We start from the raw sequence: 102999 nt of genomic DNA on the forward strand, positions 1-102999 counted from the left end.
GGGCCTGATATTATCTCACGTGGTTTCGTTTATATGCGCGAAAGTAGTGATTTAATTAATGATGCTCAAACATTAATTACAACTCATTTAGAAAAAGTAATGGAACGTAAAACAACACAATGGTCTGAAATTAAAAATGAAATTACAGATACATTAGCACCATTCCTATATGAGAAAACGAAACGTCGCCCAATGATTTTACCAATCATTATGGAGATATAAGAAAAAGGACAATACCTTTATGGTATTGTCCTTTTCTCTTATCTTAAAAAGTGCTTGAAACGATCTACTTCATCGTCATGACCAATTACAATTAATATATCTCCCGCTTGAATGTTTTCCGTAGCTCGAGGGGATACAATAACTTCTTTACCACGTTTAATCGCTACAATATTCAATCCAAACTTCGCACGAATATCTAATTCGATTAAAGAATGACCATCAATTTTTTTATTTGCAATAATCTCTACAATGCTATGCTCATCTGAAAGCTCAAGATAGTCTAACACATTACTTGATGCAATATTATTTGCAATCCTTTTTCCCATATCACGCTCTGGGTGCACAATGTGATCTGCTCCTATTTTACTTAATACTTTTTCATGGTAATCATTTTGAGCTTTTACAGTAATATTTTTTACACCTAACTCTTTCAGAATTAACGTTGTTAAAATACTTGAATTTAAATTGTCTCCAATCGCAACGACTACATGATCAAAATTACGAATACCAAGACTTTTTAATACCATCTCATCTGTTGAATCTGCAATTACAGCATGTGAAGCTATATTTGCAAACTCATTAATTTTATCCTCATCTGAGTCAATTGCCATTACTTCCATACCTAATTGAGCAAGTTCCCGACAAATACTTCCACCAAAACGCCCAAGCCCAATGACAGCAAATTCTTTCTCTTTTTCACCCACAAGAATTCCTCCAATAACATCGAATACTATGTATTTTTATTGTAACATACTTTAGATTTGCTACAAAAACCTGTATATCATTCTTATTTTTGTTTTTGCATATAAAAATACTGTTGTAAATAAAATGCGATACTGAAAATTAACATACCAAATACAAATATGTTTCCAAATGAACTAAACGTTTCAAAAACGAATAATAACGTTTCTTGTCCGAAGAAAGCAAATAATAGTTGTGTAAATGCGAATAGCAATGCCAATATATAATGGTGTTGATGGAATAAATAATGCGTTGCACCTAAAAAAGCGATAAACGAAAGAATGAAAATCCACCAATTTTCTAAAAACAGTTGCCAATTCGTAAATTGATATCCATTTACTAATATCGCAATAATTGCTATAACCGCCATCGTTGGCACACTCCATAACAATGCACGCCCTCTAAAGAAATGCGTACCTTTTACATCTCCCTTTTCATTTGCAATGTATGTTAGCACGACAGTACTTATATACAACACAGAGAGAATTGTTAAAACAATTATGAGCCAAAAATGCAACTGATAATATTCATGTTCTATATTCGTCACGATAGCAGCTAGCATACACGGTATTAGCATTCCCGTCCAACCATCTACTTTTCTCTCATTCCAAAATACCGTATTACCAATACGAATTCCTAATAGCATAAAAATAATGATACCTAGTACAAATAATGTAGTCTTATTTCCTACTAAGCTCGTTGAAAAAGCAATTAATCCAATAAATAAAAAAAGAACAAACCCATTCATAATTTCTAGTACAGGTGATAAATACCTTTTCACCCAGTTGTATGTCTCTTCATATTCATTATTATTCGCTAAACGGTAGGCATAAAAACTTATCCCAAAATAAACCGCCGCAATAATAACATATGTATATAAAACAAAACATAAAATCGCACTGCTGATCTGCACGTAATTCCCCACCCTTTTTTCTACGTTTCACCTTGATTTTACACACTTTCCACACGAATTGTAAACATATATAAGCTAGTTAACTAATCATCTTCTCAATAAGCGATAACGAATAATGAGCAGCGGCTCAAAACCACTGCTCATTATTTTATCCATTTGTATGCCGATGTGTATTCAAAACAAATATAAAAGATGTTTTCACCTTGGAACTAACAAATACCCACCAAGTTGGCGAGCAAATTTACTTTCTAGTTCCCTTCCACTTTACATATTGATCTAAAAATACGATAGCTTTCTCAATAGCCTCTTCATCTGGCTTTAATTTTGCATGATGTAAACCATATTCTGAATTTACCCCAAGCCAAAACATAAATCCAGGAATCTCTTGAAGCATATAACCAAAATCTTCACCTGTCATTGCCTCAGTACATGTAATTACTTTCATATCAGTTTGTTCACTTACAAATTGCATAAACTCTCTCGTTAATGCTTCATGGTTGTATACTTGGTGATACATCGCTCCGTAGTCAATAACCGCTTCACATTGGAAGGAAGCTTCTATACCTGCAACAATTGCCTCAATTCTACTTTTCACACGACTCATTGATTCCACTGATAACGTTCGAATCGTTCCTTCTAACCGAGACTTTTCTGCTATGATATTTTGAACTGTACCGCCTGTTATTTTTCCGATTGTAATTACTGCACTATCAAGTGGGTTTACATTACGACTAATAACAGACTGAAGCTGTGTAACAAGGTGACTAGCTGCGACAATCATATCATTTGCAGTATGAGGATAAGCTGCATGTCCACCTTTCCCCTTTAAATCAACATATAACTCTGATGTATTTGCAAATAATAGCCCCTCTTTTGTAGCAATTGTCCCTACAGGGTATTCAGGTGCAATATGAAGGCCGAGAATAATATTCGGCTTCCATTCTTTTAACTCTTCACTCTCTAACATAGGAAGAGCCCCTCCAGGCCCTTCTTCAGCTGGTTGGAATAGAAATACAAGGTCATCATCTATTCTTTCTGTTACAGCTGCTGTTAGGAGGCCTAAACCGATTGTCGTATGTAAGTCATGTCCACATGCATGCATCATTCCTTCATGAACAGAAGCGAACTCATATCCAGTTTCCTCTGTAATTGGTAAACCGTCTATATCTGCGCGATAACCTATAACTTTTTCTGGATTTTTTCCCTTTACTTTAACAATGACACCCGTTCTCCATACTTTCACTTCCACATGTTCATTCGAAAGCGTTCCTATGTAATCTAAAATATACTGCTGTGTTTTCCACTCTTTAAATCCAATTTCCGGTATTTTATGTAAGTCTCTACGAATTTGAACGAATTTGCTTACTGCCATTTTTGCACCTCTATCTATAAAAAGCGTAAGAGCCTGTTTATGCTCTTACGCTTTTTTGTTTTTATTTCTCTGGGTTTAATTGACGAAGCTCTTGTTTAATTTCAGTTTTTGCTTTTGTCTTCTCATCAATCTCTTTAATTACACGTGCTGGAGTACCTGCAACAACTGTATATGGAGGTACATCTTCTGTTACAACAGCTCCTGCTGCTACAACTGCACCTTTACCTACTGTAACTCCCTCTAACACAACTACGTTAGCACCAATAACAACATCGTCTTCAACGATAACTGGTTTTGCTGAAGGTGGCTCAATAACACCTGCAAGTACTGCGCCTGCACCTACGTGACAGTTCTTACCAACAGTTGCACGTCCACCAAGTACCGCGTTCATGTCGATCATAGACCCTTCACCAATTACAGCACCGATATTAATTGTTGCATTCATCATAATAACAGCGTTGTCGCCGATTTCAACGTGGTCACGAATAATCGCACCTGGCTCAATACGAGCTTTAATACCTTTTAAATCAAGCATTGGAATTGCAGAATTACGACGGTCATTTTCAACAACGTAATCAACAATGTACTTGCTATTTTCATCTAGAATCGTCTTAATTTCAGACCATTCTCCAAATAATACACCAGACTTTTTATTTACAAATGCTTGTACCGTTTCAGGGAATGTTACTTCTTTTAAATCCCCTTTTATGTATACCTTTACAGGAGTTTTCTTTTCACTTTTTTGAATAAACGAAATAATTTCGTTAGCGTCCATCATTTTCATTCTTGTTGCCTCCTAAATCCATTTATAATGTTACTCTACCAAACGATAGGGCGAGTAGCAAGATAATAATCCTATTTTTCCATTTGAATTTCTTCTATAATTTCTAAAAATGCTTGTACTTGCTTCAATTGTCTAGCTGATTCACTCGTCAATAACCATGTTTCTCTCGTTAATTGGACAGGTGTTTTATACATATTTTCCTGTACTTCTTTTAAAACAGTAGAAGGTAAAAGAGCATAACCTATACCATTTAAAACGAGTTGTTTGCAAGTCTCAATTTGATCAACGACAATTGTTCTCTTAGGTGGATTAGAAAATAAACCATACCACCAATTCTGTATCTGTCCATAATAAGTCGAATCACTTTTAAATTGAATAAATGGTCTATTTGTTTCTTTTAACATCGAAATATCTTTTATTTCTTTATCCACTAAATAAAGTTCATCTTCAAATAATTGTTGCTTCTGGCCTTTATATTCTTGTGTTCCTCTCAATATAGCAACATGCACGTCTCCTTCATAAAATTGCTTTTGCACCTCACTACTCCAGCCAGTAAACAGCGATATTTTTACAGAAGGATATTTATGTACAAACTTCTTCAAAACAGGAGGAAGCCAATATTGACCAATAACTGATGCGACAGCTATTTTTAACGTCCCATGAGTTTCTGTTCTAAAAACAGCTAGTTCACTTTTAATATCCTCTTCCCTTTGTAGCATTTCTTTTGCGTAATTTGCAACTTTTTCCCCTTCAGGTGTAATTGTCAATCCTTTTTGAGAGCGAATAAAAAACTTCATTCCCCATTGTTTCTCCATAGATTGTAATCGTTGACTAAGCGCAGGTTGTGAAACAAATAAACGTTCCGCCGCTTTTCTCATATTTGATTCCTGTGCTAACACAACCATCATTTGAAAATCATCAATTTGCAACTTTCTCCCTCTTTCCTTAGCTTCCATACACCTTATCTCAATAAGCTTTTCATCCGTAATTTAACTACATACGCTTATATTTTTTATCTTTTTAAATATAATACATACACAACTGATATGCACGAAAAAAAAGTGACTTCTTCGGTTCTATGAAGTCACTTTTCTCACATTATCGATTATGTTGCCTTACTTTTTTATTCAACAATTTTAAAATCGCTCGACGTGTTAAAATCCCCTCAAAATACCCATCTTCATTGACAGCGCAAATAAATGGATGATCAATAGTCATTTCTAATGCTTTTGCAAACGAATCTTCTAACTTAAGAACCGGGATATCTTTCTTCATTACTTGCTCTACTTTCATTTCGTCAAGTCTTTCAAACTCAATGCGTTCTAGCCCTAACATACCGTCTAAAATCATAGCAGTACTAATTAACCCATGCAATTTGTACATCGGGTCCAAAACAGGTATCGCCGAATATCCAGATTTCACAAGTACGAGTAAAGCATGCTCTAAACCATTCCCTATTTGGACATGTGCTACTTTTTCTGATGAAATCATTAAATCTTTTACAAAAATTTGTTGAAACTCGTCTTTTGGAATACTAATCATATTACATCCCCCATTTTCCCTTTTTCCTGCTTATAATTACCGGCTCTATTCACATTTTATGACAGCGTTTTCATATTATTATTTTGTCCTTACATTCTTTCAGTAAAAAACAAAATTACACAGCTATTTTAGCATATAACACAAAAAAAAGACTACCATTCCGGTAGCGCTTAATACCCTTTATTTTTTAATCTGTAAAATAACCTTGTGATTTTTTTATATTGCATCACGTCTGTCTTTTTTAAACCATTCTCGATATCTGTAAGTTCCACAGCTAAAATTTCACTCGCATAATTTTGCTGAAATAAAATATCTAGTAACAAACTTTCCTCTTCTTCTGTTAAAACAAATTCCCTTTTCATATACCCCTCTCCTTATACTCGCATCGTTACCATTATTATATAAAATTTTCAGCCTATTTAATAGATGTAATATTCAGTTTTTAGTGAAAGAAATATATAAATTGTTTTTATTTCGTATATCGATTTGCATAACTAAACGCCGCATAAGCATCTGGCTTAATTTTTGCAGTTAATCCCATCGCTTGAATTTTCGCTGTCATATCTAGAATAAATTCTTTTGTTAAACCATCATTTCCGATATCTAAGTGAATCTCCATTATAAAACCAGCCCCATCTTGAGCATATGGATGCAATAAATCCCATATTGTTTGTATATGATTAGGAGTAAATAGGCATGCAATTTCTTGACTAAACTGCGTCTCTAAATATATTTTCTCACGTAAAGTTTCTGGCTTATCTTTTACTGATTGATGGTGTAAACACCCCCAGGCTCCTTTTCCAACGCGATGAATATGAATTGCCGTAATAAACCTCGTATCCTTTTGATGTGCTTGTGAGTCTGTCCCAATGGATAAACGATATAAATTTCGCGGATCCTTTTTAATGAAATTACAAATACGGGTAAAGACCATATCAAAATTTAAATGTCTCTCTGAAACATTATAAAATTTATGTTCACCGGCCACATAGTCACGTCCTTTCAATTAGACAGACTTTTCGTATTCTCATTGTATGGGACAAAAACAAAAATTATAACTCCCTACCCTTTATTCGTTTCAATATTCCGAATTACATAATGGCAAACTTGGCACGTATAAATTACGTTTTGATTCGATTGAGCCGTTAGTACATGAATAATCTCAGCAGAATTGTGACAATTAGGACAAATCACAACTGGTAAACGTTCCATATAACACACCTCCTCACTATTTTCATCCCGCTATTTACTACCCGTCCTCAATTGGTGATGGATAATAAGCTGTATAATATGACGAAGAAACCCTACTAATTACACTTTCACTTTATTACCATTGTAGGAAAAATGAAAAATCCTTATACATATATACTAAAAGTAATAGAACTAAAAAAGGTGCTGCCCTATGGCAACACCTTTTTTATATGTATCAAGAAATGATATCGTAAATCTCAATTGCAACCATGTCGATATTATCGAATTGATACACTTGAGGTTTTTCACCTTGTTGATACACTTCTAACTCATACATTTCACTTTTATCGAAAAATTTCACGCTACATTTGCGCTCACCGTTCACTTCAAAATAGCGTTGTGCTACTTCACCGCTTTCAGCTTGTTCTTGTAGACTAACAAGTCGAGTTAAAATTCCTTGGAGTAGAGACATGAAATCTCTCCTTTCTCTGATCTTCCTACCAATAGGTTTTACAGCTATACTCATTCTATCCGTCATAACAGAAAAAATGTTCCACACTCTAGGATAAAGGTTATTGGCCAGAAACTCAACTAAAAATTTGTCGAAATACGAAGGAAAAAACAGAAAGAACATCTTTTCCCTTCTTTATTGCGATTTTTATACTGGAAGAATATAATAAAAAACAGTAAAAAGGAGGAATTGCAATGAAAAAAATTGAGGTTTACACACAACCTGATTGTCCGCCATGTGTTATTGTGAAAGAATTTTTAAAGCATAATAACGTTGTATACGAAGAGTTTGACGTAAAAAAAGACGCCGCTGCTCGCAATCGTCTTTTATATGACTATGATTCTTATTCAACTCCGACGGTTGTAATTGATGGAGAAGTTGTTGCTGGTTTTCAAATTGAAAAATTACAACAACTTCTTAATATAGAATAGGAATAGGTAAAGACCTATTCCTATTTTTATCCCGATATATTTTGGAAGTATGCATCTGATTGTGGCAAGTTCATATTAAACGGGATATGCCCCTGATTAAAGTTTCACTTTATAATTGTTGTAACCTTTTTATTTCAGTTAAAAGTTCTTGACTTTCATGATATCCAGCCAATTTCCATTTCCCTTGATCTCTTTGCAATGTTATAATTTGATATTGTCCACTTTTCGCCCGCTCATAAACATATAAAATTTTATGCTCTTCATCATATGACATTTTCGTTTCCGAATTAAAAGAAAATGGCGCTTCTTTTGCTGGAAGTAAATATTCACCACTTTGTTTATCACTTCTACTATTTTCATCTGTAAATACTTGAAGGAAATTCTCTGTAAAATATGGTGATAACGTTTCTATCATCTTATTCATCGGCAAACGCTTCCCACGAATTGAAAATTGGCTTTCATAGCCTTTTTGTATCGTTACAAACACTTCTTTCCGATCGACTTTCACTTCCTCTTTTCCTAAAACAGTTGTAACACTATAACCAACTAGAAAGGCAACGCATACAAATAGAACTAACCATATTCCATATTTTCTCATTTTTTCACCTTCCTTTTAAGAAAACTTGTCTTTGTAGTATTCATTGTAACAATGATTATGCAAAGAAAGGGCTGGTTTCGTTCGTAAAATCTTTACAACGATAGACAGCATTTTCGGCACCATTTTCACTATTACCAATTTATGATAAAAACAAACAAAAAATGCACGAATCTCTTCGTGCATTAAAATAAAACATCTTCTTCATATAAATATTCATACGATAAATCTATAAATAAAAAGTTCTCATCATCAATCGGGAAAGAAAATGTTCGTACCATCTCACCGGTTTCAATATCAGCATATAAATCTGAAAGTCTTGCCTTATTCTCAAAACGCATTTTCATAATATTCTCTAGAAAATACGGGCGCCAACTCCAGTTCTTCATATAATACTCAGGCATCACAATCCATTCCCCATCTTTTTTCATAACGTTTCCTGATTGTTGGAAACCATCTTCGTTACAAATAAATATACGAAAACTACATTGTGATACACTTTGGCTAAATTGTAATAACCAATCATTTATATCTTCATTCTTTTTCTGTTTGGCTAAAACATCGCCAATTCGATCACGTAACATTTCTGTTAAATTATAAATCTTTTGTAGTTTTTTCTTCTCATGTTGAATAAATTGATGACACTCATTACCAAGTCGTTCTTTCAAAACGTTCGTTTCAATAAAATCAGGTAAGCATTCTTTTAAATAATTCCCTTGATAGTATCTACCACCGTTTTTCCATGCATATTGTAATTGATAAAAAGCATCTATTTCTTCATATAACAATGTCGCACCAATTCTTCTAGCAAGTAATGATAAAGAATATAAAATATCTTGATAAGATTGTAAAAGTGCAGTTTGCCTTAAATTTGTTAAATCTACTTTTAAAATGTCAGGTGCTAACACGCTAATACGTTCTAAATTACTTGTACCTGTTCCGACTTTATTAATCGAAATTTGAATACCATATGTACGATAATACATAAGCAAATGATTAAATTGCTCTATATCTTCTTTACATTCATGTTCTGTAATCTCTAAAACAATGTTTTTCAAATTTAAACCTTGTTTTTCATACATCAATAAAAGTTGAAGCAAACTTTCATCATCATCGTTCATTAATACGTTAGCATTCCGATGTATAAATAATAATAGTTTTTGATCACTTTCTAAATAACGATTTAAAGCCTTTTCTACTATAATGTTATCCGCTTCTAGTTGAAACTCACTTGGAATAGAGTCATCATGAAAGAAAGAAGCTAAACTTTGTATGCCCTCTTCTGTTTGAATACGCCCTACTACTTCATATCCAATTACAGTATGTTCATCAGCACTAAAAATTGCTTGATAATAAGGAAGGACTTTATCCAAGTTACTCATTACATCTAATGCATCTATCAACGTGCTTCCCTCCCTTTACTTTTCAAAAATTATAACATGATATTTACGGAAAAATAATAAAAAATCCCTTCAGTTTTCCTGAAGGGATTAGAGGGGTAAAATGCTAAGGGGAATTAGCAATTCTACTATGAAGAAAAAAGAGGTCTTAAATATAACGTATATATGACCTCTTGTAAACACTTTTCTTTCATATGTCACAATTCCGTCACATTTTTCTTATCCCTTTTAAAATGGATATTGATGTAAATGTTGTCCTCCATCCATTGTCATACAAGTTCCATTTATGTACGCAGCTTCATCTGAACATAAATAATAAGCTAGACCTGCAATTTCTTCTGGCGTACCCAGTCTTCCAAGCGGAACACTTTGTATCGTACGCTTAGCCATTTCTTCTGAAATCCATAATTTATCAGCACCGCCCGTACGTTCAATTGGTCCTGGCGCAATAGCGTTAACTCGGATTCCATATTTACGTCCCCACTCAACAGCGAGTGTCTTCGTCATTGCTAATACTCCAGCCTTCGCTGCAGCCGAATGAATAACTCCCGGACCTGCATCCCACGCATATGTTGCTACCATGTTAATGATATTTCCTTTTATACCTTTTTCAATCCAATATTTTCCGACAGCCTGGCTACAGTAAAATGTACCGTTTAACACAATATTAATAACCGAATTCCAGCCGTTCACGGATAAATCTTCCGCTGGACAAATAAAGTTTCCAGCTGCATTATTTATTAAAATATCAATTCGTCCAAACTTCTCATCAATCTGTTCAATCATTTTCTGAATATCATCCGTATTTCTTACATCCATTTGTACCGGTAATATTTGTCCTGGAAATTGTTCAATTTCCAATTTTGTTTCCTCTAGTTTTTCCTTTGTACGTCCTGTAATAACAACTCGTGCCCCTTCTTTTGCAAAACGGGTCGCCATTCCTTTTCCCATTCCGCTCGATCCACCTGTTACAATAACTACTTTTTCTTTCATATTATATCCCCTCCAAAAATGAATACACATTCATTTTATCATTTTATTTAATAGAAATCTTTATATTTTTAAACTTTTCTGATATTTTAACGTAAAGAGATTTCTTTTTATTCACTTTTTCGTTATCTATACTACTTTTACATGATTTAAAATATATTTTAAAAAAACGAAAGGAGATTTGAGTAACCTGTAAATGTAACGAACACATGTAATATAAGCCAAATAGGTATACTCATATTTTTATGAAGAAAATTACAAGAAGAGATTTTTTAAAAACTGGAATGCGTACTTGCCTATATTCATTTATAACGACTAGTATCGGATACTATTATGCTAAATATATTGAGCCTCATCTGCTCTCTTTTACAGAACATACACTGAAATCACAACTCATCCCAAAAAGCTTTCACGGTATGAAGATTCTTCAATTTAGCGATTTACATCTCGGATACTATTTCTCTCTCCAACATTTATCTCAAATCGTCTCTAAAATTAATGCTGTAAAACCCGACATTGTTCTTTTTACTGGTGATCTCATTGATAATTATCAAACGTATACTGACACTCCTTTCGTTGCATCTATTTTAAAAAATATACAAGCACCCTTCGGTAAATTTTCTATTTATGGTAACCATGATCACGGCGGATATGGAACGGAATACTACGAACACATCATGCGTGAATCTGGATTTGAACTGTTACTAAACAGTGAAAAGAGAATCCGTCTACTGGATAATAGTGAAATTTCAATTTTCGGTCTTGATGATATACTATTAGGCAAACCAAAAATAAAGGAGACACTACAGCGCGCTCGGAAAAACATTTATAACATTGTTCTTGTTCACGAACCAGATATTGCACCGCAAATTGCTACATATCCAGTTAACTTACAACTTTCTGGTCATAGCCATGGCGGACAAGTACAAATCCCTTTTTTAGGCGCTATTATTACCCCAGCACTTGCTAAAAACTATGTAGAAGGTTTCTATACGATCCAAGATTTAGCTCTCTATGTCAATCGCGGCCTTGGCAGAACACGTGTCCCATTCCGATTTATGGCAAAACCTGAAATTACGATTTTCACGCTCCAACATTCGTAATCATTCGCCTATTTTCTTACATATCCTTTCTTGTACGCGCTCATCCACGTTTCATTTACCATATGATAAAAGTGAGTCCAATAAAGGAGGTTTGTTCATGTATCCATATTATCAACCAATCCCAGTCCGTTCAGCACCTATTGGTCCAGTAGGCGACTCACGCTTCTTTCCGTTTTTTGGCGTCCCATTTCTAGCTGGTATTGCTGGTGGACTGCTTGGCGGAGCATTAGCTTTCGGTCCTAGACCGTATTACCCACCATATCCACCACCTTTCCCACCGCCGACACCTTATCCTTGTTATGGCGGACCTTGTCAACAACCATTCTATTATTAATGTACCGCAACAATTCTACTAATGTTATTTCCTTTCTTAACCGATTCATAATCCATTAACATGCTTATAATAAAAAGTATTCTCTCTACGCATCCTTTATAATAAGTAGAGAACAAAGTAAAAAACCTCTTAAAAAAGAGGTTTTTTACTTTGTTCTCATTATTCGGCATCTGTGTTTTGATACGCCATCTTAAATAACTTCACTTGGCTATCAATCTCTTCTGCCCCATTATTAATAACATAATAATAGTCACCGTCTTTATTTTGTTCACGTGTTTTCACATTATCAGCTAAAGTAAGCTGTAAAATCGCCTTAATTCGTGCCTTCATTTCAATATCTAATATCGGGAAAGATATTTCTACACGTTTCTCCATATTTCTTGTCATCCAGTCAGCTGAAGATAAATATATTTTCTCTTCTCCATTATGATGGAAATAATAAATACGGCTATGTTCTAAATATCTCCCGACAACACTAACTACCCGAATATTTTCACTTACATTTGGAATACCAGGTCGTAGGCAGCATGTTCCTCGAACGATGAGCTCTACCTTTACTCCAGCTTGTGATGCTTCATACATTTTTTTAATAAGTGGTTTATCAGTTAATGAATTCATTTTAGCAATGATATATCCATTTCCATATTGCCTATGATAACGAATTTCTTCATCTATTAAATCGATAAATTGCTCTCTTATATCAAATGGCGCAACCGATAAATGATGAAAATGCGGCTTTGTTGTATAACCACTCAAATAATTAAAGAAATTTGTTGCATCGACCCCAAAGTCTTTTCGTGATGTAATATAACCAAAATCAGTATATAGCTTTGCGGTTGCATCATTGTAATTTCCGGTCCCAAGATGTACGAACCTTTCGATTTTTCCGTTTTTTCTTCTTACAACTAGCGTAATTTTACTATGTGTTTTCAAATGACTTACACCGTAAATAACATGACATCCCGCCTGTTCTAATTCTTTAGCCCAATGCACATTATTTTCTTCATCAAATCTTGCCTTTAATTCAACTAATACCGTCACTTGCTTCCCTTTTTCAGCCGCTACCTTTAGCGCCTGAATAATCGGCGAATCCCCACTTACTCGATATAATGTTTGTTTAATTGCAAGTACATTCGGGTCGTCTGCTGCATCACGAACAAAATCAACTACTGGCTGAAACGATTCAAACGGATGATGTAATAAAATATCATGCTCAATTGCTTTTTCAAATACATCTTCCGCATCCCCTAAATCTTGAGGTCGTTGTGGAATAAGAGCCGGATATACTAAATGTTCATATAAAGGCGCTAGTTTTTTATATAAAGAAAATAGACATGTTAAATCTAACGGTCCATCCATTATATACACATCTTCATCTTTTACTTCCAACACTTCATATAATAACGCTAATACTCTTTCATCAATGTGTTCTTTGCCAACTTCTAAACGTACAGCAGCTCCCCACTTACGCTTTTTTAATTCTTTTTCAATTACTTTTAATAAATCTCTCGCACCTTCTTCATGAATCGTTAAATCCGCATTGCGTGTAATACGGAAACGAGTAACAGATGATACTTTATATCCAGTGAATAATTTATGAGTAAAACCACTAATTACATCTTCTAATAAAATAAATTTATACTTTTGCCCTTCACTCGGTAAAAATATGAAACGTTCAAGTAATGAAGGAACTTGTACAATTCCTAACTTCGTGCGGTTTTCTTCCTCCACTTGTTTCTCATCATATAAAAGAGTAGCTAAATTCAAACTTTTATTTAATAACATAGGAAATGGACGATACGCATCGATAGCTACAGGTGTTAAGACTGGGAAAATTTGCTCATCAAAATACTCTTCTATAAATTCTCTTTGTTCTTTCGTCAAATCATGGAATGTTAAACGCTCAATCCCCTCTAGCCCCAACGCTGGCAACACATAATTTTTAAACGTATCATATTGTACAGTCATTAATTCATGGGCCTTTATCGCAATTTTATTTAATTGCTTTTTTGGTGTTAAGCCGGCCTTATTTTCTGGTTGATTAAACCCAGCGCTCACTTGATCCTTCAATCCTGCTACACGTACCATAAAGAATTCATCTAAATTGGAGCTAAAAATGCTAATAAACTTTAATCTTTCTAAAAGCGGATTCATTTCATCCTGTGCTTCTTGTAGTACACGTTCATTAAATGCTAACCAACTTAGTTCTCTATTGTTGTAATAAGCTGTATCATTTAAATTGACTATATTCCCCTTCAACATTTCCATCCTCTTCACACTTCCCTTGAAACTTTTTTACTATAATTTAGTTACTTTCATTTTAACAAATTACAATATTCCAAAGTGTTAATTTTTTGTAAAGACATCCGTACAACTTAGTGTTTTGATTCGAAGAATAAGTTAATATTCGTTTTCAATACTCTTTCCAGCTGCTTTTTTTGTTTTTCAGCTTGCACTTTTTCCGCTAATGCCGATTGCTCACATACAATTTTAAATGTTAATCCTTCTTTACTTTCTGTTATAGATATCGATTCAACAAGCGATCTTTGTCTTATATTTAGAGCTGCTGAAAATTGTAAAACAGCCCCTAATAGGCGAATTTTTTTTTGTTCGTTTTTATCAAACCATCCTTCAAACGGAGACAGATGTTGTTTGAATAACATTTTTGATTTATAAGACGCAATAAGCGCTAATCTAACTCGCTCTTTATGCATCATACCATCAATTGTTTTATTTGCTAATAAATAAAACGTATGTAAACGGCTCGCTTCTTCGTCTATATATTTGCCTATATTAAATACTTTCGCTGCTTGATGGAACACTTCCCAGTCTTTTACTGACATAGAAATCAGCCCTGTTTCTTCAAGCTGTTGACAAATTAATCTTCCATGTTTAATAAGCTGTATTACAAATTCCATGTCCATTTCATATTCATGTGATAATAAATACAAACTTTCTTCGACCACGTTCGGATAATATGAAATCCCCAAATCTTTTGTCAACTCTTCATAGAAAACACCTTCTCTTAATCCTTTTCTACTTAATACAAATGCTGGTGCCTCTATAACATGAACAAGCGTATGAAATACTTCGACTGCGGGAACAATTGTATCCGCTCGATCTTTTGCCAATCCTTCCAATTTTTGAAGTTCTATGAACGACAAGCCTTCCAATTCTTCTTTCACATTTTTAATATCTTCTTCTTTCATCTTGTATAAATGTACTCCTGCTATAGGATAACAAATTAAATTTTGATGAATTTTCACTAAGTTCCTCGCACTACCACCAATTGCAATAAGGGGTAATTTCTTATCAATTAACCATGGTAATGTTCGAAATTGATATTCCAAGTACGTTTGAAGCTTTTCCAACTCTTCTTCAGTAGGTATGTCCCCTTTAATAAATTGTTGCTTTAAAGAAAGTGCCCCAAAAGGAAAGCTATGATACTCTAAAATCTCTCTATTTCGAAAGTATGTAACTTCCGTACTTCCTCCACCAATATCTACTGTAATCCCTTCCGAGAACGAAGTTGAATTCATAACCGCTAAATAGCCGTAACGCGCTTCTTCATATTCTGATAATACTCTAAGAGTAAAGTCTGTTTGTCCTTCAACAAGTTTTTTAATTTCCTCTTGATTCTCAGCCTGCCTAATTGTTGCTGTTGCAACACAAAGTACATGGCGCAACTGATGGAATCGTGTACTTTCTTGAAATTGAAATAATGTTTGTAACAATACCTCTACTCCTTCTTCAATCAACACACCATCGACTAAGTAATTCCTTAACCTTGCAACCACTTTCGTATTTTCAATCTCTTTATAAAAACCTCCGTTTTGCTTTTCATAAATAACTAAACGCATTGTATTAGATCCAATATCTATAATGGCATATTGCTGTTTTAATATTTCTTTCAAACTTCTCACTCTTTCATTATCAAATTTCTAAAACACATTCTATTACTATTATACAAAATAGTTGTTTTTTGTAACAATATTGCTTTAATATTGAAAATATATACAATCACTTTTTGCATATAATAAAAATCGCTTTTACTTATGGTATAATAATGAAAAATTGAAAGGAGATTTAATATGAAACCTTCACAACCACAATCTCAATTACAAAACCAACATTCTATTAATCGACTAGCTCAATCTATTTTTGTTGTGAATCGTCATGCTAAAGCTGCAACTAATCCGAAGTATTTATACTGGTTAAAAAAGACAGCTTTAGAACGCTTAATTACTGAAAAAAAAGCTATTAAAGAAGGATTACATTTCTCTAGAAATCCACGTTTTAGCCAACAACAATCTGATGTTCTTATACGTTTAGGTGATTACTTTTTCCATATTCCTCCTACAAAAGAAGATTTTCGAATCCTACCACATCTCGGTCATCTTGAATCCTCCTATCGAAATCCGAAAACAACCTTATCTTTAACAGTAGCAAAAAAAACACTTCAAGATTATATTGGTCCTGAAGCGCTAAAACAAGAAAAAAAATTAAGTGAACCTGTCCCATGGTATAGTCGTACCTATACAAAAAAATAAAACAGTTTGGCCAATTGTAGGCCAAACTGTTTTATTTTTTCTCTTCTTTAATTTTAATATTTGCCTGTTTATAAAAAGCAATTTTTTCTGTATTATAAGACTTCGTAAATTCATTAAACTTGTCTTTTTCTGATTCAATATCTTTATAAGACTGATTTACTACTTTTACTTTTTCACTAATATCTTTTAATTTCGTACCTTTATCTTGTAACATTGTATATAATTCTTTTTCTTGTTTTAACGATTTATTATAGCTATCATACATTTTGTTAAATGAATCATGTCGTTTCTCATATGTGCTTTTCACTTTATCCGCTTGATCTTTCAATTTCTTATCTTCAATTTTCTTCACATATTTATCTGCCGATTTCACTTCTTCTTGTGCCTTATTTAAAGATTCTTTTTCTTTTTTAAGCACTTTTTCTCGTTCATCTGTATTTTTCACTGCTTGGTTTAGTTTTTCCTTAACAGTTTGATTATTATCTTTTCCTTCTTGAACAATCTGGTTATATAATTCTTGTCCCTCTTTCTCTAAAGTTTCAAGTTTTTTTGCATCTTCAAACATTGTTTTTTCTTGCTTTGCAGCATTTTCAAATGCAACATATAATTCCTCTTCTGGTTTCGGCCCGAAACAACCCGCTAGTAAAGTCATTGATAATGCAGTTACAATTGCTAATTTACTATATTTCAACATCTTTTTCCTCCTACTTATATACGATCATCGTGTAAAAAGCTATGAAATTATATAACCTTCTATAAACTCCACACTCGCACCTTTTTCACGAAAATCATTCATATTGTTTATAATGCTTGTACAAATTGTATTACTTGAAATTACATTTTCCGTTTTCGAACTAAATAGCAGTTTCATATCCATCTTTTACTTGGAACTTTTTAAAACCTATTCATACTATGTATTACATAAAAGTACAACGGAATTCATCACAACCATAATAATTTGAAGAACAACAGTAATTATTCACCTGATAAAAGATGTTCGTTGTTCTCACACGTCTATCATTCTATCATTCCCTTTCCCGCTTTCTATCAAATAATCTCTTCGTTCATTTTACACAGTATAAATGCTATCTTGCAACAACTTACAATTATTCTTGCCATTCCCTAAAAAGGAAAAGTGTAGAGTATGCTTTCCTCTACACTTTTAAAATGAAACACATTGTGCAAAATGCATTGACACATCCATCATAATTATATGCCTATTTCATATATTTTTAAAGACTTTTATTACAAAAAAAGTTCTTTTTGTAATAAAAGTCAAAAAAATGTTACAATCAAAACTTCTTCATATCATATTTCTTCAAATCAAAATTCCACTTATTTTTTTACAAATTTCTATGTTGGTACAATTGATTTTGTGCCTTTCTTAACAATTCTTCAAACGTTTTTCCTTCTATAGGATAACTAGCAGCCCCAAATAATAGAGTCATACTTAACAAACCATTTTCTATTTCACTTTCAATATTTTTCATTAATCGGTTTGTTATTGTCGACTTTTCATGTCCTTTATCAATCGCCACAATCACATACTTATTTTCATCCCACTTCGTAACGACATCGCCTTTACGAATTGTCTTTACAATCGTGCTCTCCAATTTTTGTACTAACACCTCCAATTTTTTTTCTTGCACTGTTTCTTTTAGTCCTTTCCATTCTTTCACAGAAAGAATGTACACTGTAATATTATGAGAATCTCGTTCTGATAAAGCAGCTACTTTCTCAAAAAAATCAACTACAAAATCATTACTTGCCATTCCTCCTACTTCCGTATCCATACGCCCACTCGCTCTTTTATCATACCAATGTCCAAAATAATAGCTGAGTATCATTTGCAATATATAAATAATAAAGACGGTATAAAATGATCGCGAATCCAGTTTTGTAATTACATCCTGAAGCGCAATCCATTCTGTAACTGCCACTGTATTCCCAAGTAATAATCCACTAATTTTCCCTTTATGTTTCATACTTCACCTCCCTTCTATACCAATATATGTTTCTATAACAATTATGTTTTTCTACAAAATAAAAAATGTACATATTGAGTGTACATTTCCGCTTAAACTTGTCTACCTTTTCTACTTCATTTCATATATATACTATATATCGTTTTTAGAAAGGAGTGACCTATATGCTACAAAAAGAAAATCTATCAGATATTATACGTTTACTAGCGGGCTTTCTATTATCCTTAAAATTACTATTCAATTCTTTCGGAATAAACTTTATTACAAACGATCAAATCGATGCTATTGTTAATGTTGCTTCATTTTTATTTATTCTATACTTTGGCTTCAAAAATAACTATGTAGGGAAAAAAGGAATAGAACAAAAGAAAGTACTCAAAAAGCATAACCTTCACTAAAAAAGGAACCTTCCATACAGGTTCCTTTTTATCATTGCCGCACTACAACTTCATTTGTTTGCAGTGGACCATATGATACTCCGTTATATTGAAATGTATATGTAGCCTGAAATAATGCGTTTTTGAGTGCTTTATCTTTATTTGCTTTTATTTTACAAATTAATTCTACCTTTTCATTCGGTAATAAATTATCGATTCGCCACCTTACAAGTTGGAATAGAAACTCACTTATCCCCTTATCTACCTTTAATGAATTAGGGATATATGCAAAATAATCGCGAATCATATGACTTACTACAACTCGTGAAATCATTTCTATTCCTTTATTTTCAACTTCAATTCGAATAATAAGTATGTCGTTTACATCATAGGTCAGTTCATATGAAAATTTTTCTTTATACATACTACGGATTTGCAATGTAACTGCTACATTGGGACATTCGTTTTCCTTTTTTGATCCATCAATCCATAATACCGGTTGTAGCGGTATTGAACGCCTTCCTTGATCCGAAATTCGTTTCCATATTTTCATAATAATATTCACCCCATTTCAGATGCATCATTCATACGACCTTATTCTGCCTCTCTGCACAATACAAACGATATATAGTTATTACTCTTCCTTTTATCCTATTCGACAATATAAAGAAAAAACCATTTTTCCTCTGTTAACTGAAGGTATTCTTGCTGAAATATTTTTTTACAATTTCCTTCATTGACTTTATACCAATATTAAGTATTACTCACTCTTTCGCAGTCCATACAACAGAATATTTTGACGAATGAAAACATTTGCCTTTTAGTCAAATTTGACTATAATATTCTTTATGGCTTGTGCACTTGTGTAAATTGATTTGAAAGAACTGTCCTTTACATTTTTATGCGCTGCACTCAAAACTTAATATAGTTTACTTATTTTTAAAGGAGGGTTATATTTGAAATCTCAATTATCAAAAAAAGACTCCAACAAGACAAAATTTGTTGTTGCTGGTTTACTACTTGGTATTTTAATGGCGGCAATGGATAATACAATTGTTGCAACAGCAATGGCAACGATCGTTGGAGACTTAGGAGGATTTGACAAGTTTGTTTGGGTCACATCTGCATATATGGTAGCAACAATGGCAGGTATGCCTATATTCGGAAAACTTTCTGATATGTACGGACGGAAACGTTTTTATATCGGTGGCCTCATTCTTTTCTTATTCGGTTCTGCACTTTGCGGAACAGCATCTAGTATTGAACAGTTAAGTATTTATAGAGCAATTCAAGGGATTGGTGGGGGCGCTCTTATGCCTATTGCCTTCACAATTATGTACGATATATTCCCACCAGAAAAACGCGGAAAAATGACAGGACTATTCGGTGCCGTTTTCGGGACATCTAGTGTGTTCGGTCCTTTATTAGGCGCTTATATTACAGACTATATAAGTTGGCACTGGGTCTTCTATATTAATATTCCATTAGGGCTTATCTCCTTCTTCTTCATTACTAAATACTACAGTGAATCTCTAGAATTTAGAAAACAAAAAATTGATTGGGCTGGCGCTATTACACTTGTTATTAGTATCGTTTGCTTAATGTTCGCCTTAGAACTTGGTGGTAAAGAATATGCATGGAATTCCACTGTAATTATCGGTTTATTTACAACAGTTGTTATTATGCTTATTATTTTCTTCTTCGTAGAACGAAAAGCAACGGAGCCTATCATTTCTTTCCATCTCTTTAAAAAACCTTTATTCGCAGCTAGCCAAGGCGTTGCCTTTTTCTATGGTGCCGCTTTTATTATCTGTACAGTTTATATTCCAATCTTCGTTCAAGGTGTTCTCGGCGGTTCAGCCTCTAATGCTGGATTAATTTTAACACCTATGATGGTTGGCTCTGTAATTGGAAGTCAAACAGGTGGACAGTTAGCTTCACGAACAAGTTATCGTAACATCATGATCGTATCTGGCGTTTTCTTTGTAATTGGTATTTATTTATTAAGCACTTTAACGATGGATACACCTCGTCTACTTGTAACACTATTTATGGTTCTCACTGGACTTGGGGTTGGTTTCTCGTTCTCAGTTTTAAGTATGTCTTCTATTCACAAGTTAGAAATGCGAGACCGTGGTTCTGCTACATCAACAAACTCATTCTTCCGTTCACTCGGTATGACTCTTGGTGTAACAATTTTCGGTACCATTCAAAATCATATTTTTACTAATAAATTAAGTACGGTGTTCCCTCCTGAACTAGCTAAATTAGCTCCAAAGGGCGGAGACACAAGTTTCTTATTATCACAAGGTGCTACCGAGAAGATGCCACCTGAAATATTAACTGGTATTAAAGAGGCTCTCGCTACATCTATTGCCAGCACATTCTTCTGGGCACTTATCCCGGCTGTGCTAAGTATTATTTGTATTTTACTTATGGGAAATGAACGACTATTTACAGGTCCAAAAACGAAACAAAGACAAAAGCAAGTAAGTTAGTATAGAAAAAAGAAACGGCATACCCTTTATGAAAAAGGGTATGCCGTTTATAATATATAAAGTAAATCTTTAATCAGTAAGGAACCATTCCCACTGGTTATTATCCCTCACCAATCGGGATAAAGTTTCTATATACAGGAGTTGAGACAACAGAATGAGCATGAAATTAGTCATTCTCGGTTTGCTACTCGAAGGGGATAAACATCCATATGAAGTGCAACACATTATGAAAGAAAGACAAATGGATTGTTATATTAAATATGCAAAAGGTTCACTTTACTACGCCTTCGAGCAATTAGAAAAGCAAGGTGCAATTTGTATTACCACGATTGTTCGAGATACGAATAGACCAGATAAAACAATCTTTCATATAACAGAAGAAGGTAAACAATTATTTCACAAATTACTATTAAAACAATTCGAGGCAAAAAATCAAATATATAAACCGATTTATTCGGCACTCTCTTTCGCTCATTTTGGTGATGACCAAGAGTTAGTTCCTATTTTAGAAAAGAAGAAAAATGATACTATTCAATATTTACATAATATGCAAACTATTTATGATTGTAGCAAAGGCAAAATCCCACGTGCACAACTATATATTTTACAAAGCGTTATTGAACATATTACAGTTGAATTACAATGGTTAAACACCCTTCTTACAGATGCTGTTGCCGGGCGACTTTCAGAAATTGATATAGATACGGATACGGATTAAACTTTTAAAATAGAAACTGTAAAATGACAATATAGTTATTTTATTTCAAAGTCTAAAACAAGTATAACCCCATTCTAATTTAGGTTGGGGTTATGCTTGTTTAATTTTCTATATAAGATAAACCAATTATTTAATAACATAACTGGCATCTTATGTATGTATGTATGTATGTATAGGTACCCATTTCTTTATAAATTTAATCGCACTTTATTTCAATTCTCCTCATGTTTCTTCACCCTAAAAAATCAGAAAAATACAAATAATTAAAATAAAAAACTTTAGAATTTTCTTATTTCAAAACAGTAGACAAAATTCCAAAAATTGTGTTAGAATTTGTTTCAATATCATATCGCTTGTTAAATTCCTTTCAAAAGGAAAATGGGTACACGAACAGTTTGTTTCGTGTTTAAAAGGGAAGCTTGGTGAAACTCCAACACGGTCCCGCCACTGTAAATGCTGAGATTTCTTTTTAATGCCACTGTGAAAACGGGAAGGTGAAAGAAATCATATGAAGCATAAGTCAGGAGACCTGCCTGTTTTAACAACACTGATAGATTCACGGATGATGATGAGGTGTTAAAACAAAAAGGAAGGCTTATTTTCTATGCCTATATGCTTTTTGTTATAGGTATTTCCTAGTAAACGGAAATGCTTACTTTCAATTAGGGAGGAATTTGAAATGGCAATTCAAACAAGTAACTTAGGTTATCCACGTATCGGACTACAACGAGAGTGGAAAAAAACATTGGAAGCTTTTTGGTCTAATAAAATCGATGAAGAACAATTTTTAACAACAATGAAAGAAATTCGTCTTCAACACGTTAAAGCACAGCAAGAAAAAGGGATTGAACTTATTCCAATTGGCGACTTTACATATTACGATCACGTTTTGGATACTGCTTATATGCTAGGATTTATCCCCTCACGTTTTTCTGAGTTTACATCTTACCTTGATGTATATTTCGCAATGGCGCGTGGCTCTAAAGATCACGTAGCTTCCGAAATGACAAAATGGTTTAACACAAACTATCATTATATCGTTCCTGAATATGAAGAGGGATTACAAATCTCTTTAAAAGATAATCGTCCACTTCGCTTATACGAAGAGGCAAAACAAGAATTAGGAGTAGATGGAAAACCTGTTATTTTAGGACCATATACTTTCTTGAAATTAGCTAAAGGCTATACACAAGAGCAATTTGCTACTATTTTAAAACAGTTAGTTGCACCTTACGTACAACTGCTTTCAGAACTACATGCAGCTGGTGCACAAATCATTCAAGTTGATGAACCGATTTTCGCTTCTTTAACGAAAGAAGAAGTTCAACAAGCAAAAGAAATTTATGAAGCTATTCGTAAAGAAGTTCCAAATGCGAATCTTCTTTTACAAACATATTTTGATAGTGTAGAAGAAAACTATGAAGAAATTATTACATTCCCAGTATCAAGTATTGGATTAGATTTCGTTCATGGTAAAGAAGGTAATCTACATGCTATTTCAAAATATGGATTCCCAGCTGATAAAACTTTAGCTGTTGGTTGTATAGATGGCCGTAACATTTGGAGAGCCGATCTTGATGAAGTTCTTACGTTATTTACAACGTTACAAAAACAAGTCCAAACGAAAGATTTCATCGTTCAGCCTTCTTGTAGCTTATTGCATACGCCAATCGATAAAACAGAAGAAACTCACTTATCGACTGAGCTATTTGATGCGTTGGCATTTGCAAATCAAAAATTAGAAGAGTTAGTTCTTATTCATTCCGCTCTAACTCAAGGTACAGAAAGCATTCATAATGAGCTGGAAACATATCGAAATGTACATCATACAATTCGTTCATCTGCTGCACGTAACCGAGAAGATGTCAAAGCAGCACGAACAGCATTAAAAGAAGAAGATTTTTCACGTCCTCTTCCATTTGAAAAACGATATGAATTGCAACAAGTTGCCCTGAAGTTACCGTTGTTACCAACAACAACTATCGGTAGCTTCCCGCAAACAACTGAAGTTCGCCAAACGCGAAAAGAATGGCGTAACGGTGTTATTTCAAATGAACAATATGAACAATTTATTGAAAAAGAGACAGAAAAATGGATTCGTTACCAAGAAGAAATCGGTCTCGATGTTCTTGTACATGGTGAATTTGAAAGAACTGACATGGTTGAATATTTTGGTGAGCGCCTTGCTGGTTTCTCATTCACTAAAAACGGTTGGGTACAATCATACGGTTCCCGCTGCGTAAAACCACCTATTATTTATGGTGATGTAGCCTTTATTAACGGAATGACTATTAAGGAAACTGTTTATGCACAAAGCTTAACAGAGAAAGTTGTAAAAGGAATGTTAACTGGACCTGTTACGATTTTAAATTGGTCCTTCGTTCGAAATGACATTCCAAGAAAAGAAGTTTCATATCAAATTGCATTAGCTCTTCGTCATGAAATTGAACTACTTGAATCTTCTGGAATTCGAGTAATTCAAGTCGATGAACCAGCACTTCGTGAAGGTATGCCACTAAAAGAAAAAGATTGGGACGCTTATATTACATGGGCAGTACAATCCTTCCTTTTAGCAACTTCTTCTGTAGCAAATGAAACACAAATTCATACTCATATGTGTTACAGTAACTTCGAAGATATCGTTGATGCGATTCGCGCATTAGATGCAGATGTGATTTCTATCGAAACATCAAGAAGTCACGGTGAATTTATTGATACATTAAAACATACAACATATGAAAAAGGCATCGGTCTAGGCGTATATGATATTCATAGCCCACGTGTACCAAGTAAAGATGAAATGTATAAAATCGTAGAACAATCTTTAAAAGTATGCGATCCTAAATATTTCTGGATTAATCCTGATTGTGGTTTAAAAACGAGAAGAACAGAAGAAGTTATTCCAGCTTTAGAGCACATGGTGCAAGCGGCAAAAGACGCTCGTTCCTTGCTAAAAACAAACGCATAATAAAAATGGGGTATCCTTTTTGAGGATACCCCACTTTTTTATTCTTTACTTTCAAAAAAGAATTCATATTGTATTTTATATAATTCATCATCCGTTGGTTCTTCAAGAGGTGTTGCTTGTAATACAACCGTATACTCACCATTTGGAATAGGAATTTGAAATTTATTTGAAAGAATACTTGTTACAACGATACATTCATTTTCAACTGTAAAAGGAACTGTAACCGTTCTAATTACTTCTTCTTTCTCAATATGTTTCCCTGGGGTCACTTTTACTTCACAAGTATAATCAGAAAGTGCTTCAAAAATAACAGTTCCATCCGCCTTCGCATAACCTCTTTCAAAATCTTCATCCGTCCAATCAACGTAAGGCTGATCACCGTCATAGTTCATCAACATTAATTGCGAATACGAAATTGTTAACTCCATCGTTCCCTTCTCCTTCATTATGAAATATGCAACTACTACTACTTTACGTCAAATTTCACACGCGTACCATCTGGGTATTTATCTAACTTATTTCCTACCCAAGAGCCTGCTCCGCGGTTATCGGCTGGACTTATATATTCAATATGTGCTCCTTTTCCGCCTTCTTTACACATCGCCATTGGCCATTCATCACGATCATACCCTTTTTTTGATGGGTATGGAGCTAACGATAATTTTCTTCTATCCGCAGCGCCACCACGGTCGATTGTACACACTTCTGAATGTCCTTCTTTTATAGCATCCGTAATATGTTTCCCTGTCTCTGGATATCGATCTTTCGGAAATTCTAGAACTTGATCATACGCATTTGTTTTTTTAATACTTGTTTCCTCTGGAACAAGCACTTCATACACCGCTACTACAATAGAAAGAATTGCAATAATTGAAATGATAATACCCTTTAATTGCTTCATGTATACCTCCATGATTCTACCAGTTTCTTTTCCTCAGTTATTATAACAAACTTCTCCTGTCTATGTTTTCAGACATTATTTCAGCTCTTCTTCGCCATTCCGCCAAAAACTCTCATTTTTCTTCATCTTTTCACTAATGCTGTAGAAAACTAATAACCTTCCGACATTCTTTTTCAAAGGAAGTCCTCATAAAAGATTGAAATGATATATACGATACTTTTTGGGGAGGAAATATTATGGAAGCTACCTATAAAACGAAAGATGTGACGAATAAAACAGGCATCCCAAAACATATAGTCCGCAAATATAGTCAACTGTTAGAGGAACATGGTTATATAATTTCCAAAACAGCTGATGCTCGTATTTATAAACTTGATGATTTAAAACTATTGAAATCTATACATGAAAGAGCTGCTACATTGCAGGAAGATATTTCAGAAACGATATCAATTATTTTAAAAGAAAAAGAGGCCCCACCTGTACCAGTTATACAAAATACGCAAGAAATACAACCGAAAGAAAAAGAAGATGGGCGTAACTTCGAGGAGTTCATGTTAAAACTTGAAATGCTCGCTCAACTAAATGAAGCCATTATTCATCAAAATTCTACCCTTATTACCCAAAATCGTTTAAAAGATGAAAAGCTAGATGAGTTGATGCAACAAGTTTATGTAAAAGAAGGATCTCAGGAAAAAATGCTACAAGAGTTAGTGGATCATGCCGCTCAAACAGATGCTCTGCAAAAAGAAAAGATGGACTTATTAATGAATCATATGTATAAACGAGAATCTAAACAAGAAGAAAAAATGAATAAACTCGTAAATCAAATTTATAATAAAGATAGCAACCGTGATGCACAACTTATGCAAGTAATTCGCGAAATTCAAGAAACAAAAAGATTAGTCGCCGCCTCAAAAGAACAAAGCTTTTTCCAATCATTTAGAAGTTTATTTAGCCGAACAAAACAAGAAAAAACAACTGAATAGCATAATATATTTTTTCTAATATAAAATAAAAAGTTACCTTCTATCGGTAACTTTTATTCCTTATTTCTTACAGCTGGCAATATAATAATCGCTTCAGTTCCTTTCCCACTTTCGCTTTTATATTCCAGCGTACCATTATGCGCTTGTAAAATACTAAATGTTACCATTAGTCCTAATCCTGTCCCTTTTTCTTTTAAAGAATAATACGGTTGTCCGAGCCTTGCTAATTGTTCTTTCGTCATCCCAACACCACTATCTTTAACTCTTATTACAATCGTTTCATCTTTTTGCATAGCTGTTACTTTTAAATATCCTTTATTTCCTTGAATTGCTTCAATACCATTTTTAACAACATTCATAATAGCTTGCTTCAATTTCGTTTTATCACCGATCGTATAAAGACTTTCAGAAATCTCAACTTGCAAATATACACCTTGCATCGCTGCAAATGATGACATAAGAGTTGTCATTTCTATTAATTGAGCGGATAAGCAAATATGTTCTTTTTTCTCAATTTGTGGTCTTGCTAAATTTAAATAATCTGAAATAATTTGTTCTGCCCGGTCCAATTCAGCTAATACGAGACGCATATAATCCTTGTTCTTCACATCTTCCGTACTTTCTAGCAATTGAATAAAACCACGAACAACAGTGAGCGGATTTCGAACCTCATGTGCAACACTTGCTGCTAACTCACTTACAATATTAAGTTTCTCTGACTTTTGCATCTCTGTACGTAGTATTGCATTTTCATTTAAATATTCTGTTAAGTACACCTGAAATACCATTGTCATAACCATAATAAGCGAAGCAAATATATATCCGCTATATAAGTGCGAAACATATGGTGTAAACCCCGTTTCTAACAGAACGTTAATCATACCAATCACTAAAGAAACAAGTACGTACAATGATGAAATCATAAATGCTAAAATTAGCTTCTTATCCCTTGAAAATAGAGACCATTTCTTTGATAAAAATAATGGAACTATCAATAGAAATATTACTTCTATGACTGGAAGAAGGTTTATGCCCTTTAGCGCCCATTCATAGACAACAAAAATAACGGCCGGGATTAAACCAACAATCCCACCATATAAAAAACCACTAACAATTGGGATTGGGTGAAAGTTATACCCGCAAACGTCCCCAAAACAAATAGAATATGTCATAGAGAGAACGAGTGTAATGCTAGATAAAAACATAATAAAGTAGCGGTTCGGCTTCGGAGGCATTTCTTGATAACGATTTAAACGAATCGCTTCGTATAAAAATAGTGGCAAAATAATGATGGCAATTTGGATCATTAAATCACGGATAAGCTCCATAGCCTCTCATCCCCTATATGTATTTTGATATGATTATATCATTTTACAGGTTTGTTTGTTTTAAAATTTTGATTTTTCTTAACATATTTGTTAATTCTTTGTTAACAACACATAATAATTGTTACAGATTTTCGAAATGAATGTAAACCCTGTACCAAATTTCTGCCCGGCAGTATACAATGAATACGGATTACAAAGAAAATAAAAAATACTTCATAAGACGGACAACTATAGCAAAATACAGCATATAATCCATACTATCTATGTTTACAAATAAGTGATCATTATTTTAGTAGGAGGAAGATAAATATGGCGGGTACTACGCTTGTTTTAAAAGAAGAAAATTTGGTCGTTCTAGAAAATGTTGAAAAATCAGTGTATGAAGAGTTACAACATAAAACAGGAGAAGAAAATTGCACATGCGCTGTGAATGAATCAGTTGTTCACCTTGGCAAAGTATCCTCTGTACTTTGGAATGAAGATGAAATAGATTGGGAATACGGATATTAAAAAGTCGCTTACAGCGGCTTTTTTTCTATTATTCCTCTCTTTCTACATACCATATACGCAAGCGAAATGATAGAAAATATGTTAAAATGAACTTAATTTTCAAACGGAAGAAAGGGAGATACAATGGAACAATTCATTAACCCTAGAGTAAAGGACATCCAAATTTCTGGAATCCGTCAATTCTCTAACATGATTCAAAACTATGATAATCTTATCTCTTTAACAATTGGACAACCTGATTTTCCTACACCTTCTCTCGTAAAAGAAGCGGCAAAACGGGCTATTACAGAAAATTATACAAGCTATACACATAACGCTGGTTTACTAGAGCTACGCAAGGCAGCTTGTAACTTTGTAAAAGATAACTATGATTTACATTATTCACCTGAAAACGAAACCATCGTTACAATCGGTGCTAGTGAAGCAATTGATGTTGCATTTCAAACGATTTTAGAGCCAGGAACAGAAGTCATTTTACCTGCCCCTATTTATCCAGGGTACGAACCGATTATTCGATTATGCGGCGCAACACCTATTTTTATCGATGTTCGTGAAACTGGCTTCCGTTTAACAGCCGAAGCACTGGAAAAGGCCATTACAGAAAAAACAAGATGCGTCGTACTGCCGTATCCTTCTAATCCAACTGGTGTAACTTTATCAAAAGAAGAACTACAGGATATTGTAGATGTTTTAAAAGATAAAAATATTTTCGTTCTTTCTGATGAAATTTATAGCGAACTTGTATATGAACAGACACATACATCGATCGCTCATTTCCCAGAAATGCGTGAAAAGACTATCGTCATTAACGGTTTATCAAAATCACATTCTATGACCGGCTGGCGTATCGGTCTATTATTCGCACCAAGATATTTAGCTGGGCATATATTAAAAGTTCATCAATACAACGTAACGTGCGCTACTTCAATCGCTCAATATGCTGCAATTGAAGCTTTAACAGCTGCTAAAGATGCACCAAAAATGATGCGTCATCAATACAAAAAACGACGTGATTACGTATATAATAGACTCATTCAAATGGGCTTAACAGTTGAAAAGCCAACAGGTGCATTTTACTTATTCCCATATGTTGGCCATTTAACACCTTCATCATTTGATTTTGCACTTGATCTTGTGAAAGAAGCTGGACTTGCCGTCGTTCCTGGAACAGCATTCTCTGAATATGGTGAAGGCTACCTTCGCTTATCCTATGCATATAGTATTGAAACTTTAAAAGAAGGCTGTGACCGTTTAGAAGCCTTTCTACAACAAAAAAGCTAAGAGTTAAACTCTTAGCTTTTTTATGCATAATGATCGCAAGTTTGACGCTTCAGTAATTTATGCGGAATAATGATACACTTTGCAGTAGACTCCGCATTCTCTACTTTATCAACTAAAGCTTTTGCTGCCTCATATCCTAGCTGATATATATTCACGTCAACTGTTGAAAGCGGAGGACTCGCAATTTCTGATAATAAAGCATTATTAAAGCTTACAATTGAAACATCCTTCGGTACAACGAATCCTTTTTTAGAAAGTGCACTTAGCACACCAAGTCCAATCAAGTCATCCGTTGCCATAATTGCTGTCGGTGGTTGCTTTAGCCCCATTAATTCCTCTACGGCTTGTTGACCACTTTCTCTTGAAAAATCAAAATGTAAAATATACTCTTTCGGCAATACAATGTCTGCTAATTTTAAAGCATCACTCATACCAGCCAAACGATCTCTCGTCACAAGTAAATCTGATCCACCGCCGATGAACGCGATTTGTTTATGACCTAATGAAATCAAATATTCTGCTACTTCTCTTGCAGCTGTATAATTGTCATTATCTACATATGTAATTTCTTCTTTACGATCATATGGTTTCCCGATTAATACGAACGGGAAATTTTGTTTATGTAAATATTGAATAATCCGATCATTCTCTCTTGAATATAAAAGAATAATGCCACCAATTTGGCGTCCTTGCACCATCTTTACAACACCATTAAAAATTTCATCTTCCGTTTCACCTGTCGACATATAAAGCGCATACCCTTCCACATGTGCAAACGAACTAATCCCTCTTATAACTTCTGGGAAAAACGGATTTTGAAAAGCTTTACTTGCAGAACTTGGCATAACAAGGCCAAGTGTTTTTGTTGTTTGGTTAGCTAGGTTTCTTGCGTTTAAATTAGGATGATACCCTAGTTCACTCATTACTTTCCGAACACGACGCTTTGTTTTTTCACTTATACTTGGATTATCAGCAATTACACGAGAAACGGTAGATGGTGCTACATTCGCCTTCTTCGCCACATCTTTAATTGTAACTGTCATAAAAATCCCCCTCCTTTCACTTCTCTGCCATTTTATATATTTTCATCTTGCACCCGTTGCAAGTAATAGGGGAAGTCATAAACTTTCATTGATTCTATCTTGTAAAACCTATCATATTCTCCCTCTCCATGTATTGTAAGGGATAGAGCTCTTTTTTCCTATACTATAATATACTATTTATTTCACTTCTTTTCATATGGGATGTCAAATCTCTTTTCATCTCCCTATAAAATGTTTTATAGGAAGATGAAAAGAAAAATGGGACATAATGTCCCATTTTTCATCCTTTCGTACCTCCAGCAGTTAAACCAGAGATAAAGTATTTTTGTAGTGATAGGAATAAAATTGAAATTGGGATTGCAATCAATACGGAACCCGCTGCGAACGTTGTAAATTCATTCCCAAATTTCTTCGCCACCATTTCATATAATCCAACTGCTAACGTATAATTTTCTGGTGTGCGCAAAATAATACTCGCTAAAATAAAATCTGTAAATGGGCCGATGAAAGTAAATAACGCTACAACCGCTACGATTGGCTTTGCAAGTGGCATAATGATTTGCCAAAAAATACGAAAATGTCCTGCTCCATCCATACGAGCTGACTCATCCAATTCTTTCGGGATCGTATCAAAATACCCTTTCATAAGCCATGTATTCATTGGAATTGCCCCGCCTACATAAATTAAAATTAATGCAAGGTGCGTATCAATTAATCCTGTTAACTGTGCTAATACGTATAAAGCGATTAACGCTGCAAAGTTTGGAATCATTTGCAAAATTAAAAATGTTAATAAACCATTTTTTCTTCCAACAAAACGGTATCTCGAAAATGCATAAGCAGTAAAACTAATTGCTAACACTGAAAAAATCATCGTTAAAACACTTACTTTTAATGTGTTTTTATACCATAGTAAATAATTACTATTCTCTAAATCTAATAACTTACGATAATGATCTAGCGTTGCATTTTGCGGAATAATACTTGATCCAGATAAACTATCACCCGGATTAAACGATGAGCCAATAATCCATAATAATGGATAGAAAATGATGGCACACATTACGAAAATAACGAGATAACTTAATGAGAGACGTAACATCTTTTGTCTTTTAATATTCATTTACATCATATCCTCTTCTTGGAATGATTTTGTTCTCTTAAATTGCCATAACGCAACTGTAATAACGATTAACGATAAGATCATTGTAAGAGCTGCTGCTTTTCCGTACTGCGCGGAAGTCATCGTTAACTTATAAATCCATGAAATTAAAATATCTGTTCCACCTGCGTCTTGTCCAGCTACAGCAGGACCTCCGCCGTTAAATAGATAGATGATACTAAAGTTATTAAAGTTAAACGTATATTGCGTAATTAATATTGGTGCTGTTGCATATAGAACAAGTGGCAATGTAATTTTACGAAACTGTTGCCACGCTGTAGCTCCATCTACTGTAGCCGCTTCGTATAATTCTCCTGGAATCGATTGCAGTATACCTGTTGTCATTGCAAAGACGAACGGGAATCCAAGCCACGTTTGAATCATAATTAAAGCAATCTTCGCCCAAAATGGATCTGTCATCCAAGCAATCTTTTCAATTCCGAATAAAGCTAATACTTGATTGTTAATCGCTCCAAATGTTTCATTAAACATACCAGAGAAAACAAGAATAGATACGAATGCTGGGACCGCCCACGGTAAAATGAAGATTGTTCGAATAATCGCCTTCCCTTTAATACCAGGCTGATTTACGATAATCGCTAAGAAAATACCAAGCGCAACTTGTAATGTCGTTGCAACGAATGTCCAGATGACAGTCCAAGAAAATACACTTAAAAACGTTTCTCTCCACATCGGTAATGTAAAGATATCAATAAAGTTTTTAAACCCTACCCAATCTACTAATTTAGCTGGAGGAGAATGATATAAATCATAGTTCGTAAATCCAATTAAAATTACGAAAATGATTGGAAATACAACGACAAAGATAAGTAATAAAAACCCTGGTGAAACCATTAAATACGGAAAACCTTGGTCTAGTAAATTACGGTATTGCTCTTTTACAGAGTTTAACGGTGTTCCTATATCCCGTTTCTTTCCGTTTTGGTATGCATCATATAAATTAAATGCATATATTCCGAGTCCAAACACGATGACAATGAGTGCCAAGATTCCTTCTACTAATAGAAAGACAGAATGATCACGTGGAACTTCTGTACCAAGCGTTACAATTCCCCATAATCCCATATTTAATAAATCAGCAAAGGCTACAATAAATGAACCTGTTAATACTAGAAAAATAAGACCTTTTACAAATTGTTTATTATACATTTGGCCCACGCCTGGAATGATTGATAACATGGTTGCCATTTTCCTATGTTTTGAACCGTTTAAGCCGTTTGCTGGTTCCATAGATGTTTGCATGTTCCTTCCCCCTTTTTTCTTGGGAGAGAATTCGTGCCCCTCATATTAGAGGCACGAATTTCACCTTATTTTTTCTTACTATGATTTGCCTCAATATTACCTTTAATTTGCTTCACTGCATTATCAAGTGCTGCTTTTGGTGCCTCTTTATCCGTAACAACTAATTGAAGCGCATCTCCAGCTGGTTTCCATACTTCTTGCATTTCTGGAATGTTTGGCATTGGAATTCCATTTTCAGATTGTGTTGCAACTGCTTTTGCAGCTTCGTTATCTTTAATAATTGGATCTTCCATTACTGCTTTTACTGGAGGAATTTCTTTCGTCTTCTCAAATCGAATTTTTGCGTTTTCTTCATTCGTTACCCATTCAGTGAACTTTGTAGCTAAATCATTTTGTTTAGAGAAACTTGTTACATGCCATCCTTTAACCCCAACAAACGTTTTCATTGGTTGACCATTTGGTAATTTCGGCATTGGAGCAACGCCATAATCAATTCCGTTCTTTTCCATTGCTTGGAACGCCCAAGGGCCGTTCATGATAGATGCTGCTTTTCCTTCGTTAAATAGCCCATCAGCAGCAGGTCCACCAGATTCACCGATAATACCTTTCGGGAATAACTTTTCTTTGTACCATTTTTGAAGATACTCAGCACCTTGTACTGCTCCGCTATTATTTAATCCAACATCACTTGCATTTGGCTTTCCATCTTTTTCACCAAACACATAACCACCCATACCTGCCATGAATGCATTAGCAAAGTAGAAGTTATCTCCTAATGCTAAAAATCCGTACTTGCCATCTTTCGTAAATTCTTTTGAGAAGTTAAACAGCTCGTCCATCGTTTCTGGCGCTTTTGGCATTAGTTTTTTATTGTAAATAAAGACTGGTGTCTCAATTGCTTTTGGTAAACCATATAATTTTCCGTTATATGTCTGTGCTTCTATTGATGAATCAGTAAATTTACTCTTTACAGCATCATCAGCTTTCACTTCAGAAAGTAAACCTTCTGTTACTGCATTTCCGATTTGATCATGTGGCAATGTTACAACATCTGGTCCCGTCCCCGCTGGTCCATCAAGGCGTAACTTCTTCACTTGATCTGTCATTTGCATTTCAACAACTTTTACTTTTACTTTATATTTTTCCTCAAAGCTTTTCACTGCTGGTTCTAAACCAACACCTTTTTTATCATCTTCCCAAACGAGTAGATCGTAATCTTTCTTTGCTTTACTTTCTTCTTTTTTCCCTGAATCTTTCGGTCCACATGCAGATAACATACCAATTGATAATGCTGAAACCGTTAATAATGATAATGCTTTCTTCATCCCAAAAACCTCCCTGAATTGTATATGTACCTTACTAATTGAAAACGTTTGCATTGAATAGTTTAATAGAAGCGCAAACGATATCTCAATCTATGAAAACGTTTGCGCTATTTGTCTATCATTATACATTCTTTTATTCATTTTGCAAATATTAATTTTTAAAATATTATTACTACACTCTTTATAGATTGACTTTATATGAAATGAATACTACTCTTATAAGCAATATTAAAGCTATGCAAAAAGCAATCGTTTGCAACATATGCTTTATTATTATACTTAAGGGAACAATATGCATAGAGATAGTAAAGGGGGATTTTTTATATGCTTAAAGACGCCATCTATCATAGGCCAAAAGATAATTACGCATACGCTTACGATGAAAAAACGATTCATATCCGAATACGTACGAAAAGAGACGATGTTCAAAGCACCAATCTTATTTATGGTGATCCTTATGAATGGACAGACGGGAAGTGGATTTCTTCAAGTGCACCGATGAAAAAAACTGGTTCTACTGCATTATTTGATTATTGGTCCATTTCCATCGAGCCAAAATTTAAGCGCTTACGTTATGGATTTGAATTAAAAGCAGAGACAGAAACGCTTATTTATGCAGAACGTGGATTTTTTTCTAGCATTCCAAATGATGACGTTGGTAACTTTTTCTGTTTTCCATTTATTCATGCAAATGATGTATTCAAAGCACCTTCCTGGATTAAAGATACTGTTTGGTATCAAATTTTCCCAGAACGGTTCGCTAATGGAGATCATACGTTGAATCCAGAAAACACCCTTCCTTGGGGAAGCGCTGAACCAACTCCAACTAATTTTTTCGGCGGAGATTTTGCTGGTATTATACAAAACCTCGATTACCTTGTTAAGCTTGGAATTTCGGGAATATATTTCACACCTATTTTCAAAGCACATTCAAACCATAAATATGACACAATTGACTACATGGAAATCGATCCTCAATTTGGCACAAAAGAAACATTCAAAGAACTCGTTGAGGCATGTCATACACACGGTATAAAAGTAATGCTCGATGCCGTATTCAATCACAGCGGATACTTTTTCGATAAATTTCAAGACGTACTAGAAAATGGTGAACAGTCAGCATATAAAGATTGGTTCCATATTCATGAGTTCCCAATTAGAACTGAGCCACTCCCGAATTATGATACTTTCGCGTTTACACCGTATATGCCGAAATTAAACACAGCACACCCGGATGTAAAAGAATACTTACTTGAAGTAGGGCGTTATTGGGTAAAAGAATTCAATATAGACGGTTGGCGCCTTGATGTAGCAAATGAAGTCGACCATAACTTTTGGAGAGAATTCCGAAGTGAGATAAAAGCATTAAATCCTGAAGTATATATTTTAGGTGAAATTTGGCATGATGCACTTCCTTGGCTACAAGGGGATCAATTTGATGCTGTAATGAGCTACCCTGTTACAAACGCTCTACTGTCTTACTTTGCTAACAATTCCATTAAGGCAAATGAATTTATGAAACAAATTATAGAATCTCTACATTCCTACTCTATGAATGTAAATGAAGCAGCATTTCATTTATTAGACAGCCATGATACACCAAGAATATTGACAACATGTAACGGAGATAAAAATAAGTTAAAGTTACTTTATGTATTCCACCTTTCTTTCATCGGCTCTCCTTGTATTTATTATGGAGACGAAATTGGTATGGATGGCGGTATGGACCCTGATTGCCGCAAATGTATGGTTTGGGATACGAAAGAACAAGATCATCTATTATTTACACATGTACAAACATTAATTTCGTTACGAAAGCAATATAAAGCATTTGGAGGACATGGTACTTTCCAATTTATTGAAGCAAATGATGAACATAATTATATTTCTTACACAAAAACATATGAAGATGAAACTATCTTTTTCGTTTTAAATCCGACTAATAGTGATATTACAGCTTCACTGCCTCTCCATGTTACTGGAAAGAAAATCATTAATATTTATACAAACGAAGAATTTTCAGCGGAAGCAAGTGTATTACAAGTTACACTTCCTCCATATGGATTCTCCATATTAAAATGGTAACCAAAAAAATCCTTATACCAAAGTGGTATAAGGATTTTTCTTATTTCAATTTGAACACGATTGCTTCATACGGACGTAATGTCATGTTATCTATCGGTCCATTCTCTACGTCGTAATTGTGTATAAATAACTCTGCTTCACTATAACTAATGTCCTCAGGCAATTCAAATACACATTCTTCCGCAGTAAAGTTTGCAATAACAAGAAGTTTTTCTTCTCCATACGTTCTTACGTATGCAAAAATAGATGGATTATTCTCCAATATTAAATCATATGATCCATACACAACTATTTCGTTATTTTTGCGTAACTCAATTAATTTTTTATAATAATAAAAAATTGAATCTTTATTTTGGATCGCTTGTTTCACATTGATTTCTTTATAGTTAGGGTTTACCGTAATCCAGGGCTCACCTGTTGTGAATCCAGCATGATCTTTATCATCCCACTGCATCGGTGTTCTAGCATTATCTCTGCCTTTTATATAAATAGACTGCATCACTTTATCTATATTTTCACCGCGCTCTATCACTTTTTCCTTATACATATTTAATGTTTCAATATCTCGATATTCATCAATCGATTCAAATCGAACATTTGTCATTCCGATTTCTTCGCCTTGATAAATATAAGGTGTTCCTTTCATCATATGAAGCACCGTCGCTAACATTTTCGCAGATTCAATGCGATACATTCCATCATTACCAAAACGAGATACAACACGAGGCTGATCATGGTTATTCCAATACAGACTATTCCAGCCTGTATGTTCTAATGCTTTTTGCCACTTCGTTAAATTCTCTTTTAAAGTAAGAAGTGAACATGGTTTTACATCCCATTTTCCGCCTTCTCCTGAGTCTAAATCCATATGTTCAAATTGGAATACCATCTGCAGTTCTTTTCGTTCTTCCCCGGTATACAATTTCGCTTCTTCTGTCGTTACACCAGGCATTTCACCAACCGTCATAATATCATAATGAGACAATACTTCTTCATTCATTTCATGTAAATATTTATGAATGTTTGGACCGTTCATAAAATACTTATGACCTGAAACATACCCCTCTTCTTCTGTTTCAACAGCTGGTAATCCCTCTTCTTTAGAAATAAAATTAATAACATCCATACGGAAGCCATCAATTCCTTTTTCTAACCAAAACTTCATCATTTCATAAACATCTTGTCTTACCTTTTCATTATCCCAATTTAAATCTGGCTGTTTTTTAGAAAACAGATGTAAATAATATTCATCTGTCATTTCATCATACTGCCATGCAGATCCGCTAAACGCTGCTCCCCAGTTATTCGGCTCTTTTCCTTCTTTTCCAGGACGCCATATATAGTAATCTCTATATTTATTATCTTTTGATTTACGTGATTCAATAAACCAATTATGTTCATCAGAAGTATGATTAACAACTAAGTCCATCATAAGTTTCATATTACGTTCATGCATTTCATGTAATAGCTCATCCCAATCTTCCATTGTGCCGAACTCATTCATAATTTTACAATAATCACTTATATCATAACCATTATCATCATTTGGAGATTCATAGACTGGTGATAACCAAATTACATCAATCCCTAATTCTTTTAAGTAATCTAACTTTGAAATAATACCGCGAAGATCCCCGATGCCATCACCGTTGCTATCCATAAAGCTACGAGGATAAATTTGATATACTACGCTTTCTTTCCACCACTGTTTTTCCATTATGCTACCCCATTTCATTCATAATTCAATTTTCTCTTTTCCCAAGGCGCAAACGTTTTCATTAATGAATGATAACAGATTCCATCTTAATTTAAAATAGCGCTTACAACTTTTATTCTTATTTTTCTAAGAAAACATACGAAATTTACTAATATTCTTCCAATTCATGAAAACGTTTTATTTTTTTGTTTATTTTTTGAATCTATTCGTTTATAATGAACTCAAAGAAAACGTTTGCATAATTATTTCTAGGGGGAAATACCATGGCAGAACTGAAATTAGAAAACATTTATAAAATATATGATAATAACGTAACAGCTGTAACAGACTTCAATTTACACATTCAAGATAAAGAATTTATCGTATTTGTCGGTCCTTCTGGATGCGGAAAATCTACAACATTACGAATGGTGGCTGGACTTGAAGATATTTCAAAAGGAGAGTTTTCAATTGATGGTAAGCTAATGAATGATGTCCCTCCAAAAGACCGTGATATCGCAATGGTCTTCCAAAACTATGCCCTATATCCACATATGAGTGTGTATGATAATATGGCATTTGGATTAAAACTTAGAAAAATACCAAAAGATGAAATTGATCGTCGTGTAAAAGATGCAGCAAAAATTTTAGGACTGGAACAATATTTAGATAGAAAACCGAAAGCATTATCTGGTGGACAACGTCAACGTGTTGCGTTAGGGAGAGCAATCGTTCGAGACGCGAAAGTGTTCTTAATGGATGAGCCATTATCTAACTTAGACGCTAAATTACGTGTTGCAATGCGCTCAGAAATTTCTAAGTTACACCACCGCCTTGGTACGACAACAATTTATGTAACGCATGATCAAACTGAAGCGATGACAATGGCTTCTCGTCTTGTTGTTATGAAAGACGGAAAAATTCAACAAATCGGTACTCCAAAAGAAGTATATGAAACACCTGAAAACATTTTTGTTGGTGGATTTATCGGCTCTCCAGCGATGAATTTCTTCCGTGGTAAATTAACTGAAACCGATTTCGTTATAGACAATGCTGCAAAAATTAAAGTAACTGAAGGAAAAATGAAGATATTACGTGAACAAGGCTATGTAAATAAAGACATTGTTTTAGGTATTCGTCCTGAGGACATTCATGATGAACTATTATTTTTAGAAGCTTCACAATCTACTGCCTTCACAACAAAAATTGAAGTTGCTGAGTTATTAGGTGCTGAATCTATTTTATATATGAAACTTGGAAATCAAGATTTTGCAGCACGTGTTGATGCAAGACATACATTTTCACCTGGTGACCAAATTAAACTAGCATTTGATATGAATAAAGCGCATTTCTTTGATAGTCAAAACGAACAACGCATTCGTTAAAAAATAATTTTCATACAAAAAAACCGTCCACATATATTGAGGGCGGTTTTCACTATTATACGAGGGCTTCTACTGTATGAAATGATTGTCCTTTCGTGCTAATAATACCGAAAATCGGTAAGTCACTTAGCACCACTTCTTCTTGCTGTTTCATAAAAGATGACGTTAATTGTTTTATCTCTATCCATACGTCATTAATACAAAGTACATTGGAATCGTTCTCTTGTTGGCGTGAAAATATAGAATCTATTTTATATAAACCAGCATTTTGAAAAAGCATATCAATGCGACTAAATGCATTCAAAGTAATGCTGATTACGCGTTGCCAATCTCCTTGTTTTTCCATATTATAGGATACAAAAAGTGCTTCTCCGCCTAGATTCGTAATTTCCTCCACTGTTGCTTGTCCACTTTCTTGATCAATGTCCGTCACAATTACTTTTGCGCCTTGTTTAGCCAACAAAAGAGCTGTATTACGTCCAATACCGATGCCACCGCCAGTTACGATAGCAACTTTTCCTGCAAGCTTCATTTTCATTACCCCTTCTATAAGTCTTACCGTCATTCAGTATACTCCTTTATGAGATTAGTCTGCAAGCAAGAAAAGTTACTTATTCATTTGTAAACGGTTACTTTTTTACTCCTTCTTTTTTCTTACTATTACGCTGATCGAAAACTAAACCGATGAAAATTAAAATCCCCCAAAAGATTACGCTACCTCCAGTCATTTCAATTTCCCCCTTATTATATAAACATATTATTTTCATCATTATAACATTTTCTTAATTTTCAATCTATTAAATTCGAAAATGATATAGATTAACTTTTCCCTATTATATATCCATTAAAATATATTTGTATAACAAAAAGAGACCTTTTTATATAAAAAGGTCTCTTTTTGTTATACAAGACTTATCACTTTCGTTTTTGTAATTAAATCCTGAAAACCACAATTATCTTTGCGGAATAACATCATATATACGTTACATAATATCGGAATTCCAAGCAGTAATATGTTCGGTAATAACAATACAAAAAATCGAATCGTTAATGTTTGTAATGTTAACTTTTCACTCTTCAATGAAATTAATTTTATTCTCGTTACCTTTTTACCAAGTGTTACACCGTTCCAAATAAAGGGTAGCAAAATAAAATATATCGCCATTAATATAAAAACTACTGCAAGATCATATCTATAATCGCCAAAACTAATATTAAAGCGATTAAAAATAGCACTATAATTTCCAGTCATAACAGCTACTACTGCACCATACATAACCGAGATTAAAAACATGTCAATTAGGGAAGCACCTATGCGGTTCATTACAAGCGCTGGACGATGCATCTTTAACTTCATTTTTATGTCGACTCCTTCATATCCTTCTTTACCCGTCTCATCGTACCACTTCTAAAAAACATTGTAAACTAGCGTTTCTCTTACTTTTCTTGTACAATGTGTTACAACAGCATTGTAAAGGAGGTTCCCATATTGAAAAAATGGATAATCCTATTCGTCGCATTCCTATTAGCCGGTTGTGCTGGAAATACAAATCATATAACATATACGATTAACGATGAATACGAACTCATACGTACTTCTGGAAATGCATTTGAACTTTTCCCCACGCAAGATGCTGTATATGCCACACAATACATTCCTGCAAAAATTACAGACATAGCCTGGGATGATAAATACATTATTGCAAAACAAACTGAGGAAAAGTCAGATCCTAATAATCCTGACGCAGCAATTGCAAATAAAAAAAGCGAGCATTATTGGATTATTGACGTAAAGCATAATAAACGTTTTGGCCCCTATAATGAAAAACAATTTCATGAACAAAAAGATGCGTTTAAAATTAAGGTACCTTTTCAAAGTGTAGATTCATACATAGAAGAACAGAAAAAACAGTCAGCATAATAGTTTGAGCGCTGACTGTTTTTTCTTGCATATATTTAAAAACAACTTACTCAGAAAGTGAGATGTTAAAAGTTTGTGGCTCTTTTACAACATCTTGCGTTTCTGTATTTGCTGCGATTACATTATCTGTTGTAAATTTAATATCCTTTACCTTTTCTTTTCCATCATCAAGTATTAGGCCGATAATACCATCTCTTGTTTCACCAGGCTTATAGTCTTCCCTTGATACATTTTTTGTACCAACGAGCGTATCTTCATCATATAAAAAGTTTTGCGTTGCTACTTTAAAATGTTGTTTATCATTAATCGCAACATCATTCATAGAGAAAAATTGTATATTTTTATTCCCGCTATTTTCCACCTTATATGTAATTTCAACGTAACGAATCGTATCACTAATCTCTGTTCCACTTAGCGATGCATATAACTCTGCATCTTCTTGACTTACTTTATCTCCTAATCTACGCTTTACTTCTTCAGGAGTTAATGCCGTATATACTTTTAATGTATTTTTTGCATCTTTACTCATCTGTGATAAAGAGATTACTTTCACATCTTGTACGTGAATTTTCATTGGTGCTACTTCAAATGTTTGATTTACTGAATGAATCTGCTCTAACTTAAAAGTACCCCATCCAGTTTCTTTCACTTTTTGTCCTACTTTTTTCAGCTCACGTCCACCATATTCTTTTGTTTCAGGAATAGATTCTTTCTTCTTCGGTTCAACTTTCTTTTCTTCTTGATGGAAGCAACCACTTAACATAAGAAGAAAACTACATAAAATAAAAATACTTTTCCATGCTTTCATCATTTAATTTCTCCTAACACTATCATTCATGAATATAAAATTAGTCCCTTGCTTTGTAAACTATAGAAACAATAAGAAGTCCACAAAACGAACTTGTCAGTCCAGATACTATTATACCCCCTATTTGGAAAATATGAAAATAGGGATCTACGAACGCGTGCACGATAAATATAATAGCTGCCACAACAATTATCGAAATCCAATATTTTATTTTTTCCGAAGCTAAAATAAGGTCTTTACCCATTTCATTTCTACACTTCCATAAAACGTATACTAATAACAGAAAACCAATACATGTACTTCCATGTTGCATATATTTATAAACAGAGATACCGTACCATTCTCTTTGCAATAATGGTATTTTCATAACAAAATAGCCTGTCTTATGAGTGAATGCATCCCAAACAACATGCGTTAACATACCGAATAATGCTGAATAACAAAATACAAAGAAATCTTTCCTTGTGTAAAGCCCCCACCTCTCATCTACTGCATATGTATAGTAGCCAGCAAATGGTTTAGGTAAATGTGTTATAAACGGCTTTTTTAAAATGTAATGATATATGTATGCTAATAAAAATACGAGTGGTAAATTAAAATATAAGAATCCAAGCCACGTATGCCCAATTACACCATACGGTCTAAAGTGTAGGAAATATTCAAAGTCAGGCGCCATACTACCTAATATAAGAGCCGTTACTGAAATATGTTGAGAATACTTTTTTGCAAAAGGAAGAACTGCTGCTGGATGTGCAAATGTAAACGGCATGTTTTAGCTCCTTTTCAGAATTACAATAGATTACATACTATCTATCATAACGACATGAATAATCTCCATGCAATATTTATTTTCACATTGGAATATGATAGTTTAAATGATATAATCCACATAAATATTCAGAAAATAAGGAGGGAGTTCACGTGTCATTAACACTTGTCTTTTTTCTTGTTCTGTTTACCTTGTTTTTAAGTACATACATTGGCTTCTATCTATGGAAGCACTACAAAATTATAAAATATATACCTGCTCTCGTTGGTTTTATAAGCACTCTTTTTATTTTCATATGGAAGAGAATGATTTTCAGCTGGGAAGGTCTTGGCTTTTGCGCACTTCAATATACAATACTATTTGCAAGTTGTCTTACCCTTGTATTTGCTGCTTTTTTAGAATCAAAATCCGTTATGAATTGAGGTTTCTATATTGATTGATGTACCCTTTTTACAAAATGTCACATTAAAAAAAGAAAATATCCCTAGTTTCTCCGCATACCCTTACTGTTTACCCGCTATTCGAACATTACAATCACTAGCTTTCCATCCAAATGTAACATTCATTATTGGAGAAAATGGAACGGGGAAGTCAACATTACTCGAAGCGATTGCAATTGCTTTAGGATTTAATGCAGAAGGTGGAACGAAAAACTTCCGTTTTAGTACAAACGATTCCCATTCATCTTTACATGAATACCTTCGAATTTCCAAAAGTTTCAATACACCAAATGACGGTTTCTTTCTTCGTGCCGAATCATTTTATAACGTTGCTTCTTATATTGATGAAATGGATGCCGATTCAGAAGCACGTGGAAATCCAATTATTGACTCATATGGTGGTACTTCACTACACGCCCAATCACACGGTGAGTCATTTTTCTCCTTATTTATGAATCGTTTTTCAGGACAAGGCTTATACATTTTAGATGAGCCCGAGGCCGCTCTATCACCAATGAGACAACTTTCTATGCTCATTCGAATGCATGAACTAGCGGAACAAGGTTCACAATTTGTTATCGCAACGCATTCTCCAATTTTAATGGCTTATCCTGAATCCACCATATACTCTTTAACACAAGAAGGAATTCACGAGTCCGCCTTAGAAGACACCGAGCATTACCAAACGACGAAACTTTTCTTTGAAAATCGTGATCGATTATTTCATCATTTATTTGATTCTTAATAAAAAGAAGCAGCGATTGCTGCTTCTTTTTATAGTGCTTCTATAAATAATGCTACCCCAATACCGCCGCCGACGCATAGAGAGGCAATTCCTTTTTCTAACCCGCGTCTCTTCAATTCATGAATTAAACTTACAGTAATACGAGCTCCTGTACAACCGATTGGATGTCCAAGTCCTACACCACTACCGTTTACATTCACTTTTTCACGATCTAAACCTAGTTCTTTCTCTACAGCTAAGTATTGCGCAGCGAAAGCTTCATTAATTTCCAGTAAATCTGCATCTTCTAATGACCAATCTACTTTTTCTAATCCTTTACGAATTGCTGGTGCTGGTCCAATCCCCATAATTTTTGGATCTACTCCAGCTACTGAATATCCAACAATTCTAGCTAACGGTTGTAAGCCTTTTTCTTTCGCTTTTTCTTCGCTCATTAATACTAGAACCGCGCTTCCGTCATTCAGGCCAGATGCATTCCCTGCCGTTACAGATCCGCCTTTACGGAAAGCTGGTTTTAATCCTGCTAATTTTTCTGCTGTAATGTCAGCACGTGGATGTTCATCCTTCGAAAATACTACTTCTTTTCTACGTTCTTTTATTGTAATAGGAACAATTTGATCGTCAAAATATCCAGACTCGATTGCCTTCAATGCCAATGTATGACTGCGAAGCGCAACTTCATCTTGTTCCTCTCTTGTAATTTCATATTGTTCAACTAAATTTTCCGCTGTTTCCCCCATCATAATATGATGAATTGGATCTTCTAATACTTCCCACACCGTATCACGAATTTCTCCGTGTTGTAGGCGTTGTCCCCAGCGGTGTTGTTTTAATGCATAAGGGCTTGAACTCATTGCTTCTACTCCACCTGCAACGACAACTTCACTTACACCTAATTGAATTTGCATTGCAGCCGACATAATTGCTTGCATACCTGAAGAACATTGGCGTTGGATTGTATAACCTGTAACTGTGTCAGGAAACCCTGCCGATAATGCAGCCGTTCTCGCCGTATTTGCTTCATCAGTTCTTTGAATACAATGACCTAAAATCACTTCATCAACTTCGTGTGGTTCTACCCCGCCTCGTTTTACAGCTTCCTGAAGTACAGGAACAGCTAATTCTACTGGCGTTACATTTTTTAGCGCTCCCCCAAAAGTTCCAATTGGCGAACGAACTGCAGCTGTAATAACAACATTATGCATTTTGCACTTGCCCCTCTCTTATGTACCCTAGTCAGTTTTTAGGTGAAATTCCATAAGATGTATGTCTACACCTATCATACTATAAACATACTAAAAAATCAAAATATTTAATATAATAAAAATAGAAGGAATTAACCTTCTATTCTGTTAATGCATATAGAAATTTTTGTAAAATTTTCTCTGTTGTTTTATTCAAATTCGGTAACTTATCTACTGGAAAATATTGAAGCTGTAATCCTTCATGGTCAAGCCTTAATTCCCCGCTCACATGATGTCCCTGATACAGATGAATGACATTAAAAATTTCATCTCCATTTGGATATTGGAAGTACACTTCTTTTCCCGAAAGAACCCCGATAAATTGCATAATTTTCGCATTTAGTCCCGTCTCTTCAAATAGTTCTCTACGAGCAGTTTCTTCTGTCGTTTCTCCTAGCTCCATCGCTCCACCAGGTACACCCCAATCATATGTATCTGAACGATATTGAAGCAATACTTCTTGATTATCATTTAAGATAATAATTGCTGATCCTACTAGAATAAGCGGCCTTGTACCAACGACTTTGCGTAACTCTTCAATATACCCCAATATGTAAACTCTCCTTTCCTCACCCTCCCTTATCATAACAAAATTTTTCTCCTTTTGTTGATGTAATTTTAAAGAAAAAAAGGAAGCTTTCGCTCCCTTTTTTCACCTTTATTTCTTAAAACTTTCATATTTTACAGCTTCAAAAGCTTCTTCTATTTCATCATTACGATAATGGACATATGTAAAACGCCCTAATTCTACTAATCTTGCTATTTCTTGTAACGCTTTATGTTGCTCATATGTTTCCTCAAGCTTAATATGTACATAAAATTTCATTAAAGGATGTTCATATAAAGGTTCTCCCACCTCTACATATACATCTTCCACCCCTTGTACAACTCTTACATAACTTGCAAATTGATACAGTGCTTCTCTGTCTGAAACGATTTTTAATGTATACATATATTCTCCCCCTTTCCTTTACTATATCAAAAAGACAGCCAAACCATGTTATAGAACTATGAAATTTTTTCGACTTGTAATAAACAAGGCGTTTATCCATACATAGGATCTTTTCCCAACATATATTATAGAAAGAATTTTTTCAGTTGAGGTGTTCCTTATGGATCCATACGTCAATATGTGTATTTGCATTACGCCAGGCGCCGATATTTCTGATGACCGTATTGCAAAAGATTTAGCAGTTGCAGAGTCAATTTGGCACCCGATTACCTTTCAAATTCAAGAAGTAATTGTTTTAAATGAACTCTTCCGTTTTTCTGACCGTGAAATTAGTTATAAAGATTCTATTCAAAGTCAGGAAAAATTAGCATCCTTTTTTCAAACTTGTGTAAATGAAGCTCCTGAATGCGACCTTTACATTTGTTATATTGGCAGTGATTATTTCAAAGAAACAGCAGTAATTGCCTGTGCCTACTCTTTAGCAAAACAACAGCAACTTACAGGGTATATCGTTTTAACAAACTCGGCTGCTCCTATGAAAAATATATATACGCTCGCTCATGAAATTGGTCATATTTTATTTACAAGACGTGTTCATGGAAAACTTACTCACGCAGATCCTCATTCCCCAACTGGCTCGGAGCACCATCCTTCTCCAACAAATCTTATGTATCCGATCGTCCCTCGCCCTGAAAATGTCCATATTCAGTCTCTATTAACGAACGAACAAAAAGCTCTCTCTTTACAAAGCTCTTTATTGCAAAGAAAAAAACAGTAACGATTTTGTTACTGTTTAAAACAATAGATTCCAATCAATAAACCAAATTTCGGCTGCAACGGATGCAAATATATAACTAAACATAAATACAATTACTCTAAAAATCTCTATATAATATTTCTTTGGAAATAATTTTTTGCATATCCAGAGCAGCCCTTTACCTATTAAACCGAAGAACAAAACATAACCTGATGTGTCATCTAATAAAGTATCGAAATAGTCATCGTGTACCTTTTTCGAAAAGGTAGTATATAGCCCAAAAATCGTTAAACCTAAAAATGTAATAGACAATATACCTAGAAATATACTTTGCATATTTGTTCTCCTCTTAATAAAAAATTCAGTTCGTTCGCTATTAATATAAAGCTAGCTTACAGTTTTTTTCTCCTCAATTTTCAAAGACCATCTCATTAATACATATAAACTTCCGTACAGAAGTAACGGCTCTAGCATTCCCCAATATGGGTTGTTCTTCCCTAATTCTTTAAATACAAACATAATGAATAGCGGGACAATAACAGTTAATATCCCAATCCAGCCAAGTATGTATGCTTCTCCAATTAACAGTACTAGCAAGATAACTCCAGCTAGTATATAACTTTGTATAGTCGTTAATTGTAATACAGGTGTCCCATACCATTTATTCATAAACATTAATAATACTAGTAATAAAATCGGTAGCAATGCTGCTACATAAATAATGCTAAATTCTTTTATTTTATTCTTAAATGATGACATTTTAAAAGCAAATATAATTCCTACAATAGTAATCATTAAAACAATTGGGTATCCAATTAATTGTACATTCGTTAATGTAAATTCATGATTTGGGCTTTCAAATAAAATATTTGTAAGTAACCAATATCCCCCTATTCCAATTATCATTCCTAAAATAGTCTTTATACTTCCGCCTTTATCCTTCTCCATCTCTTTCGCTAATTCTTCCGCATACTCTTTTGGTGAATCACCAAATATATCACTTACCGTCTTTCCCTCTTTCTCACCTTCAATTAAATGAAGCTCTGCATCTTCTAAAAAAGCGTCCACATCTTCTTCTTTAATTCCTTTTGTTATTAAATATACTTTCGTATCGATTAAAAACTTTTCTCCTTCTTTAGAAATCTTCATAATAACCCCTCCCTTATTAAACCGTTTCTCTTCTATTCGTCTTCATCATAATTTCAAGGAAAATTAAAATAAATAAACTTCCGTATAAACATATAATCTGAAATAGCATTGGAACAAGGTCTTCTGATGTAAATGTTTTAAACACTAACATAATAGAAAGCGGGATGATTAAATATAAGTTTTTAAACCATCCATTAAAATATATATTTATTGCAACTGTAATGATGAAAATACTACCAGCTAATATATAACTTTGCATTTGGGTGAATATAAACATTTTTGTAGGATAAATCACATCTAATATCGTTACAGCCCCTATTAGAAACATTGGTGCGATTATGACTAACGACCACATAGCAAACCAAGTTTTTGTAAAACTTGTTACAAAGGTCATTTTGCGCAGTAGAAAATTAGGACCTATGACAACTAAAATCAATGACAAACTATACCCCACGCCCTGAATAAGTGACATCTGTAATAATCCGTTATTCACTATTAGGATAGAAGCAATAATCCAAAACGATACGATATTCATTACTGTAAAACCAATTTGCTTCCACGTTTCCTGTCTATCCTTTTCCATCACTTTTACAAGTTCATTTGCATATTCTTTCGGTGAGCTTCCGAAAATTTCTTCTACACTTTTCCCATCACTCTCACCTTCTATTAAATGAAGTTCTGCGTCTTCAATAAAGCTTTCCATATCGCTTTCTTTCACACTCTTTGTAGCCAAAAACAATCTCATATCTAATAAAAATTTTCGTGCTTCATTTGATAACATTATCTTCTTCTCTCCTTCCCTTCAAGTAGACGTTCCACACTACTTTGCATCGCTTCCCAGCGATCCATAAATTCATCCAGTGCATCTTCGCCATCTTCTGTTAACGTGTAATACTTCCGTTTTGGACCAGATGGGGATTCCTTCATTACACTTTTTATGAATCCTTCCTTTTGCATTCGTATTAATAACGGATAAATACTTCCCTCACTCGCCATTGTAAAGCCATACTTTGCTAGCTTCTCACTCATTTCATAACCGTATATTTCACCTTCAGAAATAATAGCAAGTAAGCATCCTTCTAAAATCCCTTTCAGCATTTGACTTGTCGACATAATTCAAATCCTCCTACTATCTTGTTTTACAAGATAGATAAGCGTAAGTATCTTGCTTTACAAAATAGTATAGCAGAGACTATTTTGCAAAACAAGATAGCTAACAATATTTTTCCAAATCTTTGCAGGATTTTCATTATCCACTCTCTAAATAGAGCAATATGAGAACTTTATTACGAAGGGATGTTTTTCATCATGGTTACAAATCGAGTTGTTTTTTTAACAGGTGCTGCAAGTGGTATTGGATATGAAATGGGAAACGCTTTTGCAAAAGAAGGTGCAAAAGTCGTTATTACCGATCGTCTTGAAGAACGTGCAAAAGAAGCTGCTGAACAATTGCAAAAAGAAGGCTTTCAAGCTATCGGCTTAAAATGTGATGTTACATCCGAAGAAGAAATTAAAGCTGCAATTTCCCAAACTGTTACTCATTTCGGTTCATTAGACATATTAATTAATAACGCAGGCATGCAACACGTTTCACCAATTGAAGATTTTCCGACCGAAAAATTCGAGCTACTAATTAAAATTATGCAAATCGCTCCTTTTATAGCAATAAAGCATGCCTTCCCAATCATGAAAAAGCAAAAGTATGGTCGTATTATTAATGTCGCATCCATTAATGGCCTCGTTGGATTTGCAGGGAAATCCGCCTACAATAGCGCGAAACATGGTGTAATTGGATTAACAAAAGTTGCCGCTTTAGAAGGCGCTACTCATGGAATTACCGTTAACGCGCTTTGTCCAGGCTATGTCGATACACCTCTTGTACGCAATCAACTACAAGATTTAGCTACGACACGAAATGTACCACTTGAAAATGTGTTAGAGGATGTCATTTATCCACTTGTCCCACAAAAACGCTTATTACAAGTACAAGAGATTGCTGATTATGCGATGTTTTTAGCGAGCGAAAAAGCAAAAGGTATAACTGGTCAAGCTGTCGTTATCGATGGTGGTTATACTGCTCAATAAAAAATAAAGTTTGCTCACGAAGAGCAAACTTTATTTTTTATTGCGAGGATCATCATACTGTAGTAATTGCCGTGGCAACTTCTCTATTGCAACAATTACCCCATCTAATTTACTTTCAATACGGTGGAGTAAATATAATGTTACAACAATTGGAAACCCTACATTACCTATCATCTTGATCCACTCTTCCATCTTTTTCTCCTCCTTTCATTATATAAATAAGAAAAAAGAACACATTTAGGCATAAAAAAACAAGCTATTATGTATTAGCTTGTTTTTCAAATAATGATGCAATTTCCCGTTTATAATCCCCGCGTATAATACCTTGCTCAGTAATAATACCTGTAATTAATTCATTCGGTGTTACATCAAATGCAGGATTATAAACAGTAGTTCCAACTGGTGCCACCTGTTTCCCAAAAATTTTCGTAACTTCTGTTTCATCTCTTTCTTCAATAATAATTTCTGCACCTGTTTGTTTCGTAATATCAAATGTAGATAGTGGAGCTGCAACGTAGAACGGGATATCGAAATACTTTGCTAATATAGCTAAATTCATCGTTCCGATTTTATTTGCTGTATCCCCATTTGCGACAATTCGGTCCGCTCCTACAATAATTGCGTTGATTTCTTTCGTTTGAATAGCATGAGCTGCCGTATTATCTGTAATAAGTGTTACATCGATACCTGCCTGTTTTAATTCCCAGGTCGTTAAGCGACCGCCTTGTAAAACCGGTCTCGTTTCACATGCATATGCATGTAAATGTACACCTTTTTCTTTCCCAATATAAAACGGTGCTAATGCAGTACCATATCTAGCAGTTGCAATACTGCCAGCGTTACAAATTGTTAAAATGTTATCACCGTCTTTAAAGCATGTTAATGCATGTTCTCCAATACTTCGGCATACCGCTTCATCTTTTTGCTGAATACGAAGCGCTTCTTCTTCTAATATTTTTTGCGCTTCTTTTATTGTAGTAATTTCTTGAATAGATTCTCTCATACGATTGATTGCCCAAAATAAATTGACTGCTGTTGGGCGTGACGTCCCTAAATAGTTACAGTCTCTATTAAACTTCTTTTGAAATTCTTCAATATGTAAAGTAGTATATTTTTTTGATGCAAGCGCCAAGCCAAATGCAGCTACAATTCCAATTGCAGGTGCTCCTCTTACTTCTAGCATGACAATACTTTTCCATACCTCTTCAATCGTCGTTAATGTTTTGTATTCTGTGCTATGCGGCAGCTTTGTTTGATTTAATACTGCAATGGCATCACCTTTCCAACTGACAGACCTCGGAATCGTAACAACTGTACTCATGCTTTTACCCCTCCAGAAACTGTCTGTTGAAATAATGTTCGGAACAGTTGAATATCAGCGTTTTTAGATTCATATTTTATTAGTTCTTTACCTAAGGATAAAGCTTGTTTCTTGGCTTGAATTCTCTTTTCTTTATTTGCTATTTCATCTAAATCAGCTACATGTGCTAAGCCAATTGTTCTTCGGATAAGCTCACATCCAGCAAATCCGACCACATCCGTAAAAATATTTTGCAAAATAATCGGCAACCATTGTTTCTCTTTCGTATATGCTTCTACACCTTCTCCAATCCATAACTTCGTAAAAGTGTCTACGAAATAGCTCCATGTTTTCTCAATATGGAAAAATAGCACACTTCTCTGTTCTTCCTCTCTAGATAGAGCATTTAATAATAGATTTGCAATAAATTGCCCGATGTCAAATCCAAATGGACCGTACGTTGCAAATTCTGGGTCAATCACTTTCGTTTTAGAAGGTGATGAAAAAATACTTCCAGTATGTAAATCTCCATGAATGAGTGCCTCTTTTCTCGTTAAAAATTTATATTTATATTGCGCTACTTTTAGTTTTAAAGTTTTATCACTCCATAGTTCATCTACAGCCAATTGTAACTCCGACTCATAATCATTCGTATCGTAATGCCCAAATGGATCTGTAAACACTAAATCTTCTGTAATTTTGCAAAGGTCTGGATTTACAAATGTACCTTCTAGTACCCTTTTCTCTTCTGACTGTAAACCAAAATCTGAAGTATAAAATAAAACATTCGCTAGAAAACGACCGATATGCTGGGATAGAAGTGGATACTCTTCTCCATCTATTAATCCTTTTCTTGTAATAGTTAATTTGGATAAGTCTTCTATGATTGTTACCGCTAATTCTTCATCATGACTATACACTACCGGCACATATTCCGGCACATACTTTGCAAAAATTTGCAGCGCCTTACTTTCAATCGTCGCTCTTTTTATAGACAACGGCCAGCTCTCACCAACTACTTTCGCATATGGTAATGCTTGTTTTATTATAATAGACTTCTCTCCATCATCTAATTTGAACACGTAATTTAAATTTCCATCCCCAATTTCATGACAAACTACATTTGCTTTCTTTTCAAAATAGCCATGTTCTTTCGCATATTGTACAGCGGTTACTTCTGTTAATGAATAATATCCCATCGTCTTCTCCCCCTTTTTTTAATTCAGAGGTTTTTCTAACACAGAAAAACCTCTTTCCACTAAGAAAGAGGTTTGAAGTTTATCTTCTCCCCTCTTATCTGCCAGAAAGTTTTACTTTCTGCTGGAATTAGCACCGTGCCTTTTGGCGTCATAAACGCCCCATTTCACAATGGTATTACGGTCGGTTGCTGGGCTTCATCGGGCCAAATCCCTCCACCTGCTCTTGATAAGAGTTGTATAATTTTTTAGAATTTTTAACTTTATGTTGAAGACTATACCAAGAATAAAAATCACTTGTCAACATTTTATTTGTATAATTCTGGACGTCGATCTGCAAAAACTGGAATTCCTTTGCGTACTTCTTTAATTTTCTCGAATGTAAGCTCTCCAAATAGAATTGATTCTTCTTCATTCGCTTCTACAACAACTTCACCCCAAGGATCGACAATTAAAGAATGGCCAGCAAACTCATTATTCGGATCCTTCCCTGCCCTATTACACGCTACAACATAACACTGATTTTCAACTGCTCTTGCTTGTAATAGTAAACGCCAATGCGCTAAACGAACTAATGGCCATTCAGCTACAACAAATAAAACTTTTGCACCTTTAGCAGTATGAACGCGCATCCACTCCGGAAAACGAATATCATAGCAAATGGTGCCGGCGCACTCTACATCATCTAACTTAAATTCACCAGTACGATTTCCAGCGATTAAATATTTATGTTCATCCATAAGCTGAAATAAATGCACTTTACTATATTCATTGACTAGTTCTCCTTTATTTGTTACAACATACATTGTATTTGTAACACCTTGTTCCGTTTGCTTTGCTATAGAACCACCAACAATATGTACACCATATTGTTTCGACCATTCTATCAACTTTTCTTTCGTTTCCAATCCATCCCTATCTGCAATTTCAGAGAGTCTCGTTAAATCATAACCTGTTGTCCATAGTTCTGGTAAGACGATGACATCTGGTCTTTCCTTCATCGCTTCACTTATTTTATTTTTAGCATTCTCAATATTTTTTTCTACATCTCCAAAGACAATATCCATTTGAATACATGCGACTTTCATTTTTTCAGCCCCATTCTTATTTTTTTCTTTACAAAATACTGGAAAGATTATATCATTTGTCACTAGAATTGTAACAACTTTCAAAAGAGGTGGAAAGTATGAAATCATTTCAACCTTCTGAGATAGTAACATCATTGCCAACACAATTTTTCGCTTCACTTGTTGCAAAAGTTAACAAAGTTGTAGCAGCTGGTCACGATGTTATTAATCTAGGTCAAGGTAATCCAGATCAACCAACACCGCAGCATATCGTAAAAGCTTTGCAAGATGCTGCAGAAAAGACCATTCATCATAAATATCCGCCATTTCGCGGACATGAAAGCTTAAAAGAAGCCGTGGCAACATTCTATCAACGTGAATATGATGTAGTAGTAAATCCGAAAACTGAAGTTGCTATATTGTTTGGTGGAAAGGCTGGATTAGTAGAATTACCAGTTTGCTTTACAAACCCTGGTGATACAATTCTCGTTCCCGATCCAGGCTATCCAGATTATTTATCAGGAGTTGCTTTAGCGAAAGCACAATTTGAAACAATGCCGCTTATTGCAGAAAATAAGTTTTTACCAGATTATACAAAAATTGATGAATCTATTGCCGAGCGTGCAAAATTAATGTTTTTAAACTACCCAAATAACCCTACAGGTGCTACTGCATCAAAAGATTTTTTTGATGAAACAATTCATTTTGCCAATAAACACAATATATTAGTTGTTCATGATTTTGCCTATGGTGCTATAGGGTTCGATGGTCAAAAGCCAGTTAGTTTCTTACAAGCAGACGGTGCTAAAGATACAGGAATTGAAATTTATACTCTATCGAAAACTTTCAATATGGCTGGGTGGCGTATCGCTTTTGCAGTAGGGAATGAAAGTGTCATTGAAACCATTAACTTATTACAAGATCATATGTATGTTAGTATTTTTGGTGCAGTTCAAGATGCTGCCCGCGAAGCACTATTAAGTTCGCAGTCTTGCGTAATAGACCTTGTAAATAGTTATGAATCTCGAAGAAACGCTCTTATTTCAGCTTGTCACTCAATTGGTTGGAATGTAGACATTCCAACAGGATCATTTTTTGCATGGCTTCCTGTTCCAAAAGGATATACTTCTGAGCAATTTTCTAATATTTTACTAGAAAAAGCACATGTCGCAGTTGCTCCTGGTGTTGGATTTGGTGAGCATGGCGAAGGGTATGTCCGTGTTGGTCTCTTACATACAGAAGATAGGTTAAGAGAAGCCATTCATCGAATTGATAAATTAAATTTTTTCAAAAAGTAATTGACAACATGAAAAATATCTGACAAAATTCAGTTATCTTAAAAATTTAAACATTTCTAAATACTTCTTATCAAGAGCAGGTGGAGGGACGAGCCCGACGAAACCCGGCAACCGATCTACAATTGTAGACACGGTGCTAATTCTCGCAGCATTACGCTGACAGATAAGGAGCTGGTTGTAAAAAAACCTCTCCTTAGCTGAGAGGTTTTTTTATTTAACTAGGAGGTTATAACAATGAGCGGAATTATAGCGACATATTTAATCCATGATGATTCACATAACTTAGAAAAAAAAGCTGAGCAAATTGCACTCGGTTTAACAATTGGCTCTTGGACACATTTGCCACATTTATTGCAAGAACAATTAAAACAACATAAAGGCAACGTCATTCATGTTGAGGAATTAGCTGCACATGAACATACCAATTCGTATTTACGTAAAAAAGTAAAACGCGGAATTATTAAAATTGAATATCCGTTATTAAATTTCAGTCCAGATTTACCAGCAATTTTAACAACTACATTCGGAAAGCTATCACTTGATGGCGAAGTAAAATTAATTGACTTAACTTTTTCAGACGAGTTAAAAAAACAGTTTCCTGGTCCAAAATTCGGGATAGATGGTATTCGAAATCTTTTACAAGTACATGATCGTCCCCTTTTAATGAGTATTTTTAAAGGAATGATTGGACGAAATATTGGGTATTTAAAAACGCAATTACGCGATCAAGCAATTGGTGGTGTAGATATCGTAAAAGATGATGAAATATTATTTGAAAATGCATTAACACCACTTACGAAACGCATCATATCTGGAAAAGAAGTTTTACAATCCGTATATGAAACGTACGGACATAAAACGTTATATGCCGTAAATTTAACAGGACGAACTTTTGATTTAAAAGAAAATGCGAAACGTGCAGTGCAAGCTGGAGCCGATATTCTATTATTTAACGTATTCTCTTACGGACTAGATGTACTACAATCACTTGCAGAAGATGATGAAATCCCAGTTCCTATTATGGCACACCCTGCTGTAAGTGGTGCTTATTCTGCATCTAAGTTATATGGAGTTTCATCTCCATTATTACTCGGAAAGCTACTCCGTTATGCTGGGGCTGACTTTTCATTATTCCCATCTCCATACGGAAGTGTTGCGCTAGAAAAAGAGGAAGCTCTTGCTATCTCAAAATATTTAACTGAAGACGATGCATGTTTCAAGAAGAGCTTTTCTGTTCCGTCTGCTGGTATTCACCCTGGTTTCGTTCCCTTTATTGTACGAGATTTCGGTAAAGATGTTGTGATTAATGCTGGTGGCGGAATACATGGACATCCAAATGGGGCGCAGGGCGGCGGTAAAGCTTTCCGTGCTGCAATTGATGCTACTTTGCAAAATAAACCACTCCATGAAGTAGATGACATAAATTTGCATAGCGCACTACAAATATGGGGAAATCCCTCTCATGAGGTGAAATTATGAGTATTCAAATATTTTGTGATTTCGATGGCACGATTACAAATAATGATAACATTATGTCCATTATGGAAAAATTCGCACCACCAGAAGCTGAAGAAGTAAAGAATAGAATTTTATCACAAGAGCTATCTATTCAAGAAGGTGTTTCTCAATTATTTCAATTCATACCTACTAATCTGCACGATGAAATTATTCAATTTTTAATAGAGACTGCTGAAATCCGTAATGGTTTTCATGAATTTATACAATTTGTAAATGAAAATAATATTTCCTTTTATGTTATATCAGGTGGAATGGATTTCTTCGTCTATCCACTCTTACAAGGACTCATTTCGAAAGAGCAAATTTACTGTAATAAAACAGATTTTTCAAATGAATACATTACGGTGAATTGGCCTCATCCTTGTGATCATCATTGTCAAAATCATTGCGGATTATGTAAATCATCACTCATCCGTAAATTAAGTGATACGAATGACTTCCATATTGTAATTGGAGATTCAATTACTGATTTACAAGCTGCGAAACAAGCGGATAAAGTGTTCGCTCGTGATTTCCTTATTACAAAATGTGAGGAAAATCATATTTCTTATACACCATTTGAAACATTTCACGATGTTCAAGCTGAATTAAAACATTTGTTGGAGGTGAAATTATGAAACAACTTTTTCGTCAATGGTATGACTTAAGCGAGATAAAAAAAGAATTAACGACACGAAATTGGTTTCCAGCAACGAGTGGTAATATTTCTATAAAGGTTAGTCATGAACCACTCACTTTTCTCATTACAGCAAGTGGTAAAGATAAAACAAAAACGACTCCAGATGATTTTCTATTAGTAGATCATCTAGGTGTTCCCGTATTAGAGACTGAATTACGCCCTTCAGCAGAAACAATCTTGCATACACATATTTATAACAATACGAATGCCGGGTGCGTCCTTCATGTTCATACAACCGATAACAATGTTATCACAAATTTATATAGTGATGCAGTCACACTTCAAAATCAAGAAATTATTAAAGCTCTCGATATTTGGGAAGAAGATGCAACAATTCACATTCCTATTATCGAAAACCATGCTCATATCCCAACGCTTGGAGAAAACTTCCGCAAGCATATACAAGGAGATTCGGGGGCAGTATTAATCCGTAACCATGGTATTACCGTATGGGGCCGAGATAGCTTTGATGCAAAGAAAAGATTAGAAGCTTATGAGTTTTTATTCCAATTTCATATAAAACTATTATCAATTCAAGGAGGCGTTTCTAATGGCGCAAATTCGTATTCATGAAATAAATACTCGCATTGAAAATGAAGTGGAAGTATCAAAATTTCTACAAGAGGAAGGCGTTTTATATGAGAAATGGAATATTTCCAAACTTCCTACTCATTTAAAAGAAAATTACTCATTAACAGATGAAAACAAAGCTGAAATATTAGCTGTGTTTTCAAAAGAAATTGCTGATGTTTCAGCACGCCGAGGTTATAAAGCACATGATGTAATTTCACTTTCAAATAGCACACCTAACCTTGACGAATTATTAATTAATTTTCAAAAAGAACACCATCATACTGATGATGAAGTTCGCTTTATTGTTAGTGGGCATGGCATCTTTGCCATTGAAGGGAAAGATGGGATATTCTTTGACGTTGAACTTGAGCCAGGCGATCTCATATCTGTTCCTGAAAATGCAAGACATTATTTTACCTTGCAAGATGATCGTCAAGTTGTAGCTATTCGTATTTTTGTTACAACTGAAGGCTGGGTTCCAATCTATTAAGGTAGTTAGTTGAATAAAAGGCCTTGGACCCCCTTTTCCAACCTTTTATTCACTCTACATATATACATCCTCCTATGGAACAGGCTTATTTCATTTTGAAATAAGCCTGATTTTTTATGGTTCTAACCGTATTATTCCTTCTTTTCAGTACAATCTCTCCCTTCAATTTTTCAAGTATATTTATTAAGACTTTTTGAACATTTATTGAACTTTTTTTGAACTTTTTCTGAAAATTCTGTTTTATGTATGATATACTACAATTAACTAAGAAGGAAAAGAAAATCGCAAACAGAGGGGGAGAATCATGAGTTTACTTATCGCACTTATACTAGGGGTTACGTGTGGAGCACTTCCTATTATTCTAGGAGCTATTATGGAAGAGTTAGAAGTTGGTGTTTTAGGTTTTGTTGCATCTTGTGTAAGCGCTTTACTTTTTGGTTTATTCGGTGCTATTCCTGTTTCAATTCTCTGTGCATTTTATATAGTACGCCATGCTCGTACAAAACAATTCGGTCCTAATCACATCGCGCAAGTTATTCCATTCCCAATTGAACGATGCCGCCGGGCTTCTAGCTTATAATTACAAAATTAAAAATAAAAGTCCTCAAATGAGGACTTTTATTTTTTTTCTTCTAGAAATTGAAACAATTCTTGTAGGTGCAAAGCGTCTTCACTATAGCTAACAGATACATGATATATACCATCAATCTCCGCTTCCATGTAAAGGTCAACTCCATCTCGATCATATTTCAATGCCAAATAAAATTCCATTTCTTCTAGCATCTTTTTTGAAGTTCGAATAACATAATGCCCTTTCTCATCTCTTCCATATTCGAAATTCGGTTCAAAATCATATTTTTGTTTAAAAGCTTCTTTTTGTTTTTCATTAATTTGTATACATGTTGCTCTTTGTACAGTATCAATCATCTCATCAAATTTTTGAAGATCCATCTCATTTACCCCCTTACATATTTTTTGTATAACACTTGTGTTCCGCTATTTTCTTCCCCATCTTTTATTAGCTCTTCATACAATTCCTTCGCCAAACTTAAACCTGGTACTGGTAATTGTAATCTTTCAGCCTCATCTAACGCGATCTTCATATCTTTCATAAAATGCTTTACATAAAAACCTGGTTCAAAATCTCCCTTTAACATTCGAGGAGCTAAATTACTTAATGACCAGCTACCTGCTGCTCCCGTTGAAATACTCTCCAATACTTTATCAGGATCTAATCCAGCCTTTTTCGCATAAGCAACAGCTTCACATACTCCAATCATATTAGAAGCAATCGCAATTTGATTGCACATTTTTGTATGTTGTCCACTTCCAGCAGGCCCTTGCAACTGAATATTTGTTCCTAGTTTTTCAAATAACGGTAAACATCTATCATATATTTCTTTCTCTCCACCGACCATAATTGCGAGTCTTGCTTCTTTCGCACCAACGTCTCCTCCAGATACAGGTGCATCTAACGTATATACATTCTTACTTTTACCAGTTTCATTAATACGTTTTGCCAATGTTGGTGTAGATGTCGTGAAATCAATTGCAATCGTGCCTTCATTTGCATTCTCCAAAATTCCATCTATCCCAAAGTACACTTCTTCTACATCATGTGGATACCCAACCATAGTCATTACAACATCAACTTGCTTTACTAACTCTTTCGGTGTATCACACCAATTTGCACCATCTTGCACTAAAGAGTCTGTTTTCGATTTTGTTCTATTATATATATATACTGTATGACCGTCTTGCATGAAATGACGCACCATACTTTTTCCCATTACACCAATACCAATGAAACCAATTGATACATTTTTATGTTTCATTTTCTCATCCCCTTTGTTCTAATAAATCACTTACCATCTTTCGGAAATCTTTATTGAAGTCATCATCCATACTATTTTTCACATTTGAAAATAAAATAACAAAAATCCCTTTTTCTTTATTAAAATTATTGAAAGTGTTCCAACCAGATAGTACACCATGATTATGAAAATAATCCGGATATATGTAAAAACTAAATGCATATTTTCGTTCTGTTGAAGGTGAAAACATCGCTTGTATACTTTGTTCAGAAAGAAGTTTTCCATTTATAATTGCTTCGTCTAATTTCTTCATATCTCCAACTGTCGTATACATCTCACCACAACCATATAGCCAATCCATGCCTACCTTCTGCGCTGGTACAAGCTCTTGATTTTTTTTCACATAACCCTTTGTAAAATTTTTATCTCCAGGTACCATATTTCCCATACCAGATTCATGCATATCTGCTTTTGTAAATATATTTTCTTTTATATAATCTCCTAAAGGTTTTTTCGATATATGTTCTATTATATAGGCAAGCACCATATAATTATAATCTGTATATCTCCAACCTGTTCCTGCAGGAAATTCTAAATTTTGACGTCCAATCCAATTCATTAACTGTAAACGGGAAGCAGCATTAACATTGCCTTTTGCGTGTTCAGGTAAACCAGAGGTATGCGTTAATAAATGATATAACGTAATATTTTTATTCTCCGGAAATGAAGGAATATATTTATTTACATTATCTTGAATATTTAGCTTACCTTGATCCTGCAGTTGTAAAATAGATGTAGCCACAACTGTTTTCGTAATAGAACCGATACGATATTTTGTGTGAGGCGTATTTTCTATTTTATTTTGAACATCAGCATACCCATATCCTTTATTCAATATAACATGCTCTTTGTCTGTTACCAAAACTGTTCCATTGAATTGCTTTCCGACTAAATATTGATCTAATTTTTGAGATATGCTAGCGTAATCAATTTGCTTTTCTTTTTTTTCTTCTTCTATATTCTCTTGTACTTCTGATTCAACAGCAGGATTCACCTTAGTTGTTAATTCTTTATTTTCCTTTATATTAGAATTATAGAGAAAATAGTATACTCCTCCACAAACTACTGCACATATTGAAACTATCATCATTATTTTTTTTATCATTTTGTTCCTCCATAATTCCTTCGTTCAAAATCCCCCCTACACTCTATTATCAAGTAATAAAAAAAAATCGCAACAATTTGTTGCGAAAAATCACTTTTTTTCTTTTCTATATACACACACTTGATTTTTCCCATTTTTTTTCGCTTCATATAATGCAATATCCGCTCGTTGCATTAATTCTTCTCTTGTAATCCCTTTTTCATATAATGCAACTCCAAAGCTCGCTGTTAATTTCGAAATTCCTGAGAATTGCTTTGTTTCAATGAAAAATCGTAATGATTCCGCAACTTGAAATGCTTCTTTTTCTACTGTATTCGTTACTAAAATAATAAATTCTTCTCCTCCCCACCTAGCAAATACATGTTGCTGCTCCACTTTAGATTTCATGAGCTCTGCAAGCTCAATTAATGCTAAGTCACCAAAATCATGGCCATACGTGTCATTTACTGCTTTAAAATTATCTATATCAAATAAAATAAGTGCTATGTTTTCATTATTACGCATCGCATTATCCCATTCTGCCTCGAGTATTTGTTGGAATTTCAAACGATTATAAATCTCTGTTAACGAATCTATCATAGCAAGTCTTTCTTGTTCTTGATAGATTTCATCTAATTCGGTAATCTCTGTACACTTCACAATAAATCTTGATAAATCTTCTGGCAATGGTGTCGCACGCAATAAAAAAGTTGACACTTCCCCTTCATAGTTGGACATCTTAATTCGTCTATCATATGATAATGTATCATCTAACCATGTTATATCATGAGTTGTTGAATAGTATCCATTTTCTCTAATAAGATGTTCAGCAAATACTAAATGTTGCTCACGATAAGCAAACAAATTTTCATATCCGAAAAACTCTAAAAAATTTGTATTACAATCAACAATCTCATCGTCTTCTACTATAAATAATAGATCATTTCGAAAATCAAACATCGTTTGAAGTAGTTCTTGTTGCAAACTTACTTGCCGCACTAAAGAAAGCTGATATAAACTTTTATTTACTTCCTCTAACACCATTTGCGGAGTCACAGGGGCTATCACAATATTACGTATTCCTAACGTAAGCACCTCTGCAAACTCGCTTGTTATTTGTTGATCCCAAATGACAATAAATGTACTCTGTGGATTATACATATTCTTTATATATTTTATTTGAGAAAAATCTGTTACATACATAATTACAATATGTGGTTTAGTCCTCTGAAATAATACTTCTCCTTCTTCAAAACTATTTGCTATAAACATACATTTTGGATGGATATTTTCTATCGTTTGTTGATGTGTGCATCCATTTTCTATATAAAGGACATTTAACTGAAGATCTTGTAATACATTTTGGAAAACCGTATTCTCTAATAAAAAATGTAGTATGTTCATCACTAGTCTTCACTCACTTCATATATCTTGTTCTACAGAATTCCTCACAAACATTTTATAAAAAACTGTTCTCTAAAAACTTTAATGAGTGAGGGATACATGTTAACAAGCTAATTGAGAATGTTATCTTTGCTTTTTCACTCTATAAATTCCTTTTTTAGTGTATGATTATAGGAATTGTATCGTTTGTATGAATGCCCTAGCTTCCGCTTGAAAACTTGACAATTAAAATAAAGATATTATATTCTTAAATTCGACAACTTACAAAATGTAAGTAGAATATATTACATGTATTTTTTTCATAATTTGATATGTAATTTGGAGGATATATAATGACAAACGAAAACTTTTTTAATGTTTTATATGAACGCACATCTACACGTGCATTCAACCCAGAGAAAGAAATTTCATCTACAGAGTTACACGAGATTTTAAAGGGAGCTGCTCAAGCACCTTCTGCTTGGAATTTACAGCATTGGAAATTCCTTGTATTCCAAGGTGAAGATGTACAGAAACGATTACATCCAATTGCTTATAACCAACAACAAATTCTTGATGCTTCTGCTGTAGTCGCTATTTTAGGTGATTTAGAAGCTTATAAAAACGTTGAACCCGTTTATGGTCCAATTGTAGAACAAGGATTTATGAAAGAAGAAGCAAAAGAACGCTTAGCTAAAAATATTGAGTCTGCATATGCCCGTGAGCAATTCCCAAGAGATGCAGCCTTTTCAAATGCATCTTTAGCAGCAATGCAACTTATGCTTGCAGCTAAAGCAACTGGCTGGGATACTTGTGCGATTGGTGGTTTCAACCCACAAGCACTTACAGAAGAATTCAATGTTTCATCTCGCTACGTACCAATTATGCTTATTACAATTGGGGAATCAACTTTAAAAGGCCATCCTGCACCACGAATGAGCGTAGAACAAGTGAGTGAATGGGCAAAATAATAAAGTGAAACTTGAATCAGTGTGAGGGTCTTACTGCCCTTTCATACGAATAAAAAAGAAACGAAGGTAATTTCATTACCTTCGTTTCTTTTTTTATTCTGTCACACATCCGTAATACTAAAATGTATGATTCGACATCCACACATAAAAAACAGTAAATTTCATGCTATTCGCATACATATAAATGACGTTTCGTGTCGAATTTTGTTAAAGTATCGAAATATAACCGTGTGTTTTTGTTACAATTATGATACAATGATAACAAATAGATAACAAGAGAGGGATTTTCATTGAGTTCATACGGAAGCTTTATTGCACTTTTATGTTACATAGTAACTGTACTGCTTCTATATTTTATTGGCGATGCTGCAAATATTTCAGTTTTACAATTTCCAAAAGAAGAAGCATTCCAATTAGAATCAGAAAAACATACTGCACGATCCATTGTACCGCTACTGTTAGCTCTTCCTGTATATATCATCGTTTTATATAAAAGCAAAAAAGTGTAAAGGCTACCTATTTCATTCATTTCGGTGGTCTTTACACTTTTTTGTGATATCTATCCTATTTTAAACATCATTCCGTAATAAACACCCAGCTAGTCTTTTAAAATGAGAAATTCCCCTAGAAAAAATTCCACTCTCTGTCCAGTCACTCACTACCGAACTTACATAGATTATAAGTGTGAAGGGGGTGATGAGGATTATGTTTGGATCATTTGGATGCTGTGATAACTTTAGAGACTGTCATCATCATGAAAGAGAGTGCAGACATCATGAGAAAGAGAAAGAGAGAGAAGTAGTTAGACCACAACAACCAGCTGTATGTAACGTACTTGCTAGCATTTCAGTTGGAACAGAGCTTTCTCTATTAAGCGTTAAAGGTGTTGGATCTTTCAACAATGTAATTTTTGAAGGTTTCTGTAACGGTGTTGCTCTTTTCTCTGCTTTAGCTCGTAATGACAAAGATAACAAAGATAACAATAAAGACGATAAGCACAATCAAAACCGAAATACTTTTACTGGTATTTTACGTGTATGCCCAGCTGATATCGTTGCTGTCGCTATCTAATTTTGTTCCTTATCTTCAAGAGTAAGAAAATAAGTTTTACTTTTCTCATAGAAAAAACCTGAGACCGATTTCAAATCGACTCAGGTTTTTTTATTGATTATATACTTTTAACTAGTTCAACAACTTCTTCAGCAGTTGACATCATTAATGCTTTTTCTGCTAATGTTTCCATTTCTGCTTTTGACAACTTGCTTAGTTGTGTTCTTGCAGGAAGAATAGATGTTGCACTCATACTGAACTCATCTAAACCTAATCCTAATAATAATGGGATAGCAAGTGAATCGCCCGCCATCTCACCACACATACCAGCCCATTTGCCTTCTTTATGAGCAGCATCGATAACCATTTTTACAAGACGTAAAATAGATGGGTTATATGGTTGGTATAAGTAAGATACTTGTTCGTTCATACGGTCTGCAGCCATTGTGTATTGAATTAAGTCGTTTGTTCCGATAGAGAAGAAATCAACTTCTTTTGCGAATTGATCTGCTAATACTGCTGAAGCTGGGATTTCAACCATCATACCAACTTCAATAGAATCAGAAACAGTTGTACCCGCTTCTACAAGTTTTGCTTTCTCTTCTAATAAGATCGCTTTCGCTTGACGGAACTCATCAAGAGTTGCAATCATTGGGAACATAATTTTTAAGTTACCGTATACGCTAGCACGAAGTAATGCACGAAGTTGTGTACGGAACACATCTTGCTCATCAAGACATAAGCGAATTGCACGGTATCCTAAGAATGGGTTCATTTCTTTTGGTAAATGTAAGTATGGAAGCTCTTTATCTCCACCGATATCAAGTGTACGAACAACAACAGGTTGACCTTCTTTTACACCTTCAAGAACTGCTTTATACGCTTCGAACTGCTCTTCTTCTGTTGGAAGATTATCACGGCCCATGTATAAGAATTCTGTACGGTATAAACCAACGCCTTCTCCGCCATTATCGATAATACCTTGTACATCATTTGGTGTTCCGATATTTGCAACAAGCTCAACGTGATGTCCATCACTTGTTACAGTAGCTTGGTCTTTTAATTTTGCCCATTCAGCTTTTTGCTCTTCAAATTTCGCTTTCTTTTCTTCAAACGAGCGAAGAGTTTCTTCTGATGGATTAACAATTACTTCTCCATCTAAACCATCGATGATTACGATATCGCCGTTTTGGATTTTCTCCATAACAACTTTCGCACCAACAACAGCTGGAATTTCCATAGAGCGAGCCATAATTGCAGAGTGAGATGTACGTCCACCGATATCAGTTGTAAAACCTTTTGCATACTTACGGTTTAACTGAGCTGTATCAGATGGTGTTAAATCTTCAGCAATAATGATTACTTCTTCAGAAATTGTACCAGGATTTGAGAAGTTAATGCCTAGTAAATGTGCAAGAACACGTTTTGTTACGTCACGAATGTCCGCAGCACGTTCTTTCATATATTCGTTATCCATGTTTTCAAACATAGAAATAAACATTGATGCAACTTCATCCATTGCAAATTCAGCATTTACTTTTTCACTATTTACTTTATCTTTTACTGGGTTTACTAGTTCTGGATCATTTAACACTAATAAATGTGCTTCAAAGATCGCAGCTTTGTCAGCACCTAGCTCAGCAAAAGCGTGGTCCTTAATAGCTTCTAATTCAGTTTTTGCTTTCTCAAGCGCAGCTTCTAAGCGTGCAATTTCTGCAGCTTCGTTTGTAATTGATTTCTTTTCGATGTTAAATTCAGGATTTTCAAGTCTGAAAGCCTTTGCAATAGCAATCCCACTTGATGCAGCGATCCCTTGGATGTTAAGAGTCATTATTCTCCTAATCCTTCGTTTTTCATAGTTTCTTCGATAGCTGCTAGTGCTTGAGCTGCATCATCACCATTTGCAGTGATTTTAATTTCTGCGCCTTGTTGAATACCTAAAGACATAACGCCCATGATTGATTTTAAGTTAACGTTCTTTCCGTTATACTCTAAGTTAATGTCAGAACCAAATTTGCTTGCAGTGTTTACAAGTAGAGTTGCTGGACGAGCATGAATTCCTGAGTCGCTAGTTACTTTAAAGATTTTTTCCATGATAATTTATCTCCTTTAAATTACAGTATTTTTTAGTTGTATAGACGTGAGTACTACATCATCTATTGTATATAATAGGCGATGTTCGGTCAACCACATCGCCTATTATAATTATAAACATTTTGCGTCAAATTCCTACTGAATGTCAATAATAGCGTTTTCGCCCTTCTTAACATTTCCATCTTTTTTCAATTCGACTTGTTGCCCTTGTTGTAAATTCGTAAATACAATTGGTGTAATGATAGATGGTGCATTTTCTTTTACAAATGCAAGATCTACTTTTAATAATGGTTGTCCTTGTTTCACTTTGTCACCTTGCGCTACAAGTGCTTCAAAACCTTCACCATTTAATTTTACAGTATCAATACCGAAGTGGATTAAAATTTCTTTTCCACCTTCAGATTGAATACCAATTGCATGCTTTGTAGGGAATACGTTGACAATTTCACCATTAACTGGAGAAACTACTGTTCCTTCTGTTGGCTCAATTGCAAATCCATCTCCCATCATTTTTCCTGAGAATACTTGATCCGGCACTTCTGTAATTGGTAGGATTTTCCCTTCAATTGGTGAAACGATTGTTTCGTTTTCATCAACTTTCTGAGGAGCTTCTTCTACTTTTACAGGCTCTGCTTTTTCAACATGAGGTGTACGACCTGACATAATATCATGAATTTGTGATTTTAATGTGTCAGATTTCGGTCCAAAAATAGCTTGAATGTTATTTCCAACTTCAAGTACACCAGCTGCTCCAAGTTCTTTCAAGCGATCTTTATTTACATTCTTTTGTTCGTTAACTTGAACACGTAAACGAGTAATACAAGCGTCTAAAGAAGCAATGTTTTCTTTACCACCAAGTGCTACTAATACTTCACGAGGAAGTTCACCAGCTTCTGCTTTTCCTGCACCTTCATTCGCATTTGCAACTTCACGGCCAGGTGTTTTTAAATCCCATTTACGGATTGCAAATCGGAATCCGAAGTAGTAAATAACTGCTAGTACAAGACCAACAATAATTACCCACCACCATGCCGTACGGCCTGGTAGTACACCGAATAATAGGAAGTCGATTAAACCACCAGAGAATGTCATACCAATTTTAACACCTAAAATTTGCATTGTCATAAATGATAGACCAGCGAATACAGCGTGAATTCCGAATAATACTGGTGCTACGAATAAGAATGAAAATTCAAGTGGCTCTGTAATACCTGTTAAGAAAGATGTTAATGCAGCAGAACCTAAAATACCAGCTGCTAATTTTTTATTTTCTGGACGTGCTTCATGGTACATTGCTAAAGCTGCTGCTGGAAGACCGAACATCATGAACGGATACTTACCAGTTGTAAATGTACCTGCTGTTAATTCTACACCGTCTTTTAACTGTGCCATAAAGATTTTTTGGTCACCACGAATTAATTCGCCAGCCGCATTTGTATACTGACCGAATTCGAACCAGAACGGTGAATAGAAAATGTGATGTAATCCAAATGGAATTAATGAACGTTCAATTAAACCGAAAATAAATGCTGCTAACGTTCTATTTGCATCAATCATTTGATGTGAGAACGTGTTTAAGCCACCTTGAATGTATGGCCAAACGAAGCACATGATAATACCTACTATTAAAGAGAATGTTGCAGTTGCGATCGGTACGAAACGCTTACCTGCAAAGAAACCTAAGTATGATGGTAATTCAATGTTGAAGTATTTATTATAGCAATATGCCGCTACTATCCCGACGATAATACCACCAAACACTCCAGTTTGTAGCGTTGGAATTCCTAATACGTTTGCATACGCTGGATCTGCAAATCCAATTTTTACTGGGTCTGCTCCAGAACTTGTTACTTTCACTAGCTTATCTACTTCTAAGAACACACTCATCGTTTTGTTCATAATTAAGTAGCCAACGAACGCTGCTAAACCAGCTACTCCGTCTCCACCAGCTAAACCAATTGCTACCCCAACTGCAAATAATAATGCAAGGTTAGCGAAAATAATATCACCAGATTGTTCCATAATTTTTGCTACCATTACGAACCAATCTGCTTTTAATGCAGGAATAACATTTGTTAACTGTGGATTTTGAAATGCATTACCAAATCCAAGTAAAATACCTGCTGCCGGTAAAATCGCAACTGGAAGCATTAACGCTTTTCCGACTTTTTGAAGAACACCAAAGATCTTCTTAAACATGGAAACCCTTCCTCTCTTATCTATATTGATACCTTCCGACAAACGCCAAAAAGACATGAGGAAAAAAAGATAGAACGATAGCTATACAAAGGGTAGTATATCCCTTTCTCTAGCTTACATTCCTTACTTTTCTCCACTCATGCCTGATCGAATCAGTAACACGTGTCAAAAATAGGTTTACGTATAAGTTCACTATAATTAAGGCAAACGTTTTCGTTTTATACCTTAATGTGTTTGTCGAAATTTGTATAACTTTGCAATAGTTATTATACATAACTATTGTAAGCGATTCAATGATTTTTTTTAACGTTTTCATTTTCGACAAAAATATATGTCTTTTTACACATGCTCTGCCTTCACTAAGCGCTGCAGGTGCATCGTTAAATATATACTCTCTGCTTCATAAACAGGAAGTTGCAATTCTTTTTGCATAACCTTAACTAGCTTCCAAGCTAAATTATAACAGACAGGATATTCCGCCTTTAATAAATCAGCAAAACTTTGCGATTCCTCTACTTTTTCTCCTTTTTTCACCCTCTCAATAGCATATTGAAGATGACGAATAAGGCGTAAATAGTGAATACTTTCTTGGTCTAATGTAATTTGTAAGTTCGTCTCAATTAAAGATACAAGCTGTGCAATGAGACGGGAGTTTTGATTAACTGAAGATAAATCTGAATTTGTAAGTGAACTGTAAATATGGAGTGCAATAAACCCGATTTCTCCTTCTGGCAATGTAATTTGCAAACGAGAATTTAAAAGGTTTACAACACCTTCAGCAATTTTATATTCCTCTGGATAGAGCATTTTCGTTTCAACTAAAAAAGGATTATCAATTGTAAACCCTTGTTTTAAACGCTTAATTGCAAAAGAAATATGATCTGTTAAAGCGATATGAATATGTTCATTCAATGGAGATTTTGCTTTTTCTTGAATATAGAACATAATATCATTCATTAATTCAATTAATTTTTCACTCACATGTGGAACTAGCAGTTTGTATTGTTCACGATCACGTTCATTTTTTAGAACAAACATTTTTTCAATTTGTTCTTGCTCCAATACATCTTTCGCTTTTTTCCCAAATCCAATTCCTTTACCAATCACTACTACTTCCTCATGTTCAGGATGGCTAGCAATGATGACATTATTATTTAAAACTTTTTTAATTTCTAGATAATTACTCATATAACACCACCCTCGTACTTAAATAGCCTGCTTTTATGTTACAGAACATTCTTCTTTGTCGTCAATGTAAAACATCTACCATTTCATAAAAATTCATTTTTTAGACATGTTTATATATGATGCGTATAATGTAAGAGCAACTGTACATAGAAAGGAGATAACAACATGATTAAAATGTTTGTAAGTGATATCGACGGTACAATGATGCAACACGGAGGTTTAATTGACGAACAAGATATTGTAGCACTTCGTAGTCTTGCTGAACAAAATGTGATTCTTTGTTTCGCTTCTGGCCGACTTGATAATGAAATTGCAGACTTAATGAAAGCTGTAAATACAAATTTCCACCGCATTAGTGTGAATGGTGTTTTTGTATATACAAATGAAAATAAGCAGCTATTATCTGCAACTTTTGATTCCAGCATTCTTCCTGAATTGTTACACATGACGAATGAAGAGCCTTATTTCCGTTATGTTAGTGATGAACATAATTACTACATTGAAGAAAAAACACCGTTTATTCACGAACTTGAGCAACAAGTAACGATGACTTCTGTCGAAGAACCAAATTTATTACAGAAAATAGATGATACAATTTTCCCGAATAAAATTTCTGTCGGTGGAACAAAGGAGAGCTTGCAACTCCTTCAGAAAAAAATTGATGAAAAATTTCATGGAAAAGTTAGTACGTTCATTTCAGCAGAACAATGCTTAGATGTAATGCCACCTAATATTAGTAAAGGTTCTGCTATTTCTGTTTTATTAAAAGAGTTTCAATTACAACCAGAGGAAGTTGCTTGCATAGGGGATTCTTATAATGATATTCCAATGTTTGCTTTAACTCCTCACAGTTTTGCTATGGCTCAAGCAGATGACGCAGTAAAAGAACACGCTCACTATGTGGTAAATACAGTTAAAGATGCTGTTAACCACGTAATTGCTCATAATAAAAATACGACTCACTCCTTGTAAGGATGAGTCGTATTTTTTCTTTACATGTTAAACAATTTGACATTTACTGTACTTCACAAACTGAAATATATTATTTGTTACGTGCGATGTTTGTAATAAACTTATAACGATCTCCACGATAAATACATTTCACATACTCTAACGGTACTTCACCTTCTGAATATGACCATTGACGCATTACAAGCACTGGCGCCTTTTTAGGAATATGCAGATGTTCCGCTTCATTATCCGTTGCAATTGAAGCTTCGATTGATTGAGTAGCGCTAACAAGTTTGAAGCCCAGTTTTTTCTCTAAATGTTCATATAAAGATTGTTGCAATATTTCTTCGTTAATATCTTTTACAAGAGCTGGCGACAAATATGTCGTCTCAAAAGCAATCGGTTCATCGTCAGCTAAGCGAATACGCCTCACTTCATAAACCGACTCTCCCTCCTGTATTCTCAGCCGGTCTGCTATTTTCGCAGTAGCTGGAACTAGGCGGAAACTTAATAATTGACTACTTGGGTTCATCCCACGAGAAATCATATCTTCCGTGAATCCTGTCATTCCTTGCAATTTTTGTTCCACTTTCGGAAGTTGGACAAACGTACCGATTCCACGTTTCCGATATAAATAACCTTGTTCCACTAAATTATTAATCGCCTGTCTGATTGTCATACGACTCACTTCGAACTTATCGCAAAGTTCATTCTCAGATGGGATTTTATCTCCCGGCTTCCATTCGCCGTCCTCAATTAGCTGTTTCACCCACTCTTGAATCTGATAATAGATCGGAAATGGTGAATACTTGTCGATGTTCATCAGCAATCGCCTCACTGCATAAAGATAGAGCTTCTTGATCAGCGATTACGGTTACATTCGGATGACGTTGTAAAACTGTAGCAGGACACGCTTCACTATATGCACCTTGCAATAATTCTTTAACAGCTTCTGCCTTTTTAGAACCCATAGCAACAAGTAGAATTTGTTTCGCTTTCATAATGCTTCCAATTCCCATTGTAATTGCATGAGTTGGCACATCTTCTTCTTTTTCGAAGAAGCGAAGGTTTGCTTGGCGTGTAGATTCTGTTAATTCAACAATGTTTGTTGGAGAATTAAACGGTGTTCCTGGTTCGTTAAATCCGATGTGACCGTTTTCACCGATTCCAAGAATCTGTAGGTCAACTGGGTTAGCAGCTAGAATGCCCTCGTAACGTTTGCACTCTTCCTCTAAATCACTTGCCATCCCGTTTGGTACATAAGTTTGTTTAAATGGAAGATGATCAAACAACTGTTCTTGCATGAAATAGTGATAGCTGTTTTTATCTTCATGTGGTAAATTTACGTACTCATCTAAGTTTACAGTGGTTACACGGCTTGTATCAAGTTTATTTTTTCGCATTTCTGCATAAATACCTAATGGAGAGCTTCCTGTAGCCATTCCTAATGTTGGATTTTCTTTTGTTTTTACAACTTCTTCAATTAATTTATAACCTGCTTCTGCTAGTTCTTCTGGAGTTTTTACAACAAGAATATTCATTTCATTACTTCCCTTCCTTCATATGAATTCCTAAACGAACCGTATCATATACATGTAAATCTTCATTCATCACAACAAAGTCTGCATCTTTTCCTACCGCTAATGCACCTTTATTATTTAATCCAAACTCTTCTGCTTGGTTCACTGATGTCATTAGTACTGCATCTTCGATTGAACAACCTGTAAATTCAATTACATTTCGGAAAGCTTGATCCATTTTTAGAATACTACCAGCTAACGTTCCATCTTCTAATCGAGCACTACCATCTTTTACATGTACTGGCTGTCCGCCAAGCTCATATAATCCATCTTCAAGACCTTTTGCACGCATTGCATCAGTAATAACACTTACTTTTTTCGGCCCTTTTAATTTATATGCTAATTTCACCATATCCGGGTGAATGTGAATACCATCTGTAATTACTTCAACCATTACATCTGGATTTAATAACACATGACCAACAACTCCTGGTTCACGGTGATGTAATCCACGCATTTGATTGTATAAATGCGTTGCATGTGTAATGTTTCTATTTTTTAGTTGCGCATCAATTGCATCGGTATGTCCCATTGTGCCAACAACACCAGTTTCAGCAAGATATTGCTCAAACTGTAACGCACCTTCTTCTTCAGGTGCATATGTTACTAATTTAATTAAATTTCCACTTGCTTCCTGCCATTGTTTAAATTGTTCAATATTCGCAGGAACAATATGTTCAAGTGGTTGTGCACCTGCACGTTTCTTTGAAACATACGGTCCTTCTAAGTGAATATATTCGAAATGTGCTCCTTTTTCTTTCGCTTCCTTCGCAGCATGTAGTGCTGCTTCGATTGCTTCTGGAGCTTGTGTCATTGTTGTTGGGAAGTAAGTTGTAACTCCTTCTTTTAACATTTCTTTACCTAGAGTTACTAACCCATCGCTATTTGCATCCATCGCATCAATATCGTATCCACCATGAATATGAACATCAATCATACCTGGAATCACAATTTTCCCTGCCGCATCTAAAACCGCTTCATTTTCTTGTGATACATATTGAGCCATCAAACCAATTTCTTTAATTGTTTCTGTGTAACGAATAAATCCGTTTTCCACTACTTCTTGACCTGTATAAATTTTGGCATTGATGACAACTTGCGTTTTCATTTTCATCGATCCTTTCCCATGAAATACCTACTTGTTATTATTACCTTATTCGCCTAATTCCATCTTAATATATGCACGAGTAGTTGTCTATACATTCTAATGAAATTTCCTCTTTGTTTAACAAAAAGGAAACTTAGTACGTCTCTCGCAATTATAATATATGTTATTCATTTTTTCCAAAAAGGAACAGTAGCATCTATTGTATGAATCACTTAAGTAATGGCATTAATCCGCTAGACCCAATTGTAATATGTTCGCCGTCTGTTTCCATTTCTACTGTACGCTTATTTGTTCCATACATCATTATACCATGCTGTTTTAATCGTCTCACTACACTTTGATGCGGATGTCCATACGGATTTTTGCTACCATAAGAAAGAATCGCGAACTGTGGTTCTACCTTCTTTATAAACCTTTCACTTGTTGAAGTGTACGAGCCATGATGTCCCACCTTTAACACATCTGCATGTACATCAAATTGCTTTAATATTTCAGTTTCCGTTCGCACATCAGCATCACCCATTAGTAAAAAATCTGCCTTACCATACCGAATCTTTAATACAATTGAAGATTCATTATTTTCATCTTTGGACTTCCCATTGTTTAATACTTGTATGGAAACATGCGGATCTAGCGGTATGTATTGTCCCTCTTTTACTGAAATGAAAGGGATTCCCCTTTTCTTTATATGATTTCGATACGTATGATAAGTAAGAGAACTATATGTTTTTCCACTATCTAATATAAGTGATACCGGCATCTGCTCTACAATCGGAATGAGTCCTCCAATGTGATCCATATCCGGATGAGTACTGACGATAGCATCTAAATGGTTAATTCCTTTTTCAATTAGTTTTTGGATAACAACCTCACCAGCTTCATAAGGCCCTCCATCAATTAACATCGTTTGTCCATTTGGCAATATAATAAGTGTTGCATCACCTTGTCCAACTTTTAAGAAACTCACTTTCATTTTACCAAAATGTTGCCGCTGCATATGTAAAGGAGACGCGGTATGAATAGACATCATATACCTTTTGGCAGATGCACTATTTAAAGAAAAGCATAACAAAACTGAAACTAATAATAAAACACTTCGTATACCTCTCATAACTCGTCTCCTTTTTTCAATTAGTATGGCACGGTATATAATTGATATACAAAAAAGCTTAGCAAAATGCTAAGCTTTTATTTCGATATCTCTTGTAAAGAACCGAAAAATAAATCCGCTTCATTCATTTGTTCGTTTTCTTCAGAAAGCGGAGGTAAATCATCTAATGTTTTTAATCCAAATGTGTCTAAAAATTCTTTTGTCGTTCCATATAAAATCGGACGCCCAGGTCCTTCTGCTCTTCCCATTTCTTTTATAAGTAAGTGTGATACTAACGTTTGTAACGCCTTATCGGTTTTTACCCCTCTAATCTCTTCCATTTCTGTTCTTGTAATGGGTTGACGATATGCAACAATTGCTAACGTTTCTAGCGCAGCCTGAGAGAGTGAAGCAGCTGTTGGGATATCTATTAGTTTTTGATAGTACGACGCATGTTCTTTCTTTGTAGCAAAACGATATACTTTTGCATACTGTACAATTTGCAAACCTCGGTGTGCACCTTCACATTCTTTTTGCATTTCTTCTAAAATATCGATTACTTCGTTTCCTTCAATTTCAAGGACTTTTGCTATTTGTTCAGGAGAAATCCCTTCATCACCAGAAACAAATAAAAGCCCTTCAATGATTGATTTCTGTTCTGTTCTATCCATCTTACGAGCTCCTTCCTCCTATTTTCTCCATAAAAATACACATCAAAAAACCGAATCACAATCAATGCGTTCGGTTCAATATTTTTTCTCTTGTTCCAAACGATACATTCAAACCTAGCATGAGATATACTATTTCTATCCCATTTTCCATACTAACTCTATGCAGATTTAGTATAGCTTGATACGAAAATTTCATCAAAATTATGTTCTTGTTCAATTACGATTTGTTGATTTTTCATAAGCTCAAGAACCGCTAAAAATGTTACAACCATGATTTCCCGTTCATCATCAACAAACAAATCATAAAAACTTTGACGACCACCTTGTAGTTCTAACAGCTTTAAAATATCCGTCATACGCTGTTCAATTGGTATTTCTTGACGAGTAATACGTGTTGTCACAGGTTTCTTTGCTTTTTTACGGCGCATTAATTTTTGAAATGCCGCTAGCATATCATATAACGTAACATCAAGAGGCAAGCTTGTCTCCTCTTCTTGTTGCAACGATGTAAAATCAATTGGCGGACGTGTATATAGCTGTGCTCTTTCTTGTTCTCTTTCTTTTAGTTCAGTAGCAACTTGCTTATATTTCTTATATTCAATTAACCTCTCCATCAATTCTTGACGAGGATCATCTATAAAGTCATCACCGTTATCAAGTACATCTTCTTCATGTTTCGGCAACAACATTTTACTTTTAATTTGTAATAACGTTGCAGCCATTACTAAATACTCACTTGCAACATCTAATTGTAGTTCTTTCATCGTATGAACATAAGATAAATATTGCTCTGTAATTTCCGCTACAGGAATATTATATATATCAATTTCATAACGATGTATTAAATGTAACAATAAATCTAAAGGCCCTTCAAAAGCCTCTACTTTAAAATTATACTGCACAAAGCATCCCACCACATTTTTTCTATAACAACATAAGTATAGAGCATACTCATGTTCTATCCAACCTTTTTAAGAAATTTAATTAAAAATAGACCTATGCCTATGGCATCATGCCCACCACTTCATATGATAACAGTGTAGTAAGAACAATGTAGGAGGTCAAAAAACTATGGGTCACGTTGATTGTGGTTTTAGCGGTGGGTTCGCATTACTTGTTGTATTGTTTATTTTACTCATTATTGTAGGGGCAGCTTGCTTCTGCTAATATGAACAATAAACGACTAGGGAGAAATTCCCTAGTCGTTTATTGTTCATATTTCTATGATAAACTTATACTTATAACCGTTAGATAGGGGCGAAGAAAATGTATCCTACGGAATACATACAGTTTTTAATTCATTTTCACGGAGATTATGATTATTTTGAATGCCACGAAATACTGGAAGAATATTGGAAAACAAAACCGAGAGGAAATCGGGATCATTATTTAGTCGGCCTCATTCAAATTGCAGTTTCTTTATATCATCACAGACGCTCTAACTGGAATGGCGCAGAGAAGATGATGAAAAGCGCCATAACGATTTTAGAAAAAAACAGTGCACATTTACTTCGTTTAGGAATAAATGAGGCACAACTTCTGTTCTTACTCAAAGATAAATTGCAATCTATCCAGAAAAAAGAAAGTTTTACACCGTTATTTTTACCATTGTCGGATACAACATTAGAAAAGTACTGCATAGAATTATGTCAGAAACAAAACCTTCCTTGGAAAGACGTGAATGCTACTTCTAATGAATTTATAATACATAAGCACACATTACGTGATCGAACAGAAGTCATCGCTGAACGAAACGAACAATTACAAAAAAGAAAGCAGAGATAATAAACTACTTATCTCTGCTTTCACGAATGTATATTTTGTTCAAGCTCTTTACACTTTTTGCAAAAACTTGCTGTTTGCTCATTTCCGCAAATTGTAAATTCAAGAAATTTACTCTTTAACTCTTGAACCATCTTCGTCCCAATACCCATATGACGGTGAGATGGATTCACACTCAAATGCTGAATTTCCAAAACTTGATTCTCTTTTTTTACAATCCCCATTATCCCAACAAAATCTTCGTTTTGTTTCCACAAATACAATTGCCAATCATCCTTTGCTTCATAATCTTTCATAGTCAATTGTAATGTTTTCACATCTTTTTCAGTTGGCATAAATGAAAGAAGCCCCATTGCAATCTTTTCATAACTTTTTTTAAAACGAATTAACATAACCCTTATCCCTTCTTACAAAAGTTACAAACTATTAAATCCCCTCAATCACTCTTTTCATATCACATTCATTTTACAATATTTTCAACAGAGTGAGAAGAGCTTAAAACAACTTGATAATCATACAAAGCGAAAAGAAGAAAGTCAAATATACGTTTCATTACTATTTTTGTTAAGTAGATAAAAGAAGAAACACTGTTATATGAAAGTGAAAAGAAACATCCACCGCTCATTATCACTTCACTATTCATCACCTTAGAGCAGATGAATTCTAGCAAAATGAATGTAATAAACAACTTTTATTGAAATGTGTAATCTAATGTATTCTATGTAATTTGTTAATATTTTGTTCTCATAAGCGACTTATTTTCACTACAATCACATTACTACTTGTATCATGTACCGTAAACGAAATACCCATTCCTATTAAAAAAAGAGAGCAATAGCTCTCTTTTCTCATTCACTTATTCTTCCCAAACTTTAACTTCTTTCATTACATCACCTTGACGCATGTTTAATACTGTTTCAATACCGCTTGTTACTTTACCGAATACAGTATGTACACCATCTAAGTGTGGCTGTGGCTCATGAACGATAAAGAATTGGCTACCGCCTGTGTTACGGCCAGCATGAGCCATAGAAAGTGATCCTACAAGGTGTCTATGAGGATTTCCATCAGTTTCACATGGGATAGAGTAACCTGGGCCACCCGCACCTGTTCCTGTTGGGTCTCCACCTTGGCTTACGAAGCCAGGAATAACGCGGTGGAATGTCACACCATCATAAAATCCTTGCTCTGCTAGTTTTTTAAAGTTTTCTACTGTTTTTGGTGCCTCTTCTGGGAAAAATTCCAAATCGATTTTTTCACCATTTTCCATTACTATGTATCCTAAAGTTTTCATACGTATATGTCTCCTTTCAACTATCTCAGCACTATATTACCACATTCATGACTAGAAACAAAAAGAATCCGACAATCTACATACTTCTTTTTTGAAATGTGGAAAAAGCTAGGTGACAAATAAGAAATATATACTATAATAACTGTGTTGCCCGAAAATTTTAGAAAGAGAAAGGGAGCGATTTTTCGTGAAAACGAAATTACTAGCTCTGCTATTAGCTGTAGCAGTATTTATTATGCCAACAGCTTCGTTTGCAGACATCATCGAAGGAGAATCAATTGTTACACTAGGAGAAAACTTGTCTGAACAACAAAAACAAGATCTGTTAAAAGAAATGAAAGCACCAAAAGATGCTACAATTATTACTGTGTCTAATGCGGAAGAACATAAATTTCTAGAAGGGATTGTTCCAAAAGCGCAAATTGGTACGAGAGCAATTTCCTCTTCTATGATCACATACACAAAGCCAGGTTCTGGTCTCATTGTACGTTCAAAAAACATTAATTCAATAACAGATGCAATGTACACAAACGCACTTATTACAGCAGGTGTGAAAGATGCAGAAATTCAAATTACTGCACCATTTAAAGTTTCTGGAACTGCTGCTTTAACTGGTTTAATGAAAGCCTATGAAACAACATCAAACAAAGCAATTCCTGAGGAAGTAAAAAAAGTAGCCAATGAAGAAATGGTGCAAACATCCCAGCTCGGCGATAAAATTGGTGAAGAAAAAGCAGTTCAACTTGTTGCGAAAATTAAAGAAGAAATTGCCAAAGAGCAGCCAAAAACGACTGAAGATTTACGTTCATTAATTAAAAAAATTGCGGATCAACTTGGTATTACATTAACGGATGAACAGTTAGATAACTTAGTTGCTCTATTTGATAAAATGAAAAATCTTAACATTGATTGGAATCAAGTTGGCAGTCAGTTAAATAAAGCAAAAGAACACGTTTCTGCCTTTTTAGGATCTGAAGAAGGGCAAAGTTTCCTAGATAAAGTGAAAGATTTCTTCTCAAGTATCATTGATTTTGTTAAATCGTTATTCAAGTAAAAAGAAGCTCGCTAGTAGCGAGCTTCTTTTTTATACAAGTAACGGCAATTTCATAATAGCTTCTTCAACCGAACGAACAATATGATTCGCTTTCTCCTTCACATATGGATGAGCATGGTGCAGAGTAAATGAATGCGGGGTTACTTCAAACATAGAAATATCATTGAAAGAATCTCCAATGCATGCAACTTCATTTGCTTCAATTTGCAAATGTTCCATTAGTCGTCTTAAAGCACTCCCTTTACTTACTCCCCTTGGCATAATGTCAACATAGCGTTTACCAGACATAAAAACTTCCGCTTCGTTCTGAAATGTATCTCGTAATTCTTGATCTAATGCTTCAATTGTCTCTTCTTCCCCAAAAACAAACAATTTCGCAGGATGTACAGTTTTACCAAATTCCTCTTCTAACGCTTCAATTTCAGCGATATGCACGCCCATATACGCTTCAAAATTATGGTGATGTTCATTCTTCCTTTTTGTATATCGCTGCTCATTTGCACAAACAATATCCGCTAGTCCTTTTTTATGTATATATCGATATATTTCCTGGGCAACCGTATTTTCAAAACTCGATTCATAAAATAAATTCCCATCCGGAAGTAACATTGTCGCTCCATTTAAGCCAGTTGTGTAATATGGGAATGCAAACCTATTTACGACTTCATCAATTCGATGAGTAAAGCGGCCTGAGGCAAAACAAATATTTGTCCCTTTTTCAGCTAACCAACAAATTGCACGTTCATCTTCTTTTTGCATATGATTTACATTGTAAACGAGCGTGTCGTCTAAATCACTTACAAATAATTTAATCATGTCCTCTTCCCCTTCCATACACAATATCTACTCTAAGTGTACACAAAAAATGTTTGATTTTTGTTAAAAAACAATAAATTTTTGCTAAAAAAATAAACGGGTGTATAATCCCGTTTATTTTTGTCTTTTTACATTTTGAGGTCTTACAATACTTGGTCGTACTTTTAAACTAGACATCGTCGGACGGAGTAGAATTTTTGTTAATGCGCCCCAATCAAATGGTAAAAACGGCCATAAATAAGGGGTTTGCAAACTTTTTATAGACGTTAAAAATAAAATCAATATCGTCATACCAATTACAAATCCCATCTCATGAAAGAGACCTGTCAAAATAATAACAAACAATTTTCCAACCTTATTTCCAAGTCCTAATTCATAACTCGGTGTTGCATATGCCCCGATCATAGAAACTGCTACATACAAAATAACTTCTGGTACAAACAAACCTACATCAATTGCTATTTGACCAATTAATATGGCAGAAATTAATCCTGCTGCAGATGATAACGGCGTTGGAGTATGAATGGCTGCCATCCTTAAAAATTCAAGCCCTACTTCTGCCATTATCACCTGTAATAAAATTGGTAAATGTGTCATCTTAGTCGGTCCAATAAAAGCAAGATTTTCTGGTAAAAGAGTTGGATCAAATACAAACACTAACCAAAACGGTAGTAAAAACAAGGAGAATAAGACACCTAAAAAGCGTACCCAACGTAAAAATGTTCCGACAGCTGGATTTTGTCTAAACTCTTCTGCATGCTGTAAATGATGAAAATATGTTGTTGGCGTAATCATAGCACTCGGTGATGTATCAACTAGTACTAGAACATGTCCTTCTAATAAATGATTTGCTGCTACATCCGGTCTTTCTGTATATCGAATAAGCGGGAATGGGTTATAGCTTTGCTTTACAACAAATTCTTCCACTGTTTTATCCGCCATCGTAATGCCATCGACATCGATGTTATTTAATTCTTGTTTTATAATCTTTACTAAATCTGGATTTGCAACATCTTGTACATATGTAATACAAATATCCGTTTGCGATCGATCCCCTACTCGAATAATTTCATTTCGAAGACGTGGATCTCGAATTCTTCTACGAATTAACGCTGTATTTACAACGATATTTTCAACAAATCCATCTCTCGCACCGCGTACTACTTTTTCAGTATCTGGCTCTGTCGGTGTTCGTCCTGGGTAGCTACGAACATCTATCGCAAACGCTTCTGTTTCGCCTTCCACAAATATAATAATAAGCCCTGATAACGCTTGAACCATTACTTCATCCATCGTTTTCACTTTACTTACTTGCTGATGAATTAAACGATTCTCTAAAAGCTTTACTGTATCTTCTTCAACATCCCTTATTTCATTCGTATCCACAGCTTCTTCTAAAATAGGAATAATATAATTCGTATCACAAAGTCCATTTACGAATAACACAGCAATTTCTTTATTCAAAATTTGAAATTTACGAATACCAACATCAAATGTAACGCCTAATCCAACCGTTTGTTTTAAATAATTTTCATTGTCACTTATGAAAGTTGAAATAGGGATATCTATTTTTTTAGGCTTCGTCATAAAACCCACTCCTTTCCAAAATTAACTGAATTGCTTTTTTCGTAATTGGTGAGCCTCTCTCCCATTCATCATTTCCACACATCTTACCAATATCACCAATTCCAACAATGACAGGAACATTCAAATCATCTAAACAATAAATTGTATCTCCACTAATTCTGCCAATTTCACCATCTGGGAGTCCAAACTTATCAACGCCATATTCCGTTAAATTCCCGTTTCGATCCACGCTTACATCTACACGTGCCCATTCCCAATGATGTGTATTAGACGCTACCGCTAAAATCCCAAGTACATCAATTTGTTTATGCGTGGCTACATATTTTAAAGCTTTTTCACCAGATCCTTCTCCAATAAATCCACTGTCATCAAACATGACAAATACAGGGTCATATGGCGTTTGCATAATAAGCTCAACAACTTTCTTCCCTGTCAATTTGGTTGGATTGCTTTGTGATGCTGAAATACACCTTCCCCCAAATTCCTTCGTTAAAAGCTCAATTGTTCGCTTTGCATATTCATCTCCATCTGTGACCAAAACAACCCTTCGTCTCATTTGATTTATCCTTTCGGTTTACATATAAGTGCTATAAAAAATGAAAATAATATTGCTGCAGAAATACCTGCAGATGTTAAACTAAACATACCCATACCAATCCCTATATATCCATGTTTTTCTGCCGCATGCATTGCCCCGTGTAATAGGGAATGTCCAAAACTTGTAATAGGAACTGTCGCCCCAGCACCAGCAAACTTTATAAGCTTATCGTACAATCCAAATCCATCTAAAACTGCTCCTATCACCACAAAGGTAGCCATTAAATGAGCTGGTGTTAACTTTGCAAAATCTAACAATACTTGTCCAACTAGACAAATAGCGCCTCCTACAAGAAATGCATATATAAAATCCACAATTCACTCTCCCTTCACTCTCTCAAATACGACACCATGTGCAATTGTTGGAATTGTTTCTTTCTGCTGCATCATCATCGGGCTTAATAACGCGCCAGTAGCAACGACAAAAATTCGTTGTAAATTCCCTTTTTGCATCTCGCTTAATAAATGACCATATGTGACAACAGCTGAACAAGCACAACCACTACCACCTGCAAATACTTCTTCTTGACCCGAATCATAAATCATTAATCCGCAATCATTATATATATGCCCAATATCATAACCTTCTTCCAGTAACAGTTGTTTCGCGATCGGTGTCCCAATAGCAGATAAATCACCGGTAACAATCACATCATAATCATTGGCACTTCTCTTCAAATCTTCAAAATGCTGCTGAATTGTATGAGCTGCAGCCGGCGCCATCGCCGATCCCATATCTAAAGGGTTCGCAATTCCTAAATCTTGTACTTTTCCAATCGTAGCCGACGTAATTTTAATGGCACTTTTTTCTTTACTAATTAATATGGATCCCGCACCTGTAACAGTGGAATTTGCTGTTCCTGGTTTTTGTCCCCCATACTCTGTTGGATAACGAAACTGTCTTTCAGCTGTTGCATTATGACTACTTACCGTCGCTAAAACACGATTTGCGAATCCACCATCTATAAAGGCTGATCCGACCGCTAAAGTCTCCATCGAGGTCGCACAAGCACTAAACATGCCTAAAAAGGGAATTCCCCACTTACGCGCAACGTAATTTGCTGTTACTGTTTGATTTAATAAGTCACCCGCTAAAAAGAAATCAATTTGTGATGTTTCTACATTTGCTTTTTGCATGACTTGTTGAATAGAATCTGACATTAATCTTCGTTCCGCAAGCTCCCAGTTTTCCTCTCCGCAATGTAAATCATCATATGAAATATCAAATTCCTTTCCAAGAGGGCCTTCAGCTTCTTTTGGACCGACGGCAGTACCGGTTGCATTCACATAAATATCATTTTGAAATACCCACGTTTGTTTTCCTGTCAACCTCATACTAGCCCCTCCTTTAAGACATAAAAATTTTAAAAGTATATCTTATTAACCCAATAATGTACGCCCCGACAACACCAAAAACGATTACACTTCCCGCTAGCTTAAACATGTTTGTAGCAACCCCAAGTACAATTCCTTCACTCTTATGCTCTAGCGCAGCACTTGCCATAGAATTCGCAAATCCCGTAACAGGTACGGCCGAACCTGCTCCAGCAAATTGACCGATTTTATCATATACACCACAACCTGTTAAAATCGCCGATAATAGTACAAGAGTTGCGACTGTTGGATTTCCTGCCTCTTGTTCACTAAAATGAAAATAATGTATATAAAATTTCATCAATACTTCTCCGATTGTACAAATGAATCCACCTACAAAAAATGCCTTAACACAATTTATAAAATAATTTGGCTTCGGATGGTACTCCTTCACTTTATTTACGTAATCGTCCTTTAGTTTTCGCCCTGTCATTTATATATTGCCTCCTACTTTACGAAATAAATCCAGTGAAACAACGAGCCTATTACTTTTCCAAGTACAAGAGCAACGAGTAAAACAACAATCTTCCCCTCTACCCCTACTCGTTTCGCTAAAATAGGTAGAACATTTAACACTTCCGTTAATGCGGCAGCGAGCATTCCAATGAATGTGCCACAAAATATTCCTAATATAACAAGCCAATATTGCGATGTTTGAAATGTAATATTTTTCAAACTACACCAAGCTCCTGTTAATGTACCTGCAATAACTGCCCACTCAAAATATTGAATGTGCTTTCCACTTCTCGTTAATTGAGCTAGACGAGGGATTATACCAAGTACAGCTAAAAACGCAACATATCCGCTACCTACAGCAATTCCTCCTGCTAAAGCAATTAAAATAACGAATCCAGACTCAATCATCGGTAAGTTGTTTCATATTATCCTTGTTTTCATGAACAATTACATATTGGTCAAGTGATTGCTGGTATTGGAACATCTCCACTTCTAACGGACTCGGCTCTTCATTAATACGCTTTTGAAATACATGATTAAAAAATAAAACCATGCCTAGCCCAAGACCTAATGAATAAGGAATTTGAAATAAAAGTGGTTGCGCCTTAAATTCTCCCGTAATCATGTAATATAACCGTTGGTGCACTTGTTGCATGCTTACATCTTCATGAAAATATATAATGGCAAGGGCTGCTCCAATGAAAAGTAACAACCATACAAGTCCGAAAAAAATCGGATGTACTTTCTTTTTTTCATATATAATTTCAACAAGAGTTTGTCCAGAACCGAGTAAATTAATTTGTATATGAGCGGTTTTTCGCCTAATAATCTCAATTATTTTCATAACATCAATTACAACATGCGTTTTATCACGCGCTGTAATTTTATAAATTACCTCATCCTGTAACGACTGAACTACTGCAGCATCTCCGGCAAGTTGAGCAACATCTCCCAGCTTTACTTCATACGTAGGAGAAACTTTTAATCGATTACGCATTTTAATATAAATTGTTTGTTCCAATTTCCATTCACCTCTTCACTCTTCCTCGTAGTTGTAGTATGGTTATTCAATTTTTTTCTAATACAATTTTTTCATAAAAAAACATCTGTACCATTTCGGTACAGATGTTTTTTAGTTTATGCTTTTTTCTTAAATAAATTTGCAATGCTTAATGCGAGCCCTCCCCAAATGACTACTATTCCAATAACCATCATCATAATCGCTGATCCACTCATTATGAAACACCTCGATCTTTCCATTCTTTTTCAAGCTTAGCAGAATCTGAATGTATTTGTGCATTCCATTTCTTTAAACTAATGATTAGCGCAATGATAAGGAACGCTGCTGCAATTGACCAACCATATGTTACGACAAACTCCGTTGAGTAACCTCCATAGTTCTTTTTAATATTTTGGATTGTACCATCAATTAACATGTACCCTAACATAAGCGGAGTAATAACGAGTAAACTCACCCTCCAAAACGTCCCTAACTTAATATCAGATACGAAGTTTGCGTGATTTTGATAAACTGGTAAACGACGTAAAATGAGTCCTATCGTAACTACTTCCGCTAGAGCAATCGTAATTAATCCGAAGTTATTAGCGAAGTAATCCACAACATCTAGGAACATAAGCCCGCCACGTGTCGCAAAAACGAGAGAAACGAGTACGAGAAGCGTCCCCATAATTCCAATTGTTTTCTGGCGACTTAAGCTGAACTTTTCAGATACAGCAGCAAAACATACTTCCGCAAGCGAGATGAGGGATGTAATTCCGGCAACCGTTAATGATAAGAAAAATAATACGCCAAATAAAGGTGACATCGGTAATTCATTAATAATTTGCGGGAATACTACGAACGCAAGCCCTACACCAGCACTTGCCACTTTATCAACTGGTACTCCCATATTATTTGCCATAAATCCAAGAGCCGCAAAGACCCCAATCCCTGCTAATAATTCAAATCCTGAGTTTGCAAATCCAGTAATAAAAGCGTTATTTGTTGTATCTGAGTTTTTCGGTAAATAACTAGAATACGTAATCATAATTCCAAATGCTAAAGATAAGCTAAAGAAGATTTGACCGTAAGCAGCAAGCCATACTTTTCCGTCAAAAATACGACTCCAATCTGGTTTAAAGAATGCATCTAATCCTTGCATCGCACCTTCCATCGTCACTGCACGAACTACGATAATAAGGAACATAACAACTAGTAAAGGGATGAAAATACGGTTCACAACTTCGATTCCTTTTTTAACTCCTTTAAAAGCAACACCAAGCACAATAATCCAAACGAGAGCTAGTGGAATTAATACTTCCGGTACGAGCCCTCCAAACTGTCCCGGTTTATCTGCAACATGTAAATACTCTTTAAATAAAAATGATTCCGTGTCTTTCCCCCATGCGCCAGTAATTGCAAAATACGTATAAGAAATAGACCAAGCAATAATTACTGCATAATATGTTGAAACGATAAACGTTACACACATTTGCCACCATCCGATGAATTCAGCACGCGGATGAATACGAAAGAACGTAAGTGGCGCTGAACCACGGTGACGATGCCCAAGAGCAAATTCAAACGCCAATAATGAAATACCAGTCGTTAATAATGCGAATAAGTACGGTAAAAAGAATGCGCCTCCTCCATTTTCATACGCCGTATAAGGAAAACGCCATATGTTTCCTAATCCAACGGCAGAGCCGACCGCTGCAAAAATGAATCCAGCCCTCGTTCCCCATTGTTGCCTCGTTTCCATATTTCCTTCCCCCTTTGTGACAAGTTCATAATTGGATTATATTTTAAATTTACTAAATTATCAATAAATTCTGTTAATTTTAAGAAAGTTTACAATCTCCTCCTATTAAAGTCATAAAAAAAGATCGAATAGATAACTATTCATCTATTCGATCTTTCATCTGTTTTAATATTTTCTTTTCAAGTCTTGAAACTTGCACTTGAGAAATCCCTATTCGCTCTGCTACTTCTGATTGAGTTTGGTCTTTATAATAGCGTAAATATACAATTAAACGCTCTCTCTCATCTAATTCTCTAATTGCTTCTTTTAAAGCAATTTTATCAAACCATTTCGTTTCAGATTGATCTGCAATTTGATCTAAAATAGTAATTGGATCTCCGTCGTTTTCATACACCGTTTCATGTATGGATGAAGGGGCACGACTCGCTTCTTGCGCCAGAACCACTTCCTCTGGCGTTAGTTCTAACGCTTCAGCTACTTCATTAATCGTTGGAGCCCTTCCGAATTCTTTCGAAAGCTCATCTCTCATCTTTCGAATTTTGTTTCCTGTTTCTTTTAAAGACCTACTTACTTTCACTGATCCATCATCACGTAAAAATCGTTGTATTTCGCCAATAATCATGGGAACTGCATATGTTGAAAATTTCACGTCGAAAGATAAATCAAATTTATCTACCGATTTTAAGAGTCCAATACATCCAATTTGAAACAAATCGTCTGGTTCGTATCCGCGATTAAGAAAACGTTGCACAACCGACCATACGAGACGCATATTACTTTGAACAATTGTATCTCTTGCTTGTTGATCTCCATCTTGACTTTTTTGAATTAACGCTTTTAGCTCGTGGTCCTTTAACTGAGGTTTCTTCTTCTCATTTTTGACCTCTATGTCCATAGGCTATTCTCCTTAATTGCATAGAGCGTTACTATTTGATAAGTATTTTGTCAAATGGATTGTTGTCCCGAAAGATTCGTTTGAAATAACTTCTACTTCATCCATAAAATTTTCCATGATAGTAAATCCCATTCCGGAACGCTCTAATTCAGGTTTAGTTGTAAAAAGGGGTTGTCTCGCTTCATCTAAATTAAAGATGCCAATCCCTTCATCTCGAATCGTGAGTTTCACCATTGCTTCTTCCAAAATTACAGAAATATAAACAACACCTTCTGCATTTCCTTCGTACCCATGAATAATTGCATTCGTAACCGCTTCTGACACAACTGTTTTAATCTCTGTAAGTTCTTCCATCGTAGGATCTAGTTGTGCAATGAAAGCAGCTACTGTAACGCGAGCGAACGATTCATTTTGACTTAATGCTGAAAATTGAAGGTTCATTTCATTTCTCATTTATGCCACCCCCAACGTCGCGAGCGCATGCGCTTCACTTTCTTCTAAGCGAACAATTTTAAATAAGCCCGACATTTCAAATAAACGTTTAACAGGCGGTGAAATTGCACAAACAACCATCTCTCCACCTAATCCCTTTACATGCTTATATCGGCCTAATATAACACCTAAACCAGAACTATCCATAAACGATAAGTTCTCTAGGCTCAAAACAATATGATGAACACCATGTGTCTCAATCATATCTGTTACTTTCGTTCGCAACTCTTCAGCAGTATGATGATCTAATTCACCCGCTAGCCTCACACATAGGACGTCACGTTTTACTTCTAATTGCATGGAAAGACTCACACGATTTCCTCCTTATGCTCAAACTTTACTCATTTACATACATAAAGATTTTCGTGATACAACATAAGAATCCTTCCTACTGACAAAAGAAGAACTATTTCGCCATAAAGTGAAACCATTCAGCAATTATTTACTTACATACGAATAGAAAAGCGGCAAAATGTTTGCCGCTATTTTGATGTTGAAAACATCCCAAAACTTCTTTTAAATAACTCCCACCAGCTCGCTGCAGCAACATCTTCTTTTGCTACAATTGTTTGTTTTAATAAAACATCTTGATCTTTTTTTATAACAAGTGTACCAAGCGCATCGCCCTTTTTAATCGGCGCTTTCACTTTCTTTTCAGCAATTACTTCTTGCTTTACCTTGTCCATATTTTCGCCCTTCTTCATAAGAAGAGATACATTGTCTGACGCAACTAAATCTATTTTTTCTTTCTTCCCTTTTCCTACTTGGACAGTCTTAATTTTTTCGCCTCGTGTATACAATTTCTTTGTCATATATTGACCAAATGCGTAGTCAAGAAGCTTCGTTACTTGATTGTTCCGTTCTTTTGATGTAGGTGCTCCCATAACAACTGAAATAACACGCATCCCATTCTTTTCAGCCGACGCTGTTAAACAATATTTTGCTTCTGTCGTAAAGCCCGTTTTTACACCATCTACTCCAGGATAAAAACGCACTAACTTATTCGTATTAACGAGCCAAAACTTCTTATCCGTATCTTCACGTAAATAGTCTTCGTATTTTCCTGTGTATTTGCGAATAAGTGGGTACTTCATCAATTCTTTCGCCATTATAGCCATATCATTTGCTGTGGAATAATGGTCTTTAGCCGGAAGACCTGTTGGATTTTGAAAATGAGTATTTTTCAGTCCTAAATCTTTCGCTTTTTTGTTCATCATATTTACAAAACCTTCTTCTGAACCAGCGATATGCTCCGCTACTGCAACAGACGCATCATTTCCAGATGCAATTGCAATACCCTTTAGCATTTCATTTACGGTCATCTCTTCTCCAGGCTCTAAAAAGATTTGTGATCCACCCATTGAAGCTGCATGCTCACTTGCTCTCACTTTATCGGTCAGTTTTAGTTTTCCTTTTTCAACTTGTTCCATAATTAATAGCATTGTCATAATCTTCGTCATACTAGCAGGTGGTAACTTCTCATTTGGATTTTTATCAAACAAAACTTTACCTGTATCTTGTTCAATTACAATTGCTGATGACGCTTGTTCCGCTAACTTCGGCGTTGTTTCTTCTGTTTTCTCCTGCTTCGTCTTCTCAGATTGTGCGAAACTAACTGAAGTACCAGAAAGCAATAACATGAAACAAACAAGTATTCCAAAAACTCGCTTCATGACTAACCCTCCATTCTATATCAAACCTATTTTTTCCAATTCACCGTTTTTTAATACCATATTTTTCTAACATTTTCAGTTGACAAATACATTACTCACCTTTATTGTATTAAGTGTATTACGCATAGTAGTACACTTAATACAAGCCAGAAAGGAGACATTGCTCTTGCACATTCAACTTGATCCAAGAAGCAACACTCCGATATGGGAACAAATTGTTCAAAATATAAAAGAACTCGTATTGAAAAACATGTTAGCTCCAAGTGACAAACTACCTTCTGTACGCGAACTCGCTTCTTTACTCGTTATAAATCCAAATACAGTGAGTAAAGCGTATCAAGAATTAGAGCGACAAGGGATTATTGAAACATTACGAGGAAAAGGAACATTTGTATCCCAATCGATCACCCCAACATTAGACGAAAGGAAAATCGCTATGGTTGAAAAGCAATTTCATCAATTACTATTAGAAGCCTCTTATCTTGGTGTTACGAAAGATAAAATTCATGATTGGATAGATTCATACTACAAAGAGATTGGAGGAAATGCGGATGCTGAAAGTGACAAGCCTCAAGAAAACGATTGATAATCAAACGATTTTAGATGATGTTTCTTTTACATTACAAAGAGGAAGTATTACCGGACTACTCGGAAGAAACGGTGCGGGGAAAACAACTTTATTACGAACGATGGTCGGTATTTTAGACCCTGATGCAGGGACTGTTACATATGAAGATACAAACATTCATCAGTGTCCTGAAGTAAAGCAAAAAATCGTATATGTTCCGGATTCTACTAACATACTGAACGGCTATGCGGTAAAAGAAATTGTAAAGTTTTATAAAGCAGTTTATACCGTATTTGATGAAGCATATTTCTATGAACTGTTGGAACGTTTTAACTTACCAAACAAAAGAATTCGTAGCTATTCAAAAGGAATGAAAGCACTGCTTGCTATCATTTTAGCCGTTTCTACAAAGGCAGAATATATTATTTTAGATGAACCGACAAATGGACTTGATCCTATCGTAAAAAGACAGATTTTACAGTTTCTCGTTGGAGAAGTTGCAGAAAAAGAGATTACCATTTTCATCTCAACTCACCATTTAGATGAAGTGGAACAAATTGCAGATACAATTATTATATTAAAAGGCCATACTATCTCGTCGATTACATCACTAGACGATGCAAAATCACGATTTGCTAAAATACAAGTTGCTTACGAACGTTCACTACCTCAAAAACTAGAAAACTTGAGCAATATTAAAATATTAAATCAAACAGGAAAAGTATATACCATCTTAATTGAAGGAAATGTGGCTACAACACTGGAAAAGTTTTATAAAGAACAACCTATACTCATTGAAGAATTAACAATGTCACTTGAAGATGTCTTCGTTACGACACTGGAGGAGGATGGGTATGTTTCATAAGGCGTTGTGGATGTGGAATTGGAAGCGCGGGAAATATGCTGTGTTACTATTCTTCTTTAGTTCGCTTTACTTGTTACCTTTTGGCTACTATAGAAGTGCTCAGCAACAACTTGATGCGTATTATGAATTACAAGAAAAAGGGAAACAGTATTATTATTTTTATATTTTTTCTTCAGGAGAAAGTAATAGTTTTTGGTTAACTGTTCTTATTATCGCTTTAGCCTGCTTATTGATAGGATGGGAACGCAGCTACCAATCTAATACACTACTTATGACAATGCCATTTAAAAGAAAAGATGTTTTCTTATCTAAATGGGCTTTCGGTTCATTTTGTATTGTGGGCTCATTACTTTTCAATTGGGTTCTTATGTATGTTATTTATAGAACCACTATTCATTTTGATTATCAATCTTTTAGTCCGTTTCATCGATACTTTCTTTATGCGATAGTTTCTTATGTTGCAGTCTATACAGCTGCCTTATGTATCGGTACTTTTACTGGAAGCATCGTTTCGCAGATTATTTTTTGTATTCCATGGTTACTAGCAGGGGTTACATTTATTACATTACTATACACTTTTACAACTAACCATTTATACGCTGCAAATATTAAAAATGAAAACTTATATCGACAACTTTATGAAATCAATCAAAAAACAAATACAGCTGCACCAATTAGTCATTTTTCTATCAATTATTACTATAATCCGGAATCCCGTGAAATCGAGAACAATCCAACTGCTTTAAGAGATCCAGCATCTCATATATATTATTCAGCCAAATCAATGTTAGTCCCGATTTTTTATACATTAGTTTACTTACTACTTGGAACATATTTATATACAAGATCACCAAATGAAAACACTCAGAAGATATTTATGTTCCAAAAGAGTTTACCGATATGGATATGGGGCTCAACCATTTACTTTGCATTACTAGGCGGCTATAAAATAAACCATTTTAATTTCTTACCTAGTTACTATATCGGTTTGTTTCTAACCGGAATCATTACTTATGTTATATTATCACGCCTAACAAATTATAAAGTTTTTTAAAGGAGAGATCCTATGTTTCAAAAAGCACTGTGGCTAAGAACGTATCAACAAAGTAAATATGTTGTATGGTTATTTTGGCTCGTCAGCTTCTATACTTTGTCATATCAATACTATATGACTTCTATTCAAGAGCAACAATTTCTAAATGACAATAAAAAGTGGAACTATGTATATCATTACCATTTTGATTTAACACTTCTAGATCCTGTTCTGCTGTTAGGTAGTGTACTTATCGTTCTAGCTTGTACGTTAATTGGATGGGAAAGACAAAATAACGCTAGCGACTTGTTATGGTCCATGCCCTTTAAACGTTCGCACCTTTATATAACAAAGTGGTTATTTGGAATCTGTAATATCGTCGCAGTTGTCATTTTAAACTGGGGGCTATTTGCTATTATGAAAAAGTTAACTTTTCATAATAAATATCAAGTATTCTCTCCCTTTCATAGTTATTTTATATACATGTTAATTGTATTAATCGCTATTTATACAATTACCTTATGTGTAGGTACAATGACAGGGAATATTATATCGCAAGGATTTCTCACTACAGCTATATTAATCTTTCCAGCTTTACTTCCATCACTTATCTCCGGAGTCATTGCTGTTCACTCAAACACTGAATTTCATGAAGACAACAGTCTTATACATGATGTGATGGAAAACATACGTATCTCTAGCCCAGCAGAAGATTTTCGTATTTACTTTAATTATGATCCACAGAGCGCTTATACTGATCAAAATGGAGTACGTCATAACGAACCAAACTTTACAAAAATTCCACCGGCAAAAACATTGATTGGACCTATTGCACATATTATTCTTTTATTACCACTCGGTATATATTTATATGCTCGTTCAATCAATGAGCGAAATGGTAACTATCTATTATATCCAAAGTTACAAAAGTTAGTAATGGCATGCGCTATTTTCTTTGGTGGGATCGTTGGAGGTTTAATACTAAGTCGAGCGCACTCATTGTCCAGCTTTTACATCGGATTTTTAGTAACTAGTTTCATTACGTATTTCTTCCTACCTAAAATATTAAAATGGAAAGTCTCTTGGAATTTTAAATAAAATAGCCTCCTCTTATTGAGGAGGCTATTTCACATTCTCTCTCCTATCCCCATACACCATCTCTTCTTTCATCCCAAATCCATCACCATTTTGCACAATCTGCTCTGTCGGTGCAACTACACTTTCAGCAATTTTCCATTCCCCACGCTCTTTCACAAATACTTGTAGAAAATAGTTCATGCCATCTAATTGATATGCATTTTCTTTTTTCACATTATAGTGAATCGCAATGTAGTACACTTGAATATTTTCTTTTCCTATTTTTGATACGTATTGCGATAGTCTCGGTATATAGAGTGCTGCTTTCTGAAAAGATAGTTGCTTCGCTTTAACAAGCGATGAACTTGTTACATTACGTAATGTGTCCTGATTACGAATATTATCGCTATGGTGGAATAATACTGTGTTTTGCATAGAACGAACCCATAATTTTGAATATAAGACTGTATTATCGTTTTCAATGTACTTCACTTCTTTTCGCACCACTTGGATAGGCGTATCTGCGTACGTGAATGTTTGAAAATAGAAAAAACCACCAAATAAAATGGTAAGTGCAGCAATATATTTCATAATCTTTCCTCCGATCTTTTAATTAAAGTATCGGAGTTTCAAAATGTTTTTATTCAAAAGAAAAAGGATAGGAAAGCTGTCGCTCCCTATCCTCATTTATTATAATACGCGGCCAAATAGCTCTAACACCATTTCTATTTCTTGGTCGCTCCAACCTTTAAATTTCTCTTTATAATATTCTTTTCGTACAGCTTCTAGTTTTTCAGTTACTTCTCTTCCGTGTTCTGTAATTTCTAAGTACACGATACGACGATCTGAATTGGAACGTTTTCTTTCTACTAATCCTTTTCGTACAAGACGATCTGTAACAGCTGTAATATGACTGGAGGTTACGTTTACTTCACTCGCAATTTGCGAAGCCATCTGTGGACTGTTTAAAAATAATGCGCGTAATACAGAAAATTCATTATATGGCATATGTTCTGCAAAACGTGTATTAATATCATTTTGTAATAAACGTATCATCTTTCGAAATGATCCGGATAACTCTAAAATCAGTGTTTCTCTTTTTTCGTTCACTAGCCTCGTCCCTTTTTTATCATATTTACACATATTATAATCTATAAATACCCTCGTTGTATATGCTTTCTTTCTTTAACATTCCCATTTATGTAACTTTTTCATACAAATTTCTTTTTTGTTCACACATATACATATAAAAAGGATGGTGATGGAAGATGCAAGGTGGAATGAATCCTTATTTACACAATGTACGCACAGCTAATACTGGTAAAGAAGCGACTATTACTGTACAAGGTGAAGGTGTTGTTAAAGCGAAACCAAATGTCGTTATACTAACACTTGGCATTCGAACTGATAGTAAAAATGTGAAACAAGCGCAAGAAGAAAATGCAGTACAATCAAAACAATTGCTGGATGCACTTAAACAGCTTGGTATCGCCGAAAAAAATATAGAAACCATTTCATATACGATTACGCCTCAATACGAATATATAAATGATAAAGCATTACTACAAGGATATCGGGTGGAACATTTGTATGAAATTACCGTTTTAAATGTACAAAAAGCAGGGGAAGTATATGATATAGCCGTTTCAAATGGAGCAAACGTAGCAAAAGGTTTACGGTTTCGAATATCTCACCCAAATAAATATTATGAGCAAGCTCTCATTCAAGCTCTGCAACAAGCTGTAGAAAAAGCTCGTGCTATTGCGAGTACATACAATTTAAACATTAATCCTGTTCCACTCTCATTCGTTGAAGAATCTGCTCAATTACCAAGGGAAGTCGCGTCCTATGCTACTTTACATGCACAAGCAGCTCCTCCCATTCAATCGGGAGAATTAGAAATCATTTCTACAATACGGGCGATTTTTACGTATTTATAAATAATTTCATTTATAAGTAAACGTTATCATTTTCCTTGTTGTAAAAACATGATGTTCTGATATAATAAAGGACGGTGAGCTCTTACGAAAGAGATATCACGGGTGGGAGAGGGATATGAAAAAGAAGGTTTAACATGAAAGGAATACTTGAAAGAACATTTAAATTAGGTTTACACGAAACATCACCAAAACAAGAAGTTTTAGCTGGAGTTACGTCATTTTTTACGATCGTATATATTATGATTGTAAATGCATCCATTTTATCCGATGCTGGCATTCCTCTTGAAGCTGGAATTTTAGCAACTGTTTTCAGTTCATTTGTCGGATGTCTGCTCATGGCATTTTGGGCAAATGCACCTGCTATTCTTGTCCCTGGTATGGGTGTAAATGCATTCTTCACGTACACTGCTGTGCATACGCTCGGATTAACTTGGCAGGAAGCATTAGCAGCTGTCTTCATCTCTGGTATTATTTTTGCAATTGCTGCGTTTACACCAATCGCTCGCGTGCTTTCAGTATCGATTCCAAAGTCACTAAAGGAAGCTATCACTGTCGGCATCGGATTATTTTTAGCATTTATCGGATTGCAAAAAGGTGGTTTAGTCGTTTCGAATCCAAATACTGCTGTTGCAATGGGTAAATTAAGTAGCCCTGTCGTTCTTGCGACCGTGCTTACTCTTATCGTTGCACTCGTATTATTTATTCGTAACGTACGTGGAAACTTTTTATGGACGATTGCAATAGGAACTGGTATTGCATGGCTGTTTGGCCTTGTTGATACAAGTCAAATCGGAAATAGTTCATTCTCATTCGCGAGTTACGGCGATGTGTTTGGGGCTATGTCATTTGGCAAACTTTCTTCCTTACCATTTTGGATTGCAACATTCTCCTTAAGCATGGTGCTTATTTTTGAGAACATGGGACTTCTGCACGGTTTATTAGAAGATGACCGTAAATTCCCACGTGCTTACCAAGCCAATGCAATTTCAGCAATGACATGTGGTCTATTTGGCACAAGCCCTACCGTATCAACAGTAGAGAGTGCCGCAGGTATTACTGCAGGCGGAAAGACAGGTCTGACGTCTATCGTTACAGGGTTGTTATTCTTTGCATCACTGTTTGCACTTCCGTTTGTCAAACTAATTCCTGATAGTGCCATTGCACCAATCTTAATTATTATTGGCGGCCTGATGATTACAAGCATTCAACAAATTCCTCTGAACGATTTTTCAGAAGGATTCCCAGCGTTCTTAATTATCGTCATGATCCCGCTCACATATAGTATCGCTGATGGCATTGCGTTCGGATTTATTGCTTATCCTATCTTAAAAGTTGCTCTTGGAAAGCGTAAAGAAGTCGCACCGTCTATGTATATCATTACATGCTTATTCTTAGCCATGTTCGTATTACATGCTATTGGTTAAGTAAAAACACCGAGGAATTTTCCCTCGGTGTTTTTTACTTAAACCATCCTTTTTTATAAAACCAAGCCATCATGCCGCCGCCAATTAGTGCCATAATAAGTAAACAAATAAAATAACTATATTGTCCACCGAGCTCTGGCATATGCGTAAAGTTCATTCCATATACTCCCGCAATAAATGTTAATGGCATGAAAATAGTCGAGAATACAGTTAATGTTTTCATAATGTTATTCATATGATGCGAGTTTAATGAAAAATAGCTATCTCGAATATCTGCTGTTAACTCCCGGCTTGCTTCAATCATTTCGGTCAATTTAAGCAAATGATCATGTATATCTTTAAAATAAATTTCATGATCACTTATACCGTAAAAACGAGTCGAATTTAAAATACGATACAATAAATCACGCATCGGAATAATTGTACGTCTTAACTTCGATAAATCTGCACGTATATCAAATACTTCTTCTAGTACACTTCCTGCCGTTTCACCCGTTAAATTATCATCAATTGCATTTAAATGATCCTCAATGTAATATACAGGCGCAAAATAGTCATCTACAATTTGATCGATAATTGTATGTGCTACGTGCAGGGGACTATTTTTAATACGCTTCTTTTCTCCAAGCGTTTTCCATACTCTTTCAATTGCATTGTTATGAGAAAAGTGGAAAGAAACAATATAACGATCACTAATAAATAAATCAATCTCGTGCGGTTCTAATCCATCCTCACCAAATGCATGAAGAACTAAAAAGTTATATCCATCATAAAAATCAACTTTTGGCCTTTGTACATATTCTATGCAGTCTTCAATTGCAAGGGGATGGAACTTAAAATGATCTTGCAAAATGTATGTATACTCTTCTTTCGTTGGCTTATATAAATCTAGCCAATACCATACAATATGGTCTTTCTTTGTTTCCTCTAGCGAAACATCATATAATACTTCATCTGTTTTTGTTATTGCACAAATTCTAATCATATTTTCACCCATTATTATTATAAACAAAAAATAGTAAAAAAAGCCAAGGAGAAATACTCCCTGGCCCTTCTTTATTATTCAGTAACGATGCCGTGCACTAATGTTGGTGCATCTACATGCTCTTTAGAGATCTTCATGTTCTCATAAATTTTTGCTTTTACGTCTTCTACATTTTCACGGTTTGCGTAAATGGTAACAAGTGATTCACCTTTTTTCACGCTGTCCCCTACTTTTTTACGAAGCATTAAGCCAACTGCTAAATCAATTTCAGATTCCTTCGTCGCACGTCCTGCTCCTAAAAGCATTGCTGCTGTTCCGATTTCATCTGCAACGATTTCTGATACATAACCGTCTTCCTTCGCTTCCACTTCAATTTTAAATTGTGCTTGTGGTAATTTAGAAGGATCATCAACAACAGATGCATCGCCGCCTTGCGCTGATAAGAACGTTTTAAATGATTCTAGTGCCTTACCGTTGTTCATTACTTCAATTAATTTCTCACGTGCATCTTCTAGAGATGAAGCTTGTCCAGCAAGGTATACCATTTGACTTCCAAGCGTTAAACATAACTCTTCTAAATCTTTCGGTCCTTTACCTTGTAATGTATCAATTGCTTCTTGTACTTCAAGTGCGTTACCAATCGCCTCACCAAGTGGTTGACTCATATCAGAAATAACAGCCATCGTATTACGACCAACGTTATTACCAATGCGCACCATTGCTTCTGCTAAACGTTTTGCATCTTCATCTGTTTTCATAAATGCACCTGCTCCAGTTTTTACATCAAGAACAATTGCATCTGCACCAGCAGCAATTTTTTTACTCATAATTGAGCTTGCAATAAGCGGAATTGAGTTTACTGTTGCCGTTACATCACGAAGTGCATACAATTTTTTATCCGCAGGTGTTAAGTTTCCACTTTGACCAATAACTGCGATTTTATTTTCATTTACAAGACGCATGAATTCATCATTTTCGATTTCAACATGGAATCCTGGAACTGCTTCTAATTTATCAATTGTACCACCAGTATGTCCTAGACCACGTCCAGACATTTTTGCAACCGGTACACCTAAAGCGGCTACTAATGGACCTAATACAAGTGTTGTTGTATCACCAACGCCACCTGTCGAGTGCTTATCTACTTTTACTCCTTCAATAGCTGATAAGTCGATTGTATCACCGCTATTTACCATTGCCATCGTTAAATCTGCACGTTCTTGATCGTTCATATCTTGGAAGAAAATTGCCATTGCAAGTGAACTTACTTGATAATCAGGAATATCACCATTTGTATATCCTTCAACAATAAAGTTAATTTCTTCTGTCGTTAATGCATGTCCGTCACGTTTTTTTGCAATTAGGTCCACCATTCTCATTGTGAGGTCACCCCTTCATTTGTTTTACGATTGCTTTTACTAATGCTAAGAAGTTAGCTTTAACACGTTCTGTCGTTTCGATTACTTCATCGTGGTGAAGTGGCTGATCTAAAATACCAGCTGCCATATTTGAAATACAAGAAATACCAAGTACTTTCATACCAGCGTGACGCGCTACAATTACTTCAGGTACTGTTGACATACCAACTGCATCTCCACCAAGTGTACGAAGCATACGAATTTCAGCAGGTGTTTCATATACAGGACCTGTCATTCCAACGTATACCCCTTCTTGTACTTTAATATTTAAGTCTGCTGCAACTTGTTTCGCCATTTCGCGAAGCTCTACTGTATATGATGTAGACATATCAGGGAAACGTACACCCATTTCAGAATCATTTGGTCCGATTAATGGATTTGTACCCATGAAGTTAATGTGATCTGAAATTAACATAAGATCGCCTGGTTCGAATGATGTATTTACACCACCAGCTGCATTTGTTACAACAACTGTTTCTACCCCTAGTTCTTTCATAACACGAACTGGGAATGTTACTTTTTGCATATCGTATCCTTCATAGAAGTGGAAACGTCCTTGCATTGCTACTACCGTTACACCTTGAAGTGTACCGAATACTAGTTGACCTGCATGGCCTTCTACAGTGGAAACTGGGAATTCAGGGATTTCACTGTAAGGTACTGTTACTGCATTCTCGATTTCATCTGCTAATACACCTAGTCCAGATCCAAGGATTAGTCCTACTTGTGGTGTCTCTTGAAATTTCTCTTTTAAATATGAAGCTGATTTTGTAATAAGTTCACGATTCATTTGTTTATCCCCCTATTTCTTTAGCTCGTTTAAGAAGCTTGTTCCGTATTCTGGCATTTTCACACCGAAGTTTTCTGCTACAGTTGCACCAATATCAGCAAATGTTTGACGAAGTGGTAACTCTTTTCCGCCTTCTTTCATGCTTGGGCTATATGCTAATAACGGTACATATTCACGTGTATGATCAGTACCATGATGCACTGGGTCATTACCGTGGTCTGCTGTAATTAATAATAGATCATCTTCTTTTAGTTTTTCGAATACTTCTGGAAGACGTGCATCATATTCTTGCAGAGCTTCTCCGTATCCTTGTGGATCACGACGGTGACCGAATAATGCATCAAAGTCAACTAAGTTTAAGAAGCTAAGACCTGTAAAGTCCATATTTAATGTATCTACAAGCTTATCCATTCCATCCATGTTAGACTTCGTACGAAGTGATTCAGTTACCCCTTCACCATCATAGATGTCAGAGATTTTACCGATAGCAATCACATCATAATCACTATCTTTTAATTCATTCATTACTGTACGGCCGAATGGTTTTAATGCATAGTCATGACGGTTCGGTGTACGTGTAAAGTTTCCAGGCTCACCAACGAATGGACGAGCAATAACACGGCCTACCATGTACTTCTCATCTAACGTTAATTCACGTGCAATTTTACAAATTTTATATAACTCATCAAGCGGCACTACTTCTTCGTGTGCTGCGATTTGTAGTACGCTATCAGCAGAAGTGTAAACAATTAAAGAGCCTGTTTCCATTTGTTCTTGACCAAGTTCATCAAGAATTTCAGTTCCAGAAGCTGGTTTATTACCGATGATTTTACGGCCTGTTTTTTCTTCTAATTCATCAAGTAATTCTTTTGGGAATCCTTCTGGGAACACTTGGAATGGTGTATCAATGTAAAGACCCATGATTTCCCAGTGGCCTGTCATTGTATCTTTACCAGTAGATTTTTCTTGCATTTTTGTATAATATCCAAGTGGTTTTTCTACTTTAGAGATGCCTTTCATTTCACGAATGTTACCAAGACCTAATTTCACCATGTTAGGCATTTGTAACCCATTCATATGTTCAGCAATGTGACCAATTGTATCAGATCCTAAATCACCAAATTGTTCAGCATCTGGTGCTTCACCGATTCCAACAGAGTCCATAACGACTAGGAATATACGTTTATATTTATTCATAACTGCGACCTCCTATAAGTTCAGTTCTACTTCTTGTAGTATGTTCAAAACGCTATAAAGTGAAACTGTTCTCCATAAGAATTATCTTTCGTTCTCATTATCAAACAGTACTTCTTTAAATCATTCTCTAACCTATTTCGTTTACCTTGAAACGACGCAAAAACATTTCTAGTTTTTTCTAAGTCAGATGTCAGACATCTGATACTGATATCATAACATGTTTACGCTTTCTTTTTAATACATTTTCGTAGAATTTCTCATTTTCTTCACACTTCTATTGTAATCCATTATGCACAGAAGTGCTAATCATTTTATGATTTATTTCTTCATATAAAGTGAAATTTTAATCAGTGGCGGTTTTGTTCTTTCCCACTGATTATTTTTCGGGATAAAAATAAAAAAATAGCTCTAAAGAGCTACCAGAGTGTTGGGAAACCCTTTAGGGTTCCCAACACTCTGGAATCTTTTTTGATTTTAGCTAATAAAAACAACATAA

At 34.9% G+C, this 102999-nt stretch carries 117 protein-coding genes and 3 riboswitches (1 of these 120 running past the window's edge); of the genes, 38 read left to right on the plus strand and 79 right to left on the minus strand.

The window, feature by feature from the left end:
- On the plus strand, positions 1-222 hold the 3' end of the coding sequence (gene rnjA / locus FH036_RS08950) for a ribonuclease J1 (RefSeq protein WP_000670368.1). Its footprint begins 1446 nt before the window's first position; 222 of the gene's 1668 nt are visible here — the last part of the coding sequence; its start codon lies beyond the left edge, outside the window; it ends in the stop codon at positions 220-222.
- 38 nt (positions 223-260) lie between these two features.
- Here the strand turns inward: rnjA and FH036_RS08955 are convergent, their stop codons facing one another.
- The 10 genes from FH036_RS08955 to FH036_RS08995 form a co-directional block, all read right to left on the minus strand.
- The gene (locus FH036_RS08955) at positions 261-926 is read right to left on the minus strand and encodes a potassium channel family protein (RefSeq protein ID WP_000504032.1); all 666 of its coding nucleotides are present in this window, start codon (positions 924-926) and stop codon (positions 261-263) included.
- 83 nt (positions 927-1009) lie between these two features.
- Positions 1010-1876 carry a hypothetical protein gene (locus tag FH036_RS08960; RefSeq protein ID WP_001167329.1) on the minus strand — a complete coding sequence of 289 codons (867 nt, stop codon included), beginning with the start codon at positions 1874-1876 and terminating at the stop codon, positions 1010-1012.
- A gap of 241 nt (positions 1877-2117) precedes the next feature.
- Positions 2118-3248, minus strand: coding sequence for an N-acetyldiaminopimelate deacetylase (locus FH036_RS08965; RefSeq protein ID WP_000301165.1), 1131 nt, complete (start codon positions 3246-3248; stop codon positions 2118-2120).
- Positions 3249-3309: 61 nt separating this feature from the next.
- On the minus strand, positions 3310-4032 hold the full coding sequence (gene dapD, locus FH036_RS08970; protein ID WP_000783248.1) for a 2,3,4,5-tetrahydropyridine-2,6-dicarboxylate N-acetyltransferase: 723 nt from the start codon (positions 4030-4032) through the stop codon (positions 3310-3312).
- Between the two features lie 71 nt (positions 4033-4103).
- Positions 4104-4988, minus strand: coding sequence for a transcriptional regulator CcpC (locus FH036_RS08975; protein ID WP_001984809.1), 885 nt, complete (start codon positions 4986-4988; stop codon positions 4104-4106).
- A gap of 142 nt (positions 4989-5130) precedes the next feature.
- On the minus strand, positions 5131-5574 hold the full coding sequence (gene cbpB / locus FH036_RS08980; protein ID WP_000623566.1) for a cyclic-di-AMP-binding protein CbpB: 444 nt from the start codon (positions 5572-5574) through the stop codon (positions 5131-5133).
- A gap of 170 nt (positions 5575-5744) precedes the next feature.
- Positions 5745-5936 carry an antirepressor AbbA gene (gene abbA, locus FH036_RS08985; RefSeq protein WP_000817794.1) on the minus strand — a complete coding sequence of 64 codons (192 nt, stop codon included), beginning with the start codon at positions 5934-5936 and terminating at the stop codon, positions 5745-5747.
- A 107-nt stretch (positions 5937-6043) separates the two neighbouring features.
- Positions 6044-6562 (minus strand): ribonuclease H-like YkuK family protein, encoded by a 519-nt coding sequence (locus FH036_RS08990; RefSeq protein ID WP_000896652.1) that lies wholly within the window; start codon positions 6560-6562, stop codon positions 6044-6046.
- Between the two features lie 74 nt (positions 6563-6636).
- The gene (locus FH036_RS27055) at positions 6637-6786 is read right to left on the minus strand and encodes a hypothetical protein (protein ID WP_000440537.1); all 150 of its coding nucleotides are present in this window, start codon (positions 6784-6786) and stop codon (positions 6637-6639) included.
- Between the two features lie 214 nt (positions 6787-7000).
- Complete coding sequence (locus FH036_RS08995; RefSeq protein WP_000055151.1) at positions 7001-7237, minus strand: YkuJ family protein; 237 nt, start codon at positions 7235-7237, stop codon at positions 7001-7003.
- Between the two features lie 233 nt (positions 7238-7470).
- Between FH036_RS08995 and FH036_RS09000 the strand changes: the two genes are divergently transcribed.
- A complete protein-coding gene (locus FH036_RS09000) occupies positions 7471-7707 on the plus strand; it encodes a glutaredoxin family protein (protein WP_000717880.1) in 237 nt (78 codons plus the stop codon).
- A gap of 109 nt (positions 7708-7816) precedes the next feature.
- Here the strand turns inward: FH036_RS09000 and FH036_RS09005 are convergent, their stop codons facing one another.
- From FH036_RS09005 to fadH, 3 genes are all read right to left on the minus strand, one after another.
- A complete protein-coding gene (locus FH036_RS09005; RefSeq protein ID WP_001233819.1) occupies positions 7817-8305 on the minus strand; it encodes a DUF3993 domain-containing protein in 489 nt (162 codons plus the stop codon).
- 182 nt (positions 8306-8487) lie between these two features.
- Positions 8488-9705 carry an EAL domain-containing protein gene (locus tag FH036_RS09010; RefSeq protein WP_000564304.1) on the minus strand — a complete coding sequence of 406 codons (1218 nt, stop codon included), beginning with the start codon at positions 9703-9705 and terminating at the stop codon, positions 8488-8490.
- 225 nt (positions 9706-9930) lie between these two features.
- The gene (fadH, locus tag FH036_RS09015; RefSeq protein WP_000660918.1) at positions 9931-10695 is read right to left on the minus strand and encodes a 2,4-dienoyl-CoA reductase; all 765 of its coding nucleotides are present in this window, start codon (positions 10693-10695) and stop codon (positions 9931-9933) included.
- Positions 10696-10937: 242 nt separating this feature from the next.
- Here fadH and FH036_RS09020 point away from each other — a divergent pair, with 242 nt between their 5' ends.
- Both FH036_RS09020 and FH036_RS09025 read left to right on the plus strand, forming a co-directional pair.
- Positions 10938-11795: a metallophosphoesterase gene (locus FH036_RS09020; RefSeq protein ID WP_000724516.1), complete on the plus strand. Its 858-nt coding sequence runs from the start codon at positions 10938-10940 to the stop codon at positions 11793-11795.
- Between the two features lie 97 nt (positions 11796-11892).
- The gene (locus FH036_RS09025; RefSeq protein WP_000283744.1) at positions 11893-12129 is read left to right on the plus strand and encodes a hypothetical protein; all 237 of its coding nucleotides are present in this window, start codon (positions 11893-11895) and stop codon (positions 12127-12129) included.
- Between the two features lie 159 nt (positions 12130-12288).
- On the opposite strand, the gene FH036_RS09030 is transcribed toward FH036_RS09025, so the two are convergent.
- Positions 12289-14397, minus strand: a complete 2109-nt coding sequence (locus FH036_RS09030; protein ID WP_139895614.1) for a polyphosphate kinase — start codon at positions 14395-14397, stop codon at positions 12289-12291.
- A 107-nt stretch (positions 14398-14504) separates the two neighbouring features.
- Positions 14505-16043, minus strand: coding sequence for an exopolyphosphatase (ppx, locus tag FH036_RS09035; RefSeq protein WP_044790721.1), 1539 nt, complete (start codon positions 16041-16043; stop codon positions 14505-14507).
- Positions 16044-16220: 177 nt separating this feature from the next.
- Between ppx and FH036_RS09040 the strand changes: the two genes are divergently transcribed.
- Positions 16221-16679 carry a YkyB family protein gene (locus FH036_RS09040; protein ID WP_000804868.1) on the plus strand — a complete coding sequence of 153 codons (459 nt, stop codon included), beginning with the start codon at positions 16221-16223 and terminating at the stop codon, positions 16677-16679.
- 31 nt (positions 16680-16710) lie between these two features.
- On the opposite strand, the gene FH036_RS09045 is transcribed toward FH036_RS09040, so the two are convergent.
- Both FH036_RS09045 and FH036_RS09050 read right to left on the minus strand, forming a co-directional pair.
- Entirely contained in the window at positions 16711-17373 is a 663-nt protein-coding gene (locus FH036_RS09045) for a YkyA family protein (protein ID WP_000922491.1), read from the minus strand.
- A 649-nt stretch (positions 17374-18022) separates the two neighbouring features.
- Entirely contained in the window at positions 18023-18664 is a 642-nt protein-coding gene (locus tag FH036_RS09050; RefSeq protein ID WP_000680841.1) for a diguanylate cyclase domain-containing protein, read from the minus strand.
- Between the two features lie 164 nt (positions 18665-18828).
- On the opposite strand from FH036_RS09050, the gene FH036_RS09055 reads away from it, so the two are divergent.
- Positions 18829-19062, plus strand: a complete 234-nt coding sequence (locus FH036_RS09055; protein ID WP_000939450.1) for an SPP1 phage holin family protein — start codon at positions 18829-18831, stop codon at positions 19060-19062.
- Positions 19063-19093: 31 nt separating this feature from the next.
- Here the strand turns inward: FH036_RS09055 and FH036_RS09060 are convergent, their stop codons facing one another.
- Entirely contained in the window at positions 19094-19594 is a 501-nt protein-coding gene (locus FH036_RS09060) for a hypothetical protein (protein ID WP_000708181.1), read from the minus strand.
- A 403-nt stretch (positions 19595-19997) separates the two neighbouring features.
- Here FH036_RS09060 and FH036_RS09065 point away from each other — a divergent pair, with 403 nt between their 5' ends.
- The 3 genes from FH036_RS09065 to metE all read left to right on the plus strand — a co-directional run bounded on the left by FH036_RS09065 (position 19998) and on the right by metE (position 25225).
- Complete coding sequence (locus FH036_RS09065) at positions 19998-21539, plus strand: MDR family MFS transporter (protein WP_000842024.1); 1542 nt, start codon at positions 19998-20000, stop codon at positions 21537-21539.
- A 154-nt stretch (positions 21540-21693) separates the two neighbouring features.
- Complete coding sequence (locus tag FH036_RS09070; protein WP_000062057.1) at positions 21694-22257, plus strand: PadR family transcriptional regulator; 564 nt, start codon at positions 21694-21696, stop codon at positions 22255-22257.
- A 363-nt stretch (positions 22258-22620) separates the two neighbouring features.
- Positions 22621-22808, plus strand: a riboswitch (cobalamin riboswitch).
- 128 nt (positions 22809-22936) lie between these two features.
- Positions 22937-25225 (plus strand): 5-methyltetrahydropteroyltriglutamate--homocysteine S-methyltransferase, encoded by a 2289-nt coding sequence (metE, locus tag FH036_RS09075; RefSeq protein WP_139895615.1) that lies wholly within the window; start codon positions 22937-22939, stop codon positions 25223-25225.
- A 38-nt stretch (positions 25226-25263) separates the two neighbouring features.
- Here metE and comJ read toward each other — a convergent pair whose 3' ends face one another.
- Both comJ and nucA read right to left on the minus strand, forming a co-directional pair.
- Positions 25264-25653: a competence protein ComJ gene (gene comJ / locus FH036_RS09080; RefSeq protein ID WP_000424015.1), complete on the minus strand. Its 390-nt coding sequence runs from the start codon at positions 25651-25653 to the stop codon at positions 25264-25266.
- 38 nt (positions 25654-25691) lie between these two features.
- Positions 25692-26126, minus strand: coding sequence for a DNA-entry nuclease (gene nucA / locus FH036_RS09085; protein ID WP_000811499.1), 435 nt, complete (start codon positions 26124-26126; stop codon positions 25692-25694).
- Positions 26127-26362: 236 nt separating this feature from the next.
- Here nucA and FH036_RS09090 point away from each other — a divergent pair, with 236 nt between their 5' ends.
- On the plus strand, positions 26363-27112 hold the full coding sequence (locus FH036_RS09090) for a DUF3967 domain-containing protein (protein ID WP_139895616.1): 750 nt from the start codon (positions 26363-26365) through the stop codon (positions 27110-27112).
- A gap of 53 nt (positions 27113-27165) precedes the next feature.
- Here FH036_RS09090 and kinB read toward each other — a convergent pair whose 3' ends face one another.
- Positions 27166-28440, minus strand: coding sequence for a sporulation sensor histidine kinase KinB (gene kinB / locus FH036_RS09095; RefSeq protein WP_000420387.1), 1275 nt, complete (start codon positions 28438-28440; stop codon positions 27166-27168).
- A 309-nt stretch (positions 28441-28749) separates the two neighbouring features.
- On the opposite strand from kinB, the gene FH036_RS09100 reads away from it, so the two are divergent.
- A complete protein-coding gene (locus tag FH036_RS09100) occupies positions 28750-28950 on the plus strand; it encodes a hypothetical protein (RefSeq protein ID WP_000929285.1) in 201 nt (66 codons plus the stop codon).
- 123 nt (positions 28951-29073) lie between these two features.
- On the plus strand, positions 29074-30231 hold the full coding sequence (locus tag FH036_RS09105) for an aminotransferase A (protein WP_139895617.1): 1158 nt from the start codon (positions 29074-29076) through the stop codon (positions 30229-30231).
- Between the two features lie 20 nt (positions 30232-30251).
- On the opposite strand, the gene malR is transcribed toward FH036_RS09105, so the two are convergent.
- The 4 genes from malR to FH036_RS09125 form a co-directional block, all read right to left on the minus strand.
- Positions 30252-31274, minus strand: a complete 1023-nt coding sequence (gene malR, locus FH036_RS09110; protein ID WP_000219043.1) for a maltose operon transcriptional repressor MalR — start codon at positions 31272-31274, stop codon at positions 30252-30254.
- A 280-nt stretch (positions 31275-31554) separates the two neighbouring features.
- Positions 31555-32397 (minus strand): maltosaccharide ABC transporter permease MalD, encoded by an 843-nt coding sequence (gene malD, locus FH036_RS09115; protein WP_001022608.1) that lies wholly within the window; start codon positions 32395-32397, stop codon positions 31555-31557.
- Positions 32398-33699, minus strand: a complete 1302-nt coding sequence (gene malC, locus FH036_RS09120) for a maltosaccharide ABC transporter permease MalC (protein ID WP_001194989.1) — start codon at positions 33697-33699, stop codon at positions 32398-32400.
- Positions 33700-33764: 65 nt separating this feature from the next.
- Complete coding sequence (locus FH036_RS09125) at positions 33765-35024, minus strand: extracellular solute-binding protein (protein WP_000709918.1); 1260 nt, start codon at positions 35022-35024, stop codon at positions 33765-33767.
- Between the two features lie 324 nt (positions 35025-35348).
- Between FH036_RS09125 and FH036_RS09130 the strand changes: the two genes are divergently transcribed.
- Positions 35349-37109 carry an alpha-glycosidase gene (locus tag FH036_RS09130; protein ID WP_044790719.1) on the plus strand — a complete coding sequence of 587 codons (1761 nt, stop codon included), beginning with the start codon at positions 35349-35351 and terminating at the stop codon, positions 37107-37109.
- 40 nt (positions 37110-37149) lie between these two features.
- Here FH036_RS09130 and malL read toward each other — a convergent pair whose 3' ends face one another.
- Entirely contained in the window at positions 37150-38826 is a 1677-nt protein-coding gene (gene malL, locus FH036_RS09135; protein ID WP_000415194.1) for an oligo-1,6-glucosidase, read from the minus strand.
- A gap of 263 nt (positions 38827-39089) precedes the next feature.
- On the opposite strand from malL, the gene FH036_RS09140 reads away from it, so the two are divergent.
- Positions 39090-40190 (plus strand): ABC transporter ATP-binding protein, encoded by a 1101-nt coding sequence (locus FH036_RS09140; RefSeq protein WP_000818923.1) that lies wholly within the window; start codon positions 39090-39092, stop codon positions 40188-40190.
- A gap of 55 nt (positions 40191-40245) precedes the next feature.
- On the opposite strand, the gene FH036_RS09145 is transcribed toward FH036_RS09140, so the two are convergent.
- From FH036_RS09145 to FH036_RS09155, 3 genes are all read right to left on the minus strand, one after another.
- A complete protein-coding gene (locus tag FH036_RS09145) occupies positions 40246-40755 on the minus strand; it encodes an SDR family NAD(P)-dependent oxidoreductase (protein ID WP_000218426.1) in 510 nt (169 codons plus the stop codon).
- Between the two features lie 64 nt (positions 40756-40819).
- A complete protein-coding gene (locus FH036_RS09150; RefSeq protein ID WP_000145657.1) occupies positions 40820-40918 on the minus strand; it encodes a hypothetical protein in 99 nt (32 codons plus the stop codon).
- Between the two features lie 173 nt (positions 40919-41091).
- Positions 41092-41547, minus strand: coding sequence for an RDD family protein (locus FH036_RS09155; protein ID WP_000769088.1), 456 nt, complete (start codon positions 41545-41547; stop codon positions 41092-41094).
- A 132-nt stretch (positions 41548-41679) separates the two neighbouring features.
- Here FH036_RS09155 and FH036_RS09160 point away from each other — a divergent pair, with 132 nt between their 5' ends.
- Positions 41680-42111, plus strand: coding sequence for a DUF3997 domain-containing protein (locus FH036_RS09160; RefSeq protein WP_000758783.1), 432 nt, complete (start codon positions 41680-41682; stop codon positions 42109-42111).
- Between the two features lie 46 nt (positions 42112-42157).
- Here FH036_RS09160 and FH036_RS09165 read toward each other — a convergent pair whose 3' ends face one another.
- The gene (locus FH036_RS09165; RefSeq protein ID WP_000973883.1) at positions 42158-42922 is read right to left on the minus strand and encodes a hypothetical protein; all 765 of its coding nucleotides are present in this window, start codon (positions 42920-42922) and stop codon (positions 42158-42160) included.
- A 37-nt stretch (positions 42923-42959) separates the two neighbouring features.
- Positions 42960-43688, minus strand: a complete 729-nt coding sequence (locus tag FH036_RS09170) for a DUF4184 family protein (protein WP_001116879.1) — start codon at positions 43686-43688, stop codon at positions 42960-42962.
- Positions 43689-43840: 152 nt separating this feature from the next.
- Here FH036_RS09170 and FH036_RS09175 point away from each other — a divergent pair, with 152 nt between their 5' ends.
- Both FH036_RS09175 and FH036_RS09180 read left to right on the plus strand, forming a co-directional pair.
- Entirely contained in the window at positions 43841-44110 is a 270-nt protein-coding gene (locus tag FH036_RS09175) for a hypothetical protein (RefSeq protein ID WP_139895628.1), read from the plus strand.
- Between the two features lie 10 nt (positions 44111-44120).
- A complete protein-coding gene (locus FH036_RS09180; RefSeq protein WP_000567995.1) occupies positions 44121-44873 on the plus strand; it encodes an AAA family ATPase in 753 nt (250 codons plus the stop codon).
- Between the two features lie 29 nt (positions 44874-44902).
- On the opposite strand, the gene FH036_RS09185 is transcribed toward FH036_RS09180, so the two are convergent.
- The 3 genes from FH036_RS09185 to FH036_RS09195 form a co-directional block, all read right to left on the minus strand.
- Positions 44903-46078 carry an acetyl-CoA C-acetyltransferase gene (locus tag FH036_RS09185; RefSeq protein WP_139895618.1) on the minus strand — a complete coding sequence of 392 codons (1176 nt, stop codon included), beginning with the start codon at positions 46076-46078 and terminating at the stop codon, positions 44903-44905.
- Between the two features lie 139 nt (positions 46079-46217).
- Entirely contained in the window at positions 46218-46667 is a 450-nt protein-coding gene (locus FH036_RS09190; RefSeq protein WP_000540524.1) for an NUDIX hydrolase, read from the minus strand.
- 108 nt (positions 46668-46775) lie between these two features.
- Positions 46776-47069: a DUF3928 family protein gene (locus tag FH036_RS09195; protein ID WP_000288327.1), complete on the minus strand. Its 294-nt coding sequence runs from the start codon at positions 47067-47069 to the stop codon at positions 46776-46778.
- A gap of 160 nt (positions 47070-47229) precedes the next feature.
- Between FH036_RS09195 and FH036_RS09200 the strand changes: the two genes are divergently transcribed.
- Complete coding sequence (locus FH036_RS09200; protein ID WP_139895619.1) at positions 47230-47847, plus strand: ImmA/IrrE family metallo-endopeptidase; 618 nt, start codon at positions 47230-47232, stop codon at positions 47845-47847.
- A 15-nt stretch (positions 47848-47862) separates the two neighbouring features.
- On the opposite strand, the gene FH036_RS09205 is transcribed toward FH036_RS09200, so the two are convergent.
- The 4 genes from FH036_RS09205 to FH036_RS09220 are packed head-to-tail and all read right to left on the minus strand — an operon-like array spanning position 47863 to position 50088.
- Positions 47863-48162 carry a DNA-binding protein gene (locus FH036_RS09205; RefSeq protein ID WP_139895620.1) on the minus strand — a complete coding sequence of 100 codons (300 nt, stop codon included), beginning with the start codon at positions 48160-48162 and terminating at the stop codon, positions 47863-47865.
- Between the two features lie 51 nt (positions 48163-48213).
- Positions 48214-48975: a DUF1129 domain-containing protein gene (locus tag FH036_RS09210; protein WP_000703256.1), complete on the minus strand. Its 762-nt coding sequence runs from the start codon at positions 48973-48975 to the stop codon at positions 48214-48216.
- 16 nt (positions 48976-48991) lie between these two features.
- Positions 48992-49756: a DUF1129 domain-containing protein gene (locus FH036_RS09215; protein ID WP_139895621.1), complete on the minus strand. Its 765-nt coding sequence runs from the start codon at positions 49754-49756 to the stop codon at positions 48992-48994.
- Positions 49756-50088: a PadR family transcriptional regulator gene (locus tag FH036_RS09220; RefSeq protein WP_070806776.1), complete on the minus strand. Its 333-nt coding sequence runs from the start codon at positions 50086-50088 to the stop codon at positions 49756-49758. The genes FH036_RS09215 and FH036_RS09220 overlap by 1 nt, the downstream gene beginning before the upstream one ends.
- 195 nt (positions 50089-50283) lie before the next feature.
- On the opposite strand from FH036_RS09220, the gene FH036_RS09225 reads away from it, so the two are divergent.
- Positions 50284-51060 (plus strand): 3-hydroxybutyrate dehydrogenase, encoded by a 777-nt coding sequence (locus FH036_RS09225; protein WP_138321180.1) that lies wholly within the window; start codon positions 50284-50286, stop codon positions 51058-51060.
- A gap of 30 nt (positions 51061-51090) precedes the next feature.
- Here FH036_RS09225 and FH036_RS09230 read toward each other — a convergent pair whose 3' ends face one another.
- The 4 genes from FH036_RS09230 to FH036_RS09245 form a co-directional block, all read right to left on the minus strand.
- The gene (locus FH036_RS09230; RefSeq protein ID WP_000393333.1) at positions 51091-51252 is read right to left on the minus strand and encodes a YvrJ family protein; all 162 of its coding nucleotides are present in this window, start codon (positions 51250-51252) and stop codon (positions 51091-51093) included.
- 67 nt (positions 51253-51319) lie between these two features.
- Positions 51320-52381 (minus strand): S-methyl-5-thioribose-1-phosphate isomerase, encoded by a 1062-nt coding sequence (gene mtnA / locus FH036_RS09235; protein ID WP_138321178.1) that lies wholly within the window; start codon positions 52379-52381, stop codon positions 51320-51322.
- Positions 52378-53559 carry an S-methyl-5-thioribose kinase gene (mtnK, locus tag FH036_RS09240; RefSeq protein ID WP_139895622.1) on the minus strand — a complete coding sequence of 394 codons (1182 nt, stop codon included), beginning with the start codon at positions 53557-53559 and terminating at the stop codon, positions 52378-52380. Before mtnK ends, mtnA begins: the two co-directional genes overlap by 4 nt.
- A gap of 91 nt (positions 53560-53650) precedes the next feature.
- Positions 53651-53792, minus strand: a riboswitch (SAM riboswitch).
- 72 nt (positions 53793-53864) lie between these two features.
- On the minus strand, positions 53865-54728 hold the full coding sequence (locus FH036_RS09245; protein ID WP_025991622.1) for a carbon-nitrogen family hydrolase: 864 nt from the start codon (positions 54726-54728) through the stop codon (positions 53865-53867).
- Between the two features lie 14 nt (positions 54729-54742).
- On the opposite strand from FH036_RS09245, the gene FH036_RS09250 reads away from it, so the two are divergent.
- The 6 genes from FH036_RS09250 to FH036_RS09275 all read left to right on the plus strand — a co-directional run bounded on the left by FH036_RS09250 (position 54743) and on the right by FH036_RS09275 (position 59761).
- A complete protein-coding gene (locus tag FH036_RS09250) occupies positions 54743-55921 on the plus strand; it encodes a pyridoxal phosphate-dependent aminotransferase (protein ID WP_139895623.1) in 1179 nt (392 codons plus the stop codon).
- 64 nt (positions 55922-55985) lie between these two features.
- A riboswitch (SAM riboswitch) is annotated at positions 55986-56091 on the plus strand.
- 64 nt (positions 56092-56155) lie between these two features.
- Entirely contained in the window at positions 56156-57400 is a 1245-nt protein-coding gene (gene mtnW / locus FH036_RS09255) for a 2,3-diketo-5-methylthiopentyl-1-phosphate enolase (RefSeq protein WP_139895624.1), read from the plus strand.
- Positions 57397-58056, plus strand: a complete 660-nt coding sequence (mtnX, locus tag FH036_RS09260; protein WP_139895625.1) for a 2-hydroxy-3-keto-5-methylthiopentenyl-1-phosphate phosphatase — start codon at positions 57397-57399, stop codon at positions 58054-58056. Before mtnW ends, mtnX begins: the two co-directional genes overlap by 4 nt.
- Positions 58053-58691 carry a methylthioribulose 1-phosphate dehydratase gene (locus FH036_RS09265; protein ID WP_000811326.1) on the plus strand — a complete coding sequence of 213 codons (639 nt, stop codon included), beginning with the start codon at positions 58053-58055 and terminating at the stop codon, positions 58689-58691. Before mtnX ends, FH036_RS09265 begins: the two co-directional genes overlap by 4 nt.
- Complete coding sequence (locus tag FH036_RS09270) at positions 58669-59181, plus strand: 1,2-dihydroxy-3-keto-5-methylthiopentene dioxygenase (protein WP_139895626.1); 513 nt, start codon at positions 58669-58671, stop codon at positions 59179-59181. Before FH036_RS09265 ends, FH036_RS09270 begins: the two co-directional genes overlap by 23 nt.
- 304 nt (positions 59182-59485) lie before the next feature.
- Positions 59486-59761: a hypothetical protein gene (locus FH036_RS09275; protein WP_000054670.1), complete on the plus strand. Its 276-nt coding sequence runs from the start codon at positions 59486-59488 to the stop codon at positions 59759-59761.
- 38 nt (positions 59762-59799) lie between these two features.
- On the opposite strand, the gene FH036_RS09280 is transcribed toward FH036_RS09275, so the two are convergent.
- The 4 genes from FH036_RS09280 to FH036_RS09295 all read right to left on the minus strand — a co-directional run bounded on the left by FH036_RS09280 (position 59800) and on the right by FH036_RS09295 (position 63543).
- Positions 59800-60132: a DUF3909 family protein gene (locus tag FH036_RS09280; protein ID WP_000365613.1), complete on the minus strand. Its 333-nt coding sequence runs from the start codon at positions 60130-60132 to the stop codon at positions 59800-59802.
- 5 nt (positions 60133-60137) lie between these two features.
- Positions 60138-61016 (minus strand): NAD(P)-dependent oxidoreductase, encoded by an 879-nt coding sequence (locus FH036_RS09285; RefSeq protein WP_000681093.1) that lies wholly within the window; start codon positions 61014-61016, stop codon positions 60138-60140.
- A 4-nt stretch (positions 61017-61020) separates the two neighbouring features.
- On the minus strand, positions 61021-62160 hold the full coding sequence (locus FH036_RS09290) for a serine hydrolase domain-containing protein (protein WP_000591952.1): 1140 nt from the start codon (positions 62158-62160) through the stop codon (positions 61021-61023).
- Positions 62161-62250: 90 nt separating this feature from the next.
- Complete coding sequence (locus FH036_RS09295; protein ID WP_001023204.1) at positions 62251-63543, minus strand: GGDEF domain-containing protein; 1293 nt, start codon at positions 63541-63543, stop codon at positions 62251-62253.
- A gap of 332 nt (positions 63544-63875) precedes the next feature.
- On the opposite strand from FH036_RS09295, the gene FH036_RS09300 reads away from it, so the two are divergent.
- The 3 genes from FH036_RS09300 (at position 63876) to FH036_RS09310 (ending at position 65564) form a co-directional block, all read left to right on the plus strand.
- Positions 63876-64493, plus strand: a complete 618-nt coding sequence (locus FH036_RS09300; protein ID WP_000180604.1) for a nitroreductase family protein — start codon at positions 63876-63878, stop codon at positions 64491-64493.
- A 290-nt stretch (positions 64494-64783) separates the two neighbouring features.
- Positions 64784-65002, plus strand: coding sequence for a hypothetical protein (locus tag FH036_RS09305; RefSeq protein ID WP_000100487.1), 219 nt, complete (start codon positions 64784-64786; stop codon positions 65000-65002).
- 196 nt (positions 65003-65198) lie between these two features.
- Entirely contained in the window at positions 65199-65564 is a 366-nt protein-coding gene (locus FH036_RS09310) for a DUF3915 family protein (protein ID WP_000468018.1), read from the plus strand.
- A gap of 97 nt (positions 65565-65661) precedes the next feature.
- Here FH036_RS09310 and ptsP read toward each other — a convergent pair whose 3' ends face one another.
- The 4 genes from ptsP to glcT form a co-directional block, all read right to left on the minus strand.
- Positions 65662-67374 (minus strand): phosphoenolpyruvate--protein phosphotransferase, encoded by a 1713-nt coding sequence (gene ptsP / locus FH036_RS09315; protein WP_070806782.1) that lies wholly within the window; start codon positions 67372-67374, stop codon positions 65662-65664.
- A complete protein-coding gene (gene ptsH / locus FH036_RS09320) occupies positions 67374-67637 on the minus strand; it encodes a phosphocarrier protein HPr (protein ID WP_000411079.1) in 264 nt (87 codons plus the stop codon). Before ptsH ends, ptsP begins: the two co-directional genes overlap by 1 nt.
- A 135-nt stretch (positions 67638-67772) precedes the next feature.
- The gene (gene ptsG / locus FH036_RS09325) at positions 67773-69836 is read right to left on the minus strand and encodes a PTS glucose transporter subunit IIABC (RefSeq protein ID WP_044793864.1); all 2064 of its coding nucleotides are present in this window, start codon (positions 69834-69836) and stop codon (positions 67773-67775) included.
- A 339-nt stretch (positions 69837-70175) separates the two neighbouring features.
- On the minus strand, positions 70176-71024 hold the full coding sequence (gene glcT, locus FH036_RS09330) for a glucose PTS transporter transcription antiterminator GlcT (protein ID WP_000073863.1): 849 nt from the start codon (positions 71022-71024) through the stop codon (positions 70176-70178).
- Between the two features lie 165 nt (positions 71025-71189).
- On the opposite strand from glcT, the gene FH036_RS09335 reads away from it, so the two are divergent.
- Positions 71190-71996 carry an HAD family hydrolase gene (locus tag FH036_RS09335; protein WP_139866821.1) on the plus strand — a complete coding sequence of 269 codons (807 nt, stop codon included), beginning with the start codon at positions 71190-71192 and terminating at the stop codon, positions 71994-71996.
- 70 nt (positions 71997-72066) lie between these two features.
- Here FH036_RS09335 and phnF read toward each other — a convergent pair whose 3' ends face one another.
- The 6 genes from phnF to scpA form a co-directional block, all read right to left on the minus strand.
- Entirely contained in the window at positions 72067-72798 is a 732-nt protein-coding gene (phnF, locus tag FH036_RS09340; RefSeq protein WP_002194085.1) for a phosphonate metabolism transcriptional regulator PhnF, read from the minus strand.
- Positions 72728-73516, minus strand: a complete 789-nt coding sequence (nagB, locus tag FH036_RS09345; protein ID WP_001024206.1) for a glucosamine-6-phosphate deaminase — start codon at positions 73514-73516, stop codon at positions 72728-72730. Before nagB ends, phnF begins: the two co-directional genes overlap by 71 nt.
- 4 nt (positions 73517-73520) lie before the next feature.
- Entirely contained in the window at positions 73521-74663 is a 1143-nt protein-coding gene (gene nagA, locus FH036_RS09350) for an N-acetylglucosamine-6-phosphate deacetylase (RefSeq protein WP_041184248.1), read from the minus strand.
- A 208-nt stretch (positions 74664-74871) separates the two neighbouring features.
- Entirely contained in the window at positions 74872-75774 is a 903-nt protein-coding gene (locus FH036_RS09355; protein ID WP_044793862.1) for a ComEC/Rec2 family competence protein, read from the minus strand.
- 77 nt (positions 75775-75851) lie between these two features.
- Positions 75852-76424 carry a segregation/condensation protein ScpB gene (scpB, locus tag FH036_RS09360; protein WP_000376222.1) on the minus strand — a complete coding sequence of 191 codons (573 nt, stop codon included), beginning with the start codon at positions 76422-76424 and terminating at the stop codon, positions 75852-75854.
- A 158-nt stretch (positions 76425-76582) separates the two neighbouring features.
- Positions 76583-77326 (minus strand): segregation/condensation protein A, encoded by a 744-nt coding sequence (gene scpA / locus FH036_RS09370; protein WP_001199761.1) that lies wholly within the window; start codon positions 77324-77326, stop codon positions 76583-76585.
- A 169-nt stretch (positions 77327-77495) separates the two neighbouring features.
- Here scpA and FH036_RS09375 point away from each other — a divergent pair, with 169 nt between their 5' ends.
- Positions 77496-77591: a YjcZ family sporulation protein gene (locus FH036_RS09375; protein WP_000510194.1), complete on the plus strand. Its 96-nt coding sequence runs from the start codon at positions 77496-77498 to the stop codon at positions 77589-77591.
- Between the two features lie 99 nt (positions 77592-77690).
- Entirely contained in the window at positions 77691-78209 is a 519-nt protein-coding gene (locus FH036_RS09380) for a DUF309 domain-containing protein (RefSeq protein WP_000283586.1), read from the plus strand.
- Positions 78210-78229: 20 nt separating this feature from the next.
- Here FH036_RS09380 and ribT read toward each other — a convergent pair whose 3' ends face one another.
- From ribT to FH036_RS09395, 3 genes are all read right to left on the minus strand, one after another.
- Positions 78230-78598: a GNAT family N-acetyltransferase RibT gene (gene ribT / locus FH036_RS09385; protein ID WP_000908396.1), complete on the minus strand. Its 369-nt coding sequence runs from the start codon at positions 78596-78598 to the stop codon at positions 78230-78232.
- Positions 78599-78666: 68 nt separating this feature from the next.
- The gene (locus FH036_RS27380) at positions 78667-78849 is read right to left on the minus strand and encodes a hypothetical protein (RefSeq protein WP_041184137.1); all 183 of its coding nucleotides are present in this window, start codon (positions 78847-78849) and stop codon (positions 78667-78669) included.
- Positions 78850-79062: 213 nt separating this feature from the next.
- Complete coding sequence (locus FH036_RS09395; RefSeq protein WP_000853792.1) at positions 79063-79500, minus strand: peptidylprolyl isomerase; 438 nt, start codon at positions 79498-79500, stop codon at positions 79063-79065.
- A 187-nt stretch (positions 79501-79687) separates the two neighbouring features.
- Between FH036_RS09395 and FH036_RS09400 the strand changes: the two genes are divergently transcribed.
- Complete coding sequence (locus FH036_RS09400) at positions 79688-80554, plus strand: DUF1002 domain-containing protein (RefSeq protein WP_000850502.1); 867 nt, start codon at positions 79688-79690, stop codon at positions 80552-80554.
- A gap of 30 nt (positions 80555-80584) precedes the next feature.
- Here the strand turns inward: FH036_RS09400 and FH036_RS09405 are convergent, their stop codons facing one another.
- The 14 genes from FH036_RS09405 to dacF all read right to left on the minus strand — a co-directional run bounded on the left by FH036_RS09405 (position 80585) and on the right by dacF (position 91206).
- Positions 80585-81388, minus strand: coding sequence for a Cof-type HAD-IIB family hydrolase (locus FH036_RS09405; protein WP_033691468.1), 804 nt, complete (start codon positions 81386-81388; stop codon positions 80585-80587).
- A gap of 96 nt (positions 81389-81484) precedes the next feature.
- Complete coding sequence (gene spoVAF, locus FH036_RS09410) at positions 81485-82957, minus strand: spore germination protein SpoVAF (RefSeq protein ID WP_000165587.1); 1473 nt, start codon at positions 82955-82957, stop codon at positions 81485-81487.
- On the minus strand, positions 82944-83513 hold the full coding sequence (spoVAEA, locus tag FH036_RS09415) for a stage V sporulation protein SpoVABEA (RefSeq protein WP_001254414.1): 570 nt from the start codon (positions 83511-83513) through the stop codon (positions 82944-82946). The genes spoVAF and spoVAEA overlap by 14 nt, the downstream gene beginning before the upstream one ends.
- A 5-nt stretch (positions 83514-83518) precedes the next feature.
- Complete coding sequence (gene spoVAE, locus FH036_RS09420) at positions 83519-83869, minus strand: stage V sporulation protein AE (protein WP_000345905.1); 351 nt, start codon at positions 83867-83869, stop codon at positions 83519-83521.
- A 3-nt stretch (positions 83870-83872) separates the two neighbouring features.
- Positions 83873-84889 (minus strand): stage V sporulation protein AD, encoded by a 1017-nt coding sequence (gene spoVAD, locus FH036_RS09425; protein ID WP_001241152.1) that lies wholly within the window; start codon positions 84887-84889, stop codon positions 83873-83875.
- A 13-nt stretch (positions 84890-84902) separates the two neighbouring features.
- Positions 84903-85361 carry a stage V sporulation protein AC gene (gene spoVAC / locus FH036_RS09430; protein ID WP_000147735.1) on the minus strand — a complete coding sequence of 153 codons (459 nt, stop codon included), beginning with the start codon at positions 85359-85361 and terminating at the stop codon, positions 84903-84905.
- A gap of 14 nt (positions 85362-85375) precedes the next feature.
- Positions 85376-85792, minus strand: coding sequence for a stage V sporulation protein SpoVAB (gene spoVAB, locus FH036_RS09435; protein ID WP_000572932.1), 417 nt, complete (start codon positions 85790-85792; stop codon positions 85376-85378).
- Positions 85785-86405, minus strand: a complete 621-nt coding sequence (gene spoVAA, locus FH036_RS09440) for a stage V sporulation protein SpoVAA (protein WP_000438355.1) — start codon at positions 86403-86405, stop codon at positions 85785-85787. The genes spoVAB and spoVAA overlap by 8 nt, the downstream gene beginning before the upstream one ends.
- Positions 86406-86521: 116 nt before the next feature.
- Positions 86522-86620: a methionine/alanine import family NSS transporter small subunit gene (locus FH036_RS09445; RefSeq protein WP_000016826.1), complete on the minus strand. Its 99-nt coding sequence runs from the start codon at positions 86618-86620 to the stop codon at positions 86522-86524.
- Positions 86620-88146 carry a sodium-dependent transporter gene (locus FH036_RS09450; RefSeq protein ID WP_000450065.1) on the minus strand — a complete coding sequence of 509 codons (1527 nt, stop codon included), beginning with the start codon at positions 88144-88146 and terminating at the stop codon, positions 86620-86622. The genes FH036_RS09445 and FH036_RS09450 overlap by 1 nt, the downstream gene beginning before the upstream one ends.
- 136 nt (positions 88147-88282) lie before the next feature.
- Positions 88283-89041: an RNA polymerase sporulation sigma factor SigF gene (gene sigF, locus FH036_RS09455; RefSeq protein WP_000350729.1), complete on the minus strand. Its 759-nt coding sequence runs from the start codon at positions 89039-89041 to the stop codon at positions 88283-88285.
- Positions 89042-89053: 12 nt separating this feature from the next.
- Positions 89054-89494, minus strand: coding sequence for an anti-sigma F factor (gene spoIIAB, locus FH036_RS09460; RefSeq protein WP_001243400.1), 441 nt, complete (start codon positions 89492-89494; stop codon positions 89054-89056).
- On the minus strand, positions 89495-89845 hold the full coding sequence (gene spoIIAA, locus FH036_RS09465; protein WP_000059133.1) for an anti-sigma F factor antagonist: 351 nt from the start codon (positions 89843-89845) through the stop codon (positions 89495-89497).
- Positions 89846-90015: 170 nt separating this feature from the next.
- Positions 90016-91206: a serine-type D-Ala-D-Ala carboxypeptidase DacF gene (gene dacF, locus FH036_RS09470; RefSeq protein WP_139895627.1), complete on the minus strand. Its 1191-nt coding sequence runs from the start codon at positions 91204-91206 to the stop codon at positions 90016-90018.
- 166 nt (positions 91207-91372) lie between these two features.
- Between dacF and FH036_RS09480 the strand changes: the two genes are divergently transcribed.
- Genes FH036_RS09480 through FH036_RS09495 form a run of 4 tightly spaced genes read left to right on the plus strand, consistent with a single transcriptional unit; the run spans position 91373 to position 94770 of the window.
- Complete coding sequence (locus FH036_RS09480; protein ID WP_138321168.1) at positions 91373-91792, plus strand: GntR family transcriptional regulator; 420 nt, start codon at positions 91373-91375, stop codon at positions 91790-91792.
- Positions 91758-92639, plus strand: a complete 882-nt coding sequence (locus FH036_RS09485) for an ABC transporter ATP-binding protein (protein ID WP_138321166.1) — start codon at positions 91758-91760, stop codon at positions 92637-92639. The genes FH036_RS09480 and FH036_RS09485 overlap by 35 nt, the downstream gene beginning before the upstream one ends.
- Positions 92629-93693, plus strand: a complete 1065-nt coding sequence (locus FH036_RS09490; RefSeq protein ID WP_044793856.1) for an ABC transporter permease subunit — start codon at positions 92629-92631, stop codon at positions 93691-93693. Before FH036_RS09485 ends, FH036_RS09490 begins: the two co-directional genes overlap by 11 nt.
- Before the next feature lie 12 nt (positions 93694-93705).
- Complete coding sequence (locus FH036_RS09495) at positions 93706-94770, plus strand: ABC transporter permease (protein WP_000486549.1); 1065 nt, start codon at positions 93706-93708, stop codon at positions 94768-94770.
- Between the two features lie 24 nt (positions 94771-94794).
- On the opposite strand, the gene FH036_RS09500 is transcribed toward FH036_RS09495, so the two are convergent.
- On the minus strand, positions 94795-95340 hold the full coding sequence (locus tag FH036_RS09500; protein WP_000873780.1) for a hypothetical protein: 546 nt from the start codon (positions 95338-95340) through the stop codon (positions 94795-94797).
- Positions 95341-95439: 99 nt separating this feature from the next.
- Positions 95440-95859, minus strand: a complete 420-nt coding sequence (locus FH036_RS09505) for a MarR family winged helix-turn-helix transcriptional regulator (protein ID WP_001003314.1) — start codon at positions 95857-95859, stop codon at positions 95440-95442.
- Positions 95860-96017: 158 nt separating this feature from the next.
- On the opposite strand from FH036_RS09505, the gene FH036_RS09510 reads away from it, so the two are divergent.
- Positions 96018-96689 carry an SIMPL domain-containing protein gene (locus FH036_RS09510; protein ID WP_001161458.1) on the plus strand — a complete coding sequence of 224 codons (672 nt, stop codon included), beginning with the start codon at positions 96018-96020 and terminating at the stop codon, positions 96687-96689.
- Positions 96690-96823: 134 nt separating this feature from the next.
- The gene (locus tag FH036_RS09515) at positions 96824-98113 is read left to right on the plus strand and encodes an NCS2 family permease (protein ID WP_000676254.1); all 1290 of its coding nucleotides are present in this window, start codon (positions 96824-96826) and stop codon (positions 98111-98113) included.
- A 34-nt stretch (positions 98114-98147) separates the two neighbouring features.
- Here FH036_RS09515 and corA read toward each other — a convergent pair whose 3' ends face one another.
- The 4 genes from corA to deoB all read right to left on the minus strand — a co-directional run bounded on the left by corA (position 98148) and on the right by deoB (position 102503).
- Positions 98148-99110, minus strand: a complete 963-nt coding sequence (gene corA, locus FH036_RS09520; protein WP_001998197.1) for a magnesium/cobalt transporter CorA — start codon at positions 99108-99110, stop codon at positions 98148-98150.
- 62 nt (positions 99111-99172) lie between these two features.
- Positions 99173-100477: a pyrimidine-nucleoside phosphorylase gene (locus tag FH036_RS09525; RefSeq protein ID WP_001243079.1), complete on the minus strand. Its 1305-nt coding sequence runs from the start codon at positions 100475-100477 to the stop codon at positions 99173-99175.
- A gap of 7 nt (positions 100478-100484) precedes the next feature.
- On the minus strand, positions 100485-101306 hold the full coding sequence (locus tag FH036_RS09530) for a purine-nucleoside phosphorylase (RefSeq protein ID WP_001078446.1): 822 nt from the start codon (positions 101304-101306) through the stop codon (positions 100485-100487).
- A 12-nt stretch (positions 101307-101318) separates the two neighbouring features.
- Complete coding sequence (gene deoB, locus FH036_RS09535) at positions 101319-102503, minus strand: phosphopentomutase (protein ID WP_001046082.1); 1185 nt, start codon at positions 102501-102503, stop codon at positions 101319-101321.
- Positions 102504-102999 lie beyond the last annotated feature (496 nt).

This window comes from Bacillus sp. CD3-5, assembly GCF_006349665.1.
Classification (GTDB): Bacteria; Bacillota; Bacilli; order Bacillales; family Bacillaceae_G; genus Bacillus_A; species Bacillus_A paranthracis.

Excerpts from the sequence above, each read along its gene's own strand:
- spoVAB (WP_000572932.1), bottom strand. The coding sequence starts at position 85,792 with ATGATTGAGTCTGGATTCGTTATTTTAATTGCTTTAGCAGGAGGAATT.
- FH036_RS09140 (WP_000818923.1), top strand. The coding sequence starts at position 39,090 with ATGGCAGAACTGAAATTAGAAAACATTTATAAAATATATGATAATAAC.
- FH036_RS09005 (WP_001233819.1), bottom strand. The coding sequence starts at position 8,305 with ATGAGAAAATATGGAATATGGTTAGTTCTATTTGTATGCGTTGCCTTT.
- FH036_RS09090 (WP_139895616.1), top strand. The coding sequence starts at position 26,363 with ATGGAAGCTACCTATAAAACGAAAGATGTGACGAATAAAACAGGCATC.
- malL (WP_000415194.1), bottom strand. The coding sequence starts at position 38,826 with ATGGAAAAACAGTGGTGGAAAGAAAGCGTAGTATATCAAATTTATCCT.
- FH036_RS09295 (WP_001023204.1), bottom strand. The coding sequence starts at position 63,543 with ATGAACATACTACATTTTTTATTAGAGAATACGGTTTTCCAAAATGTA.
- mtnW (WP_139895624.1), top strand. The coding sequence starts at position 56,156 with ATGAGCGGAATTATAGCGACATATTTAATCCATGATGATTCACATAAC.
- nagA (WP_041184248.1), bottom strand. The coding sequence starts at position 74,663 with ATGAAAACGCAAGTTGTCATCAATGCCAAAATTTATACAGGTCAAGAA.
- FH036_RS09515 (WP_000676254.1), top strand. The coding sequence starts at position 96,824 with ATGAAAGGAATACTTGAAAGAACATTTAAATTAGGTTTACACGAAACA.
- spoVAD (WP_001241152.1), bottom strand. The coding sequence starts at position 84,889 with ATGAGGTTGACAGGAAAACAAACGTGGGTATTTCAAAATGATATTTAT.
- FH036_RS09145 (WP_000218426.1), bottom strand. The coding sequence starts at position 40,755 with ATGACGGTAAGACTTATAGAAGGGGTAATGAAAATGAAGCTTGCAGGA.
- FH036_RS09070 (WP_000062057.1), top strand. The coding sequence starts at position 21,694 with ATGAGCATGAAATTAGTCATTCTCGGTTTGCTACTCGAAGGGGATAAA.
- FH036_RS09285 (WP_000681093.1), bottom strand. The coding sequence starts at position 61,016 with ATGAAACATAAAAATGTATCAATTGGTTTCATTGGTATTGGTGTAATG.
- FH036_RS09310 (WP_000468018.1), top strand. The coding sequence starts at position 65,199 with ATGTTTGGATCATTTGGATGCTGTGATAACTTTAGAGACTGTCATCAT.
- FH036_RS09205 (WP_139895620.1), bottom strand. The coding sequence starts at position 48,162 with ATGCAAAGTATATTTCTAGGTATATTGTCTATTACATTTTTAGGTTTA.
- mtnA (WP_138321178.1), bottom strand. The coding sequence starts at position 52,381 with ATGAGTACAGTTGTTACGATTCCGAGGTCTGTCAGTTGGAAAGGTGAT.
- FH036_RS09025 (WP_000283744.1), top strand. The coding sequence starts at position 11,893 with ATGTATCCATATTATCAACCAATCCCAGTCCGTTCAGCACCTATTGGT.
- phnF (WP_002194085.1), bottom strand. The coding sequence starts at position 72,798 with ATGAACATCGACAAGTATTCACCATTTCCGATCTATTATCAGATTCAA.
- comJ (WP_000424015.1), bottom strand. The coding sequence starts at position 25,653 with ATGGAGTTAACAATTTCGTATTCGCAATTAATGTTGATGAACTATGAC.
- FH036_RS09375 (WP_000510194.1), top strand. The coding sequence starts at position 77,496 with ATGGGTCACGTTGATTGTGGTTTTAGCGGTGGGTTCGCATTACTTGTT.
- cbpB (WP_000623566.1), bottom strand. The coding sequence starts at position 5,574 with ATGATTAGTATTCCAAAAGACGAGTTTCAACAAATTTTTGTAAAAGAT.
- spoIIAB (WP_001243400.1), bottom strand. The coding sequence starts at position 89,494 with ATGAGAAATGAAATGAACCTTCAATTTTCAGCATTAAGTCAAAATGAA.
- FH036_RS09150 (WP_000145657.1), bottom strand. The coding sequence starts at position 40,918 with ATGACTGGAGGTAGCGTAATCTTTTGGGGGATTTTAATTTTCATCGGT.
- corA (WP_001998197.1), bottom strand. The coding sequence starts at position 99,110 with ATGGGTGAAAATATGATTAGAATTTGTGCAATAACAAAAACAGATGAA.
- FH036_RS09030 (WP_139895614.1), bottom strand. The coding sequence starts at position 14,397 with ATGGAAATGTTGAAGGGGAATATAGTCAATTTAAATGATACAGCTTAT.
- FH036_RS09225 (WP_138321180.1), top strand. The coding sequence starts at position 50,284 with ATGGTTACAAATCGAGTTGTTTTTTTAACAGGTGCTGCAAGTGGTATT.
- dapD (WP_000783248.1), bottom strand. The coding sequence starts at position 4,032 with ATGAAAATGATGGACGCTAACGAAATTATTTCGTTTATTCAAAAAAGT.
- FH036_RS09510 (WP_001161458.1), top strand. The coding sequence starts at position 96,018 with ATGCAAGGTGGAATGAATCCTTATTTACACAATGTACGCACAGCTAAT.
- FH036_RS09335 (WP_139866821.1), top strand. The coding sequence starts at position 71,190 with ATGATTAAAATGTTTGTAAGTGATATCGACGGTACAATGATGCAACAC.
- nagB (WP_001024206.1), bottom strand. The coding sequence starts at position 73,516 with ATGAATATTCTTGTTGTAAAAACTCCAGAAGAACTAGCAGAAGCAGGT.
- mtnK (WP_139895622.1), bottom strand. The coding sequence starts at position 53,559 with ATGGGATATTATTCATTAACAGAAGTAACCGCTGTACAATATGCGAAA.
- nucA (WP_000811499.1), bottom strand. The coding sequence starts at position 26,126 with ATGAAGCAATTAAAGGGTATTATCATTTCAATTATTGCAATTCTTTCT.
- FH036_RS09290 (WP_000591952.1), bottom strand. The coding sequence starts at position 62,160 with ATGATAAAAAAAATAATGATGATAGTTTCAATATGTGCAGTAGTTTGT.
- ptsG (WP_044793864.1), bottom strand. The coding sequence starts at position 69,836 with ATGTTTAAGAAGATCTTTGGTGTTCTTCAAAAAGTCGGAAAAGCGTTA.
- FH036_RS09490 (WP_044793856.1), top strand. The coding sequence starts at position 92,629 with ATGTTTCATAAGGCGTTGTGGATGTGGAATTGGAAGCGCGGGAAATAT.
- FH036_RS09250 (WP_139895623.1), top strand. The coding sequence starts at position 54,743 with ATGAAATCATTTCAACCTTCTGAGATAGTAACATCATTGCCAACACAA.
- FH036_RS09445 (WP_000016826.1), bottom strand. The coding sequence starts at position 86,620 with ATGAGTGGATCAGCGATTATGATGATGGTTATTGGAATAGTAGTCATT.
- malR (WP_000219043.1), bottom strand. The coding sequence starts at position 31,274 with ATGACAGTTACAATTAAAGATGTGGCGAAGAAGGCGAATGTAGCACCA.
- malD (WP_001022608.1), bottom strand. The coding sequence starts at position 32,397 with ATGAATATTAAAAGACAAAAGATGTTACGTCTCTCATTAAGTTATCTC.
- FH036_RS09100 (WP_000929285.1), top strand. The coding sequence starts at position 28,750 with ATGGCGGGTACTACGCTTGTTTTAAAAGAAGAAAATTTGGTCGTTCTA.
- deoB (WP_001046082.1), bottom strand. The coding sequence starts at position 102,503 with ATGAATAAATATAAACGTATATTCCTAGTCGTTATGGACTCTGTTGGA.
- FH036_RS09230 (WP_000393333.1), bottom strand. The coding sequence starts at position 51,252 with ATGGAAGAGTGGATCAAGATGATAGGTAATGTAGGGTTTCCAATTGTT.
- FH036_RS09125 (WP_000709918.1), bottom strand. The coding sequence starts at position 35,024 with ATGAAGAAAGCATTATCATTATTAACGGTTTCAGCATTATCAATTGGT.
- FH036_RS09270 (WP_139895626.1), top strand. The coding sequence starts at position 58,669 with ATGGCGCAAATTCGTATTCATGAAATAAATACTCGCATTGAAAATGAA.
- FH036_RS09450 (WP_000450065.1), bottom strand. The coding sequence starts at position 88,146 with ATGGAAACGAGGCAACAATGGGGAACGAGGGCTGGATTCATTTTTGCA.
- FH036_RS08995 (WP_000055151.1), bottom strand. The coding sequence starts at position 7,237 with ATGTCTCTACTCCAAGGAATTTTAACTCGACTTGTTAGTCTACAAGAA.
- FH036_RS09525 (WP_001243079.1), bottom strand. The coding sequence starts at position 100,477 with ATGAGAATGGTGGACCTAATTGCAAAAAAACGTGACGGACATGCATTA.
- dacF (WP_139895627.1), bottom strand. The coding sequence starts at position 91,206 with ATGAAGCGAGTTTTTGGAATACTTGTTTGTTTCATGTTATTGCTTTCT.
- sigF (WP_000350729.1), bottom strand. The coding sequence starts at position 89,041 with ATGGACATAGAGGTCAAAAATGAGAAGAAGAAACCTCAGTTAAAGGAC.
- FH036_RS09530 (WP_001078446.1), bottom strand. The coding sequence starts at position 101,306 with ATGAATCGTGAACTTATTACAAAATCAGCTTCATATTTAAAAGAGAAA.
- FH036_RS09220 (WP_070806776.1), bottom strand. The coding sequence starts at position 50,088 with ATGTCGACAAGTCAAATGCTGAAAGGGATTTTAGAAGGATGCTTACTT.
- FH036_RS27380 (WP_041184137.1), bottom strand. The coding sequence starts at position 78,849 with ATGAATAGTGAAGTGATAATGAGCGGTGGATGTTTCTTTTCACTTTCA.
- spoVAEA (WP_001254414.1), bottom strand. The coding sequence starts at position 83,513 with ATGAGACGAAGGGTTGTTTTGGTCACAGATGGAGATGAATATGCAAAG.
- abbA (WP_000817794.1), bottom strand. The coding sequence starts at position 5,936 with ATGAAAAGGGAATTTGTTTTAACAGAAGAAGAGGAAAGTTTGTTACTA.
- FH036_RS09055 (WP_000939450.1), top strand. The coding sequence starts at position 18,829 with ATGCTACAAAAAGAAAATCTATCAGATATTATACGTTTACTAGCGGGC.
- FH036_RS08965 (WP_000301165.1), bottom strand. The coding sequence starts at position 3,248 with ATGGCAGTAAGCAAATTCGTTCAAATTCGTAGAGACTTACATAAAATA.
- spoVAC (WP_000147735.1), bottom strand. The coding sequence starts at position 85,361 with ATGACAGGGCGAAAACTAAAGGACGATTACGTAAATAAAGTGAAGGAG.
- FH036_RS09275 (WP_000054670.1), top strand. The coding sequence starts at position 59,486 with ATGAGTTTACTTATCGCACTTATACTAGGGGTTACGTGTGGAGCACTT.
- FH036_RS09380 (WP_000283586.1), top strand. The coding sequence starts at position 77,691 with ATGTATCCTACGGAATACATACAGTTTTTAATTCATTTTCACGGAGAT.
- FH036_RS27055 (WP_000440537.1), bottom strand. The coding sequence starts at position 6,786 with ATGGAACGTTTACCAGTTGTGATTTGTCCTAATTGTCACAATTCTGCT.
- malC (WP_001194989.1), bottom strand. The coding sequence starts at position 33,699 with ATGCAAACATCTATGGAACCAGCAAACGGCTTAAACGGTTCAAAACAT.
- FH036_RS09300 (WP_000180604.1), top strand. The coding sequence starts at position 63,876 with ATGACAAACGAAAACTTTTTTAATGTTTTATATGAACGCACATCTACA.
- FH036_RS09040 (WP_000804868.1), top strand. The coding sequence starts at position 16,221 with ATGAAACCTTCACAACCACAATCTCAATTACAAAACCAACATTCTATT.
- FH036_RS09395 (WP_000853792.1), bottom strand. The coding sequence starts at position 79,500 with ATGAAAACTTTAGGATACATAGTAATGGAAAATGGTGAAAAAATCGAT.
- FH036_RS09060 (WP_000708181.1), bottom strand. The coding sequence starts at position 19,594 with ATGAAAATATGGAAACGAATTTCGGATCAAGGAAGGCGTTCAATACCG.
- FH036_RS09265 (WP_000811326.1), top strand. The coding sequence starts at position 58,053 with ATGAAACAACTTTTTCGTCAATGGTATGACTTAAGCGAGATAAAAAAA.
- ptsH (WP_000411079.1), bottom strand. The coding sequence starts at position 67,637 with ATGGAAAAAATCTTTAAAGTAACTAGCGACTCAGGAATTCATGCTCGT.
- fadH (WP_000660918.1), bottom strand. The coding sequence starts at position 10,695 with ATGAAAGAAAAAGTAGTTATTGTAACAGGTGGATCGAGCGGAATGGGA.
- FH036_RS09165 (WP_000973883.1), bottom strand. The coding sequence starts at position 42,922 with ATGATGAAAGCATGGAAAAGTATTTTTATTTTATGTAGTTTTCTTCTT.
- FH036_RS09485 (WP_138321166.1), top strand. The coding sequence starts at position 91,758 with ATGCTGAAAGTGACAAGCCTCAAGAAAACGATTGATAATCAAACGATT.
- FH036_RS09000 (WP_000717880.1), top strand. The coding sequence starts at position 7,471 with ATGAAAAAAATTGAGGTTTACACACAACCTGATTGTCCGCCATGTGTT.
- FH036_RS08975 (WP_001984809.1), bottom strand. The coding sequence starts at position 4,988 with ATGGAAGCTAAGGAAAGAGGGAGAAAGTTGCAAATTGATGATTTTCAA.
- FH036_RS09185 (WP_139895618.1), bottom strand. The coding sequence starts at position 46,078 with ATGCATAATGTTGTTATTACAGCTGCAGTTCGTTCGCCAATTGGAACT.
- scpB (WP_000376222.1), bottom strand. The coding sequence starts at position 76,424 with ATGGATAGAACAGAACAGAAATCAATCATTGAAGGGCTTTTATTTGTT.
- FH036_RS09280 (WP_000365613.1), bottom strand. The coding sequence starts at position 60,132 with ATGGATCTTCAAAAATTTGATGAGATGATTGATACTGTACAAAGAGCA.
- FH036_RS09355 (WP_044793862.1), bottom strand. The coding sequence starts at position 75,774 with ATGAGAGGTATACGAAGTGTTTTATTATTAGTTTCAGTTTTGTTATGC.
- FH036_RS09500 (WP_000873780.1), bottom strand. The coding sequence starts at position 95,340 with ATGAAATATATTGCTGCACTTACCATTTTATTTGGTGGTTTTTTCTAT.
- mtnX (WP_139895625.1), top strand. The coding sequence starts at position 57,397 with ATGAGTATTCAAATATTTTGTGATTTCGATGGCACGATTACAAATAAT.
- ptsP (WP_070806782.1), bottom strand. The coding sequence starts at position 67,374 with ATGACTCTTAACATCCAAGGGATCGCTGCATCAAGTGGGATTGCTATT.
- metE (WP_139895615.1), top strand. The coding sequence starts at position 22,937 with ATGGCAATTCAAACAAGTAACTTAGGTTATCCACGTATCGGACTACAA.
- FH036_RS09045 (WP_000922491.1), bottom strand. The coding sequence starts at position 17,373 with ATGTTGAAATATAGTAAATTAGCAATTGTAACTGCATTATCAATGACT.
- FH036_RS09050 (WP_000680841.1), bottom strand. The coding sequence starts at position 18,664 with ATGAAACATAAAGGGAAAATTAGTGGATTATTACTTGGGAATACAGTG.
- FH036_RS09215 (WP_139895621.1), bottom strand. The coding sequence starts at position 49,756 with ATGTTATCAAATGAAGCACGAAAATTTTTATTAGATATGAGATTGTTT.
- FH036_RS09155 (WP_000769088.1), bottom strand. The coding sequence starts at position 41,547 with ATGAAGTTAAAGATGCATCGTCCAGCGCTTGTAATGAACCGCATAGGT.
- FH036_RS09405 (WP_033691468.1), bottom strand. The coding sequence starts at position 81,388 with ATGGAAGGGGAAGAGGACATGATTAAATTATTTGTAAGTGATTTAGAC.
- kinB (WP_000420387.1), bottom strand. The coding sequence starts at position 28,440 with ATGGAGCTTATCCGTGATTTAATGATCCAAATTGCCATCATTATTTTG.
- spoVAF (WP_000165587.1), bottom strand. The coding sequence starts at position 82,957 with ATGACGAAGCCTAAAAAAATAGATATCCCTATTTCAACTTTCATAAGT.
- FH036_RS09105 (WP_139895617.1), top strand. The coding sequence starts at position 29,074 with ATGGAACAATTCATTAACCCTAGAGTAAAGGACATCCAAATTTCTGGA.
- FH036_RS09130 (WP_044790719.1), top strand. The coding sequence starts at position 35,349 with ATGCTTAAAGACGCCATCTATCATAGGCCAAAAGATAATTACGCATAC.
- ribT (WP_000908396.1), bottom strand. The coding sequence starts at position 78,598 with ATGTTAATTCGTTTTAAAAAAAGTTATGAAAAGATTGCAATGGGGCTT.
- FH036_RS09495 (WP_000486549.1), top strand. The coding sequence starts at position 93,706 with ATGTTTCAAAAAGCACTGTGGCTAAGAACGTATCAACAAAGTAAATAT.
- FH036_RS09170 (WP_001116879.1), bottom strand. The coding sequence starts at position 43,688 with ATGCCGTTTACATTTGCACATCCAGCAGCAGTTCTTCCTTTTGCAAAA.
- FH036_RS09195 (WP_000288327.1), bottom strand. The coding sequence starts at position 47,069 with ATGTATACATTAAAAATCGTTTCAGACAGAGAAGCACTGTATCAATTT.
- FH036_RS09200 (WP_139895619.1), top strand. The coding sequence starts at position 47,230 with ATGGATCCATACGTCAATATGTGTATTTGCATTACGCCAGGCGCCGAT.
- FH036_RS09020 (WP_000724516.1), top strand. The coding sequence starts at position 10,938 with ATGAAGAAAATTACAAGAAGAGATTTTTTAAAAACTGGAATGCGTACT.
- FH036_RS09210 (WP_000703256.1), bottom strand. The coding sequence starts at position 48,975 with ATGAAGATTTCTAAAGAAGGAGAAAAGTTTTTAATCGATACGAAAGTA.
- glcT (WP_000073863.1), bottom strand. The coding sequence starts at position 71,024 with ATGAGTAATTATCTAGAAATTAAAAAAGTTTTAAATAATAATGTCATC.